120 protein-coding genes, 1 tRNA gene and 1 CRISPR repeat array (1 of these 122 running past the window's edge) are annotated in these 109,508 nt (G+C 64.6%); of the genes, 64 read left to right on the top strand and 57 right to left on the bottom strand.

Going from position 1 to position 109,508, the window contains the following annotated elements; all coding sequences use genetic code 11:
• From THPRO_RS11200 to THPRO_RS16795, 3 genes are all read left to right on the top strand, one after another.
• Positions 1 to 122 carry the 3' portion of an isoaspartyl peptidase/L-asparaginase family protein gene (locus THPRO_RS11200; RefSeq protein WP_038091712.1) on the top strand. The gene continues 844 nt to the left of window position 1, outside the view, so only the last 122 of its 966 coding nucleotides appear in the window; its start codon lies beyond the left edge, outside the window; it ends in the stop codon at positions 120 to 122.
• A 129-nt stretch (positions 123 to 251) separates the two neighbouring features.
• On the top strand, positions 252 to 377 hold the full coding sequence (locus tag THPRO_RS17410; RefSeq protein ID WP_269085375.1) for an N-acetyltransferase: 126 nt from the start codon (positions 252 to 254) through the stop codon (positions 375 to 377).
• A gap of 68 nt (positions 378 to 445) precedes the next feature.
• Entirely contained in the window at positions 446 to 973 is a 528-nt protein-coding gene (locus THPRO_RS16795) for an AAA family ATPase (protein ID WP_052064532.1), read from the top strand.
• Here THPRO_RS16795 and THPRO_RS11190 read toward each other — a convergent pair.
• From THPRO_RS11190 to THPRO_RS16360, 3 genes are all read right to left on the bottom strand, one after another.
• On the bottom strand, positions 948 to 1,568 hold the full coding sequence (locus tag THPRO_RS11190) for a LysE family translocator (protein WP_038091708.1): 621 nt from the start codon (positions 1,566 to 1,568) through the stop codon (positions 948 to 950). The genes THPRO_RS16795 and THPRO_RS11190 overlap by 26 nt on opposite strands.
• Before the next feature lie 382 nt (positions 1,569 to 1,950).
• Positions 1,951 to 2,280 (bottom strand): antibiotic biosynthesis monooxygenase family protein, encoded by a 330-nt coding sequence (locus THPRO_RS11185; RefSeq protein ID WP_038091705.1) that lies wholly within the window; start codon positions 2,278 to 2,280, stop codon positions 1,951 to 1,953.
• Positions 2,277 to 2,606 (bottom strand): NIPSNAP family protein, encoded by a 330-nt coding sequence (locus THPRO_RS16360; RefSeq protein ID WP_082954613.1) that lies wholly within the window; start codon positions 2,604 to 2,606, stop codon positions 2,277 to 2,279. Before THPRO_RS16360 ends, THPRO_RS11185 begins: the two co-directional genes overlap by 4 nt.
• A 118-nt stretch (positions 2,607 to 2,724) precedes the next feature.
• Between THPRO_RS16360 and THPRO_RS16355 the strand changes: the two genes are divergently transcribed.
• The 5 genes from THPRO_RS16355 (at position 2,725) to THPRO_RS11160 (ending at position 7,822) form a co-directional block, all read left to right on the top strand.
• Complete coding sequence (locus THPRO_RS16355; protein WP_082954705.1) at positions 2,725 to 3,429, top strand: ArsR/SmtB family transcription factor; 705 nt, start codon at positions 2,725 to 2,727, stop codon at positions 3,427 to 3,429.
• Between the two features lie 88 nt (positions 3,430 to 3,517).
• On the top strand, positions 3,518 to 4,243 hold the full coding sequence (locus THPRO_RS16350; protein WP_082954612.1) for an NAD-dependent epimerase/dehydratase family protein: 726 nt from the start codon (positions 3,518 to 3,520) through the stop codon (positions 4,241 to 4,243).
• Positions 4,244 to 4,462: 219 nt separating this feature from the next.
• Complete coding sequence (locus THPRO_RS11170) at positions 4,463 to 4,954, top strand: TspO/MBR family protein (RefSeq protein ID WP_038091690.1); 492 nt, start codon at positions 4,463 to 4,465, stop codon at positions 4,952 to 4,954.
• A gap of 149 nt (positions 4,955 to 5,103) precedes the next feature.
• Positions 5,104 to 5,880, top strand: a complete 777-nt coding sequence (locus tag THPRO_RS11165; protein ID WP_065089652.1) for a DUF1028 domain-containing protein — start codon at positions 5,104 to 5,106, stop codon at positions 5,878 to 5,880.
• Between the two features lie 55 nt (positions 5,881 to 5,935).
• Positions 5,936 to 7,822: a pyruvate kinase gene (locus tag THPRO_RS11160; protein ID WP_161489980.1), complete on the top strand. Its 1,887-nt coding sequence runs from the start codon at positions 5,936 to 5,938 to the stop codon at positions 7,820 to 7,822.
• Between the two features lie 28 nt (positions 7,823 to 7,850).
• Here THPRO_RS11160 and THPRO_RS11155 read toward each other — a convergent pair whose 3' ends face one another.
• Positions 7,851 to 8,894, bottom strand: a complete 1,044-nt coding sequence (locus THPRO_RS11155; RefSeq protein WP_038091684.1) for a hypothetical protein — start codon at positions 8,892 to 8,894, stop codon at positions 7,851 to 7,853.
• 114 nt (positions 8,895 to 9,008) lie between these two features.
• On the opposite strand from THPRO_RS11155, the gene THPRO_RS11150 reads away from it, so the two are divergent.
• A complete protein-coding gene (locus tag THPRO_RS11150) occupies positions 9,009 to 9,956 on the top strand; it encodes an SDR family NAD(P)-dependent oxidoreductase (protein ID WP_201786982.1) in 948 nt (315 codons plus the stop codon).
• A gap of 62 nt (positions 9,957 to 10,018) precedes the next feature.
• The gene (locus THPRO_RS11145) at positions 10,019 to 10,456 is read left to right on the top strand and encodes a GFA family protein (RefSeq protein WP_201786981.1); all 438 of its coding nucleotides are present in this window, start codon (positions 10,019 to 10,021) and stop codon (positions 10,454 to 10,456) included.
• A 17-nt stretch (positions 10,457 to 10,473) separates the two neighbouring features.
• Here the strand turns inward: THPRO_RS11145 and THPRO_RS11140 are convergent, their stop codons facing one another.
• Positions 10,474 to 11,280 carry a hypothetical protein gene (locus THPRO_RS11140; protein ID WP_065089651.1) on the bottom strand — a complete coding sequence of 269 codons (807 nt, stop codon included), beginning with the start codon at positions 11,278 to 11,280 and terminating at the stop codon, positions 10,474 to 10,476.
• A gap of 253 nt (positions 11,281 to 11,533) precedes the next feature.
• Here THPRO_RS11140 and THPRO_RS11135 point away from each other — a divergent pair, with 253 nt between their 5' ends.
• Both THPRO_RS11135 and THPRO_RS11130 read left to right on the top strand, forming a co-directional pair.
• Positions 11,534 to 11,782, top strand: a complete 249-nt coding sequence (locus THPRO_RS11135; RefSeq protein ID WP_145930844.1) for a hypothetical protein — start codon at positions 11,534 to 11,536, stop codon at positions 11,780 to 11,782.
• Between the two features lie 79 nt (positions 11,783 to 11,861).
• Entirely contained in the window at positions 11,862 to 12,170 is a 309-nt protein-coding gene (locus tag THPRO_RS11130) for a DUF1840 domain-containing protein (protein ID WP_065089650.1), read from the top strand.
• Between the two features lie 7 nt (positions 12,171 to 12,177).
• On the opposite strand, the gene THPRO_RS17050 is transcribed toward THPRO_RS11130, so the two are convergent.
• A complete protein-coding gene (locus tag THPRO_RS17050) occupies positions 12,178 to 12,330 on the bottom strand; it encodes a hypothetical protein (RefSeq protein WP_161489979.1) in 153 nt (50 codons plus the stop codon).
• A 168-nt stretch (positions 12,331 to 12,498) separates the two neighbouring features.
• On the opposite strand from THPRO_RS17050, the gene THPRO_RS11125 reads away from it, so the two are divergent.
• Positions 12,499 to 13,491 carry a hypothetical protein gene (locus THPRO_RS11125; protein WP_038091668.1) on the top strand — a complete coding sequence of 331 codons (993 nt, stop codon included), beginning with the start codon at positions 12,499 to 12,501 and terminating at the stop codon, positions 13,489 to 13,491.
• A gap of 4 nt (positions 13,492 to 13,495) precedes the next feature.
• Positions 13,496 to 14,044, top strand: a complete 549-nt coding sequence (locus tag THPRO_RS11120; RefSeq protein ID WP_201786980.1) for an RBBP9/YdeN family alpha/beta hydrolase — start codon at positions 13,496 to 13,498, stop codon at positions 14,042 to 14,044.
• Between the two features lie 8 nt (positions 14,045 to 14,052).
• On the opposite strand, the gene THPRO_RS11115 is transcribed toward THPRO_RS11120, so the two are convergent.
• From THPRO_RS11115 to THPRO_RS11105, 3 genes are read right to left on the bottom strand one after another with little or no spacing between them, the layout of a single operon-like run.
• On the bottom strand, positions 14,053 to 14,838 hold the full coding sequence (locus tag THPRO_RS11115; RefSeq protein WP_038091665.1) for an anti-sigma factor family protein: 786 nt from the start codon (positions 14,836 to 14,838) through the stop codon (positions 14,053 to 14,055).
• Positions 14,835 to 15,329 (bottom strand): RNA polymerase sigma factor, encoded by a 495-nt coding sequence (locus THPRO_RS11110; protein ID WP_038091847.1) that lies wholly within the window; start codon positions 15,327 to 15,329, stop codon positions 14,835 to 14,837. The genes THPRO_RS11115 and THPRO_RS11110 overlap by 4 nt, the downstream gene beginning before the upstream one ends.
• Positions 15,330 to 15,370: 41 nt before the next feature.
• Positions 15,371 to 15,796, bottom strand: coding sequence for a nuclear transport factor 2 family protein (locus tag THPRO_RS11105; RefSeq protein WP_038091662.1), 426 nt, complete (start codon positions 15,794 to 15,796; stop codon positions 15,371 to 15,373).
• A 213-nt stretch (positions 15,797 to 16,009) separates the two neighbouring features.
• On the opposite strand from THPRO_RS11105, the gene THPRO_RS17405 reads away from it, so the two are divergent.
• Entirely contained in the window at positions 16,010 to 16,141 is a 132-nt protein-coding gene (locus THPRO_RS17405) for a hypothetical protein (protein WP_269085374.1), read from the top strand.
• Between the two features lie 408 nt (positions 16,142 to 16,549).
• Here THPRO_RS17405 and upp read toward each other — a convergent pair whose 3' ends face one another.
• From upp to THPRO_RS11090, 3 genes are all read right to left on the bottom strand, one after another.
• The gene (gene upp, locus THPRO_RS11100; RefSeq protein ID WP_065089649.1) at positions 16,550 to 17,197 is read right to left on the bottom strand and encodes a uracil phosphoribosyltransferase; all 648 of its coding nucleotides are present in this window, start codon (positions 17,195 to 17,197) and stop codon (positions 16,550 to 16,552) included.
• Positions 17,198 to 17,227: 30 nt separating this feature from the next.
• Entirely contained in the window at positions 17,228 to 18,055 is an 828-nt protein-coding gene (locus THPRO_RS11095; RefSeq protein WP_082954704.1) for an ABC transporter ATP-binding protein, read from the bottom strand.
• A 132-nt stretch (positions 18,056 to 18,187) separates the two neighbouring features.
• Positions 18,188 to 18,955, bottom strand: coding sequence for an EAL domain-containing protein (locus THPRO_RS11090; RefSeq protein WP_038091659.1), 768 nt, complete (start codon positions 18,953 to 18,955; stop codon positions 18,188 to 18,190).
• Positions 18,956 to 19,294: 339 nt separating this feature from the next.
• Here THPRO_RS11090 and THPRO_RS11085 point away from each other — a divergent pair, with 339 nt between their 5' ends.
• Genes THPRO_RS11085 through THPRO_RS11075 form a run of 3 tightly spaced genes read left to right on the top strand, consistent with a single transcriptional unit; the run spans position 19,295 to position 22,232 of the window.
• The gene (locus THPRO_RS11085) at positions 19,295 to 21,403 is read left to right on the top strand and encodes a type IV pili methyl-accepting chemotaxis transducer N-terminal domain-containing protein (protein WP_038091657.1); all 2,109 of its coding nucleotides are present in this window, start codon (positions 19,295 to 19,297) and stop codon (positions 21,401 to 21,403) included.
• Positions 21,400 to 21,783, top strand: a complete 384-nt coding sequence (locus THPRO_RS11080) for a response regulator transcription factor (protein ID WP_038091655.1) — start codon at positions 21,400 to 21,402, stop codon at positions 21,781 to 21,783. The genes THPRO_RS11085 and THPRO_RS11080 overlap by 4 nt, the downstream gene beginning before the upstream one ends.
• Positions 21,780 to 22,232 carry a chemotaxis protein CheX gene (locus THPRO_RS11075; protein ID WP_038091654.1) on the top strand — a complete coding sequence of 151 codons (453 nt, stop codon included), beginning with the start codon at positions 21,780 to 21,782 and terminating at the stop codon, positions 22,230 to 22,232. Before THPRO_RS11080 ends, THPRO_RS11075 begins: the two co-directional genes overlap by 4 nt.
• A gap of 22 nt (positions 22,233 to 22,254) precedes the next feature.
• Here the strand turns inward: THPRO_RS11075 and THPRO_RS11070 are convergent, their stop codons facing one another.
• The 3 genes from THPRO_RS11070 to THPRO_RS11060 form a co-directional block, all read right to left on the bottom strand.
• Entirely contained in the window at positions 22,255 to 23,010 is a 756-nt protein-coding gene (locus THPRO_RS11070; protein ID WP_201786979.1) for an SDR family NAD(P)-dependent oxidoreductase, read from the bottom strand.
• Between the two features lie 65 nt (positions 23,011 to 23,075).
• Positions 23,076 to 23,870, bottom strand: coding sequence for an MOSC domain-containing protein (locus THPRO_RS11065; protein ID WP_038091650.1), 795 nt, complete (start codon positions 23,868 to 23,870; stop codon positions 23,076 to 23,078).
• Positions 23,867 to 24,376 (bottom strand): asparaginase domain-containing protein, encoded by a 510-nt coding sequence (locus THPRO_RS11060; protein ID WP_038091647.1) that lies wholly within the window; start codon positions 24,374 to 24,376, stop codon positions 23,867 to 23,869. The genes THPRO_RS11065 and THPRO_RS11060 overlap by 4 nt, the downstream gene beginning before the upstream one ends.
• A gap of 286 nt (positions 24,377 to 24,662) precedes the next feature.
• Between THPRO_RS11060 and THPRO_RS11055 the strand changes: the two genes are divergently transcribed.
• The 6 genes from THPRO_RS11055 (at position 24,663) to THPRO_RS11030 (ending at position 32,620) form a co-directional block, all read left to right on the top strand.
• On the top strand, positions 24,663 to 25,316 hold the full coding sequence (locus THPRO_RS11055; protein ID WP_038091644.1) for a MotA/TolQ/ExbB proton channel family protein: 654 nt from the start codon (positions 24,663 to 24,665) through the stop codon (positions 25,314 to 25,316).
• Positions 25,303 to 25,707, top strand: a complete 405-nt coding sequence (locus THPRO_RS11050; RefSeq protein ID WP_038091642.1) for an ExbD/TolR family protein — start codon at positions 25,303 to 25,305, stop codon at positions 25,705 to 25,707. The genes THPRO_RS11055 and THPRO_RS11050 overlap by 14 nt, the downstream gene beginning before the upstream one ends.
• Complete coding sequence (locus THPRO_RS17400) at positions 25,704 to 26,543, top strand: energy transducer TonB (protein WP_038091639.1); 840 nt, start codon at positions 25,704 to 25,706, stop codon at positions 26,541 to 26,543. The genes THPRO_RS11050 and THPRO_RS17400 overlap by 4 nt, the downstream gene beginning before the upstream one ends.
• Before the next feature lie 276 nt (positions 26,544 to 26,819).
• Positions 26,820 to 28,337: an efflux transporter outer membrane subunit gene (locus THPRO_RS11040; RefSeq protein ID WP_201786978.1), complete on the top strand. Its 1,518-nt coding sequence runs from the start codon at positions 26,820 to 26,822 to the stop codon at positions 28,335 to 28,337.
• A gap of 67 nt (positions 28,338 to 28,404) precedes the next feature.
• A complete protein-coding gene (locus tag THPRO_RS11035; protein ID WP_038091637.1) occupies positions 28,405 to 29,496 on the top strand; it encodes an efflux RND transporter periplasmic adaptor subunit in 1,092 nt (363 codons plus the stop codon).
• Between the two features lie 13 nt (positions 29,497 to 29,509).
• The gene (locus THPRO_RS11030) at positions 29,510 to 32,620 is read left to right on the top strand and encodes an efflux RND transporter permease subunit (protein WP_038091635.1); all 3,111 of its coding nucleotides are present in this window, start codon (positions 29,510 to 29,512) and stop codon (positions 32,618 to 32,620) included.
• A 158-nt stretch (positions 32,621 to 32,778) separates the two neighbouring features.
• Here the strand turns inward: THPRO_RS11030 and THPRO_RS11025 are convergent, their stop codons facing one another.
• Complete coding sequence (locus THPRO_RS11025; protein WP_065089648.1) at positions 32,779 to 34,395, bottom strand: NAD(P)/FAD-dependent oxidoreductase; 1,617 nt, start codon at positions 34,393 to 34,395, stop codon at positions 32,779 to 32,781.
• A 292-nt stretch (positions 34,396 to 34,687) separates the two neighbouring features.
• On the opposite strand from THPRO_RS11025, the gene THPRO_RS11020 reads away from it, so the two are divergent.
• A complete protein-coding gene (locus tag THPRO_RS11020) occupies positions 34,688 to 35,443 on the top strand; it encodes a DotA/TraY family protein (RefSeq protein WP_269085378.1) in 756 nt (251 codons plus the stop codon).
• 32 nt (positions 35,444 to 35,475) lie between these two features.
• Here the strand turns inward: THPRO_RS11020 and THPRO_RS11015 are convergent, their stop codons facing one another.
• From THPRO_RS11015 to THPRO_RS10945, 15 genes are all read right to left on the bottom strand, one after another.
• Positions 35,476 to 35,763, bottom strand: a complete 288-nt coding sequence (locus tag THPRO_RS11015) for a hypothetical protein (RefSeq protein WP_145930842.1) — start codon at positions 35,761 to 35,763, stop codon at positions 35,476 to 35,478.
• Positions 35,764 to 36,453: 690 nt separating this feature from the next.
• Positions 36,454 to 37,128, bottom strand: a complete 675-nt coding sequence (locus THPRO_RS11010; RefSeq protein ID WP_038091628.1) for a cytochrome b/b6 domain-containing protein — start codon at positions 37,126 to 37,128, stop codon at positions 36,454 to 36,456.
• 3 nt (positions 37,129 to 37,131) lie between these two features.
• Positions 37,132 to 37,983 carry a c-type cytochrome gene (locus THPRO_RS16345; RefSeq protein ID WP_145930841.1) on the bottom strand — a complete coding sequence of 284 codons (852 nt, stop codon included), beginning with the start codon at positions 37,981 to 37,983 and terminating at the stop codon, positions 37,132 to 37,134.
• Positions 37,984 to 38,445: 462 nt separating this feature from the next.
• Positions 38,446 to 39,033, bottom strand: coding sequence for a nucleotidyltransferase family protein (locus tag THPRO_RS11000; RefSeq protein WP_065089646.1), 588 nt, complete (start codon positions 39,031 to 39,033; stop codon positions 38,446 to 38,448).
• A gap of 7 nt (positions 39,034 to 39,040) precedes the next feature.
• Positions 39,041 to 39,421 (bottom strand): oxalurate catabolism protein HpxZ, encoded by a 381-nt coding sequence (gene hpxZ / locus THPRO_RS10995; RefSeq protein ID WP_065089645.1) that lies wholly within the window; start codon positions 39,419 to 39,421, stop codon positions 39,041 to 39,043.
• Positions 39,422 to 39,423: 2 nt separating this feature from the next.
• Positions 39,424 to 40,824 carry an AtzE family amidohydrolase gene (locus tag THPRO_RS10990; protein WP_065089644.1) on the bottom strand — a complete coding sequence of 467 codons (1,401 nt, stop codon included), beginning with the start codon at positions 40,822 to 40,824 and terminating at the stop codon, positions 39,424 to 39,426.
• The gene (locus THPRO_RS10985) at positions 40,821 to 41,009 is read right to left on the bottom strand and encodes a DUF4089 domain-containing protein (protein ID WP_038091626.1); all 189 of its coding nucleotides are present in this window, start codon (positions 41,007 to 41,009) and stop codon (positions 40,821 to 40,823) included. Before THPRO_RS10985 ends, THPRO_RS10990 begins: the two co-directional genes overlap by 4 nt.
• Positions 41,006 to 41,701, bottom strand: a complete 696-nt coding sequence (locus THPRO_RS10980) for a cysteine hydrolase family protein (protein WP_038091623.1) — start codon at positions 41,699 to 41,701, stop codon at positions 41,006 to 41,008. Before THPRO_RS10980 ends, THPRO_RS10985 begins: the two co-directional genes overlap by 4 nt.
• Positions 41,698 to 42,639 (bottom strand): XdhC family protein, encoded by a 942-nt coding sequence (locus tag THPRO_RS10975; protein ID WP_201786977.1) that lies wholly within the window; start codon positions 42,637 to 42,639, stop codon positions 41,698 to 41,700. The genes THPRO_RS10980 and THPRO_RS10975 overlap by 4 nt, the downstream gene beginning before the upstream one ends.
• Positions 42,636 to 43,736, bottom strand: coding sequence for a cyanuric acid amidohydrolase (atzD, locus tag THPRO_RS10970; protein WP_038091620.1), 1,101 nt, complete (start codon positions 43,734 to 43,736; stop codon positions 42,636 to 42,638). The genes THPRO_RS10975 and atzD overlap by 4 nt, the downstream gene beginning before the upstream one ends.
• 14 nt (positions 43,737 to 43,750) lie before the next feature.
• Positions 43,751 to 44,329 (bottom strand): ureidoglycolate lyase, encoded by a 579-nt coding sequence (locus THPRO_RS10965; RefSeq protein ID WP_038091617.1) that lies wholly within the window; start codon positions 44,327 to 44,329, stop codon positions 43,751 to 43,753.
• Between the two features lie 29 nt (positions 44,330 to 44,358).
• Positions 44,359 to 45,222 carry an FAD binding domain-containing protein gene (locus THPRO_RS10960; protein ID WP_038091615.1) on the bottom strand — a complete coding sequence of 288 codons (864 nt, stop codon included), beginning with the start codon at positions 45,220 to 45,222 and terminating at the stop codon, positions 44,359 to 44,361.
• Positions 45,212 to 45,697, bottom strand: a complete 486-nt coding sequence (locus THPRO_RS10955; protein ID WP_052064527.1) for a (2Fe-2S)-binding protein — start codon at positions 45,695 to 45,697, stop codon at positions 45,212 to 45,214. The genes THPRO_RS10960 and THPRO_RS10955 overlap by 11 nt, the downstream gene beginning before the upstream one ends.
• 28 nt (positions 45,698 to 45,725) lie before the next feature.
• Positions 45,726 to 46,742, bottom strand: coding sequence for a nucleoside phosphorylase-I family protein (locus THPRO_RS10950; RefSeq protein WP_052064526.1), 1,017 nt, complete (start codon positions 46,740 to 46,742; stop codon positions 45,726 to 45,728).
• Positions 46,739 to 48,982 carry a xanthine dehydrogenase family protein molybdopterin-binding subunit gene (locus THPRO_RS10945; RefSeq protein ID WP_038091614.1) on the bottom strand — a complete coding sequence of 748 codons (2,244 nt, stop codon included), beginning with the start codon at positions 48,980 to 48,982 and terminating at the stop codon, positions 46,739 to 46,741. The genes THPRO_RS10950 and THPRO_RS10945 overlap by 4 nt, the downstream gene beginning before the upstream one ends.
• Positions 48,983 to 49,369: 387 nt before the next feature.
• Between THPRO_RS10945 and THPRO_RS10940 the strand changes: the two genes are divergently transcribed.
• The 10 genes from THPRO_RS10940 (at position 49,370) to THPRO_RS10895 (ending at position 60,045) form a co-directional block, all read left to right on the top strand.
• Positions 49,370 to 50,947 carry an ABC transporter ATP-binding protein gene (locus tag THPRO_RS10940; RefSeq protein WP_236717302.1) on the top strand — a complete coding sequence of 526 codons (1,578 nt, stop codon included), beginning with the start codon at positions 49,370 to 49,372 and terminating at the stop codon, positions 50,945 to 50,947.
• Positions 50,934 to 51,995: an ABC transporter permease gene (locus THPRO_RS10935; protein ID WP_065089642.1), complete on the top strand. Its 1,062-nt coding sequence runs from the start codon at positions 50,934 to 50,936 to the stop codon at positions 51,993 to 51,995. Before THPRO_RS10940 ends, THPRO_RS10935 begins: the two co-directional genes overlap by 14 nt.
• Positions 51,992 to 52,918 (top strand): ABC transporter permease, encoded by a 927-nt coding sequence (locus tag THPRO_RS10930; RefSeq protein ID WP_038091821.1) that lies wholly within the window; start codon positions 51,992 to 51,994, stop codon positions 52,916 to 52,918. The genes THPRO_RS10935 and THPRO_RS10930 overlap by 4 nt, the downstream gene beginning before the upstream one ends.
• 71 nt (positions 52,919 to 52,989) lie before the next feature.
• The gene (locus tag THPRO_RS10925) at positions 52,990 to 54,099 is read left to right on the top strand and encodes a BMP family ABC transporter substrate-binding protein (protein ID WP_065089854.1); all 1,110 of its coding nucleotides are present in this window, start codon (positions 52,990 to 52,992) and stop codon (positions 54,097 to 54,099) included.
• Positions 54,100 to 54,136: 37 nt separating this feature from the next.
• Entirely contained in the window at positions 54,137 to 55,141 is a 1,005-nt protein-coding gene (locus tag THPRO_RS10920; protein ID WP_038091608.1) for an adenosine deaminase, read from the top strand.
• Positions 55,142 to 55,152: 11 nt separating this feature from the next.
• Positions 55,153 to 56,958 carry an allophanate hydrolase gene (gene atzF / locus THPRO_RS10915; RefSeq protein ID WP_236717301.1) on the top strand — a complete coding sequence of 602 codons (1,806 nt, stop codon included), beginning with the start codon at positions 55,153 to 55,155 and terminating at the stop codon, positions 56,956 to 56,958.
• A gap of 202 nt (positions 56,959 to 57,160) precedes the next feature.
• A complete protein-coding gene (gene thiO / locus THPRO_RS10910) occupies positions 57,161 to 58,243 on the top strand; it encodes a glycine oxidase ThiO (protein WP_038091605.1) in 1,083 nt (360 codons plus the stop codon).
• A 65-nt stretch (positions 58,244 to 58,308) separates the two neighbouring features.
• Positions 58,309 to 58,743: a Fur family transcriptional regulator gene (locus THPRO_RS10905; RefSeq protein ID WP_038091601.1), complete on the top strand. Its 435-nt coding sequence runs from the start codon at positions 58,309 to 58,311 to the stop codon at positions 58,741 to 58,743.
• Positions 58,744 to 58,801: 58 nt separating this feature from the next.
• Positions 58,802 to 58,877, top strand: a tRNA-Thr gene (locus THPRO_RS10900).
• Between the two features lie 163 nt (positions 58,878 to 59,040).
• Positions 59,041 to 60,045, top strand: a complete 1,005-nt coding sequence (locus THPRO_RS10895) for a site-specific integrase (protein WP_065089641.1) — start codon at positions 59,041 to 59,043, stop codon at positions 60,043 to 60,045.
• Here THPRO_RS10895 and THPRO_RS10890 read toward each other — a convergent pair.
• The 21 genes from THPRO_RS10890 to THPRO_RS10795 form a co-directional block, all read right to left on the bottom strand.
• A complete protein-coding gene (locus THPRO_RS10890) occupies positions 60,042 to 60,560 on the bottom strand; it encodes a DUF1643 domain-containing protein (RefSeq protein ID WP_038094158.1) in 519 nt (172 codons plus the stop codon). The genes THPRO_RS10895 and THPRO_RS10890 overlap by 4 nt on opposite strands.
• Entirely contained in the window at positions 60,557 to 61,324 is a 768-nt protein-coding gene (locus tag THPRO_RS10885; protein WP_065089640.1) for a hypothetical protein, read from the bottom strand. The genes THPRO_RS10890 and THPRO_RS10885 overlap by 4 nt, the downstream gene beginning before the upstream one ends.
• Complete coding sequence (locus tag THPRO_RS17125) at positions 61,321 to 62,598, bottom strand: DNA cytosine methyltransferase (RefSeq protein ID WP_236717300.1); 1,278 nt, start codon at positions 62,596 to 62,598, stop codon at positions 61,321 to 61,323. Before THPRO_RS17125 ends, THPRO_RS10885 begins: the two co-directional genes overlap by 4 nt.
• 9 nt (positions 62,599 to 62,607) lie before the next feature.
• Positions 62,608 to 63,135, bottom strand: coding sequence for a hypothetical protein (locus THPRO_RS17290; protein ID WP_236717299.1), 528 nt, complete (start codon positions 63,133 to 63,135; stop codon positions 62,608 to 62,610).
• Between the two features lie 167 nt (positions 63,136 to 63,302).
• Positions 63,303 to 64,193, bottom strand: coding sequence for an MT-A70 family methyltransferase (locus tag THPRO_RS16340; RefSeq protein WP_082954606.1), 891 nt, complete (start codon positions 64,191 to 64,193; stop codon positions 63,303 to 63,305).
• A 125-nt stretch (positions 64,194 to 64,318) separates the two neighbouring features.
• Positions 64,319 to 65,116 carry a hypothetical protein gene (locus THPRO_RS10870; RefSeq protein WP_197513086.1) on the bottom strand — a complete coding sequence of 266 codons (798 nt, stop codon included), beginning with the start codon at positions 65,114 to 65,116 and terminating at the stop codon, positions 64,319 to 64,321.
• 91 nt (positions 65,117 to 65,207) lie between these two features.
• A complete protein-coding gene (locus tag THPRO_RS16790; RefSeq protein WP_145930840.1) occupies positions 65,208 to 65,558 on the bottom strand; it encodes a hypothetical protein in 351 nt (116 codons plus the stop codon).
• A gap of 109 nt (positions 65,559 to 65,667) precedes the next feature.
• Positions 65,668 to 65,942: direct repeats of the CRISPR family, unit length 30 nt; unit sequence CCTCTCATCCCCGCGTACACGGGGGGAACC.
• Positions 65,943 to 66,063: 121 nt separating this feature from the next.
• A complete protein-coding gene (locus tag THPRO_RS10860) occupies positions 66,064 to 66,804 on the bottom strand; it encodes a hypothetical protein (protein ID WP_145930839.1) in 741 nt (246 codons plus the stop codon).
• A 5-nt stretch (positions 66,805 to 66,809) separates the two neighbouring features.
• Positions 66,810 to 67,820, bottom strand: a complete 1,011-nt coding sequence (locus THPRO_RS10855) for a hypothetical protein (protein WP_145930838.1) — start codon at positions 67,818 to 67,820, stop codon at positions 66,810 to 66,812.
• A gap of 82 nt (positions 67,821 to 67,902) precedes the next feature.
• Positions 67,903 to 68,166, bottom strand: a complete 264-nt coding sequence (locus tag THPRO_RS10850; protein ID WP_065089638.1) for a hypothetical protein — start codon at positions 68,164 to 68,166, stop codon at positions 67,903 to 67,905.
• Positions 68,167 to 68,176: 10 nt separating this feature from the next.
• Positions 68,177 to 68,926, bottom strand: coding sequence for a DUF929 family protein (locus tag THPRO_RS10845; protein ID WP_065089637.1), 750 nt, complete (start codon positions 68,924 to 68,926; stop codon positions 68,177 to 68,179).
• Positions 68,927 to 68,937: 11 nt separating this feature from the next.
• The gene (locus THPRO_RS10840) at positions 68,938 to 69,507 is read right to left on the bottom strand and encodes a hypothetical protein (RefSeq protein WP_065089636.1); all 570 of its coding nucleotides are present in this window, start codon (positions 69,505 to 69,507) and stop codon (positions 68,938 to 68,940) included.
• Positions 69,500 to 69,820, bottom strand: a complete 321-nt coding sequence (locus THPRO_RS10835; RefSeq protein ID WP_052064661.1) for a helix-turn-helix transcriptional regulator — start codon at positions 69,818 to 69,820, stop codon at positions 69,500 to 69,502. The genes THPRO_RS10840 and THPRO_RS10835 overlap by 8 nt, the downstream gene beginning before the upstream one ends.
• A gap of 206 nt (positions 69,821 to 70,026) precedes the next feature.
• The gene (locus tag THPRO_RS10830) at positions 70,027 to 70,851 is read right to left on the bottom strand and encodes a metallophosphoesterase (protein ID WP_065089635.1); all 825 of its coding nucleotides are present in this window, start codon (positions 70,849 to 70,851) and stop codon (positions 70,027 to 70,029) included.
• Positions 70,852 to 70,855: 4 nt separating this feature from the next.
• Positions 70,856 to 71,068 carry a hypothetical protein gene (locus THPRO_RS10825; RefSeq protein WP_038093114.1) on the bottom strand — a complete coding sequence of 71 codons (213 nt, stop codon included), beginning with the start codon at positions 71,066 to 71,068 and terminating at the stop codon, positions 70,856 to 70,858.
• Complete coding sequence (locus tag THPRO_RS10820) at positions 71,061 to 71,276, bottom strand: hypothetical protein (RefSeq protein WP_038093116.1); 216 nt, start codon at positions 71,274 to 71,276, stop codon at positions 71,061 to 71,063. Before THPRO_RS10820 ends, THPRO_RS10825 begins: the two co-directional genes overlap by 8 nt.
• On the bottom strand, positions 71,273 to 71,752 hold the full coding sequence (locus THPRO_RS10815) for a disulfide bond formation protein B (RefSeq protein WP_065089634.1): 480 nt from the start codon (positions 71,750 to 71,752) through the stop codon (positions 71,273 to 71,275). The genes THPRO_RS10820 and THPRO_RS10815 overlap by 4 nt, the downstream gene beginning before the upstream one ends.
• 4 nt (positions 71,753 to 71,756) lie before the next feature.
• Complete coding sequence (locus tag THPRO_RS10810) at positions 71,757 to 72,113, bottom strand: hypothetical protein (protein WP_038093122.1); 357 nt, start codon at positions 72,111 to 72,113, stop codon at positions 71,757 to 71,759.
• 27 nt (positions 72,114 to 72,140) lie between these two features.
• Positions 72,141 to 72,878, bottom strand: a complete 738-nt coding sequence (locus THPRO_RS16335) for a lytic transglycosylase domain-containing protein (RefSeq protein ID WP_161489977.1) — start codon at positions 72,876 to 72,878, stop codon at positions 72,141 to 72,143.
• A 37-nt stretch (positions 72,879 to 72,915) separates the two neighbouring features.
• Complete coding sequence (locus THPRO_RS17035; RefSeq protein ID WP_052064664.1) at positions 72,916 to 73,533, bottom strand: DUF6475 domain-containing protein; 618 nt, start codon at positions 73,531 to 73,533, stop codon at positions 72,916 to 72,918.
• Positions 73,534 to 73,582: 49 nt separating this feature from the next.
• Positions 73,583 to 75,139: a hypothetical protein gene (locus THPRO_RS10795; protein WP_065089633.1), complete on the bottom strand. Its 1,557-nt coding sequence runs from the start codon at positions 75,137 to 75,139 to the stop codon at positions 73,583 to 73,585.
• Between the two features lie 853 nt (positions 75,140 to 75,992).
• Between THPRO_RS10795 and THPRO_RS10790 the strand changes: the two genes are divergently transcribed.
• On the top strand, positions 75,993 to 76,142 hold the full coding sequence (locus tag THPRO_RS10790; protein ID WP_082954603.1) for a type II toxin-antitoxin system RelB/DinJ family antitoxin: 150 nt from the start codon (positions 75,993 to 75,995) through the stop codon (positions 76,140 to 76,142).
• 221 nt (positions 76,143 to 76,363) lie between these two features.
• On the opposite strand, the gene THPRO_RS10785 is transcribed toward THPRO_RS10790, so the two are convergent.
• From THPRO_RS10785 to THPRO_RS10775, 3 genes are all read right to left on the bottom strand, one after another.
• Positions 76,364 to 77,926, bottom strand: a complete 1,563-nt coding sequence (locus tag THPRO_RS10785) for a DEAD/DEAH box helicase (protein WP_236717298.1) — start codon at positions 77,924 to 77,926, stop codon at positions 76,364 to 76,366.
• A gap of 713 nt (positions 77,927 to 78,639) precedes the next feature.
• Complete coding sequence (locus tag THPRO_RS10780) at positions 78,640 to 79,488, bottom strand: hypothetical protein (RefSeq protein ID WP_038093139.1); 849 nt, start codon at positions 79,486 to 79,488, stop codon at positions 78,640 to 78,642.
• An 87-nt stretch (positions 79,489 to 79,575) separates the two neighbouring features.
• Positions 79,576 to 80,220: a ribonuclease III family protein gene (locus tag THPRO_RS10775; RefSeq protein ID WP_038093142.1), complete on the bottom strand. Its 645-nt coding sequence runs from the start codon at positions 80,218 to 80,220 to the stop codon at positions 79,576 to 79,578.
• A gap of 130 nt (positions 80,221 to 80,350) precedes the next feature.
• Here THPRO_RS10775 and THPRO_RS10770 point away from each other — a divergent pair, with 130 nt between their 5' ends.
• The 6 genes from THPRO_RS10770 (at position 80,351) to THPRO_RS10745 (ending at position 86,564) form a co-directional block, all read left to right on the top strand.
• Entirely contained in the window at positions 80,351 to 81,352 is a 1,002-nt protein-coding gene (locus THPRO_RS10770; protein WP_161489975.1) for a CpaF family protein, read from the top strand.
• Positions 81,353 to 81,447: 95 nt separating this feature from the next.
• On the top strand, positions 81,448 to 81,852 hold the full coding sequence (locus tag THPRO_RS10765) for a TrbC/VirB2 family protein (protein ID WP_161489974.1): 405 nt from the start codon (positions 81,448 to 81,450) through the stop codon (positions 81,850 to 81,852).
• A 3-nt stretch (positions 81,853 to 81,855) separates the two neighbouring features.
• Positions 81,856 to 82,155: a VirB3 family type IV secretion system protein gene (locus THPRO_RS10760; protein WP_038093150.1), complete on the top strand. Its 300-nt coding sequence runs from the start codon at positions 81,856 to 81,858 to the stop codon at positions 82,153 to 82,155.
• Positions 82,152 to 84,635 (top strand): VirB4 family type IV secretion system protein, encoded by a 2,484-nt coding sequence (locus THPRO_RS10755; RefSeq protein ID WP_038093153.1) that lies wholly within the window; start codon positions 82,152 to 82,154, stop codon positions 84,633 to 84,635. Before THPRO_RS10760 ends, THPRO_RS10755 begins: the two co-directional genes overlap by 4 nt.
• On the top strand, positions 84,595 to 85,431 hold the full coding sequence (locus THPRO_RS10750) for a hypothetical protein (RefSeq protein WP_038093156.1): 837 nt from the start codon (positions 84,595 to 84,597) through the stop codon (positions 85,429 to 85,431). The genes THPRO_RS10755 and THPRO_RS10750 overlap by 41 nt, the downstream gene beginning before the upstream one ends.
• The gene (locus tag THPRO_RS10745) at positions 85,428 to 86,564 is read left to right on the top strand and encodes a type IV secretion system protein (RefSeq protein WP_038093159.1); all 1,137 of its coding nucleotides are present in this window, start codon (positions 85,428 to 85,430) and stop codon (positions 86,562 to 86,564) included. The genes THPRO_RS10750 and THPRO_RS10745 overlap by 4 nt, the downstream gene beginning before the upstream one ends.
• 172 nt (positions 86,565 to 86,736) lie before the next feature.
• On the opposite strand, the gene THPRO_RS10740 is transcribed toward THPRO_RS10745, so the two are convergent.
• Both THPRO_RS10740 and THPRO_RS10735 read right to left on the bottom strand, forming a co-directional pair.
• On the bottom strand, positions 86,737 to 87,105 hold the full coding sequence (locus THPRO_RS10740) for a hypothetical protein (protein WP_038093164.1): 369 nt from the start codon (positions 87,103 to 87,105) through the stop codon (positions 86,737 to 86,739).
• Complete coding sequence (locus THPRO_RS10735; protein ID WP_038093166.1) at positions 87,105 to 87,305, bottom strand: hypothetical protein; 201 nt, start codon at positions 87,303 to 87,305, stop codon at positions 87,105 to 87,107. Before THPRO_RS10735 ends, THPRO_RS10740 begins: the two co-directional genes overlap by 1 nt.
• Before the next feature lie 183 nt (positions 87,306 to 87,488).
• On the opposite strand from THPRO_RS10735, the gene THPRO_RS10730 reads away from it, so the two are divergent.
• The 22 genes from THPRO_RS10730 to THPRO_RS10630 form a co-directional block, all read left to right on the top strand.
• Positions 87,489 to 88,127, top strand: coding sequence for a type IV secretion system protein (locus tag THPRO_RS10730; protein ID WP_161489973.1), 639 nt, complete (start codon positions 87,489 to 87,491; stop codon positions 88,125 to 88,127).
• Positions 88,127 to 88,996: a TrbG/VirB9 family P-type conjugative transfer protein gene (locus THPRO_RS10725; RefSeq protein ID WP_052064666.1), complete on the top strand. Its 870-nt coding sequence runs from the start codon at positions 88,127 to 88,129 to the stop codon at positions 88,994 to 88,996. Before THPRO_RS10730 ends, THPRO_RS10725 begins: the two co-directional genes overlap by 1 nt.
• 3 nt (positions 88,997 to 88,999) lie before the next feature.
• Entirely contained in the window at positions 89,000 to 90,247 is a 1,248-nt protein-coding gene (locus THPRO_RS10720; protein ID WP_065089629.1) for a TrbI/VirB10 family protein, read from the top strand.
• Complete coding sequence (locus THPRO_RS10715) at positions 90,247 to 91,356, top strand: TcpQ domain-containing protein (RefSeq protein ID WP_065089628.1); 1,110 nt, start codon at positions 90,247 to 90,249, stop codon at positions 91,354 to 91,356. Before THPRO_RS10720 ends, THPRO_RS10715 begins: the two co-directional genes overlap by 1 nt.
• A gap of 10 nt (positions 91,357 to 91,366) precedes the next feature.
• Positions 91,367 to 92,983, top strand: coding sequence for a type II secretion system protein GspD (locus THPRO_RS10710; protein WP_065089627.1), 1,617 nt, complete (start codon positions 91,367 to 91,369; stop codon positions 92,981 to 92,983).
• Positions 92,983 to 94,068 (top strand): hypothetical protein, encoded by a 1,086-nt coding sequence (locus THPRO_RS10705; protein ID WP_038093184.1) that lies wholly within the window; start codon positions 92,983 to 92,985, stop codon positions 94,066 to 94,068. The genes THPRO_RS10710 and THPRO_RS10705 overlap by 1 nt, the downstream gene beginning before the upstream one ends.
• On the top strand, positions 94,065 to 94,592 hold the full coding sequence (locus tag THPRO_RS10700) for a hypothetical protein (RefSeq protein WP_038093187.1): 528 nt from the start codon (positions 94,065 to 94,067) through the stop codon (positions 94,590 to 94,592). The genes THPRO_RS10705 and THPRO_RS10700 overlap by 4 nt, the downstream gene beginning before the upstream one ends.
• The gene (locus THPRO_RS10695; RefSeq protein WP_065089626.1) at positions 94,582 to 96,318 is read left to right on the top strand and encodes a GspE/PulE family protein; all 1,737 of its coding nucleotides are present in this window, start codon (positions 94,582 to 94,584) and stop codon (positions 96,316 to 96,318) included. Before THPRO_RS10700 ends, THPRO_RS10695 begins: the two co-directional genes overlap by 11 nt.
• Complete coding sequence (locus tag THPRO_RS10690; RefSeq protein WP_038093196.1) at positions 96,318 to 97,511, top strand: type II secretion system F family protein; 1,194 nt, start codon at positions 96,318 to 96,320, stop codon at positions 97,509 to 97,511. The genes THPRO_RS10695 and THPRO_RS10690 overlap by 1 nt, the downstream gene beginning before the upstream one ends.
• Positions 97,512 to 97,543: 32 nt before the next feature.
• The gene (locus THPRO_RS10685; protein ID WP_038093197.1) at positions 97,544 to 98,140 is read left to right on the top strand and encodes a prepilin-type N-terminal cleavage/methylation domain-containing protein; all 597 of its coding nucleotides are present in this window, start codon (positions 97,544 to 97,546) and stop codon (positions 98,138 to 98,140) included.
• Positions 98,140 to 99,000: a hypothetical protein gene (locus THPRO_RS17030; protein ID WP_065089625.1), complete on the top strand. Its 861-nt coding sequence runs from the start codon at positions 98,140 to 98,142 to the stop codon at positions 98,998 to 99,000. The genes THPRO_RS10685 and THPRO_RS17030 overlap by 1 nt, the downstream gene beginning before the upstream one ends.
• 31 nt (positions 99,001 to 99,031) lie before the next feature.
• The gene (locus THPRO_RS16320; protein ID WP_161489972.1) at positions 99,032 to 100,102 is read left to right on the top strand and encodes a type IV pilus twitching motility protein PilT; all 1,071 of its coding nucleotides are present in this window, start codon (positions 99,032 to 99,034) and stop codon (positions 100,100 to 100,102) included.
• Complete coding sequence (locus THPRO_RS10670; RefSeq protein ID WP_038093202.1) at positions 100,089 to 101,210, top strand: type II secretion system protein; 1,122 nt, start codon at positions 100,089 to 100,091, stop codon at positions 101,208 to 101,210. Before THPRO_RS16320 ends, THPRO_RS10670 begins: the two co-directional genes overlap by 14 nt.
• Positions 101,159 to 102,289: a type IV pilus twitching motility protein PilT gene (locus tag THPRO_RS10665; protein ID WP_145930836.1), complete on the top strand. Its 1,131-nt coding sequence runs from the start codon at positions 101,159 to 101,161 to the stop codon at positions 102,287 to 102,289. The genes THPRO_RS10670 and THPRO_RS10665 overlap by 52 nt, the downstream gene beginning before the upstream one ends.
• Positions 102,290 to 102,310: 21 nt before the next feature.
• A complete protein-coding gene (locus THPRO_RS10660; protein WP_145930835.1) occupies positions 102,311 to 103,048 on the top strand; it encodes a hypothetical protein in 738 nt (245 codons plus the stop codon).
• Between the two features lie 30 nt (positions 103,049 to 103,078).
• The gene (locus THPRO_RS10655; RefSeq protein WP_038093207.1) at positions 103,079 to 103,348 is read left to right on the top strand and encodes a hypothetical protein; all 270 of its coding nucleotides are present in this window, start codon (positions 103,079 to 103,081) and stop codon (positions 103,346 to 103,348) included.
• Between the two features lie 81 nt (positions 103,349 to 103,429).
• Complete coding sequence (locus THPRO_RS10650) at positions 103,430 to 103,687, top strand: type II toxin-antitoxin system prevent-host-death family antitoxin (protein WP_038093209.1); 258 nt, start codon at positions 103,430 to 103,432, stop codon at positions 103,685 to 103,687.
• Positions 103,677 to 103,925: a Txe/YoeB family addiction module toxin gene (locus THPRO_RS16315; RefSeq protein ID WP_082954597.1), complete on the top strand. Its 249-nt coding sequence runs from the start codon at positions 103,677 to 103,679 to the stop codon at positions 103,923 to 103,925. Before THPRO_RS10650 ends, THPRO_RS16315 begins: the two co-directional genes overlap by 11 nt.
• A 496-nt stretch (positions 103,926 to 104,421) precedes the next feature.
• Positions 104,422 to 105,762 (top strand): ImmA/IrrE family metallo-endopeptidase, encoded by a 1,341-nt coding sequence (locus tag THPRO_RS16780; protein ID WP_161489971.1) that lies wholly within the window; start codon positions 104,422 to 104,424, stop codon positions 105,760 to 105,762.
• A 133-nt stretch (positions 105,763 to 105,895) separates the two neighbouring features.
• Positions 105,896 to 107,311, top strand: a complete 1,416-nt coding sequence (locus THPRO_RS10640) for a hypothetical protein (protein WP_065089622.1) — start codon at positions 105,896 to 105,898, stop codon at positions 107,309 to 107,311.
• A gap of 17 nt (positions 107,312 to 107,328) precedes the next feature.
• Positions 107,329 to 107,838: a hypothetical protein gene (locus THPRO_RS10635; RefSeq protein WP_038093221.1), complete on the top strand. Its 510-nt coding sequence runs from the start codon at positions 107,329 to 107,331 to the stop codon at positions 107,836 to 107,838.
• Between the two features lie 72 nt (positions 107,839 to 107,910).
• On the top strand, positions 107,911 to 109,508 hold a 1,598-nt coding region (locus tag THPRO_RS10630), incomplete at its 3' end, for a hypothetical protein (RefSeq protein ID WP_201786976.1).

The raw sequence follows: 109,508 nt of genomic DNA, 5'->3' as shown, positions 1-109,508 counted from the left end.
GTGCCGGCAACATGGCGCTCCCATTCAATAGCGAGGGCATGTACAGAGGTTACGTGGGAGCCGACGGCCGACTGCATACCGCCATCTACCGCGAGGCCTTCCATGTGGCGCCACAGGCGTGAGTAGGCGGTAAATGTGCGCCTCGCAGCTTGTTGCATCATTGCCATCTGCGGCCTGCACATTCGTCCGCCTGGGAGACGATGTTCGTTGGCTGTATCTGGCTTCGGCATCTTCTGACGCGAGCCGCCACCATGCGGCGCCCTCTCTCCTTGAGCGTATTCAAGACGAACGAACGCGCGCGGCGTCTTTACGAACGCATGGGCTTCGTGATCCATGGCGAGGAAGAGTATTTCCACGAACTTGTATTCGCATCGTAAGGCAGGACGCCGAACTAACGCCCCGTTTCACGGCCGGAACACCATACACCGATCGGACTGTTTCCGGCATGCAAGCGCACATCAATCCCGATCATTATCTGCAGACGCCGCAAGGCATCGTGTGGACCGAGGCGCGCGGCAGACAGGCGCGGGCGCGCGCTTATACCGACCTTGAATACGCGCTGCGCGAAGCCGGCGAAGGCGGGGTGCTGTATCTGGTGTGCGGGATTCAAGGTGGCGGAAAGACGAGCTGGATTCGCGACAACCGCTCTCGCCTTGAAGACGACGCAATCTTTCTCGATGCGGCACTCCCTCGCCGCAGGCATCGGCAGCGTGCGCTGGATCTCGCGATGGCTCATCGTATCCCTGCGGTTGCGGTTTGGATCGATGTTTCGCTAGAGACGGCGTTGCAACGCAATCAAGCGCGCCCCGAAGGCGAGCGGGTGCCGGTGGAAGCCATCCGCCGCGTTTTTGCGCAGTTGGAGCCGCCGATGCAAGTGGAGGGGTTCGCCCGTGTGGATATCGTGAGCGCGGCTGTCCGCTTGCCGGATGTGGAGTCTGATCGCGGCGTCAGCGGTTGCCAGCCGCCAGCCTGATGCCGAAACCGATCAGCGCCACGCCGGCCAGCCGCGTGGCGAGGACGCGCGCGAAGGGCATGCCCTTGAGCCGCCGGGCGACGGCGTTGCCGAGCGTCACCAGCCCCGCCTGGTAGAGAAAGCTCAGCAGCGTGACGTGCAGCATCATCGCGGCCAGCGTGACGTGCGAGGCGCCGGGGCCGAGGAACAACGGGAAAAAGGCGACGAAGAACAGCATTACCTTGGGGTTGGTGAGGCTGACGGCGAGCGCCTGACGGAAATAGCGCCAGGCGGATTGTTTCGGTTCGTCCCACGCAGGCTCGGCGTGGACCGGCCGTCGCAGCAGCTGGAGGCCCATCCACATCAGATAGCCGGCGCCGAACCACTGCATGACGCGAAACAGTTCCGGGTTGGCGTGCATCAGGGCGGCCAGTCCGGCGACGGCGGCTAGCATGTAGACGAGATCGCCGCACAGCGTGCCGAGCACCGCGCCGAGGCCCGCGCCGATGCCGTTGCGGGCGGTGGCGTTGAGAATGGCAATGGTGCCGGCGCCGGGGATCAGCTGGAACACGAGGATCGCGGCGATGAAGCTGTCGTAGTGCTGGATGCCGAACATGGCGGTTCTCCGTGAGCACGCGTTGCGGTACGGCTATTGCCGTTGATTATCGGTGAGTTCGGCACATTTGCCCAGCGCGGAGGTGGCGTTCGTAAGGATGCCAAGCCGAATATTTCATGTTAGGTCGGCACTAATGGGACTCGTCGTGAGTGTCTTGTACGCGCGGCAGGCGCCATGCATGCGAGCGCAATCAGTGTTGGATGCATGCACTACAAAATATTTTTCTGCGCATGCGTGGTTAACAAGTGGTACCGGGTCGGTGCGTGGTGAAAATGGTCACGTTTTGTCCATTATGGTCATGGATGGAGCGCATGGGGCGTGATCTGAGCAGCCCCATGCTTGATTGATCAACACTCACTGCCTATGTGCGCAGGGTTAGTTGTCACTGAGCTCTCGGAGTGAGAGGGCGCTGCTTCATGCCGTAATCGCGTATGACTTTGGTGACGATGATTCTGTAGTTCTCGAAGATTTTCGCCTTACCAATTTCCTGTGCCTCACGATGGGCTTCAGCATTACGCCAAATTCGGAGCGAATCTTCATCTCGCCAGAGGGAAAGTGATAGTAGTCGTTCCGAATTGCTCAGGCTTTGAAAGCGTTCGATTGAGATGAATCCATCGATTTTGTGAAGTAATGGGCGCAAGTCGGCGGCGATGCTAAGGTAGTTTTCCTGCTGGCCAGGTATCAACTCGACTTCAAATATTGCTGCAATCATGTGTTCACCTCTGGTGTATGTGGGCTGGATACGAGAATCGTAAATGTTCGTTCTTCTCGTCGGATGAATTTTCGTTCTTGCGTGAACGCGTAGTTTTCTCGACCTAAGGGGTCTGATGCTAGTCGGCGGCGATATTGCTCGTACGCCGCCAAGCTTTCGATGTTGTATATTCCATAGGCCAGTGTTGAGGATCCCTCATAAGGAGCAAAATAGCCGATCAGTTTCGCACCGCAGCGTGGTATGGATTGCCCCCAGTTGCGAGCATATTTGGCAAAATCCTCATGCTGCGTCGGCTCTATATCGTAGCGAATGATGCAGGTGATCATGTTGGTTTCCCGTGGCGAAATCGATGGGTGATGATGTCACGTCAGGGGTTTATTATGCTTCGGGTTTGGCCGAAGTAATTGGTTTGATATATAGGGTATGGTCGCATGCGGGGTATATATGAATACATATCAGATGGCAGAAATCGGTGCCTTGCTCGGAGTGCCGGCGCATATGGCAATTCTGACTGTGCTGATGGATGGGCGCGCTTTGTCTGCGAGTGAGTTGGCCGGTGCGGCAGCGGTTAGCCCCCAGACGGCCAGCGAGCATCTTGCGCGACTCGTTGAAGTGAATATGCTTAAGATGGAGCGCCAAGGACGCCACCGATATTATCGACTCGCGTCACCTGAAGTGGCGAGGTTGCTGGAAATGTTTATGTGTATGGCGACGGAGAAGCAACAGATTGTATCTAAGATTCGATTGATTGGCCCGCGAGATAATGAGCTTCGCCTTGCGCGTTCCTGTTATGACCATCTTGCCGGCAAGCTTGGGGTTGCTATCTGTGATTGTTTGGTGCTCCGCGGGGTTGTTGAGTTGGATGATGGTGTTGGGTCGGTTACTCGTGAGGGCATGGTTTGGCTTGGAGAGATTGGAGTGTCACTCCCTGCTGCGTTAAAAAACCGCTCCTCAAGGCCGTTGTGCCGCCCGTGTCTGGATTGGAGTGAGCGGAGATCGCATCTGGCTGGTCGGCTAGGCATGGCGATTCATGAGTACTTTATTGGGCGTGCTCTGCTACGCAAGGTACCGGGTACGCGTGCTTTGAGGCTTACGCAAAAGGGGCGCATTACATTGCGAAATGTGTGGGGGATTAATTCGCTGTTATAATAAATTTTTTGTGGAATTGTGATCGGTGACCCAGATGATTATAGCCTTACGCTTCGTTCTGCGCTTGGTTTCGATTGAGGAATAAATTATGTCAGTCGATAGAATATGTGAGAATGAGCGACGCGTGCTCGTTGCGGGGGCTGGTGGTGCTGTGGGTTGGCCATTGTGTAATTTGTTAATCGCAGAAGGGTGGAAGGTTTTCGGCACCACGCGTTCGTGTGAGCGCGCCAGGCTCTTTCAGAGAGTAGGCGTCGAGCCTGTGATTGTCGATGTTTATGATGCTGAAAAACTTTGCAAGCTTCTAGTGGAAGTGCAGCCGGAAGTGGTTGTTCATCAGTTGACTGACTTGCCTCCGGGTCTTGACCCGAAGCAGATGCCAGAGGGGCTTGTGCGCAATATGCGTATCCGCGATGTGGGTACAAGGCACTTGATAGCGGCTAGTATTAGGGCTCGCGCAACGCGTATTGTCGTACAGAGCATCGCTTTCGCTTATAAGCGCGGCCAGCAGCCACATATGGAGGGTGATCCACTGGAATCGGATGCTTTGTGCGCGTTCGAGCAACAAGTGATAGAAAGTCCTTTAGAAGGATTAATTCTGCGTTATGGACATTTCTATGGCCCCGGTACTGGTTTTGATGAACCTCATCATGTGCCTGCCCCGGTACATGTGGACGCTGCTGCCGATGCGGCTAGGCGTGCGCTGGTGCATGGAGAGCCGGGTGTTTACAACGTGGCCGAAGAAGATGGGGCCGTTGATATTGGTAAAGCAAGGGCATTGTTGGGATGGGATCCAGCTTTCCGACTGAATATCTAGTCGCGCCACGGATAAAAAATTCAACTCGATCGTACCTAATGGGCCAAGTGGCCATGCTCGCGCCACTGTGCAAGTCACGGATTCGCTGTGCTCCAAGGATCGGTGATAGGCTCGATCGTTGGTGGCCTGGTTGCCGCATGCGCTCGGCGCGCTGTTAGGCTGGGGACAGGCGCGCAGGCAGCAGCAGGATCGAGCGGCCGTTCAAGCAGGAGACAAGGGATGAATCAGCGCCGTTTGGCCGTCGATCTGCTGGGTCTGCTCGGCTGGCTGCTGGTCGCGTTCGCGGCCGCGGCGGTCGGCGCGATGGCTTCGGTGGACGCCCCGGGATTTTATCGGCAGCTCGTACGCCCCGAGTGGGCGCCGCCGGCGAGCGCATTTGCACCGGTTTGGACCGCGCTGTTCGCCCTGATGGGCGTTTCGGCGTGGCGGGTGTGGCGCCGGCCGGGGCGCAAGCGGTGGGCGCTGGCGCTGTTCGTGTTCCAGCTTGCGGTGAATGCGCTGTGGTCGTGGCTGTTCTTCGTCTGGCATGCCGGTGCGCTCGCATTCGTGGAAATGTTGCTGCTGCTGGGGCTGATCGTGGCCACGATGTCGGCCTTTTGCCGCTATAGCCGCCTTGCCGCCCTGCTGCTGGCACCCTATCTGGCGTGGGTGGCCTTTGCCACGGTGCTGACGTGGTTCGTGTGGCGGCACAATCCCGCCCTGCTGGGCTGAGGCAGGCGGTCCGGTTTTTGCAGCCGAGCCGCAGACCGCGCCGCTGTGGCGCGGTTTTCGCAGGCCGACCGGAGAATAGCCATGCTCATGTTCATGTCCCGCCGATCATGCCATGACGCGCGCCGCCTTGGGCCGCGAGGGGGCGGCCGATGACCTATTCGATCATCGCGCGCGAGCCGCGAACCGGCGAGCTCGGGATCGCCGTGGCCAGCCGCTTTTTCGCCGTCGGCAGCCTGGTGCCGCATTTGCGCGGTGGCGTGGGCGCCTTCGCCACCCAGGCGCTGGCCAATCCCGTGTACGGCGTCGACGGCGTGGCCATGCTTGCGGACGGCGTGCCGCCCGAGGCGGTGGCGCAGCGCCTGACGGCCCGGGACGGAGGACGCGAACACCGGCAGTTTCATCTGATCGACGCGCAGGGTCGCGGGGCTGCGTTTACCGGGCAGGCGTGCATGGATTGGGCCGGGCACCGCATGGCCGACAACGTTTCCGTCGCCGGCAATATCCTTGCCGGGCCGCGGGTGGTGGACGAGATGCTGGACGCCTACCTGCGCTCCGACGGCCTGCCGTTTGCCGAGCGCCTGTTGCTGGCGCTCGACGCGGCCGAGGCGGCGGGCGGCGACCGGCGCGGCCAACAGTCCGCCGCGCTGGTGATCTGCCGCGATCAGGACTATCCCTGGCTGAGCGTGCGCACGGACGATCATGCCGATCCGCTGGGCGAACTGCGGCGTCTGTACGCCGTGGCGCAGGAGCAGTATCTGCATTTTGCCGACATGCTGCCCACGCGCGAAAACCCCGCCGGCGTGACGGATCGCGAGGCCTATCGGCGGCGCGTCGCAGAGCACGAGGCCGCGCGCGCGGCCGAGGGGCTTGGCTCGCGCTCGCATGCGACCAGCCGGCCGGACCGGGAGGATGCCGGTCTCGACTGACGGGCGGCGGCGCGACGGTCACACATTCTTCATGCCGGCGTGCTGTAGTGCCGCCATGGCAAATGCGGACAGGCTCGATTGGGACGACCCGGCGGCAGTGCTGGGCGCGGTTTCCCGGCTGCGTACGGAGGTGGTCGGCGAGGGTGACGACTATCTGCGCGCGCATGGGCAGATGCTGGACGGCACGCAGGCGCGCAGCGCCCTCAACCTGGCGCACTATCTCGCCTTGCGCCGCCATGACCTGCGTCCGCTGCAGGCGCGACTGGCGGACCTCGGGCTGTCGTCGCTGGGGCGCAGCGAAGGACATGTGCGCGCCACGCTCGATGCGGTGCTCGCGGTTTTGCAGTGCCTGGCCGGCACGCCGGTTCGCGCCGAGGCCGAACCTGCCGCCGTCGGCGCCGACGAGGCGCGCGCGTTGCTCGAATCGCGCACGCAGGCCCTGTTCGGCGCCCCGCCGGCGGCGCGCGGCACGCGGATCATGGTCACGCTGCCGAGCGTGGCGGCGGACGACCCCGCGATGATCGGAACACTGCTAGCGGAGGGCATGGACTGCGCCCGCATCAACTGCGCGCATGACGATGCCGGCGTCTGGGCACGCATGATCGCCAACGTCCGCCAGGCCGCCGCGGCGGCCGGGCGTGATTGCCCAGTACTGATGGATCTGGCCGGCCGCAAACCGCGTACCGGCCCGCTGGCCTTGGCGCCCAGCGTGGCGCACCTCAAACCTCGGCGCGATGGGCTGGGGCGTCCGGTCGGGCCTGCCGACGTGCTGCTGATCGCCCCTGAAACGAATGTGCCGGCGGGACTGGATGCCGCGTACCGCTTCGGCATCGACGCGGCCCTGGCCGCTCAGCTGCAGGTGGGCGACCGCCTGGGCTTCGACGATACCCGCGGCAAGCGTCGCGAGCTGCTGGTGGTCGACGTGCCGACACCCGGCGTGTGGTTGGCGCAGGTGTTCCAGAGCGCCTGGCTGACGCCCGAGACGCCGCTGCAGCTGTTGCGGCGCAGCCAGGGCGGTCATCTGCGCGCCGGCGACGGTGAATATCGCCTGCACGGCTTCGCGCCGCGTAGTCTGCGGATTCGACTGCGCGTCGGCGAGACGCTGCTGCTGGCCGGCGATGCCGCACCCGGCGAGCCGGCGCGTTTCGATGCCAACGGGCGCTGCCTGCGCCCGGCGCGCATCGGTTGCGTCGAGTGCGGTTCGCTGACCGGCATTGCCGTGGGCGACCCGATCTGGATCGACGACGGTCGCGTCGGCGCGGAGGTGATCGAGCGGCGCGCGGACGGCCGGCTGCTGCGCATCACGCATGCGCCGGTCGGCGGCGTGCTGCTCAAGGAGGGGCGAGGACTCAACTTCCCGCGCTCACGGCGCGACCGGCCTGCGCTCACCGACAAGGACCTGGCCGATCTGGATTTTGTCGCCCGCCATGCGGACATGGTCGGGCTGTCCTTTGTCGAGACGCCGGCCGATCTCGATCGTCTGTTCGCCGAGCTGCGGACGCGCGAGGCCGGGCACATCGGCGTGATCGCCAAGATCGAGAGCGCGCACGCGGTGCAGGCGCTGCCGCAGCTGCTGTTCGCGGCGCTCGGGCATGCCGCCTTCGGCCTGATGATCGCGCGCGGCGATCTGGCCGTGGAGATCGGCGGCGAGCGCCTTTCCGAAATCCAGGAGGAAATCCTGTGGTTGGCGGAGGCGGCGCATCTGCCCGTGGTGTGGGCCACGCAGGTGCTGGAAACGCTGGCGAAGCAGGGCGCGGTATCGCGTCCGGAGCTCAGCGACGCGGTGCTCGGCCAGCGCGCCGAGTGCGTGATGCTCAACAAGGGGCCGCATATCCTGGCGGCCCTGCAGACACTCGACGACGTGCTGCGCCGCACCGGGCAGCGCCAGTACAAGCACTCGCCTCGCCTGCGCGCGCTTTCGATCGCAGGGCGGAACGCCTGAGCGGTGCCCGTATCGCGTCGGTACCGCGCTACCCGCCCACGTGTGCGGTCGCGGAGGGGCGGTCGTGGCGCCAGGCCATGTAGGCGATGGCGTTTCTGACATAGGCCGAGGACTCGGCGTCGAATTGGTAGGGCAGCACCTCGTGCTTGCGGTCGCCGAGCAGGTGGATGCCGTCGTAGGTGCTGCCGATCTCTTCCAGCTTCTGCCAGGGCATGTGCAGCCGGCGCAGATACCAGCGCACGGTCACGCCGCGAGCGTCCAGGGTGAGGCGGCGCGGGAAAAAGCTGCCCAGAAGGGTGTACGCGAAGTACGCCGTGAAGGCCGACGATGCGATCAGGAACAGCAGGTTGGCGTGGGCGAACCAGGCGATGGTGAACATGAAGGCCGGTATCGCCACGGCGAGGAGGTAGCCCCACCAGGACAGAGGCTGGGCGGGCAGCCGGAGGGCCAGCGCGTCGCCGCCGCCTGCCAGCAACCGCAGCGGGGGCGGCGGCGAGGCCGGCGGCGCGGGCGGCTCGCCGGCCCTGCGCAGACGTTCCCCGAGCGTGAGGTCGAGTTCGTCGGGCCGGCGCACGCGCACGCCCTTGAGGACGTGGTCGCGTAGCGGCAGATCCAGCCCACTGGCGAGGCGTTCGGCCAGACGGCGGGCGTTGGGGTAGTCGTTGCGCGTCGCGCGTAGCTTGAGCGTGGGCGAACCCTTGAGCACCGTGTAATAATCGGTCCACACGGCGACGTCGCCGTCCGTGTCCTGCCGGCTGCGCGTGCGTCCGTAGAGGTCGACCGCCTTGAGCGATGTCAGCCGTGTGCGCCCGCGCACCCACAAGGGCAGGCCGAACAGGGTCCAGCAGTGCGCGACGCGGTCGCGCGCGCGATCGCAGCGCAAGGCGCTGCGGAAGGCGAGCGTCAGTATGGCCAGCGCGCTGGTGCCGAGCGCGAAGAGACCGCTGCCTTCACGCCAGCCTTCCGCGGCCCACAGCAGGCCGATCAGGGCGAGCAGGCGGATGGTTCGCCGCTGACGCGCGGCGACGGTGCAGGTTCCGGACGGAACGGACTGCGCGTGCGCTGATGACATGTCGGATTCCGCTGCGATGGATAAGCGGAAGTTTTCACGTTTGCGTCCACCGGCGTCAAGGCCAGAGCCCGGGCGCCGCGCCGTCGATCGCAGCATCGACCCTCAGGAGTTCGAATGAGTCCGACGATCCGCCCCATCGAAGCGCGCGATATTGCCGGTTTCCACGAGTGTTTCGATCAGGTGGCGCGCGAGCAGCGCTTCCTCGCCAGCAGCGAGGCTCCGCCGCTGGCCGCGCTATGCGCTGGCTTGAAGCGCGTGCGGCGCGTGCCCTGTCGGGCGCCGGGCGCGTCGCGCGCCGGCAATCCCGCAACGGAAGGAGAAAGGCATTTGGATCTTGAGCTGGCAGGTATGCGGGTGGCGGTGACGGGGGGCACCGCGGGGATCGGCGCGGCGATCGTGCGCGGCTTCGCGCAGGAGGGCGCCCACGTTGCCTTCTGCTCGCGTTCGGCCGCGCGGGTGGCGGCAATGACAGAGTCGCTGACCGGATACCCGGTCGAGGCGCGCGGTACGGTAGTGGACGTCACCGACGCGGATGCCCTGGGCGGCTGGATCGAGGGACTGGGCCGGATTGATATTCTGGTGCCGAACGTGAGCGCTATTTCTCCGGATTGGGCGATGTCGATCGATACCGACATGCGCGCCACGATACGGGCGACGGAGGCCGCGATTCCGCTGCTCGCCCGTAGCCGTGCGCCGGCAATCACCTATATCGGCAGCAAGGCGGCGACCTTCGGTACGCCGGGCCACGAGGCCTATGGCGCAGCCAAGGCCGCCATGGCCCATTACATGAAGTCGCTGAGCCGCAGGCTCGTGTCCCGGGGGATTCGCGTCAATACAGTGGCGCCGGGAGACGTGTTCGTGGAGGGCGGTTTCTGGGATCGGGTTCGGCAGGCGTCGCCGGCGGATTATCAGGAAACACTGGATGCGAACCCGATGGGGCGCCTGGCCACGCCAGAGGAAATCGCTCATGTCGCGGTCTTCGTATCCTGCCCGCGAGCGAGTTTCGTCAACGGCGCGCATTATCTTGTGGATGGCGGCGCGACCGATCACGTGCAGTTCTAGGCGCGGGGTCCAAGGGATATCCGCGCATCGATTTGCCGGCGCGTGCCGGCGGGGAGGGGCGTATGGGAAAGGACGGGGTCATGCTCAATGTCGGGCAATGTCTGTGCGGGCGCATTCGCTATGCCGCCGGCGAATTTTCCGCGCGGATGGCGCATTGCCACTGTTCGATGTGCCGCAAGTTCCATGGTGCGGCCTTCGCCACCTTCGGTAGCGCGCGGCAGGACGAATTCCGCTGGTTGGCGGGCGGCGAGGAGGTCAAGTCCTACCGTGCGGAAAATGGCACGCGCCGTCTGTTCTGTCCGCACTGCGGTTCCAGTCTGGCCTTCATTTCGCCGGCGCACGAGGGGACTCGCATCGAGGTTGCCCTCGGTACCCTGGATACGGATATCGCGCAGCGGCCGGATGCGCACATCTTCGTCGGCGCCAAGGCAAACTGGGTCACGCTGTGCGACGGGCTGCCGCGCTACAGCGGCGAACGCGGCAGCGAGCCGGTGGACTAAAGCGGATTTGCGGCTTTCTACTGCTGATGCTGCTGCATCATCTGCTCGAACATCTTGCGCTGCTCGGGCGTCATCTGCTTGAGCTGCTCCTGCATCATGCGGTCGAGCTCCTGACGCTGTTGCGGCGACATGGCGCCGCCCGGCGCGCCGTGCATTTCTCCCGCCGAGCGCATTTCCTCGGCGACGTCGATGCGCTTGTAGCCCTTGGGCAGCGCGAAACGCGACGCCGGCACATGCACGTCGGTGCGTATGGAGACGATTTCGTCGCTGCGGCCGTTTTCGTCCACCGTCCTGAGCGGCAGTCCCTGCTTGATCAATTGCACATCCGCCGCCTTGCGTGCCCGTTCGCAGATCGATTCCTGCATTTTGTATGCGAGCGCGGCTTCCGGTGTGTTGTGATGCACGAAGAATTCGGCGAAGCGCCGCAGTTCGCGGTCTTTCAGGGGTTTGGCGGCCAGCGCGTAGGTGGCGCAGTGCCGCCCGTTCACCTCCAGCCGGTAGGCTCGGGTCGCGTAGCCGGCGATCCGGTCGCCGGCGCCGGTGGCCTTGAGGCGCATGCCGGGCGGGGCCTTCGCATCGGCGGCGGACAGGGTGCCGGCGTCGTAGATTTCGTGTTTGCCGGTATCCACCATGTACAGGCGGGCGGACTTGAAGTCGACCACGGTATAGGCGCCGCGCGGGTCGGGAGCGTCGATTCGGGCATGGTCGCCCGAGAGCGTGATCCGGGTGACGCCGTCGGCGGCGCGGCTTTCGATCACGGTGCCGGCCGCCGACGTGCCTGCCATGGACACCAGGATCGCCGCCAGCAGGATACGGTTCGTCATGGTCCTCTCCCCCTCCGGGACGCTGTCGTTCGCCGAGGCGCCCGGCGCATCGTGACGTGGGTCTGCTCGGGAAAAGCCTAGCCCTCTGTCGGCGGGAAGGCATGATCTGGGTCAAGCGGAGGGCGGATTCACGGCCGTATGCCGCGGCCGCGGCGGCCGGCATCTCGCGGGCAGGGCGAACATGCTATGTTGCATACGGTCGAATCTCGTGTCCGGCGATGCGGACATCCCTGAAGCAGACAAGGTGGCCGGCATGTCAAACCTGAAGATACGCGTGTTTACGGCCGGGCGATCAGAACCCGATACGACCGTGACCATCCCGGGGTTGGTGCTCAAGTTTGCCTCGAAGCTGATCCCGCACGAAGCGAGGACGGCGCTGCTCGAAGGCGGTATCGATCTGGAAGAGTTGTCGAAACTGGCCACCAACCCAGAGATTTCGGGCACGCTGGTCGAGATCGAGGATCATCGCAAGCACGAAACAATCGTGATTTCGCTGGAGTGAGGCGCATGGCGTACGACGGCCGGCACGAGGGCATTCGCTGCGCGAAGTCGCGGCGCGCGGACATCGGCGGGGATGCGCGATGCTGGTGATCTTCAGTACTCCGGCGTATGCCGACATCATGATGTTCGGCGATGTGGCGGTTCGTCTGATCCGCATGATGGGGCACAGCGGCACGGTGCCCGGCGCGATCGTCGCCGAGGACGTGCCGGCGGCGCTGACGCGCCTGCAGGCTTCCCTGGCGGTCAGCGCCCCGCAGGCCGATGCCGGTCAGGTCGGCTACGATGACGAACCCGCGGTGGGGCTGCCCCTGCGTGCCAGGCCGCTGATCGAGCTCTTGACCGCCGCGGCATCGAAACGCCGCGACGTGATGTGGGACCGCCAGCGCTGAGCGGGTCTCAGTCGCCGTCGTCTTCGTGACGATGGATCGGCGGCCCGTAATAGCCGTAGCCGTAACCGTCGTCGGGATAGTAGAAGCAGCCGCCCAGCGAAAGGCCCAGGATCAGCAGGGCCAGGACTGCGAGGATGCGTCTGATCGTGATGGCGGTCATGCGGTTCTCCGGTTGGAAGGGTTTCGGTTTCCTCGGCCCGCCGCGCGTATGGCATGCGTACCCGCGATGGGGGGTCTGGCGGCGAAGCCCGGTTCATAAGCCATGTACACGTGGCGGCGGCGCTTCCGGTTCCTTCGGCCGGCACGCGCGGCCGCATCAGGGGGATGAATGTACAGCGAAGACGAATTGGCGTCGGCGGTGGCGGCAGGCGTCGTGCCGGAGGAAACCGCCGCGGCGTTTCGAGCCCACGTGACGGCGCTGCGGCACACGCAGGCGGCCGACGAGGAATACTTCCGTCTGGTCACGGGCTTCAACGACATCTTCGTTGTCATGGCCTGCGCGCTGCTGCTGGTATCGGTCACCTGGATCGGCACGGCCTCGGCTGCCTGGATGGGGGCGCTGGCGCTGACGGCGGCTTCGTGGGCGCTGGCGGAATTCTTCGTGCGCCGTCGCCGCATGGCCCTGCCGGCCATTGTGCTGCTGCTGAGTTTCGTCGGCGGAGTGTACTACCTCGGCTATGCCTTGTTCGGCCATACGCTGACGGCGCTGGCCGTCGCCAGTGCGCTGGTCGCCGCGGCCGCCACGCTCCACTGGCTGCGTTTCCGGGTACCGATCACGGTGGCGGCAGGGGCGGGCGCGGCCCTTGGACTGGTCATCGCGTTGCTGTTCAAGCTGTTGCCGTGGACCACGTTGTATGCGAACGCGATCGAGTTCGTCGGCGGACTGGCGATGTTCGCGCTGGCGATGTACTGGGATGCCCGTGACACGCAGCGCCGCACGCGCAAATCCGATGTGGCCTTCTGGCTGCACCTGCTGGCTGCGCCGCTGCTGGTGCACCCGGTGTTCTCGCAGCTGAGCCGTTTCGACGGCCGCGTGGACCTCGCGCACGCGCTGGCCGCGATCGCGGTGTACGCCCTGATCGCGCTGATTTCGCTGGCGATCGACCGCCGGGCCCTGATGGCTTCGGCGCTGGTGTACGTGCTGGTCGCGTTCAGCGTGGTGCTCAAGGAATTCGGCATGGTGAGTCTCGGCTTCGCGTTCACCGCGCTGCTGATCGGTTCGCTGCTGCTGCTGCTGTCCGCCTTCTGGCATCCCTGCCGACGCTGGTTGCTCGGCGCCTTTCCCGATGCCGCGCTGCGCCGGCTGCCGCCGCTGAGGTGAATGTATGACTGATATGTCGACACGCGTGCTGCTGCTGCCCGGCATCGGCGATTCCGGACCCGCGCACTGGCAGAGTCTGTGGGAGGCCGCGCAGCCGGATTTCGTGCGCGTGCGCCAGCAGGACTGGGAGGCGCCGGTCTGCGAGGCGTGGTGCGCGAATCTGGAGGCCGCGGCGACGGCCGCCGGCGAAGATGCGGTGCTGGTCGCGCACAGCCTCGGCTGTCTGCTGGTGGCGCACTGGGCCGCGGTCACGGCGCGGCGGGTGAAGGGCGCGCTGATCGTGGCCCCGCCAGATCCGGCCGGCCCGATATTTCCCGCTGCTGCCGTCGGCTTCGCGCCGGTGCCGCTGCGAGCCCTCCCGTTCCCGAGCGTCGTGGTCGCGAGTACCGACGATCCCTACGCCTCGATCGCGTTTGCCGGAGACTGCGCGCGGGCCTGGGGAAGCCGGCTGGTTTCCGTCGGCGACCGTGGCCACATCAATACCGCCAGCGCACTGGGCGCATGGCCCGAGGGGCTCGCGCTGCTGCGCGAACTCGGTGTCGAGGCCGTCTGAGCGCGGCCTCAGGGTTCGAGCTGGCGGTAGACGCCGCCGGCAATCTCCAGCAGCCGAGGGCGCGCGAGGTTTGCGGTCAGCGCGTAGCCCAGGTCGCGGTCGATCCAGTAGAACACCGACAGTCCACGCTCCTCGGCGTAGCGGAACGCGGTGTCCGTCGTTTTGCCCGGCTGCACGGTGACGTACAGCGTGAGCCGCTCGCCGGCGCGGTTTTCGTACATCAATTGCGCTGCCGGCCCGTCCGCGGCGGGCAGCAGGCGCCCGCCCATCAGCCGGTAGCCGTAGCGCGTCAGCTCGGGCGCGCGCAGCGGGTGTCCCAGACGTTTGGAGAGCCAGCCGAGCAGGTGCTTTTCCTGGGTGGCGTCGACCTCGACGGGGTGCAGCACTTCAGGACTGTAGACGGCATAGGCGACGGCCGCCTCGCGCGCCAGGGCCGGGCCGGCGGCTATCCGCTGCGGCGTCGCGCGGCTCGCGTCCTGGTAGGCGGTGGCGCCGAGCCAGCCGGCGCCGGTGCCGAGCAGCAGCCACAGCGCCGCGGCGGCGCGGGCCGGCAGCGCAGGCCCCGGACGCGGGGCCAGGGCGGAGCGCTGCAGGCGCGGCGGAATCGGTTCGTCCAGCACGCCGTCGTAGACCGCGTGCAGCGCCTCGCGCTGCCGGCGCAGGGCCTCGACCCGCGCCCGGGCGGCCGGCTCCTGCGCCAGCCTGGCTTCGACCTGCGCGCGCGCCGCCGGCGCCAGCCGGTCGTCCACGAAAGCCTGCAGGCGCGCCTCTTCGCTGTCGGTTTCGCGCTTCATTTCACTCTCCTGATCCGTTGCCCGGACTCGCCTTCCAGGGCCCGTCTCAGCCGTTCGCGGCCGCGCGCCAGTCGCGACATGACGGTGCCCTGCGCAATGCCGAGCACGCGCGCGGTCTCGGCGTAGCTGAAATCTTCGAGACCGATCAGCAGGACCACCTCGCGGAATTCCGGCGGCAGGGTCTTGATGGCCGCAGCCAGGTCGCGCACGACCAGCGCGTGCTCCTGACTGCCCGGCTGCGGGATGTCGTCGCGCGTCGCATCCCAGGCCAGGGTCGGGCGTTCCGCCCGGCGCTGGTTGACGTAGACGTTGTGCATGAGGGTGAACAGCCAGGCGCGCAGGTCGCTGCCGCGACGCCACAGGGCGAACTTGCGCAACGCGCGCTCCAGGGTGTCCTGCACCAGATCGTCGGCGCGCGCGGCGTCGCCGGTCAGCGCGCGCGCATAGCGGCGCAGCCGGGGGATGTGGGGTTCGATGACCGCGTAGTCCATGCGCACCTCGGCGGGGCGGCGCGGCGCGCCGCCCCTGGGCTTCAGTAGGCGGCGGCGCGCCGGGGATCGATCTGCCACACCTCGTTGACGAGTTTGCCGCCCCTGTAGGTGAGGATATAGCGCACCGGTATGGTCTGCTTGCCGTGGAACTCCACATCCGCCGTGACCGTGGCGCCCTTGGGATTCTCGCTCAGCCGCAGATCCTTCACGCGATGCGATACGGGCCCGTTGGCCTGCGTGAATTTCTGCCACACCGCCGCAATGGCGTCGCGGCCGGCGTAGACGCCGTCCAGCGGCCCGCCGACCCACTGAAATACCGCGTCCGCCGCATAGTCGCGCGTGAGCGCGGGCATGTCGGCTTCGGCGATGGCGCGAAAATGCGATTGGGCCTGGCTTGCGGTGTCCGCCATGGCCGGCAGTGCCGTCGCGCCGAAAACGGCGGCGATCAAAAGAGGTTTGAGTTGCATGACGTGTCTCCCTGACGAGACCGCCCGGATGGCGGCCTCTACCCGGCTAACACGTGCGCGCGGCGATTATTCCCGCTGTGCCCTTGGCGGACTGCGGACTCCGCCGCGGCGCTGTCTCGCGCATCGCCGAAGGTGGCATAATTCGGCGACGCACGGGAGGCGCCCGCGCGGGCCGGAGCGGTCGGACGGCAGGCGGGTGCGTCGGGAGAATGGATGAAGGAAGAGACGCGCGCGCGCATCAAACAGTGGGGCAAGCGCTTCGGCTGGGCGGCGCTGGCGTTCTACGTCGTCAAGGGCCTGGTCTGGCTGGCCATCGGCCTCGGCACCTGGTCGCTGTTCAAGTAGCGCTCGGCCGCCAGGGGCCCTCCACGCCGACCGCTTCGTCGCTTGCCAGCCGGGGCGGCAGCGTGACGGCCGGCACCGCGGGGCAGGGCGCGGCACCGGAAATGCGTGCCTTGCGGCAAGCTCGCGCACACCCCCGGTTCGAGGGGCGCGATCGCCTCCCGCCCGCACTGGCGCCGCCACAGCACGCCACCACCCCATCGTGTGAACAGGTCCTGGCACGTACCAGCTTTCCGCCACGCTTCGGTGGGCCACTGCGGCCTGTCCGGGCCCCGGCTCGAAGCGCGCCATGCGGCCGTCATCGAGTCCCAGCAGCACGCGCACCGTGGCGCCTTCCGGCGTAGCTTCGGTCCGCGCCCGTGCGAGCGGCCGGGCGGCGAAGGCGTTGCCGCCGGCCATGTTCGCGGCTGTCTATTTGGTGCCGAACAGGCGGTCGCCCGCGTCGCCGAGGCCGGGGCGGATGTAGGCGTGATCATCGAGCTGGCGGTCGAGGGCGGCGGCATACACCGGCACCTCGGGGTGGGTTTCGCGCAGCACGGCCAGCCCCTCGGGCGCGGCGACCAGCGCCATGAAACGGATGTCGAGATCGGCGACCCCATGGCGGTTGAGCACGTCGATGGCGTAGGCCGCCGAGTGGCCCGTCGCGAGCATCGGGTCGACCAGGATGAACAGGCGACCCTCGGGTTCCGGCAGCTTGACCAGATATTCCACCGGGCGCTTGGTCTCGGGGTCGCGGTAGAGCCCGATGTGCCCCTCGCGCGCCGACGGCATGAGTTCGTGCAGGCCGCTGGTCATGCCCAGGCCCGCGCGCAGGATCGCCACCACGGCCACCTTCTTGCCCTGGATCATCGGCGCCTGCATGGATTCGAGTGGGGTGTCGATGAGCTGGTGTTCCAGCGGCAGCCCGCGGGTGATTTCGTAGCCCATCAGCAGGGAAATCTCCTTGAGCAGGCGGCGGAACTGGATGGTCGGCGTTTCGGTGCGCCGCGCCAGCGAGAGCTTGTGCTGGATCAGCGGGTGGTCGAGGAGGTGAAAGTTTGTGTTGTCCGGGGTGTGCACGGGGGCTGTCCTTGAATGCAGGGTCGTGGATTATGCATGGTAGGCGGCGTGAAGGCCTTCGTGTACCTGCGTGACCAGCTGGTGAAAACGGGGGTGGTCGCGGGTGGCGAAGTCGCGGTCGGCCGGCAGGTCGATGTCGAGCACGCGCGCGATGCGGCCGGGGCCGGCGCGCATCACGGCGACGCGCGTGGACAGGAACACCGCCTCGGCGATCGAATGGGTGACGAAGACCACGGTTTTGCCGGTGCGCCGCCACAGCGCGTGCAGGTCCTGATTCATGCGCTCGCGGGTGATTTCGTCGAGCGCGCCGAAGGGTTCGTCCATCAATAGCAGTTCGGGCTCCAGCGACAGCGCTCGCGCGATGGAAACGCGCTGCTGCTGGCCGCCGGAAAGCTGCCAGGGGTAGCGCCCGGCGGCTTCGGCCAGGCCGACCTGGGCCAGCGCCTCGGCGGCGATGCGCCGGGCCTCGGCGCGCGGGTGGCCGAGCAGCCGCAACGGCAGCATGACGTTGCCCAGCGCGGTGCGCCAGTCGAGCAGGGTGGGGGCCTGGAAGACGTAGCCGTAACGCCGGTCGCGGCGGGCCTCGGCCGTGCTCAGGCCGTCGATGCTGATGCGGCCTGCGGTGGCGGCCTCGAGGTCGGCTAGGATGCGCAGCAGGGTAGTCTTGCCGCAGCCCGAGGGGCCGATCAGCGAAATGAATTCGCCGCGCGCGATGTCAAGATCGACACCGGCCAGTGCCGCCGAGGTGTCGCCCGCGTGTCCGTAGCGCTTTTCCAGGCCCGCGATGCGTACCAGCGGGGCGTCGGACGCCGGGCCGCCGCCTGTGCCTGCGTCCGTTGCAACGCCTGTCGAGCCCATGTGCGTCTGCCCCGTTTGCGGGATCGTGCCGGCGCGTCGCGTCGGTGATCCCGTCGTTGTCGGAAGGCCGCTCGCGTCGGCCATGGATGCATGGTAATCGGTGTCGCCGCGTCTGCCCAGCCGCAAAGCGATTCAGCCGGCATAGCGCGCCGGAGGCACCTCGGGCAGCGCGCCGAGCGCCGGGCGCGCGAAGTAGTAGCCCTGGAACAGCCGGATGCCGGCGTCGCGCAGCCAGGCGAATTCCTCCGCCGTTTCTACACCCTCCGCGAGGATGCCGATGCCGAGATCGCGGCACACCTGCACGATGCCGCGGGCGATCGCCTGCTTGGCCGGGCGGGCGTCGATGCCGGCGATGAGCTGGCGGTCGAGCTTGATGTAGTCCGGCTGATATTCGGCGAGCAGGTTGAGGCCCGCGTAGCCTGCGCCGAAGTCGTCGATGGCGGTGCGAAAGCCCAGCTTGCGGTAACACTGGATGATGTCGACCAGATGCTGCGTGTCCTCGATGCGCTCGGCCTCGGTCACCTCGAACACGATGCGCTCGGCCGGGAAGCCGTAGGTGTCCGCCGCCTGCAGGGTGGTGCGGATGCACAGTTCCGGGCGGTAGACCGCGTTGGGGTAGAAGTTGATGTTGAGGTCGCAGTCGAGTCCGAGCGTCACCGCCGTCTTCACCGCCTTGACCCGGCAGGCCTGATCGAAGCGGTAGCGGTTGGCGTCGGTGACGCGGCCGAGGATCTCGCCCGCGGATTCGCCCGCGGTGCCCCGCACCAGCGCCTCGTGGGCCGTGACGCGCCCGGCATCGAGGTCGACGATGGGCTGGAACGCGAAGGTGAAATCGAAATCCAGACCTTCCGCCTGCACGCACTGCGCGCAGCTCAACGCAACGTATTCGCCCTCATACATCCGGGTGCACCTCCGTGGGTCAGGCATGAGTCTAGCGTTTTGCAGGCGACTGAAAAACCTGCCCTGCGCAGGCTGCCGCGCCGGCGCCCCATTATGGTGCCGCCGCCGCACGCGCGTTTCATGATGGTGCGCACCATCCGCGGGCATGCGCGCCGCACGCCTGCGCCATGCAAGGCACGAAACATGCTTGTTCGCATGTGCCCGGCACGCGAGGCCGGGCTGCGGAGCGAGGCGCGCCGGGCGCCTGCGACGCCGGCCTGCGCGAGCGACATGCTGCATCGAGACAGGCGCAGGCGCTCCGGTCCAACCCGATAATCAAGATAACGAAGCGAGGTTGAGATGTTTTCAGTGAAGCGCGTACTCGGCGGCAAATACGCCGATATCGTCTTGGCCATCGCACTGTTCCTGGTCTTCGACCTGGGCGTGCTGATGATCAATTTCTACACGTCGTACCAGATTTCCTCGGAGGCGGTGGCGATCAATCTCGCCGGCCGCCAGCGCATGCTCTCGCAGCGTATGACCAAGGATCTGCTGGAAATGCAGACCGCGGCGCCCGGCGGCACGATTTACGACAAGGCACGCCGCGAACTGGTCGCGACGACCGCGATGTTCGATACGACGCTGGAGGCCTTTTACCGCGGCGGCGCGGTGACGGACACCAACGGCCGGCCCGCGGTGCTGACCCGCGAAGCGGATCCCGAAGCGAGACACCTGCTGGAAACCGCACGCGGCATCTGGCTGCCGCTCAAGCGCGCGATCGGCGATGCCAGTCGCGACAATCCCGCAGCCGGCGCGCTCAATACCGCGGCCGGGCTGCTGATCGCGCACAATCTCGAACTGCTCAAGCTGATGAATGGCCTGACCACGCGGCTGGCGGCGCTGGCGCAGGACAAGGCCTCGCATCTGCGCGCGATCCAGACCGGCGGCATCGTGCTGGCCTTGCTGAATTTCGCTTTCATCCTGTTCCATTTCATTCGCAAGCTGCGGCGCAGCGACGCCGAGGCGGAAACCGCCCGTCGCGAGACCACGGAAATCCTCGATACCGTGAACGAGGGTTTTTTCCTGCTCGACCGCGACATGCGCATCGGTTCGCAATACTCCAGGGCGCTTTCGGAGATCATTCGCAAGCCGCTGTCCGGCGAGGAGGATTTCATCCATCTGTTCGAGGATATCGCCGATGCCGAAACCCTGGGCGTGGCGCGCGAATATCTCGGTCTGCTGTTCGAGGATCGCATCCGCGAACGTCTGACCACGGATCTCAACCCGCTGGAACGGGTCGAGGTGCATTTCCCGCGCGAGGACGGCGCCTTCGAGACGCGCTATCTGAGCCTGGCCTTCACGCGCGTCTATGTCGACGGCGCCATATCGCACGTGCTCGGCAGCCTCAGCGACATCACCGAGCAGGTGCGGCTGGAAAAGGAGGTCGAGCTGGCCAACAAGCGTTCGCAGGAGGAGGTCGAGCTGCTGGTCGGTCTGCTCAAGGGCGACGCCGCGCAGACGGCCGAATTCATGCAAAAGACCGAGCAGGGGCTGCTGTCCGTGAACGCGCTGCTCAAGGGCAGCCAGGATACCGCCGGCCATGCGCAGACGGTGGAAAACATCTTTCCGGTCATCCACGCGATCAAGGGCGACGCCTTCGCGATCGGCATCGACGCCTTCGGCAACATGGCGCACGAGGTCGAAAAGGCGCTGATGCCGCTGCGCGGCGCGCGCAATATCGCCGGCACGCAATTCCTGCCCGTGACCGTCCTGCTCAACGAGATGCTCGCGCGCATCCGTCTGGTGCGCGGCCTGTTGGATCGCGTGACCGACATCCAGCGTTCGATCGGCCAGCCGGCGACGGCGACCGCCGAGCGCTGGACCCGCGAACTGACCGGCTTCGCGGCGCGCGTGGCGGACGATCTCGGCCGTCAGGTCGCGCTGGAGGTCGCATTGCCCGCGCTGGACGACCTGCCCGCACCCGCGCTGCAGAAACTGCGCGACATGTGCATCCAGCTGGTGCGCAACGCGGTCGCCCACGGCATCGAACCGCCCGAGGAACGCATCGCGTCCGGCAAACCCGCGACGGGCAAGGTCCGTCTCAAGCTCGATCGCTATCCCACCGGCGAGCTTCACCTGAGCTGCCGCGACGACGGGCGCGGCATCTCGCCCGCGCGCATTCGCGCGTCGCTGCTGCGCAGCGGACGCTACAGCGCCGAACAGCTCGACGAGCTCAGCGACAAGCAGATCGTGATGAAGATCTTCGAGTCCGGTTTTTCCACCAATGACGCGCCCGATGCGCACTCCGGCCATGGCGCCGGCATGGACGTGATCAAGCAGCTCGCGATGGCGCTGGGCGGCCGGCTTGGCCTCGGGACGCGGCCGGGCCGGTTCGCCGAGTTCAGGGTGCAGATGGAGCTCGAAACCGCGCCAGCGGCGGTCGAACCGGCGGTGAGGGCGGCGTCATGAAGGTCATGGTGGTGGACGATTCGACGATCATCCGCAGCAAGATCGCGGGCATCGCACGCCGCGGCGGGTTGGGCGAAGAGATCGTGGTGGCGGGACTGGCGGCCAACGGGCTCGAGGCCGTGCGCCTGTGCAAGCAGACGCAGCCGGATATCGTGACCATGGATCTGACGATGCCGGAAATGGACGGCATCGAGTGCATCGAGTCGCTGGTACAGATCAAGCCGGATGTGCGCATCCTGGTGGTGTCGGCGCTGGCCGACAAGAGCACGGCCATTCGCGCGCTCAAGAAAGGCGCGCACGGCTTCATCTGCAAGCCGTTCACGGACGAGGAACTGGGCGAGGCGCTCAAGGAACTGATTGCCATGGAGGTGCGCGCATGAATGCAGCGGAAATGCAGGTGTTCGTGGACGCCACGACGCATTACTTCACTCAATCCACCGGGCTGGAGGCCGAGGTGCACGCGCCGTATCTGTCCGATACCGAGGTGCCGGACATATTCGACTACACCGGCGTGATCAGCGTCGTCGGCGAATTTCGCGGCTGCATCTATTTCTCCGCCCCGCGCGCGATGATGCGTCATCTGCTGATCGAAATGGGCGAGCAGAATCACTCGGACGACTACCTGCTCGACATGATCGGTGAGATCGCCAACACGCTCTCGGGCAACGCGAGGCGCTATTTCGGCCCCGAATTCATCATCTCCGTGCCGGTGTCGCTCAAGGGCGAGCTGACCGATATCCGCCCGCCTTCGGATTTGCGACCGTACGTGATCCCCGTGCGCTGGAAGAGCTATCGTTCGGTGCTGGTCATCTGCGTAGAACGCGGCTGAGCGCACGCGGGAAACGCCGGAATCAGGTGAGGTTCAGGCCGCCGTCGGCGAGCAGGACTTCGCCGGTGAGGTAGTCGGATGCGATCAACAGAGCGACGCTATTCGCGATGTCTTCGGGCTGCGCCGCCCGCCGCATCGGAGCGTGTTCCCGCCAGAGTCGCTGCGCGTCGGTCCAGTCGGCGGTCATGGGCGTGTCGACCAGGCCGGGGGCGACGGCGTTGACCCGTATGTCGGGCGCCAGCGCGCGTGCCAGCAGGCGGGTGGTATGGTTGAGCGCGGCCTTCGACGCGGCATAGGGTATCGAGGCCCCCTTGGGACGCACGCCGGCATGCGAGCTGATGTTGACGACGCAGCCGGAACGGCCGTGCCGGGCCGCCTCGCGCAGCGCCGATTCCGCGGCGGCGACCAGGCGGAAGGGTGCGACCACGTTGATGTCGTGCAGCATCTGCCAGTCGGCCGGCGTCGCCGCCAGCAGGTCGTCGTGCGGAATGACGCGGCTGACGCCGGCATTGTTGACGAGCACGTCGAGGCGTCCCCAGCGGTCCGTCGCCTCCTTTACGAGACGGAAGCGTTCCTCGTCATGGGCGAGGTCGGCCTGGATGTAGCAGGCCGTGTCGAGCGAGTCCGCCAGCGCCCGCCCGGCCTCGGCGGACGAGCGCGAGTGCACGATGACGGCATAACCGTCCCGGGCTAGGCGCAGGGCGACCGCGCGGCCGATGCCCGAGGTGGCGCCGGTCACCAGGGCGACCGGCGGGTGGCGCTTCAGCGGCTGGGGCATGCGTATGGCTCCGGGTGGTTGACGGCGGGGCATGGCATGCCTCGCCGACACGTGGGCGCGGCGGGTCAGGCGGGCTGGACGGGTTCCGCAAGCAGGCCGTCGCCCACGGCGAGCGTGCCGCCATGCAGCACTTCCACATACACGCCCATGTAGTTGTGCTCGAAGTGTCGCATCAGTTCGCGCGGCACGTCCACGTCGCGCTGCGCGGTGGCGGGATTGACCGTGGTGGCGGCGCAGCGGGTGATCGGCGAGACCACGTGCAGGCGCGCGTCGCCGATGCGGATGTGGCCCCCGACCCAGTCGAGTTCGCGCCAGGCCGGCAGGCCGGAGAAATAGACGTTGGCGCGAAAGCGCAGCGGGTCGAGTGCGGCGCCGACGCGTTCGGCCAGCGCGTCGATGCTGGCGAGATTGATCAGCGAAACGTACTGCCCGGTCTGCGCGTTGGGTCGCCGGCGGGCGTCGCCGAAGGCGTGGCCGGGCGCCTCGACCAGCCGCGGGGGCAGGCCGGGCGCGCCGTCGAGGAAATCTGCGAAAAAGGTCTCGACGGCGGTCCGCCCGGCGGGCTCGTCGAGATCGGCGCAGAGCAGCGGCTCGCCGCGCCGCGTGATCTCGAAGCGGCCGCTGGCGGTGTCGAGGCGGGTGTCCAGCTCGGCCAGGCGTTCGTCGCGCATCAGCATGAAGAAGTTCGTCTTGGGCAGATGAACGGGCTGCGCCGGGTCGAAGGGCGCGTCGCTGCGGGCGAGGGCGAAACGGCGGTCGTGCGGCAGGCAGCGCCCGGTTTCGAGGGCCACGCTCCGGAGCGCCTCGGGACTGAGGCCCTTGACGGGGTAGCGGTAGAGGCGTTCGATGACGGGGCTCATGGGGTCTCCGGGTGACGGTCGTCGGCGAGGGTTTCGAAGCGGCCTGCCGCGCGATTCTTGCGCACGCTCCCGGCCTCGAAGATGCGCCCGCTCATGGCGATGTAGATGCCGGCGGGCAGGCTTTGCGCGGCGCCGACGGCGAGACCGAGGTTGAACGCCGCGTCGCTGTTGCGAAAGCGCGCGGGCTGCATTGCGCCGGTGAGCACGATGATCCTGTCGGCGATGCCGGCCAGGGCCGCGGCGGTTTCGGTCATGGTGTCGGTGCCGTGGGTGATGACGATGTGGCGGTGCGGGCAGGCCGCGACGCGGGCGCGGATCAGCGCGCGGTCGTCGTCGGTCAGTTCCAGGCTGTCCTTTTTCAACAGGCTCTCGACGTCGTAGCGGAAATCGACGCGGCCTTCCTCGAGGATGCCGGGCGCGACCGGGTCGCCGATGCGGTAGTCGGAAAGCGCATCGTGATAGACCTTGTCGAGGGTGCCGCCGGTGGCGAATATCTGCAGGTGCATGCGCTTCGTCCGTCTGGGCCGCGGCCGCGGCGGGAAAGCGTCGACCTTACCCAATGCCGTCGGGCTTGTGAATGCGGGCGGGTCACAGATTCCAACAAAAATATCCGCCGAGCAGACCGGACGGCTATTCCCTACGCATCGGCGACGGCGTAGGCTTTGTGCCCGCTCCCCTGCGCGCCGGGCCGCGCTTTGCATGCGGGGGCGGCCTTATCCCACAATAGTCCGCACGAATGCCGGGAGTCGCCGCGCTGCCCGCCGTTCGCCCACACGAATCGGGTGTTCACCTATGCAAGACGTTTACGCTTCCTGGCACACGCTGCAGTTCGGCGGGCCGCTGATCTATCCGCTGCTGTTCCTGGCCGTGCTCATGGTCGCCATCCTGCTCGACAAGACCTACGTCTACTGGCGCTTCACGCGGCCCTCTTCGACGCTGATGCGCCTGATCGACAATCTCGGCGAGAGCTGGGCCGATCTCGAACGCCAGGTCTCGGTGAGCAATCCGCATCACCACTTCGTGCGTTTCGTGCGCGTGATCCTGCAGAACCGGGAGCGGCCGACCTGGTGGGCGGAGTCGCGCGCGAGCGACGAGGCGCAGTCCATCGAGCAGTCCCTGGCCCGCGGGCTGTGGATGCTCGAAACCATCGTCACGGCGGCGCCGCTGCTCGGTCTGCTGGGCACGATCTACGGCATGATCCACGCCTTCAACCTGTTCGGCAGCCATGGCCTGGTCGATCCGAAGGGCGTGACCTCGGGCGTGGCTGAAGCGCTGATCGCCACCGCGGTCGGCCTCGTGATCGCCGTCATCGCGCTGTTCGGCTACAACTATTTCTCGCGCCTGCAAAGCCGCACGATGGACGAGATGGAACGCATCGGCACCCGCCTGCTCGACCGCGCGCGCCTCGATGCGGAGACCCGCGGAGCCGCCGATGAAGCTGCGTAGATCGCGCGCCGCCCGCCGGGGGCGCATCGAGATCATCCCGATGATCGACGTGATGTTCTTCCTGCTGGCGACCTTCATGCTCGCCTCGCTGTCGATGCAGAACCTGCATTCGCTGCCGGTCAACCTGCCCAAGGGCAGCGCCGAGAAGAGCCAGCCGGTGGCGCCGGTGACGCTTACGGTGACGCATGACGACAAGATCTATCTCAATCAGACCCAGGTCACGCTCGCGGATCTGACGGCACGTCTGCACGCGATGCTGCAGCAGCACCACCAGACCTCGGTGATCGTCGCCGCCGATGAAAACGCCCGCGAGGGCGTGGTGGTGCGCGCCATGCTGGAGGCGCGGCATGCCGGCGTCGAGCATTTTCTCATCGCCGTGCAGAAAAAATGAGCGCGCAGCAGACCGCCTGGGGGTATACGCCGCCGGACGATCCGATGCGCCGGCTGTTCTGGATCGTGCCGCTGGCGCTGCTGCTGGTGCTGCTGGCCATACTGGGTGTCGGCCGCTGGCTGCGCGTGAGCGCGCCGGCGAAGCCGCCGCCCCCGCCGGTGGACGCGCGCATTTACGAGCTGCCGGCCTCGAAGGGCTCGATCTTTTCGCGACCGTCGCCGCATCGGCCAACCGCGCCGCCGGCGCATGCCACCCCGCAGCCCGCGCCCAAGCCGCCGGCGCACGCGCCGAAGGCGCCGTCGCGGTCCGCCGCGCCGCGTGCCGCGCAGCCGCCCAGCGAATCGGCCGGCCAGCCGGAACCGCGCGTGTCCCTGCCCGCCAAGCCGGCGCAGGGCAAGTCGTCCCATGCGCCACCGCCGTCGTCCGCGAACAAGCCGCTCGACATGGCCAAGCTGAACGCGTCGATCAATGCCGCCGTCGCCTCGACCATCAGTCGCTCGGAACTGCCGCAGATCCACGACCCGCACACCCTGGTCGCGCGCTTCTATCTCGCCTCGGTGCTGCGCAAGCTGCAGTACGTGGGCGACATGAACTATCCCGGCAATCTGGTCGGCGATACGCGCGTGCTGGTGGTGATCGGCCGCCGCGGCCAGCTGATCGGCTACAAGCTCCTCGACTCCTCGGGCAATCCGGCGCTGGACAAGGTGGCCGGCAACATCGTGCACATGTCCGCGCCGTTTGCGCCGTTTCCGGAGAAAATGGGCAAGCAGACCTCGCGCGTCAAACTGGTGATCACCATGCGTTTCGAGGGCTACCGCAACCTGAATGCGGAGTGATGCCGCGGCCCTGTGATACGAGTGCAACTTATCGCCGGCACAATAGTCAAACTTGAGCCAAGCGACGCCAGAACGACATTCCCCGATGACGACAAATGCCGACGTGCCCATCCGGCACGCGGATCGTGGCGCGTTGCGACACCCGGGATGGGCTATGCCGTCATTAGCAGAATCGATCGCCGTGAAGCCCGTCGGAGTGCAGGAATGCTTTGACTACAGGCCCGTCAAACAGTACAGTCCGACCGGTCGGTATGTAACCGGAATGAGAGCTCAGCCGTGCCAGACATCATTCGAACGACGCTAAAACCCTTGGGCCTGCTGGTGCTGGGGGCGTCGCTGTCCGCCTGCGGCTTCGAGCCGCCGATCCATCTCCCCGCCGGCCCGGGCAAGGACGGGTACACCGCCGGCCCCGCGCCGCACGAAACGGCCGCGAGCATGGGCAAGGGCGGCGGCGCGCAGATGCTCGAATACGGTAAAAACCTGCATCAGGCCTGGTGGCATCTGTTCCACTCGCCGCGTCTCGACGCGCTGGTGAAACAGGCGATGGCGCACAATCCGACGCTGGACATGGCGCGCGCGCAGCTGCATCAGGCCGAAGCGGTGGCCGCGATCGACGCCAGCGTATTCTATCCGCAGGTGAGCGCCAATCTCGGTGCGCAGCGCGCCAAGTCCGTGGTGCAGAGCGGCGGCGGCAAGTCGACCTCGTACACGTATTCGCTGTTCACCGGCGGCGTGGGGGTGAGTTACTACCCCGATATCTTCGGCGTCAATCGCCTGGTTTACCAGGGCAGCGAGGCGCAGGTCGAATACCAGCGCTACCAGCTCGAGGCCGCCGGCCTGTCGCTCAGCGGCAATGTGGTGGCCGCGGCGATCGGCGAGGCCGCCGTGCGCGCGCAGATCGACGCCACACGGCAGATCATTCGCCAGGAGCGTCAGCTGCTCAAGCTCACGCAGACGCAGTACAAGGCCGGCTCGGTCAGCCAGCTCAACGTGATCAACCAGCAGGCGCAGCTTGCCAGCAGCGAGGCCATGCTGCCGCCGTTGATGCAGCAGCTCGCCGTATATCGCCACGAGATGGCGATCCTGGTGGGCGCCTATCCGAGCCAGTGGCACGGCAAGCCGTTCACGCTCGCCGAACTGCATTTGCCCAAGCGCATACCGCTCAGCCTGCCGTCCGAGCTGGTCAAGCAGCGTCCCGACGTGCAGGCGGCCGAGCGTCAGATCCGCTACGCCGCCGCGCTGGTCGGCGAGTCGCGCGCCGAATTTTTCCCCACGCTGCAGCTGACCGGCAACTTCGGTTATGCCAGCAATGCCACGCGCCTGCTGTTCAGCCCGGCGAGCACGGTCTGGAGCCTGGCGGCCTCGCTGGTGCAGCCGATCTTCGAGGGCGGCAAGCTGAATGCCCAGGAGCGCGAGGCCAAGGCGGTGTTCGAGGGCGAGTTCGCCAACTACCGGGTGACGGTGCTGGGCGCCTTCCAGCAGGTGGCCAATGCGCTGCGCGCCGTGCAGAACGACGCCGACGCGCTGTCCGCGCAGCGCACCGCGCTGGACGACGCGCGCCAGGCGCTCGACCTGGCCGAATACCAGTACCGCACCGGCGCCACCGATTACCTGTCGCTGCTCGCCTCCGAGGTGCAGTACAACGACGCCAAGATCGCCTACCTCAAGGCGCAGGCGCAGCGCTACCAGGACACCGCTTCCTTGCTGCTCGCCCTTGGCGGCGGCTGGTGGCACCAGCCGGTCAAGGGTGTGCCGGCATCGATGGCCGGCACCGCGGGCGGGGCATCCTCGTGAAGCCGTTTTCCGTCCATTTCCGTTTTCCCGTGAACATCAATACCTCTGAGAGCGAGGGGGATCAGTTATGAAAAAGCGCCTGGCCATCGTCATCGTCGTCCTTGCCGTCCTGTTCGGCGGCATCTTCGGCTGGAAGGCCTTCGTCGGTCACAAGATGGCCGAAATGATGGCGCACATGCATCGCCCGCCGGCCACGGTCAGCACGGCCACGGCCAAAAGCGAGACCTGGCACGCCAAGACCTTTGCCGTGGGCACGCTGAGCGCGGTGCAGGGCACCAATCTGATGGCGCAGATCGCCGGCGACGTGACCCATATCGATTTCCACTCGGGCGAATACGTCAAGGCCGGGCAGCGCCTGCTGCAGATCGACGACAGCACGCAGCGCGCGCAGCTCGACCACGATCTCGCGCAGATGCATCTGGCCCAGGTGAACCTTGAGCGCACGCGCAAGCTGATCGCCCACCATGCCGCCAGCCAGGCTCAGCTCGACACCGACAAGGCCACGCTCGCCAGCGCCCGCGCCGCCGTCGCCAGCGACCGCGCCACTCTGACCAAGCTCAACATCCGGGCGCCGTTCGGCGGCCATCTCGGCGTGCGCAAGGTCAGCCTCGGCGAATACGTGTCGGTGAACACGCCGCTGGTCGACCTGCAGTCCTGGAACCCGCTGTACGTGAATTTCACCGTGCCGCAGAGCGAGATCGCGAGCGTCGAGGCCGGCACGCCGGTCGAGGTCACGGTCAACGCCTACCCGGGCAAGGTCTTCAAGGGCAAGGTGCACGCCCTCGGCTCCGCCGTGGATGCCGCCACGCGTCAGCTCGACGTACAGGCGGTGATCCAGAACCCCGACCAGAAGCTGCGTCCGGGCATGTTCGCCCGTGTCAACGTGGTCGGCAAGGTGCCGATGCCGGTGGTGGTGGTGCCGAATACCGCGCTCGCCTACAACACCTACGGCGACTACGTGTACGTGGTCGAATCCAAGCAGGAGCAGGGCAAGACCGTGAAGGTCGCGGTGCAGCGCAAGGTCGAGCCCGGCCTGGAGCGCGGGGAGCTCGTGCAGATCAAGTCGGGCATCAAGCCGGGCGATGTCGTGGTCACCGCCGGGCAGGTCAAGCTGCACAACGGTGCCGCGGTGGCAATCAATAATTCGGTAAAACCCTGAGGCCGACGTCGACATGAAATTCACCGACATCTTCGTCCGCAGGCCGGTCCTTGCGACGGCGCTCAGCCTGGTCATCCTGCTGCTCGGCCTGCAGGCCTTCACGCAGATGACCATCCGCGAATATCCGAAGCTCACCAACTCGATGGTGACCATCACCACGACCTACCCGGGCGCCAGCCCGAGCACCGTGCAAGGCTTCATCACCACGCGGCTGGAACGCGTGATCGCCAGCGCCCCGGGCATCGACTACATGACCTCGATCAGCTCCGAGGGCGCGTCGACCATCACGGCGTACATGAAGCTCAACTACAGCCCCGATGCGGCGGTGGCCAACATCCAGTCGAAGGTGCAGCAGGTGGTCAACCAGCTGCCCACGGGCGCGCAGTTGCCGATCGTCAACGTCACCGTGGGCGATCCCACTGCGCTGATGTACATCGCCTTCTACGGCGACAAGTATAGCCAGCAGCAGATCACCGACTACCTGCTGCGCGTGGTCCAGCCCAAGCTCGCCTCGGTGGCCGGCGTGAGTCAGGCGCAGATCCTGCCGGCTGGCCACGGCAACGGCAACACCTATGCCATGCGCGTGTGGCTCAACCCCGACGAAATGGCCGCGCTCGGCGTGACCGCCGCCGACGTGACCAAGGCACTGGCGGCCAACGACTACATCTCGGCGGTGGGCCGCACCCACGGCAAGAACGTCGCCACCATGATCAGCGCGACCACGAGCCTGCACAATGCGGCCGAGTTCCGTAACCTGGTCATCAAGCAAACCGGCAACACGCTGGTGCGCCTCAAGGACGTCGCCAAGGTCCAGCTCGGCGCGGAGAACTACGATTCCGAGGCCTTCTTCGACGGCAAGACCGCGGCCTTCATCGGCATCCAGCCTTCGCCGTCGGCCAACTCGCTCGACGTCGCCCGCGGTGTCAAGCAGGCGCTCAAGCAGATCAACGCCCAGCTGCCGCCGGGCATGCACACCGCAATTCCCTACGACGCCAGTACCTATATCTCCAAGTCCATCCACGAGGTGCTGATGACCGTGGCTATCACGCTGGGCGTGGTGGTGTTGGTCATCTTCCTGTCGCTGGGCTCGGTGCGCGCGGTGATGATCCCGGTGGTGGCCATCCCGCTGGCGATCATCGGCGGTGGGTTCGTGATGTGGCTGATGGGCTTCTCGGTTAATTTGCTCACCCTGCTCGCCATCGTGCTTGCCATCGGACTGGTGGTCGACGACGCCATCATCGTGGTCGAGAACGTGCACCGGCATATCGAGGAGGGCAGGACGCCCTTCGAGGCGGCGCTGATGACCGGCCGCGAGCTGGGCGGCCCCATCGTGGTCATGTCCACCACCCTGATCGCGGTGTTCGCGCCGATCGGGTTCATGGGCGGCTTCACCGGCAGCCTGTTCTCCGAGTTCGCCTTTACCCTGGTGGCGACCGTGCTCGTGTCCATGATCGTGGCGCTGACGCTCTCGCCCATGCTTAGCGGCAAGGTGCTCAGGCACAGCAAGGAACACGGCCTGGTGCACTTCATCGACGCACGCTTCAATGCCTTCCGCGCGGTCTACGACCGCCTGCTGCACGGCAGCCTGAAGTACGTGCCGGTGACGTTGGTGTTCGCCGCCGCGATCCTCGGCAGCATCTATTTCCTGTTCACGACCACGCCAAAGGAGCTGGCGCCCAAGGAGGACCAGGGCGTGATCTTCGCCATGGGCACGGCCCAGCCGACCGCGACGGCGAGCTACCTGCGCCGCTACGGCATGATGATCCTGCACGACTTCGCTTCGTTGCCGGTATTTTCCAAGAGCTTCATGGTGACCGGCTTCGTGCCGGGCGGCGGCGGCACCAACGGCCTGTTCGCGGGCATGCTGCTCAAGCCCTGGAGCCAGCGCAGCGAGACCGCGATGCAGGTCGAGCCCAAGGTGCAGCAGATGCTCGGCGGCATTCCGGGGTTGCAGGTCGCGGCCTTCCAGAAGCCGGCACTGCCGGGTTCGGCGGGGGGGCTGCCGGTGCAGTTCGTGATCCAGTCCAGCTCCGGCTATCACAAGATCAATACCGTGGCGAACGAACTGATCGGGCGCGCCTACAAGAGCGGCCTGTTCATGTACGTGACCAAGGACCTCAAGATCGACAACCCCGAGATCGTGCTCAAGATCCATCGCAACATCGCCGCCAGCCTGGGCCTGACCATGCAGGCGATCACCGAAGACCTGCAGCCGCTGCTCGGCGGCAATCTGATCAACCGCTTCGACATGCAGGGGCGCAGCTACGAGGTGATCCCACAGGTGCCGGACAAGTTCCGCGCCAATCCCGATCTGCTCAAGCAGTACTACCTGCAGACCGCATCGGGCAAGCTCGTGCCGGCGTCCACGGTGGTATCCATCCAGCGCAGCGTGCAGCCCGAATACCTGCCGCAGTTCCAGCAGCAGAATTCGGCCACCATCCAGGCCATCCCGATGCCGGGCGTGACCCAGGGCGAAGCGCTGGGATTCCTGCGCGCCACCGCCAAGCAGATCTTCCCGGCCGGGTTCAGCGTCAACTACGCCAGCGAATCGCGTCAGTTCATGCAGGAGAAGGGCGGTCTGATGGTGACCTTCGTGCTCGCGGTGCTGCTGATCTACCTGCTGCTGGCCGCGCAGTTCGAAAGCTTCCGCGACCCCTGGATCGTGCTCATTACGGTGCCGATGTCGATCAGCGGCGCGCTCATCTTCATGAGCCTGGGACTGGCCACGATCAATATCTACACCGAGGTCGGCCTCATCACCCTGATCGGCCTGATCGCCAAGCAGGGCATCCTGATCGTGCAGTTCGCCAACGAGATCCAGCGCAACGAGGGACTCGACAAGCGGGCTGCGGTGGAAAAGGCCTCCAGCATCCGCCTGCGTCCGATCCTGATGACCACCGGCGCCATGGTGTTCGGCGTGGTGCCGCTGCTGCTGGCCACCGGCCCCGGCGCTGTCAGTCGTTTCGACATGGGCCTGGTGATCGCCGCCGGCCTGTCGATCGGCTCGCTGTTCTCGCTGTTCGTGGTGCCGGCCATGTACATGCTGATGGCCAAGGATCTCACCGGCGAATATCGCGCCCGCCAAGAGGCCGGAAGCGAAGCGGAACCTTCGGCCCAGACCTGAAACGACTGAAATGGCCGCCTCCGGGCGGCCATTTTTTTGGGTGTGTGGGGCAGTGGGTGTCAACCGTGGCACGACCCGGAATAGCGCCGCATCCCCGTTGTACCCGCCCAAGGGCTCGATGGTTTCATGTGGCCACGCTGTCGCGTATCACACAGCGATTACCGTGCTGTCCGTGTGGACTGTGCAATATTGAGCGCGATGGCTTCGGCCACTTCGATGCCGTCGATCGCGGCGGAGAGAATGCCGCCGGCATAACCTGCGCCTTCGCCGGCTGGGTAGAGTCCTGCTGTGTTGATGCTTTGATAGTCAGCGCCGCGGCGGATGCGGATGGGCGATGAGGTGCGCGTCTCCACACCGGTTAGCACCGCGTCGTGCTGCGCGAAGCCATGGATCTGCCGGGCGAACGCAGGGATCGCCTCGCGTATCGCCTCGATGGCGTAGTCAGGTAGGGCGCTGGATAGGTCGCACGGCCGCACCCCCGGCGTGTAAGAGGGGATGACGGTACCCAGCCCGGTCGATGCGACGCCGGCCAGAAAATCGCCGACCAATTGGGCCGGTGCATGGTAGTTGCGCCCGCCGAGCTCATACGCACGGCTCTCCCACTGACGCTGAAATGCGATGCCGGCCAGCGCGTCTCCAGGGTAATCCGCCGGGCTGATGCCCACCACGATGCCGCTGTTGGCATTGCGCTCGTTGCGGGAATACTGACTCATGCCGTTGGTGACGACGCGTTCCGGTTCTGAGGTCGCCGCGACCACCGTGCCGCCCGGACACATGCAGAAGCTATACACCGAACGTCCGTTGCTGGCGTGGTAAGCCAATTTGTAATCGGCTGCGCCCAGCGCCGGATGGCCGGCATTTGGGCCGAGCCGACACGCATCGATCAACGATTGTGGATGTTCGATGCGGAAGCCGACGGAAAACGGCTTCGCCTCCAGGTGTACGCCACGTGTGTGCAGCATCTGGAAGGTGTCGCGCGCGCTGTGGCCTACCGCGAGAACGACATGATCACTGCGCAGGTGGTCACCATTCGCCAGGTGTACGCCGCGCAATTGTCCATTCTCGATGAGCAGATCGTCGACCTTGTGCCCAAAGCGGATCTCGCCGCCCAGCGACTCGATGGTGGCGCGCATCTTCTCGATCATGCTGACCAGCCGGAAGGTGCCGATATGCGGTTTGCTTACATAAAGGATTTCCGGCGGCGCGCCGGCCTTGACGAATTCCGTCAGCACCTTGCGTCCGTAATGCTTCGGGTCCTTGATCTGGCTGTGCAGTTTGCCGTCGGAGAACGTACCGGCGCCGCCTTCGCCGAACTGCACGTTGGATTCCGGATCAAGTACACCTTGCCGCCAAAGTCCGAAGGTGTCTCGCGTGCGCTCGCGCACGGGCTTGCCGCGTTCCAGGATGATCGGACAAAAACCCATCTGCGCCAGGATCAACCCGGCGAACAACCCGCACGGCCCCATACCGATCACGACCGGGCGAGTCGGCAGATCGGCGGTGGCGTGGGTGACGAAGCGATAGGTCGTATCCGGCGCCAGCCCGACATGCGGATCGTCCGCAACACGCGCGAGCACGGCTGCCTCGTCGTGCAGCACAACATCCACGGTGTAGACGAAAAGAATGCGCGCATGCTTACGGGCATCGATACCACGACGGAAGATCGTGAAGTCCACCACCGCATCCGCGGCGATCCCGAGCCGAGTGGCGATGGCCTGCTGGAGCGCTGCTTCGGCGTGGTCTAGGGAGAGTCTGATTTCAGTCAGTCGCAGCATGGCATCGGGGCGCCGCGGAGAAGGTGCGCGAAGTTTACCGGCATGTCCCGGCCGGGGATACTGGAAGGCGCGTCACTAGCCTCATGCGTTCTCATGGTGAGGGATGGAGGATGTCGGAGGGCTGGCTGGGCCTGGCATCTGATGTGTGATGTCGGGCGCCAATCCACTGATGGGCAAAGGCTGAATTAGAGGCAAGGTGATAAGGGGATAAATAAGGGACAAGTGCTGCGCATCACAGACGCGCAGCGACTTCGCCTTTGATCTTGATGCCCGGTTGCGCCTTGCCTCGCCCGTGCGCGCCGACGCGGGCTCGGGCGGTGCCGCTTCTGGTGTGTTGCATGCGCTGATGGCGCCGATCTACATCATCGCCGGCATGTTGATGGCGCAGGGCGGATTCCTGGCCTATTACTTGCCGGCCGTACCCTTCATTTTCTGGAGTTTCGGTGTCCTGGGGTGGTTGCTGCTGATCGTCGAAAGCACGATCGCGGCGCCACTGTGGGCGGTATCGCACGCGGTACCGGAAGGGGAGGGATTCGCCGGGCGCTATGCGTTGCAGGGTTGGCAGATGTTCGTCAACGTGATTTTCCGCCCGATCTTGTTGACGGTCGGGCTGCTCATTTCATTGATGCTGATGCACGTGATCTGCCATTTCGCCTTGGTCGGCTACAAGTATGCGAATCTATCGATAGTCGATAGCACCAGCATGGTGAGTATCACCGGCTTCCTGTTCACGAATCTGATCATGATCGCCCTGGCGATCGCGCTCGCGCACAAGTCGCACGAACTGATCTATGAGACGGCGGACAACGTCATGAAGTGGATCGGTTTCGATACGACGGCACTCGGCTCGGTCAAGAGCGAGGGGATGGTCGAGGGCGCGGTCAAGGGCGGCGGTGGCGACATCAAGACCGGTGCGGATGCCATGGTGGCGGCAAGGAAGCGGAATCCCGACGACCGGATGCCGAGGCCGTCATCCGATGCGGATAATGGCGGTGCGGATGTAAATGGGCCAAAGGATTCTGGTGAGTCAACCGATGGAGGGAAGTGAGGCGAACGGTTGCCGCCTCACTCCACGAATGTTTATCGCTGGCTCAATTCGGCCTTTTTGGCGGCAATACGGGCGTTGTAGCGGTCTTTCCCGCCCATCAGCTCCGTAATATCTCTACCACCACTCAGTTCTTCGATCACCTCGTCTTTGATGTGACCCTTGGCATTTGCAGTGTTTAGCCTCTCTTTAGTGGCTTTCAGCTGCTGCTCAAGATTGGCGGCGTACTGGCGCCACTCGTCTACGGCATCCAGTGCATCATCCAATTCGGCGGCGCGGGCGCCAGCGAGCACCGCGAAAAAGGTTGAATTATCTCCTGACATGGCGGCAATCCTCAAAAAATGGATGTATCGTATTTTATGTGGGATGGTGGTAAAGCGCCAATACACCATCCATTATGCGCAAGACGATCGGATGTTCAAGCGGTGGGCAGGGCTCCATGATCAGAATTCGCAATACCGACATGCCCGCGCTTCATTAATTGCCGTTCCTGGATGCCATAAAGAAACGCATGGGGTCTTGCCCTTCGCCTCCCTCGTGCGCTTGCTAAGCAAGCAGAATGAGTTTGGCTTTCCAATACAAAGCGGCAATTCTAGGGAGAGTTCCCTGAAGACGACGAATGACGGTTATTGGGCGAGATCTGCCTTGCGGAATCTCAGTCGATACTACGCCCGTTTCGAGAAGAATGATCTGTGGTGGCTGATGTCGGCGTCCCGTGCTGCAAGCCGGAGGTATTTATCCCGCTTTGCTTTGTTATAACGCACTGTCTACCGCCGATAGACCTGTCAGGCAGCAGCCGCGTTCTGATCCTCCATGCTTATCGGTTCCCCTGGCGTCCTGCCCGCTGGTCTGTGATGACGAATATGCGCCGATGGCTGGCGTCGGCTCAGGCGCAGGGGAACACGGTGGGGCGGGACGAGGCGAGCACGTGTCGCGTCCTTGCGCGCCGTGCCGATGACGATGGACGGTAAGCTCTGCAGGCGCGGCTTAGCGTGCTTATGCCTCCGGTGTCATCAGATCTTCACCAGCAATACGACGCCGACGAAAATCGAGGCGGCGACCAATGCCGCGCGCCACAGCGGCACGAAGTACGGTGTTTCGCCGGCTGCGCGGTGCGACTTGTAGCCGTGAATCATGGCCGACACAAGATTCTCGCCGCGGAACAGACGGTAGAAGACGATCGCGGCGAGGTGCAGGCCGATGAGGAGCAACAGGAGATTGAAATTGAAGGCGTGCAAATGCGCGAAGCGCCGGCCGGTCCCGTAGGAGACCCACTGGGACAGGGGGCCTGAGGCGCCGCCGTCGTCATTGACCGCGAATAGGCCGAGGATGGTTTGCAGCAGCAAAAGGCTCAGCATGACGATGATGCTGAGCGCGCCCAGCGGGTTGTGCCCGAGCGACGCATCGCCCTCGCGCTTGAAGAGCTTGCGCACGTAGCGCCAAATGCCTGCTGGTCCGCGGACGAAGCTGCTGAAGCGGGCTGTCTGGCCGCCGCAAAATCCCCAAACGATCCGAAAGGACACGAGGCCGAGGACGCCGTAGCCGGCGAACAGGTGCCATCGCATGTGGTCGGTGTCCGCGGTCCACCAGCAGACCCCGAACAGGATCAGGACGCTCCAGTGCCAGAGCCTCGTCGGTAGATCCCAGACCCGAACGCGTTTTCGAACGGCCGTCTCCTGGTTGCCCATGCATCACCACCAGCTGCTGTGCGTGCGGAAAGCGCGATGGCAGCTGCCGCAGGATTGGCCGAGTTTCCTCGCATCGAATGCGAGCGCGTTGAAGTCGTGCCGGGCGGCGTCGCGTGTGAGGTTGTCGGCGCTGATTTTCATACGCTGGGCGGCTCGGGCGAATGCGGCGGGTTTTGCCCAGATTTCCCGGCTCGCCCGGGTGGCGACGCCATGCCCTTTCCCGCTGCCTGCCGGGAACCACGTGGGCAGGGCATTGGAGAGTGCGGCAATCTGCTTTGCGTACACCTGTATCCAGTGCCAGTCCGGAGGCGACCGGTGCATCTCGTCCCGCAGGAACTTGTCGTTCCGGCCCAGTGCCTTGAAGTGATCCTTGCGTGCGTGGACGATTTGCGCGACGTCGGCGGCCTGCGCGCCGCCCGCCAGACTCATCAACAGTGCGGCGCTGATGCACGCGAGCGGAATGCGGCGATGGCGGGTTCGAAAGCTGTTAAGACGCATGGAGATCAACCCTTGAGGTGGTGGAGTAGGCGGGTGGGCGGTTCGATCGCCCGGTGAATTTTCGGCGCATCGTCTTGCGACATGCAGGCGCTGGCGCTGACATTCGTGCGGCCGTGATTGCATCCTTGCGGACTTGCTGTGCGTGCGGGAGACGGGCATCGACTCGGTGTGTATATCGCTGCAGGGTGGCGTCGCGCGCGGCAGCGGATCGACGGCGAGGTCGTGAATGCCCGGTTTTTTCAGATATCGACCGCCGGCGCATATGTGGATGTCATCATTCAAAATAATGGTCACGATAAGGCAGAGCGTTAATTGAAGACATCTCCAAATGCGGTTTCCTGACGCGGATCGTCGCAATCGTCCTGCGGCGTAATGGGCGGCCTGTAAAAAATATGGAGCGGTACTATGGCATAGCGGGCGGGCGTGAATTGTTACCGCTCAGTAAGGAACGATATTCAGTGCCCGCATGCCATTGGCTGTTGCCCGAATTCTGCGGGAGATTGATAGATAACCCGTATAAAACAACGCGCGCCATTATATTAGCGATGATTGATGTAATAAATCTTAAACAATTCATGTTTGGATTTTTTTGTCCATGATCGTCCGGCGCCGCGCATTGTTACGCGATTTTGATAACGACGGATCTGTCGGCTCTGGATATGGCGGCGTCACCGCGATATGCGCGGATTTTCGGTGCAGTCTTGGCAGGCTTTGGCGAAATGCATCGCGTCGCGGCGCCTTCAAGATCGCATGGCGATGTGTGCCGCCCGTGCCTGGCTTGCATCCGCATTTCGCATGATTTCCATGCTCCGGCATGTTTCAGTGGCCGCCTCGTTGCCGATAATCGCGCCAGGCCTGCGTTTCATTCAGGTCCTCCAGCACCTCTCGGCTGCCTTTGATCCCGGCCCGCCGGTCGGGCGGCAGGGCACGCAACTGCAGGTCGAGGCGCGCCTCGGGCGCAGCCGGGTCCAGGTGCATCAGGGTTTCGGCGAAATCCCTGGCCAGCAGAACCGGATGACCGCCGCGGCCGTTGTGCCGGGGAATGGCGACCGCGATGCCGGGTCGCAGCGCGCGGACCAGTGCCCGTACCAGCCAGGGCGGCGGGACGGGCACGTCGATGGGCAGGATGAGCACGTCGTCGCGCAGCGGGGCGAGTCCGGTCTGCAGCGAGACGAAGGGTCCGAGGGCATGGCGCCGATTCAGGCGCAGGGGAACGCGGCGATGCAGGCAGGCGAGCACGCGCCGCGGTCTTGCGCCCAGCACCAGGCGTACCTCGCCGCAACCGGCCGCGCGCAGCGCGTCGATCTGGCGGTCCAGCCAGACGCTGCCGGGCAGGCGGCGGCAGGCCTTGTGACGGCGGCCGGAGCGGCTCGACCGGCCGCCGGCGAGCAGGATCGCCGTCGGCATGCGTGCCTTAGCCTGCGCGAGGCAGCAGGCTGACGTGGGCGGCGACCACGCGCCAGCCCTCGGGAGTGCGCATCCAGGTCTGGCTCTGGCGCCCCCGTACCTCGCCGCGGCGGAACTCGGTGTTCGCGGTGGCGAAGTCCTCGCCGTAGGTGGTGATCACGGTGTTGACCAGTTCGCGGGCCAGGTTCTGCGCCGGGCGCGAGGCGCGGAAGGCGGCGATGGCCGCGTAGCCGTACAGGTTCTCGCCGACGCCGTAGCGCAGCGTGTGCGGGCTGTCCCAGAACAGTTCGTCGAGCACGGCGACGTCGTTGCCGACCAGGGCGGCTTCGTACCGCGCGAAGGCGGCCTCGACCTCGGCCACGACCACGGGCAGATTGATCTCAGGCATGTTCACTCCTTGCGCGAGGCGGGCGGGGGCGCCTCGTAGCCGTGGTTTTCCAGCCAGGCGGCGACGCGCAGCGCGTCGGCCTCGCGCCAGGGCGCGGCGACGACCTGCACGCCGATGGGCAGGCTGCCCGGCGTGTGCACCGGCACCACCACCACCGGCAGGCCGATGAACGAAAGCGGCTGGGTGTACAGGCCGAGGTGCGGGCGCACCATCATTTCCTGGCCGTCGAGCGTCATGTGGCGGGCACCGATGGCGGGCGCATGCATCGGCGTGGCCGGGGCCAGCAGCACGTCGAAGCGTTCGAACACCTTGGCGACCTCGCGCCGGTACCAGGCGCGGAAGCGCTGCGCCTGCAGGTTCCAGGTGGCGGGCAGCAGGGCGCCGGCGAGCATGCGGTCGCGCACGTCGGGATCGTAGTCGGCGGCGCGCGTGCGCAGGCGTTCCAGGTGCAGGTTGCTGCTTTCGGCATTGGTGATCAGATAGGCCGCTGCGCGGGCGCGCGGCGTTTCCGGAAGCTCGACCAGGTGACGCGCGCCGAGCGTGCGCGCCACGCGGTCCACTGCTTCGATCGCCTGGTCCGTGCCCTGCTGGCGGAAGTAGTCGCCAGCCACCGCGATGCGCAGCCCGTCGATGCCGGCGTCGAGCTGGCTGGCGCTGGATTCGACGGGCTCCGGCTGGCACACAGGATCGCGCGAGTCGGCGCCCTGCATGGCGTCGTAGGCCAGAGCCAGATCGGCCGCGCTGCGCGCCAGCGGGCCGATGTGGTCGAGGCTGGGGCAGAAGGCGAAGGTGCCGGCACGCGACAGGCGGCCGAAGGTGGGCTTGAGCCCGAACACGCCGCACAGCGAGGACGGCACCCGGATCGAACCGTTGGTGTCCGATCCCAGCGCGAGCGGCACCAGCGCGCCGCCGACGGCCGCGCCGCTGCCGCCGCTGGAGCCGCCGGTCATGCGCGTCGGATCGTGTGGATTGCGGGCGGGGCCGACGTGGGCATTTTCACCGGTGAAGTCGTAGGCGTATTCGCCCATGTTGAGCGCACCCACCAGCACCGCGCCCGCGCGGTTGAGCCGAGTCACGGCGGTGGCGTCGGCTGCGGCAGGCGGGTCGTCGAGATTGATCTTCGAGCCGGCGAGGGTGACCTCGCCGGCGATGTCGAACAGGTTTTTCACCGCAAACGGCACGCCCGCGAGCGGCCCGAGGACATCGCCGCGGGTGCGGGCGGCATCGATGGCGTCCGCCTCCGCCAATGCGCGTTCGGAGGTGACCAGGGTGAAGGCGTTGAGCGCTTCGTTGCCGCGCGCGATCCGGCGCAGCGTACGCTCCAGCACCTCGCGCGCACTGATGCGCCCCGCGCGCACGGCATCGGCGATCGCCGTCGCGGTGGTCGGCAGATCGCCGCTCATGGCACGAATACCGGCGCGGGTTCGTCGCTCGGCGGCAGCGGCTGCGCCGAGAGCACGTCGGCCATGCGCGCGCTGAGCGCGAAGTAGGTCAGCACCATTTCGCGGTAGGCGGGGTCGATGGGCAGATCGATCAGCGCGGCGGCCTGGTCGATGTAGGCGTCGAGATCTTGCGGCTTGGCGGTCATGTCAGGCTCCGGTCTTTAGGGAAAGGGGGGGCGAACGCGCGGAGCACGTCGGCGAGCGCGGCGGTCCAGCCGACGATGGCCCCCTGCGCACGCACCATTTCGAGGGTGGCGCGCTTGAATTCGGGGAAATAGCTTTCGGTGGCCTCCTCGACCAGCAAGCATTCGTAGCCGCGGTCGTTGGCCTCGCGCAGGGTGCTCTGCACGCAGACCTCGGTGGTGACGCCGCCGACCACGAGATGGGTGATGCCGAGGCGCTCCAGGTGCGTGCCGAAATCGGTGGCGTAGAACGCGCCCTTGCCGGGCTTGTCGATCACGGTCTCGCCCGGCAGCGGACGGCACTCGGGCACGATCTCGGTGCCCGTCTCGCCGGCGACGAGCAGGTGCCCCATCGGCCCCGCGTCGCCGATGCGCAGCGGCGGTTCGCCGCGCAGCCGCTTGGCGGGCGGACAATCGGCAAGGTCCGGGCGGTGCGCCTCGCGGGTGTGCAGCACGGGCAGGCCGAGCGCGCGGAAGGTCTCCAGCAGGCGGCGGCAGGCCTTGATCGCGGGCCGCAGGCGCGAGACGTCGTTGCCCAGGCTGGCGCCGAAGCCGCCCGGCTCGACGAAATCGCGCTGCAGATCGATCAGCAGCAGCGCAGTGCCGTCCGCTGGACAGCGGTAGGCAAAGGAACGGGCGTCGATTTCGAAGCTCATGGCCGCGCAATGCCCTCCGCGGCGGCGGCGCGCAGGGCGAGCAGCTCGGCCATGACGCTGACCGCGATCTCGGCCGGTCGCTTGCCGAGGCCGGGCAGGCCGATGGGCATGTGCAGGTCGCGCGGCGCGAGGCCCTCGCGTTCGAGCGCGTGGCGGAAGCGGGCCGCCTTGGAGCGGCTGGCGATGACGCCGATGTAGGCGAGCGGCCGTGCGGCGAAATGGGCGAGCAGTTCGAAGTCCAGGGTGTGGCTGTGCGTCATGATCAGTACCACCGCGTCGGCCGGCGCCTCGGGCAGGGCGGCGGGATCGATCGTGAGGCTGACTCGCGCCGCCGGCGGGAAGGCCAGCGGGTCGGCCCATTCGGGGCGGGCGTCGAACACGCGCACCGCGTAGTCGAGGTCGGTGGCGATGCGCGCCACCGCGCGTCCCACGTGGCCGGCGCCGAACAGCCACAGGGGCGTGCGCCGACGTGCCGGCAGCACGAACCGGCTGCCGTCGGCGAGGTAGCCGGGCGCGTCCGCGCCGGCGAGTGCGGCACGGGCCTCGCTGCCGAGCGCGCGCCCCTCGGCGGTGATGCCGCCCGCCAGATGCAGACGGCCGTCGGCGACCGCATAGACGCGCGAGGCGCCCGGCGCGTACAGGGCGGCGAGCAGCGGCGGCACGGGCACGATGTGCGCCTGCGCGCGCCCGCCGCAGCACTGGTCGGTGCCGTGTCCCAGGGTGAAGTCGATGCCGCGCGCGACCTGAGGATCGGCCCGCAGCGCGGCCTGCAGCGCGTGTTCCATGCGTCCGCCGCCGACCGTGCCGGAGAAGCGTCCGTCCGCGAGCAGGCACATGCCGTCGCCGACCGCCGCGGGCGCGGAACCGCGCACCTCGGTGATCAGCGCCTCGGCCAGCGGCCGTTCGGGGGCGGCGGCGGGATGCAGCGAGGCGCTCATGCGTCGACTCTTGCGATCATCGCCACCGGCCCGCCGCCGAGCGGTCCGTGATGCTCGGCGCGGGTGGAGACGTACACGGCGGTCTCGCCGGTGACGCCGGCAAGCAGGGCGGACACCACGCAGCGCGAATAGCGCATGTCGGAGATGTCGGCGTCGGTCCACATGGTGTGGCGGCGGCCGCGAATCCGGTGGCGCGGGTCGGCGTCGGATTTGGCGAAGATGCCGACCAGGCGCGCGGTCTGTTCCGGGGCGAGCTGACCGGGTGCCGTCAGGCCGAGGCGGGCGAGCACGTCGCGGATCGCGTCGAGGTCGATGATGTCGCGCATCACGCCATGCTCGATGACGAGATCGCCGTCCCACCACGCCGAGTTGGCGAACAGGGTGATTTCGGAGCGGGGCAGCCCAGGCTTGGCCGAGACACTGGCGCGGGTGGAGAACAGCGACCAGTCGCGGCACACGGCGTCATCCCCGGCCGCGGCGTCATCGATCTCGCCCAGGGCGATGCCCACCCCGAGCGCGGAAGCGGCGCGCGAGCCGACCATGTCGCAGCGCAGCGGCCGGCCCTCGGCCTCGGCGGCGACCCGCTGGGTCTCGTCGTAGCCAGGAATGGCGCCCTTGATCTGTACCAGATGCACGTCGGAAGGGTCGTCGACGGCGAGTTCGCGCATCAGCTCACGGACCACGCGCGCGGTCTCTTCCATCATCGGCCGATAGCCGATCTCGCTGGGTTCGAGGGCGCGGGTATGGCCGGTGGCGATGGCGAGGCGCTTGGACGTCCGCGGTGCCGCCAGGGCCGCGCCGCGCCGCGAGAGGATCAGCAGGTGCGGACTTGCGACGCCCTCGGTGCCGCCCGAGAAGGACAGCACGATGCGCTCCTCGATGGCCTCCGGCGCACATTCGAGGCGCGGCGCGAGCAGGTCGCCCAGCGCCCGCGTGGCCAGTTCGCGGGTGAAGTCGTTGACCCCGCCGTTGCCCTCGGTCTTGCCGATCACGGCGAGGATTTCATCCGCGCGCAGTTCGCCGGCGTCGAGCAGGGCGGCGAGGCCCGAGACGTCGCCGGGGCCGGCGGTGGCCACACGGTGGGCGATGATCCGCATGCGTGCGTCCCGGTCTAGAACGGCACCCGCAGGACGCGGCCCGTGTGACGTTCGATGTTGATCTTGTAGACGTCGCCGGCGTCCATGTCGTCGGCGGTCTTGGCCTCGGCGAGGGCCTTGACCACTTCCTCGGAATTCATCGTCAGCACCGTCACCGGGTTCTCGAAGGCCATCGGGAAATCGTGCCAGGTACCGGCGTGGATCATGATGCCGTGGCCGGGCGGAATGCGGAACGCGACCACGTCCTCCAGCACCGGCAGACTGGCGCCGGTGTCCTGGTTCGGCTTGCCGAGAACCATCGCGAAGGGCTGGTCGCCCAGGCCCACGAACAGCTGGGTCATGCGCAGGTGGCGTTCCAGCCAGGTGATTTCCGCGCTGCGATGGGAGATGCGCGCGGTGCGCACCACGGCGCGCTCGTGATAGACGAAATCGAGGTTCTGGCCCTCTTCCACGCTGCCCTTGTAGAAGGGGATGGGCAGGCCGGGCTTGAGCACGCTGTCGCCGATCATCAGGCCGTATTCGGCGGTGTTCTCGGGCGTGGCGTCCACCAGCGGGACGTCGACGTAGCGTTGTGCGGCGGTTTGCGACGACATGACGGGAATCCTCCTTGCGTTTTTCGTTGTCAGACGGACGGCGCGCCGGGCGGCGTGCGCAGCGCGGTCAGCAGCAGGCGTGCGGCCACCTCCAGCCGGTAGGCGGCGGTGGAGCGGATGTCGTCCAGGGGCCTGATGTCCTGGGCGAGGTGCCGGCGCAGGGTCGCGGCGTCGACCGCCTCCGGGCGCTGGCCGACCAGCCAGTCCTCGACGGCGGGCAGCGCGGCGGGCGCGGGGCCCACGCTGGCGAGGCCGAAGCGGGCGCTGTGCACGGCGCCGGCGGCATCCAGGCGCAGGCGCGCGGCCAGGCTGAGCTTGGCGATGGCCTGCGCCTGCCGGGTGCCGACCTTGCGGTAGAACTCGATGGCTGACCCCGGCTTGGGCGCCGGCAGATGGAGCGCGACGATCAGTTCGTCCGCGCGCATCCGGGTCTGCTTGTAGCCAGTATGGAACTCGCGGTAGGGCAGGCGGCGTCGGCCTTCGGGGCCGGCCAGCTCGATGTCGGCGTCGTAGACCAGCAGGGCGGGCGGGTTGTCCGCGGCCGGGGAGGCGTTGGCGACGTTGCCGCCCAGGGTCGCGCGGTTCTGGATCGGCAGCGCACCGGTCACCGCCGCGGTGGCGGCGAGCAGCGGGTAGCGCTCGCGCACCCGCGGATCGCGGGCGATGCGCCGCAGGGGCACGCAGGCGCCGATGCGCAGGCCGCCGTCGCTGGCGTAGAGCCCGGACAGTTCGCCGACGGCGGTCAGGTCGAGCCAGTTGCGTTCGTCCGCGACGGGATGGAGGCGCTGCTCGACCATCAGGTCCGTGCCGCCGGCGATGATCCGCCAGGCCCCGTCGGCATCGCCGCCGAGCAGGCGCATCGCCTCGGCGAGGGTACGCGGTCTAGCCCACACGGCTGTGCGTCTCCCGAGTCTGCGCGGCGGTCTCCTCCGCGGCGGCGGCCACGGCCGCATAGATGCGCGTGTAGCCGGTGCAGCGGCACAGGTTGCCGGCGAGGCCCTCGCGGATATCGGCGAGGTCGGGGTGAGGGTGATCGGCGAGCAGCGCCGTCGCCGCCATCAGCATGCCGGGCGTGCAGATGCCGCACTGGGTGCCGCCGTGCGCGGCGAAGGCGCGGCGCAGCGGCGACTCGGCGGGAACGCCCTCGACGGTCTGGACGCGGCAGCCGTCGAGCTGGCCCATGGGCACCAGACAGCTGTTCGCCAGCACGCCGTCGATCAGCACGGCGCAGGCGCCGCATTCGCCCTCGCCGCAGCCTTCCTTGGCCCCGGTCAGGCCGAGAGTTTCGCGCAGGTAGTCGAGCAGCCGGGTGTCCGGGCGGCAGGCGGCGCTGTGCTGGGCATCGTTGACGGTCAGGCGCAGGTGCATGGGCGGCTCCGTTGACGTGTGCGCGTGGTCATTTGCCCATGGCCTCCGACGCGCTCAGCGGGTAGTGGGTGGCGGGCACGCGATCGGCGCGCATGGCCTGGGCGATCTGCTTCGGGTGCGCCAGGACATAATCGACGAAGGCATTGCCGACGCGGTAGGCGTTCTCGAAGGCGATGCGGCCTCCGGGGTAATTGTGTTCGAGCAGCCAGGCGGCGGCGGTTTCGCCGGGCGGCGGCTGGTCGAAGTCGCTGATCGTGCGCAGGCTGAGGTAGTGCGAGAGCAGGCCGCGCCGCGCCATGGCGTCGGCGTCGCCGGTCTCCTCCATCGCGGTGGTCACGTAGCGCGCGGCACCGTGGGTGTAGTAGTCGACGATCTGCTGCGCGAGCCGCGACAGCTCGACGCCCGACCAGAAGTCGTCGCCGGTGACGGTCGCGCCGATGCCGACCTGGGGCTGGCGGTTGGCCTGCCCGGCGTAGAGCTTGCGGTTGTTCATCGCCGGCAGGTCGTCGGCCAGCGGAATCTCGCGGGTGACCTCGAAGGCCAGATTGACCAGCCAGGGATTGAGCTTGAAGGCCTCGGTGCCGAGCGGCGGCTGGTCGTCGCCGAGCGGCAGGAAGCGCGGTTCGGGCTGGCCGTGCGACATCGCCGTGAGGTGATGGCCGAGATCCCAGGAAATCACCCAGTCGGACCAGTAGGCGCCGCCCAGGGTGTCCTGCCCCCAGGGCGGGCCGCCGGCGATGCCGGCGCGCAGCACCAGGGCCTGCGTCATGTCGAGCTGGCTGCTGGCGAGCAGGGCGGAGACGGTGGTGGCGGAATTGACCTGCGCCTCGCCGGTTTCGGTCACGCACACCTGGCGGGCATCGCACCACACCGGGGCGTAGGTGCCGGCGATCTTGAGTTCGGTCGGGTGTTTCATGTGCTTGAGCCAGGGCGCGAGTTCCGGCGGGAAGGCGGCAAGTACCATCACCTTGACCGGGATCGCGGCGAAGGCGCCGGGAGCGACCAGCAGCAGGCCGAGAAGCAGTCGGGTAAGCAGGCGTTTCATGCGACATCCTTGTGGTCGGTCGTGAGCTTTGCGAGTAGGTGTTCGGGCAGGATCGGCACGGCATCGATGTCTACGCCGAGGGCGTGGCGGACGGCATTGGCCACCGCCGGCGCGGGGCCGTCCATCGGCAGCTCGCCGATGCCCTTGGCGCCGCCGGGGCCGGGGGCGTCGGCGGTTTCCTGGAAGAAGACGCGGATCGGCGGCAGGTCGGCGCTGGTCGGCAGGATGTAGTGGGTGATGCGGTCGTTGGTCATCACCCCGGCGTCGTTCCACACCACATCCTCGAACAGCGCGAGGCCGATGCCTTGGGCGACGCCGCCCTCGATCTGACCGGCGGCGATCACCGGATGCACCGCGCGGCCGATCTCCTGCACGGCGACGAAATCCCGCACATTCACGGCGAGGGTATCGAGATCGATCTCGATGTCGGCGATGTAGGCGGCCCAGGCGTAGCTGGCATAGGCTGCGCCGCGGAAGTGTTGGTCGTCCCATTCGACCCCGGCAGGTGCACGGTACTGTGCGATCTCGACGGTATTCCCGCCGGCGGCGTGCAGGCGGGCGCAGGCCGCGGCGAAGGCGGCCTCGTCGTATTGCCCGGGCAGGCCGGCCTCGGCGCTCAGCCGCTCGATCATCGTGCGGGCGGCATCCTGGATCAGGCGTCCGACGACCATGCAGGTGCGCGAGGCCACCGTGGGGCCGGAATTCGGCACCACCTGGGTGTCGGTCGGCGCGACGCGGACGCGGGCGATCGGCAGATGCAGCGCGTCGGCCGCGATCTGGGTGAAGGTGGTGGCCATGCCCTGGCCGATCTCGGTGCTGGAGCTCAGCAGCTCGACGACGCCGTCCGCGGTGACGCGCAGGCCGGCCCTGGAGCGCAGGTTGACCTCGCCGTTGCCGGTGAAGCCTGAGCCGTGGCAGAAGGTGGCGAGGCCGATGCCGCGGCGCGTGCGGTGGCCGGCGCGGTTCCAGGCCTCGTGCGCGGCGCGCCGCTGGACGTAGTCGCTTTCCGCGAGCGCCTGTGCGAGCACGGCGTCGGCGACCGCGTCGTCGCCCGCGAGCTGGCCGGTGGCCGAGCGGTCGCCCGGCGCGAGCAGGTTGCGCCGGCGCAGTTCGGCGGGGTCGAGCCCCAGCCGTTCGGCCAGACGATCGAGCGCCGCTTCCAGGGCGAAGATGCTCTGCGGCGCGCCGAAGCCGCGGAAGGCGCCGAAGGGCGGGTGGTTGGTGGCCACCGCGCGGCCGCGCACGCGAACGTGCTCGCAGCGGTAGGGGCCGGGGGCGTGGATCACGCCGCGCGACAGCACCACCGGGCTGAGCGTGGTGTAGGCGCCGCCGTCGAGCGCGAAGTCGAAATCGATCAGACACAGCCGGCCGTCGGCGTCGGCGCCGACGCGCACGCGGCTGCGCGAGGGGTGGCGCTTGGGCGTGGCGCGCATGTCCTCGCCGCGGTCGTAGATCATCTTCACCGGGCGCCCGCCCGCCTTGAGCGCGAGCAGGGCGACGTGGCAGGCGATCATCGAGGGGTATTCTTCCTTGCCGCCGAAACCGCCGCCGGTGGCCGTCTGCACGACGCGGATGCGCTCGGCCGGCAGGCCGGTGGCGTGCACCAGGGCGTCGAGCACGTAATAAGGGCACTGCATCGAGCCCTCGATGCGCAGTTCGCCGTCGGGCATCAGGCGCCCGATCATGCCCTGCGGCTCGATGTAGACATGCTCCTGCGCGCCGGTGCGGAAGGTGCCCTCGACCACCGCGGCGGCCTGGCGCTCGCCCTCGGCGAGGTCGCCCTTGGCCAGGGTGTAATCGGTGAAGACGTTGTCCGGCACGATGCGCCGCGACGAGGCCAGTGCCTCGTCCGCGTCGAACAGCGGTTCCGGTCCCGGCGTTTCGATCACTTCGATATGCGCCAGCGCCTCGGCCAGGCGTGCGCGGTCGGGGTGGGCGATCAGCGCCACCGGCTCGGCGGCATGGCGGTATTCGCCGGCGGCGAGCACCGGCTGGTCTTCAGCGATGGCCTTGACGCAGTTGGCGCCAGGAACGTCGGCGGCGGTCACGATCACGAATTCGGACCAGTCGCGGTCGGGATCGAGGCAGATGCCGCCCAGCCTGCCGCCCGGATGGCAGGTGCGCAGGGTCGCGGCGTGGAGCATGTCCGGATAGACGATGTCGTCCACGTAGCGCGTGCGGCCGGCGAGCTTGTCGTCCGCATCCACGCGTATCGGGCTGGTGCCGAGGGTGTCGCTCACGTTGCCGCCTCTCCCTGCAATGCGCGTCCGGCTGCGCCAATGGTCATGCAACGATGTATGCAAGCAGAATGCGTGCCACTGGGATGTGTCTATCCGCTCCATGCAGGGCTTGGGCCAGCCATGGGTGGTTTGGAGATGGCGCAAGCGGGGCGGGCTGCTCGCACCAAAAAAGTGCGTGCGCGCCGAAATGGCACTGTAGGCGAGCGAGTCGTGGCCGTGCGCGGCGGTTGGTCCGGCGCATCCGAGGCGGTCCGAATCTTGCGTTCACTGCAGGCGCCGCGAGCACCCTCCATGGCAGAACGGTTGCGGACTGCACGCTGGCATCAATCGTGAATACATGCATCGTTGTATGCATAAGAATGACGGATCGAGTCGACCGACCAGCTCATGACTGCCCACGATTCTTCCATGGCCGTGCCGGCGCCGAGGCGCGATGCCCGGCTTGCTTTGCTCGGTCTGACCAAACGGTTTCCGGGTGTGGTCGCCAACGACCGGGTCGACGTGAGCGTCCGCGCCGGCGAGATTCATGCCCTGCTGGGCGAGAACGGCGCCGGCAAGAGCACGCTGATGAAGATGATCTACGGCCTGCTCGCACCCGACGAGGGTTCGATCCTCTGGGAAGGCCGCGAGACCGTGATCGAGGGGCCGCTGCATGCGCGTCGCCTCGGCATGGGCATGGTGCAGCAGCACTTTTCCCTGCTCGAAAGTCTCACCGTGGCCGAGAATCTGGCGCTCACGCTCAATCGGCGCGGACGCTGGGAGCCCGAGCGCGTGGCCGCACGCGTGGCCGAGGCGGAAGGCCGCTACGGTCTGGCGGTCGAGCCGCACCGGCCGGTGCACAGCCTGTCGGTCGGGCAGCGCCAGCGGGTCGAGATCCTGCGCTGCCTGCTGCAGGAGGAGCCGCTCAAGCTGTTGATTCTCGACGAGCCGACCGCGGTGCTCACGCCGCAGGAAGTGGCCGGGCTGTTCGAGGTGCTGCGCCGGCTTGCCGCGCAGGGGCTGAGCATCCTGTTCGTCAGCCACAAGCTCGACGAGGTCAAGGCGCTGTGCGAGCGCGTCACCGTGCTGCGCGGCGGCAGGGTGGTCGCGCGCCGCGACATGGCGGACGTGACGGTGGACGAGCTGGCCACGCTGATGGTCGGCGACCGCCCGCCGGCCCTGCGCGAGCGTCGCGCGGTGGCCGGCGCCGGCGAGGTCCGCCTGGCGCTGCAGGGGCTCGATCTCGCGCCCGACCATCCGCACGGCACCGCGCTGAGTCGGGCTTCCCTGGAGCTCAGGCGCGGCGAGATCCTGGGGCTGGCCGGGGTTTCGGGCAACGGCCAGCAGGAACTGCTCGCCGCGCTGGTGGGCGAGCGCCCGGTGCCGGCCGACTGCGTGCTGATCGACGGCGAACCGGTGGGGCGGATGGGCGTGGCCGAACGCCGCCGGCGCGGACTGCGTTACGTGCCGGAGGATCGTCAGGGCACCGGCGCCGTGCCCAGCCTCTCTTTGATCGACAACGCCCTGCTCACGCGCTGGCCGAAGGCGACGCGCTTCGGCTGGGTGTCGCTGGCGGCGGCGCGGAACTGGGCGCAGGCGATCTGCGAACGCTATCAGGTGCGCCAGGCCGGCGTCGGCATGCCGGCGTCCTCGCTGTCGGGCGGCAACCTGCAGAAATTCATCGTCGGCCGCGAGCTGGACGAGACCCCGGAGATCTTCGTCGTCGCGCAGCCCACCTGGGGCGTCGACGTCGCTGCGGCGCGGCGCATTCAGGACGCCCTGCTCGCGCTGCGCGAGCAGGGTACGGCCCTGCTGGTAATCTCCGACGACCTCGACGAACTGCTCGCCCTGGCCGACCGCGTGGCGGTGATCAGCGGCGGACGGGTGTCGTCGGCGCGGCCGGTGGCCGAAGTCGGCCGCGCGCAGCTCGGTCAGCTGATGGGCGGTCGCGGCCTGGAAGCGGAGGTGCCCGATGCTGCGGCTTAGACTGCAGGCGCGCGCGCGGCCTTCCACCCGCATGCAGTTCGCCGCGCCGCTGCTCGCGGTGGGCGGCACCGCACTGGTTGCCTTCGCGGTGCTCGCAGCCTCCGGACATCCCCCGCTCGGCGGTTTCTACGCACTGTTCCTGGCGCCCTTCGGCAGCGCGTCCGGCTGGTCCGACGTGCTGGTCAAGGCGGCGCCGCTCGCGCTCATCGGCGCGGGGCTGGTGGTCGCCTACCGCGCCCGGGTGTGGAACATCGGCGCGCAGGGCCAGTACGTGATCGGCGCGGTGCTCGGCAGCTCGCTGATCGTGTATCACCCGGACGCCACCAGCGCCTGGCTGCTGCCGGCGATGGTGCTGCTCGGCGCCGTCGGCGGTGCCGCCTACGGCGCGATCCCGGCGCTGCTCAACACGCGCTTCAACGCCAACGAGATCCTCACCAGCCTGATGCTGGACTACGTGGCGCTGTACCTGCTGCGCTATCTCACCTTCGGTCCCTGGCGCGATCCGCACAGCTACGGCTTTCCCGGTTCGATCTCGTTTCCGGATGCGGCCAGCCTGCCGATCGTCTGGCCGCAGACGCAGTTCGACCTCGGCGCGCTGTGCGCCTTCTTCGCGGCGCCGCTGGTGTGGCTGCTGCTGCGCGGGTCGCTGTTCGGTTTCCAGGTGCGCGTCTCGGCCAGCGCGCCGGCCGCGCGCTACGCGGGCTTCAGCCGCGGGCGCACGGTGTGGCAGGCCTTCCTGCTCAGCGGCGCCTGCGCGGGGCTGGCGGGCATCCTGCAGGTGGCCGGGCCGATCGACCAGCTGCGCCCGAACATCTACTCGGACATCGGCTTCGCCGCGATCATCGTGGCCTACCTCGGCCAGCTCAATCCGCTCGGCGTGCTGCCGGCGGCCCTGCTGGTCGGCCTGTTCTACGTCGGCGCGGACAACGCCCAGATCACCATGGGCCTGCCGGTGGCGCTGACCCAGCTGCTGCAGGGCGTGCTGCTGTTCACCCTGCTCGCGGCCAACGTGCTGGTGCGCTACCGGCTGCGGCGGGTGCCGGCATGAGCCTCGACTTGTGGACCTCGATCGGGGGCAGCGTGGTGGTGGCCGCCACCCCGCTGCTGCTGGCCTCGGCCGGCGAACTGGTCACCGAGCGTGCGGGCCTGCTCAACCTCGGCGTCGAGGGCATGATGACGGTCGGCGCCGCGGCCGGCTTCATCGCCGCCTACCACACCGGCAGCCCGGTCGTCGGGCTGTTCGCCGGTGCCGCGGCGGGTCTGTTCTGCGCGCTGATCTACGCCTGGCTGACCGTGCAGCTCGCCGCCGATCAGGTGGCCACGGGGCTCGCGCTGACCATCTTCGGTCACGGCCTGAGCGCCTTCGTCGGCCAGCCTTACGCCGGCAAATCGATCCATCCGCTCGGCGATGCGCCGGTGCCGCTGCTGCAGCACATACCCCTGCTCGGCCCGGTGCTGTTCCATCACAGCCTGCCGGTGTACTTCGCGATCCTGCTGGTGCTGGGGCTGGCCTGGTACCTGCGCGCGACGCGCGGCGGTCTGATGCTCAAGAGCGTGGGCGAGGACCCGCAGGTGGCGCGCGGTCTCGGCCTGCCGGTGATCGCGATCCGCTACGCCGCGGCGCTGTTCGGCGGTGCGATGGCGGGCCTCGGCGGCGCCTTCCTGTCCACGGTGTACACGCCGATGTGGGCGCAGGGCATGGTCGCGGGGCAAGGCTGGATCGCGGTCGGCCTGGTGGTGTTCGCCACCTGGCGTCCGCTGCGCCTGCTGCTCGGCGCCTGGCTGTTCGCCGGCGTCGGCATCGGCCAGCTGTTCTCGCAGGCGGCGGGTCTGCAGGTGAACACGTATTTTCTGTCGGCATTGCCCTATCTGGCCGTGCTGACGGCGCTGGTTCTGATCTCGCGCGATCCGATGCGCATCCGGCTGCACACGCCGGCCGCGCTCGGGCGCCCGTTCAGGGCCGAGTCCTGAAGGCGGCGGGGTGGGCTTGATGCGCCCGCGGTCGGGTTCGTTCGATCTTCACACGCAAGGAGATGGCAAAGATGAGTTCACGTCGTGATTTCCTCAAGGGCATGGGCGCCCTGGCCGCGGCCGGCGCCCTGGGTGGTCTGCCGGGGCGCAGCATGGCCAGCGAGTACTACCGCATTCCGCTGAAGAAGCCGCTCAAGGTCGGTTTCGTCTACGTCGATCCGATCGGCGACATCGGCTGGACCTATCAGCACGAACTCGGCCGCAAGTACATGGACAAGATGCTCGCCGGCAAGGTCGTGTCCAACTACGTGGCCGACGTTGCCGAGGCCAAGTCGGAGCCGGTGATCCGCCGTCTGGCGCAGACCGGGCATCAGCTGATCTTCACCACCTCCTTCGGCTACATGGACCCCACGCTCAAGGTCGCCAAGGAATTCCCGCACGTGATCTTCGAGCAGGCCACCGGCTTCAAGACCGCGCCGAACATGGGCAACTACAACGGACGTTTCTACGAGGCGCAGTACCTCACCGGGCTGGTCGCGGGCGCGATGACCAAGACCGACAAGATCGGCTTCATCCTGCCGTTCCCGATCCCCGAGGTGTACCGCGTGGTCGACGCCTTCACCATTGGCTTGCACGAAACCAACCCCAAGGCCACGGTCAAGACCGTGTGGGTGAACACCTGGTACGACCCGTCCAAGGAGCGCGAGGCTGCGCTGACCCTGGCTGCTTCCGGCTGCGACGTGATCGCCACGCATACCGATTCCCCGGCGCCGATGCAGGTGGCCGAGAGCAAGGGTATCTACGCCTTCTGCCAGGATTCCGACCAGAAGCAGTACGGCCCGCACGCGCAGCTGACGGGTGTGGTCGACGACTGGGCGCCCTATTACTACGAAACCGCGCGCAAGGTACTCGAGGGCAAGTGGAAGTCCGGCTCGGTGTGGGGCGGCCTCAAGTCCGGCATGGTGCAGCTCGCGCCGCTCAACCCGGCAATCCCCAAGCCCGTCGCCGATCTCGTGTACAAGCGCAAGAAGGCCATCGAGGATGGCAGTTTTGCGATCTTCAAGGGGCCGTTGTACGACCAGAAGGGCACGCTGAAGGTGCCTGCCGGCAAGACGTTGACGGATAATGACCTGCTTGGCCTGCAATGGTTCGTCAAGGGGGTCGAGGGGCAGTCGAGCTGAACCCGTCCCGTCACCGCATCAAACATAGAGGAGCGATATGGACACCGGAATCCTGATCGAGCGCCTGCCCAAGGTGGAGCTGCACGTGCACATCGAGGGCACGCTCGAACCCGAACAGCTGTTCGCATTCGCGCGCCGCAATGGCGTCAGCGTGCGCTATCCCGACGTGGAGGCGCTGCGCGCGGCCTACCGGTTCCACGACCTGCAGTCCTTCCTCGACCTCTACTACGAGGGTTGCGCGGTGCTGCTCGCCGAGCAGGACTTCTACGAGCTGACGCTCGCCTACCTCAGGCGGGCGGCGGCGCAGGGCGTGGTCCATACCGAGCTCTTCTTCGATCCGCAAAGCCACACCCATCGGGGTGTGGCCTTTGCCACCGTATTCGACGGCATCAGCCGGGCGCTGGCCGAGGGCGAACGCAGCCTCGGCATCACCTCCCGGCTGATCCTCTGCTTCCTGCGTCACCTCGACGAGGCCGACGCCTTCGACACCTTGCGCCAGGCCGAGCCTTACCTAGACCGCATCGTCGCGGTGGGCCTCGACTCCAGCGAGGTCGGGCATCCGCCGTCCAAGTTCGAGCGCGTGTTCGCCGCCGCCCGCGAGCACGGCCTGCTGACCGTCGCGCATGCCGGCGAGGAAGGCCCGCCCGAGTACATCCGGGAGGCGCTGGACCTGCTCAAGGTCTCGCGCATCGATCACGGCGTGCGCTGTCTGGAGGACGACGCGCTGGTCGAACGCCTGGTCGCCGAGCGCATGCCGCTGACCGTATGCCCGTTGTCCAATGTGCGCCTTGGCGGCTTCGCCGAGATGCGCGATCACCCGCTCAAGCGGCTGCTCGACCGCGGCCTGTGCGCCACGGTCAATTCCGACGACCCGGCCTATTTCGGCGGCTACATGACCGAGAACTTCACCGCCACGCAGGCCGCGCTCGGGTTGACCGCGGACGACATCCTGACGCTGGGGCGCAACGCGATCGAGGCGGCCTTCCTCGACGCCGACGCACGTGAGCGATTGCTTGCGCGGGTGGCGCAGAGCGCCGCCTGAGGACTTCGTCGATGCGCAGGGATGCGGAAGTGGGCATGGCGGGGACGTTGAATCTCGCGCACCTGCGCCGGCGCTACGCGGATGAGGGCGCGACGCCCGAAGAGGTGCTGCGCGAGGTGCTGGGGCGCATCGAGGCGTGCACCGCGCAGCACGTCTGGGTGGACCTGCTGCCCCACGACGATCTGCTGCTGCGCGCCCGCGCGTTGGGTGCGATGAGCGCCGCGCAGCGCGCCGAACTGCCGCTCTTCGGCATCCCGTTCGCGGTCAAGGACAACATCGACGTCGCGAGCTATCCGACCACCGCCGGCTGCCCGGAATTCGCCTACACCGCCTCGCGCACGGCCACCGTGGTGGCGCGCCTGGAGGCGGCCGGCGCGATGCTGATCGGCAAGACCAACATGGACCAGTTCGCCACCGGCCTCGTCGGCACGCGCTCGCCCTACGGCGCTTGCGACAACGCCGTCGACCCGGCCTACGTCTCGGGCGGGTCGAGTTCCGGCTCGGCGGTCGCGGTGGCCTGCGATCTCGTCAGCTTCTCGCTCGGCACCGACACCGCCGGTTCCGGGCGCGTGCCGGCCGCGTGCAATGGCATCGTCGGTCTCAAGCCGACGCGCGGCCTGCTCAGCACCGCCGGCGTGGTGCCGGCCTGCCGTTCGCTGGACTGCGTGGCGATATTCGCCCAGTGTGTGGCCGATGCCGGCACGGTGCTGGAAATCGCCCTGGGGCCGGACCCGCGCGACCCGCTCAGCCGATATGAAACGCTACGGCCCGGTCGCCGTGCGCTCGCCGCCGGCGGTTTCCGCTTCGGCGTCCCGTCCGACGAGCGCCTGCGATTCTTCGAAGACGCCGAAAGCCAACACTTGTTCGAATCGGCCGTCGCGCAGCTGCAGGCCATGGGCGGGCAACGCATCGAAATCGATTTCACGCCCTTCCTAAACGCCGGCAGCCTGCTCTACGAAGGACCCTGGGTGGCCGAAAGGCTGGCCGCGGTCGGTCGCTTCCTGCACCAACGCCCGCAGGCCTTGCTGCCGGTTACCCGGAGAATCCTGGAGGAAGGCCTGGCGTATGACGCGGCCGATACCTTTGTCGCGCAGTATCGGCTTGCCGCTCTGCGGCGCGAGGCGGAAGCGGAAATGGCGCGCATCGATGTTTTGATCACGCCGACCATCGGCACACAGGTCATGCGTGCCGCCGTGGAGGCAGACCCGATGACAGCCAACCGGGAATTGGGTTACTACACCCAGTTCGTCAATCTGCTCGATCAGTGCGCCATCGCGATTCCCGCCGGTCATCGCGCCGACGGCATGCCCTTCGGCCTGTCCCTGGTCGCGCCGGCATTGGCGGATCGTGACGTGATGATGCTCGCCGCGCGCTTCCTGGGCGAGCGTCTACCCAAGGTCTCGGCAATCGATGAGCAGGACGACATCCGCCTGGCGGTGGTCGGCGCGCACCTGAGTGGTCAACCGCTCAACCACCAGCTCACCGCGCGCGGCGCCCGACTGCAGCGGCGCTGCCAGACCGCGCGCGCCTATCGTCTCTACGCCTTGCGTGGTACGCATCCGCGCAAGCCCGGCCTGGTGCGCAGCCTGCCTTCCGGTGCCGGCGACGCCATCGAGGTCGAGGTCTGGTCGCTGCCCACCGGCGAGTTCGGCGGCTTCCTGCGCGAAATTCCATCGCCGCTGTGCATCGGTTCCGTGGAGTTGGAAGACGGCGAGTGGGTACAGGGCTTCCTGTGCGAGCCGCACGCCCTGGTCAACAGCGAAGACATCACCGCCTACGGCGGCTGGCGCGCGTATCTGCACGCAGTCGGAACCTGATCCCGCTCAATCGACTGAGTGCCCGGACCCACCCCGCGCTGCGGCTGGTTTAGAATGCGCCTGTCTTGCCGGGCTGGCCCGGCATCTCCTGCTCCGTCCTGCGGCCCGTGCGCAGGCCGCCGTCGCGGATTTCCCAACGGTTCGAGGCACCGAACAGCCGGCCGGGATGCGGCACATGCCGCATGGCCTGATGGATAGCACAATGGACGATTGCATCATCGTGGGCGGCGGCCTGATCGGCATGCTGACCGCCCGTGAACTCAGCACGGCGGGTCTTGCGGTGCGCCTGATCGAGCGCGGCGAGCCTGGCCGCGAGGCCTCATGGGCGGGCGGCGGGATTCTGTCTCCGCTGTATCCCTGGCGCTACCCTGAGGCGGTGACGCGCCTCGCGCGCTACGGCCAGGCCCGCTACGCCGCTCTGGCGCGGCGGTTGTGCGAAGACAGCGGCGTCGACCCCGAATGGGAGCCCAGCGGCCTGCTGATGACGGACAGCGACGAACAGGCCGAGGCGCTCGCCTGGGCGGACGCACAGGGCGTCGAGATGGAATGGCTCGATGCCGAGGGCGTGTGTCGCTGCGAACCGGCGCTGGCGCCCGCGACGGGTGGGCTGTGGATGCCCGGCATCGCGCAGATGCGCAACCCGCGCCTGGTCCGCGCCCTGCGCGAGAGCCTTGTTCCTGCCGGCATCGCGGTCGAGTCGAACAACCCCGTGCGCGCGCTGCGCGTGACGGCAGGCCGCATCGCCGGCGTGGACACGGAGCAGGGCCTGCGGCAGGCCGGGCAGGTGGTGATTGCCGGCGGCGCGTGGAGCGCCGGGCTGCTCGACGAGCTGGGCGGGGCGCCGCCGATCCGCCCGGTGCGCGGGCAGATGATCGTGTTTCGCGCCGAGCCGGGGCTGCTGCGACGCATCGTCCTGCGCGGCGACCGCTACCTGATTCCGCGCCGCGACGGCCGAATCGTCGTCGGCAGCACGCTCGAGGAGGTCGGCTTCGACAAGGGTACGACGGACGCGGCGCTCGCCTCGCTGCGCGACGCCGCGCGCGGGCTGGTGCCCGCGCTGGCGGACGTGCCGGTGGAGCATCAGTGGTCCGGGCTGCGCCCCGGCTCGCCGGACGGCGTGCCCGTGGTCGCCGAGCATCCACGCGCGGGCGGGCTGTTCGTGAATGCCGGGCATTACCGCAACGGCGTGGTGATCGGCCTCGGCTCGGTGCGGGTGCTCGCCGATCTGATGCTCGGGCGCGCGCCATCGATCGATCCGAAGCCCTATGGGTACCCGTCCGCATGAGCGTGCGCGAAATGCGATTCGTTATAGTTCTAGACCCCGTCTAAATATTGCGATAGCATTTCACCATGTCCGATTTCGCCCGACAGCCCAGGCTCGAACGCTCCAGCGTGATTGCGCTGCTGCGCGAGCATGACATCACGCCGACGCAGCAGCGCGTGGAGATCGGCTGTCTGCTGTTCGGCGGCCATCAGCATGTTTCCGCTGATCAGGTGCTTGCTCGCCTGAGCGGCGCACGGCGCGGCGTTTCCAAGGCTACGGTGTACAACACGCTGGGATTGTTCGCCGAGAAGGGGTTGCTGCGCGAGGTCGTGGTCGACCCGAGCAAGATGTTCTTCGACACCAACCTGGACCCGCATCATCACCTGTATCACCTCGAGACCGGCGAGCTGGAGGATATCGAGGCGGCGGACGTGACCATCAACCGCATGCCGGCCCTGCCGGAGACGGTCGACGTGGCCGGGGTCGACGTGATCATCCGGGTCAAACCCAGCGCCCGTTGAGGGCCGCATCAAGACGGCGTTGAGCTTTGCCGGCGCTTTGACTATCCTTACGCCCCTTGCCGTTGTAGCTCAGTTGGTAGAGCAACTGATTCGTAATCAGTAGGTCGGAGGTTCGACTCCTCTCAACGGCACCACCTATCATTTTCCGCTTTTCTACACTTTAGCCCATTTTTATACACAAATAGTTGAGTTCAAAGGGAAAAACACACCTTCCCGGGTGGCGCAAAAATACACTATTGCCCACTTTAACCCGCTTTTATACACTTCGGATTACGCCAAAATTACGCCAAGCAGGCCATGGCCACGATCCGAAAGCGCGGGAACGGATGGAGAGCGGAGGTCTATCGCAACGGCAGACGCCGGTCGAAGACCTTTCACACCAAAGCCCAGGCCCAGTCATGGGCTCTGCAGGTCGAGGTCGAACTCGACGACCTACAGATGGGCCGGATTCCAGCCGACAAGACCATCAGGGACCTATGGCAGCGCTACCTGCACGAGGTCTCGCCAGGCAAGCGGGGCGAGCGATGGGAACGGCTGCGTCTGGAAGCTCTCTGCCGGGATGACTCGCTCGCTGACGTACCGCTGCGCGAGCTATCTCCACAGGCGATCTCGGCCTGGCGCGACCGACGGCTTCGGCAGGTCCTGCCGGCTACCGTGCTGCGCGAATGGAATCTGTTGAGCAACGCCTTCAACATCGGCCTGCAAGAATGGGGCTGGGTGGCGGAAAACCCAATGACCCGTGTGCGCAAGCCGGCAACGCCGGCCGCGCGAGACAGACGGCTCACACAGGATGAAATCGACCGTCTGGTGGTGGCATCAGGCTACACGGATGAACAACCGCCAGAGACGCTCACGGCCCGCGTAGGCGCCACGATGCTGTTCGCCATCGAAACCGCCATGCGAGCAGGCGAGATCGCGGGTCTGATCTGGGGTCACGTCCATGTCGAAAGGCGTTATGTGCATCTGCCCCTGACCAAGAACGGGAAGCCGCGGGACGTGCCTCTGTCGACGCGCGCGCTCGAACTCATTGAACGAATGCGACCGCTGACGGGCGAGCATGAGAACAACCCCGTATTTGGCTTGTCGCCCCGCCAAATCGATGTGCTGTTTCGCAAGATCAAAAAGAAAGTGGGTATCGAGGATTTGCACTTCCACGATACTCGGCGCGAGGCGCTGTCCAGGCTGGCCGCGAAGTTCGATGTCATGGATCTGGCCAAAATATCAGGCCACCAGGACCTGCGCATCCTGCAGAACGTGTACTACGCGCCCAAGGTGGACGATCTGGTCAGCAAGATGGATTAACTCGCTAAGGCTTTCTCCCAGGGGATGGGGGTTACGGAATAGGGGATATACAGGGGATGTGCCGGCGTACCATCCTTGTTGAGTCTCAACACGCTCGGCGTGATGCCATTGCGTTTGAGCAGGTGCTTGACCTGGTCGCTGCGGTTCATAAGCAGCCCGTGCTTACCCCAGGCGCAGACAACAAGGCCAGCGCCGGCCGCTGACTTCAGAATGGCCTCGTCATTGTCATTGCCCACCGGATTCAGGTGCTGATAAAGCGCCGCCGGGTCAGTGGAGCGCAGTGCGAAAATGTTGGCCACTCGCAGTCCGCCGAAACCCATGGCGCGGGCGCGCCGCTCGCAACGCTCTACGGTCGGATCGTTCTTGATCTCGTCGGCAGTTGACGAGTTGAGCATGATGAAGGTTATGTGCACCTCAGTACCCCATTGCCGCGTTAGGGTGTAGCAATAGAGCCTGCACTTGGAAAACGTGGCATTGGAGGTCGACGCGCCCTCGGTTTCAGTGAGGGGAATCATGCTGTGTCCTCCGTCTCAGCCTCGGGGCCACAGAACAAGGCGATAGCCTGATCGAGATTTCCGACCATACGTCGGAGATCGTTGCGAAGAGAGGATAATCCGCCGTATGTCTTGTTGAGTCCGAGGTGTTGTACCGCCCGTATGGCCCTTCCGATTTCCTCGCTGTCAGTAAACTCCGTGAGCTTTACGCCAGCGATTCTCTCGATCGTGGCAATGTGATCCATGACACGCTCATATTTTTGAGTTCGGAGTTTGATTTCTCGCTCGATCGTTGTCCGGTCATTTGCGCGCTGCTTTTCAACTTCAGCCCTGACTGCTGCGCGCACCTCATTCTCATCAATGCCACTTGCGCGTCTCAGCATGGCGGCTACGAATTCGCGGGTTACGGGCTTAGATTCGAGCTTTGGTGCAGCCGCGACCTGACGCAGAGCGTCCCCCTTTTGGACCTCATACTGACCCCAGGTAGGAGGTAGTTCACCCTCTCGTATGACCCCTTCCGGGGCTACGATCCACCACCGATCGCAATAACGCTGGACCGGTTCGGATTTTTCCGGATTCTTGAGTTCTCGTATCCAATCACTGCGGCTGACCTTCACCTCGAAGCCGTGGATTTCCAGCCCGCGGCTGGGCCACAAATTGATAGATACCGCATCAGCCCATCGGCGTTGATTGGCGCCGGTGCCATCTGCAACCTCAAAGAAGATGCCCCACTCGGGCGCACAGAAGCGTGCGCGAAGCGCTGCTTTTACCTCGTGCGTCTTCATGCTTCATCTCTCTGCGCGACGGTCAGAGCGACAGCCATATTCCGGACCCAAATAGGTGTCGCTGACAGTTGGAACGTCTCGCCGGTCTGCGCGAGCAAAAGGGTGCGGCCGAATTCTTCGCCGATGGCTCTGGCCGCTGCCGGCGGTACCGCGTTGCCGATGCGTTCGCGCCAGGCCTGATCCGAAAGTCCGTCGAGCTCAAGTTGCTCTTCGGGGTCTATCAGGGACTGGATTGCGGCCAGTTCGAGGGTCGTGAAGGGACGATGCCAGGTTCCGTCCAGCGCGCGGATGATCGTCGCCAGCTTTTCGTCCGCCGCCGGCAGTGCATCAATGCGGGGATATGCGACGCCCCATCGGCCATTGTCATGGCTGGCCGCCGCTGACACGGCGCCGCTGTGTTCATTCCACGGCACCACACCGTAATGCCCACCGGTGAGGTAGTGATCGCCTTTCTCACGGCGCATGCCCGGGCGCGGGTCCGCCACTGAAAAAGCGCCTTGACCCGTGGTGCTGCCGGACAGGACCGTACCTGCAGGGCGGTTCCAGTCGGTTACGAGATACTTCCCGAAGCTCGGGCCAGCGCGGCGAGGATCGGCAACCGCATACGCACCGGAATCGTCGCCTCCGATAACGGTACCGGTATGGCTGTCGAATCGAGTGACCGCGTACTTGCTGAATAAAGGCCGGTTCGGCGGCCGGGGATCGGCGACGCTGCCGTAGCCGCTGCCGGCGGCGAGTTTGCTGGTGATCGTTGAGCTATGTTCGGCCCAATGGCGGACACCATAGGCATGGCCGTCGTTCCAGAGAGAGGACTGACTGAATCGAGGGTCGGCAATCGAGAATGCGCCGTTGGTCGGGCCACTTTCGCTTTGCACCACACCGGTAGGCTGATCCCATCGACGCACGCCCATATAACCCGATCGATATTCGGGCACGATCAGATAGTCGCGCAGCAAACCGTCCTCAACCTCAAGACGGTTCAGGCTGCGCCAGTCTTTTCCGGCCTCGACGAAGGCAAGGCGGACCCAGGTTTTCCATGCCAACCGGGGAACCCGATGCATAGAACCGGCGGACATATCGCCCGGGAGCGGCATGCGTCCAAGGACCGTTCCGACCGCCTGTAGATCGCGTTTCGGAGGTTCGTAGATAAACGGCGGCACCTTCTCAAGGTGCCGAGCGACCAGAAGGAAGCGCTTGCGGCGTTGAGCAAGCCCGCCTAGCTCACCGCAGTCGTGCGTCGTCTCTGCTACGGCGTAGCCATAGGCAGAAAGCAAGTCGCCGATTTAATCGAGCAGGAATCTACCACGGGTCCCGATTCTCGGGACGTTTTCAAATGCGACCAATTCCGGCGGGTCATCAGACCAGGCCTCCAACATCAGCCAGATACCGCGTAACGTCAACCTGTTCAGGGCCTGGTATTTGTCGGTGCGGCTCTTGCTCTCTGCAAGAAGCCCGGAGAATCCCTTGCACGGCGCGCTGAGGAAAACCGCGTTCGGTCGTTCGTTACCGGCGGCACGGCGAATGTCGGTCGGCGTACATTCGCGCCAATCAGCCGGCGGTTCGCAATCATGGAAGGCGATGTACTGGTCCCGATCGAACATGTCGAGGACGGTGCCTTTCACGCCAGCGGCATGCTCGAAGTCCGCGATGGCGGCGGGGTCCACGTCGACGCCACCTATGCAGCGCCAACGTCCCTCAAGGTTCCCGACCCGAGGGGTGGCTTGGTTGAAACCTTTGGCGCCACCGCCAAGGCCGCAGAACAAGTGAAAGTGGCGCATTTCGCGCCGTTCGACAGTCTTATGTTGTTCCATGATGTCCGAGTCTCCTAATTGTTTTTTGAAGATGTTCGCGGGCTAGGCCGCTATCTTTGTGTCCTTGAAGCAGCCCATAGATGGGCTGCGACCCGCCGGCCTTGAGTCATGTGCAGCGGCAGAGCGGACCCGAAGGGTGATCTGGTCAAATCTCCTGGCACCTCTGTTCAGTCATGGATGGCTGTGCGAAGGCGACAAGGCGGCGACTCGACCAGATAGGTTCTGTCGACCAAATCGCCAGACATCTGATTGCCGAACACGGTCCAGCCCGGTGCGGCGCGGCGTCCGAACAGTTCGAGGTAGGGACCGTCGTTGGCCTGTTCGATCATGGTTCGAAACGCTTCCGGCTTGGCGCTGTGCTTGCCGCGCGGAAAGGTCACCGCACTATGCAGGTTGCGGGCTTTCCACTGCGGCTTGCCTTTTCGGCCGAGTAGCAGCAGTTCGTGATTCAATCGCCAATAATTGCCCAGCCCCATCTGCGGCTTAACCCACACCGCCTGACTTTTGAAGTCGAATCCCCAGGCATCCATGATGTCGAGCGCATCTTTCAGGAACCCGTTCGTTGTCCAGAGATGAAGAAAACAGTCGGTATCCGCGAGATCGGGTATCGGCATGGCGGCGATATCCGCGCTGCTCATGGTGTCATAGTGGTTGTCGGTCGCCGCGCGGGTGCCCTGGTTGTCGTAGCGCCAGGGCGGATCGGCGTAGATGACGCGGTATTTGCRCTGTTCGCGGATGAGCACGTCGAGACTGGATACGTGGCGGCATCCGTTTTGAGCGACACGTTCGCCGTCCGTCGGGCGAGGCTTTTGCGAAGCCTTGCCGCGTACCGGATTCATGTCGAAGCCCGTCGCTTCCAACGCTTCTCGGCGCTGGGCGCTGAGCGTGCCATGGTTGTATCGGCGCCGCTGTTCGTTAAGCCAGCGTCCGAGCGGGTCTATTTTCCCGGATGAATCGCGTACGGGAAGGTGGAGTTTGCCGTTGGCGAGCCGGGTTGCGGCCGCGGAGGCCTCGCCCAGGCGCAGGTGCCAGTGCATGTCGTTATCGATATCCTGCATGACCTGAGACCGTGAATGGGTTTCAGGTCATTGTCCGGAGTTCTCGAATAACGCAAGCGCCCAAATAGATCAATATACGGCTGTTATTCGATCAATTTGCGCTTGTCGGATGGCTGCGCGCCGAGTCAGAAGACGATCTGTCCCCCGAGACCGATGCCATAGCTGGCGCTGCCGTTGCTCAGGCCCTTGTCGAAGTAGAGCTGGAAACCGCTGCCCTGTGGGTTGATGTTGTGGTTCCAGGCGACGATCAGGTCCGCCGGTCCGGCGTAACCCTTCTGCTCCGACTGCGAACCGGAGAACATCGCGGTGATGATGTTCGCCTGCGAACGCGGCAATACATAGCTCGCTCCGAAGTCGTAGGTGGCGATGTTCTGCAGGTTCGAGTTCGCCGGCTTGCCGACCAGGCGATAGCCGATGTGGGCGAACGGGAAGGTGTAATACCCCGCGCGGGCGTCGAAACCCAGGCCGGCCTCGTAGTCGTTCTGCCCGGTGCCGAGTCCGGCGGAATGCGAGGCGGTGGCGATCTTGACCTTGGCATAGGGATGGATGCCGATGCGGCCGTCGCGTGCGTGGGTGGCCGAATAGCGCACGGTGAACCATGTATCGCCCATGCCGGAGGCCGAGCGGGTCTGCGTCTGCGTGCCGCCGCGGCTGGACAGGTTGCTGCCGGCGAGGGTGGCTCCCTGCGGGAGCCCGCTGACAGACTCGTAGGCCAAAGTCATTTTGACCCGTAGACGACCCTTGCGGTACTGGGCGTAGATCGGAACGTAGAAGATATCGATGTTGTTGGCAGTGCCGTAGGTGCCGCTGAAATAGGCCGGTACGCTACCCACGGTGATGCGTGCTTGCCCGGCTTGTGCCAGCGGTGATGCGCACAGCATTGCCACGGCGCACGCGATCGTCGCTCGATAGGTCGCTTGCATGATTGTCTCTTATTGAAATTGGATATTGTTGTTATGCGCGCCCCACGATGCGCCGAACCGAGCCGGTCGTGTCGAGGGGCGCGTGCGTAGCTCAGTGATCGACTTGGGGCTTCTGCACGTCGGGGCGCTGGATCTCGGGCTTCGAGATATCCGGCGTCTGCACTTCCGGGCGGTCGATTTCCGGTTTCTCAACCTCCGGCTTTTCAATCTCCGGTTGGTCGATGTCCGGGCGATGACTTTCGACTTCAGCTTTCGCAGTCGGATTTCCGGGCATGGCTGGCGTGGCGGGATTTCCTGGGCCGTTCGGCGAAGCCGGTGTGGCCGCGTTGCCGGGCAACGAATCTACAGGCGTCGTGGCTGCCGCGATGCCTGCGGTACCCAGGCCTAGCGCGAAAACACCAGATACAGCGAGCGTTCTGATTTTGGAAATGTTCTTTGCCATAAATGCAATGCCTCTCAGTGATAATAGGAAATTGGAGGGCGTCTGAACCCTCCGTTTAAGATAAACGAAAACAGCGGGAACAAGGTTCCCGCCTATCCGTGAATCCGCCCCTCTCATCCCCGCGTACACGGGGGGAACGCAGGCCAAGTCGCCCTCCGCTGGTCAATCCGCCTCTCATCCCCGCGTACACGGGGGGAACGGTGGAGAAGTCAAGGGCAGGCCAGTACGACCCCCTCTCATCCCCGCGTACACGGGGGGAACCGAATTGCAAAATCCTTTTCACGTCGCCGTAGCCTCTCATCCCCGCGTACACGGGGGGAACCTGCCACGACAGATGCGGGCAGACCTGCTGGTCCTCTCATCCCCGCGTACACGGGGGGAACCCTTCTTCCAATCCGTTGAAAAAAGAGCAATTTTTAGGGCCGCTGAAAAGTACCGATTTTGGGGTGCCCAAAACCGGCCTTTTTAACCCATCAAAAGCAATCCCGTCTTTCGAAAAAACCCATCAAACGGAAAGCCAGACATGCGTGATCCGTCCTTGCTGGTCGACCGCGCAACGCGCTCCGGTAGACACCAGGCGCCCGAGCCGACGGGACGATATTTCGTCCGGCTCACCCAGCCTGAGATCGACTTGCTCAGCCAGTCCTCTGGCAACGGGATCGGACGCTGCTTTCCCCGACGCGATAGAAAACAAATCGCGTTGCGTCGCGGGCCAGTACCGGGTCGCCTTGCCGCTGCCCGTACTCAGTATCCGTCCTTCGCGCACCAGCACGTGAAGCATTTGGGAAACCGGATGGGCGCCTATCAAAAACTCATGGCCGTGACGCTCCCTGAGCTTTTCCAGAATCTCGTTGCGGTTCATCGGCGTCACATCGCTCGCCGACCACAACCCGAGAATCATGGGCATCAGCGTCTTGCTTTCGGCGCGCGGCACCTCCTGGCGCAGGTTGGCGATGTCTTGCCGTCGCTGCGCCATTCGGGTCATGTCCTCCGGGGTGGGTCGCATGGCCTTGTCCAGCGATTTGAGCCACTCCGTCCGGTGCTCAGCCGGAGCGGAATACACGCCACGAATCTGCACGACCCGGTGCTGTTTGAGCTCCTGTAGCGCCAGCGATACCTGGTGAGGTTCCCTGTCCAGCAGGGCGCCGAGGTCTCGTGCGCGCCAGCCAAGCTCGCCTTCCGGCGGGGGGAGGAGCAACGCGGCGAGCAGATCGCGTTTGTTGATTGAACTTGTCATCGTGAGCATCCTCATTATTCGAACACCGGGACCCCGGCCTCGAAAACACGGCGCTTGAGGTCGTCCCAGTGTTCCGGTAGCAGCACGTCCGCACCGTTGAGCCAGGACATGCAGGCGTTGAACGGCGAGAGGCCGGCGGGCAGGGCGAGCCCCACGGGTTCGGTCTTCCCGCGATAGGTCTTGCCGGCCAGATGGCGGGCCAGGGCATCCAGGGCATAAGCCAGCCAGCGCTCGTTGGTCTTGCCGCCGCCGCCCATGTGCTTTTCCTGCGCGATACGGAACCGCAAGGCCTCAGAAGGCAGCCATTGCCCCGCATCGGAAGATTTATCGCCGCGGTAAAATTGCGCCCAGAAATCGGCCATCTGGTGCTGTACGCGGGTGCCGCCGTAAACCAGCCAGGTGAGAAACAGCGCGGTCTGCATGGCGGCATTGGTGCAGGGGTAGCGCACGGCGTCGACGACCTCGACGATCGGCTTCCAGCGGGCCATGATGTCGTAAACCTCGGCTTTGTGATACGAACCGTTCAAACGGCGCAGTACAAAGCCGTCGGCCATGCGCAGCGAAGAAACATACAGATATCGGATGCAGGCGGATTCGGCGGGCACGTCGTGTTCTCGACGGGCACCATAAATTTGGTCGCGCCCTGTTTCCATCTGGCGAGGATTATCGAAATGCGTATAGAGGTTCTTGGCGACATCGATCGATGGCACGCGATAGACATCCACGGAAACACGCTCGGGCGCCTCGAGCAGCCCGCGCTCCCACAGATAGGCGCGGCTGTGACCGTCCAGCTTGATCATGCGGCCGTCGGGCAGCTGCGCGGCCGATACGCGCGCATGGACGGGCGACGGCTGACCCAGGTGAGCGCGGAGCGCGGACAGGGCATGACGCTCGGTTTCGCGCTGGCGAGGATTGGTTTCGACCTTGAGCCAGGCGTCGACCGACATGCTGAGCGTTTCACGCGAAACAGGCAGGGTCGACGGGGCCTCTGCGCCCTGGTCGGACGTGGGTTGAGCGGTACTCACAACGGTTCTCGTTAGCATGATTAACCTCGTGACTGAGTGATGAATCCTGATCGTTGATCGGATGCCCAAAGACGCAAGCGGCTCAACGGAATATCCCTGCGGCTGACAACTCCGCGTCGGTCAGTTCACCGCGGTGCTTGTATCTGCCATCCATTGCTGGTGGCACGGAGATGAGGGCTGGCATCTTCTCGGTCCCCATTCCGAGCGAATTGTCGACAACGAGACCAATCACGCGGCCGCTCAGACTACTGACTCCGAACGCCGCCAGGGGATAGACGACAGGCTTGCCGTCGACCCGATGGACATAAAACCAATCCTGCGCGGAGCAAATGGACGTGTACGACATGTCGTTGACCTCAAGGCAATACGTTGGCTGCGCGCCGCACGCCGGTGGACTGGCAGACGGCGGACGGACGCTGGCCGTCGACAGAACAGATGGCTGCCGTGATCAGATTGGCCTGCGGCAGGACGGCGCGGGCGAGGGCGGATTTCGGGTTGGCGAGCTTCCCGGCGATTTTGTGCCACGTCAGATGTGCGAACAGGGCTGGGTTGACGGGTGCGCCGAGCAACAGCCATCGGCCGCCGATATAAAGGAACGGAATCCCCCCAACATGGGAGGTATAGGGAGTGGTGTCGTAATGGGCGAACACCTCGCGATCGCGGCCAATCAGCGGCTGTAGCGGCAGACCTTCTCGCGTACGGACTTCCGTAGGGGAAAAGGTGATATAGGGGCTCTTGAATTCAGCTTGCGCGAAGGTCAGCGTTGGCGTATCCGGATAAACATCGCCGGGGCTGGACAGCATGGCGCGCAGCCCCTGAAAGGAGCCGAAGCGCATCAAGGCGATGGTCAGCGGCCAACGCAGCGCGGCGCAATAGGGGCAAAAGTCGGCGCCCACGTAGCGCACGTTCGGGCTACCCGGCGCCGGCCGGGCGTCGATGGCCTGCATCGCCGTGTAGGCGGGCGCCGATCGCAAGACGAGACCTCGCTGCGAGGCGGTCTGCAGCAGATGCATCACGGCTGAGGAAAGAGGCTCGTCGTAAGCCGGCGAAGCCCATGCGACAACGGGAAGGAGCAGCAGAAAAACGAGCAGTGATCGCTTGATCATGTAAATCAGCCTCAGTATTTGATGTTCGTTTGCGGCGATCCGGTGCCGCCTTTGCGCCGCGACGGCAGCTTTTCCCACAGGTCGGGATCGTGATCGCGCGCGTCGATGGCGTAGGGGTGATAGCGCAGCCCGCCGTCGGCAGCTGACCGGTAGAATCCCCAGCCCTTGGTCCGAGCCCCATGAGAGAAGATGGTCCAGGCTTCGCCGCCCGACGGCAGGATGATGCGGTGCCTTGTTCCGCCGTCGATGCGGTTGATGCGCAGCGGCCAGAACCGACGCCGGATTTCAAACAGGCTGCCGGCCTGCTGGCGGATTTCCAGATAGACGCCGGAAAGGATCAGCGAACGGGACACGCGCCAGGGGTGGTCATGCAGCCCGCGATCCGGATCGGACGCCAGAAAACGGTGCAGGTACCAGGTCTGGCCGAGAAAGCGGCCCAGATAATAGCGTTCGAGGTAAGGCTCGCCCTGGTCTCCCCGGATGGCACGGAAGGGCAGACGGCTCGCGACGGCAAGATACAGCCAGCGGGCAAAACCGCGTTCGGGCGCGTCATCGCGCCAGTGTTGCGCCGAATCAGCCATGTCGCTTGTCCCGATGGGCTTCCGCCCAGGCGATGATTTCCACGGCTTTCCAGCGCAGCAAGCCGCGTGGCTTGCCAGTCTGCGCGGTCGCGGCCTTGGTCTGCGCCGGCGGAATGCGTATCGGCGCGGGAAAGCCGGGCAGGGCGGCATAGCGTTCGGCCACCTGCCTGCGGCCCACCTTCAGATAGGCCGCCACCTCGTCGGGTCCCCACAGGTCGATGCGCAACGGCACGCGCGGCTCGATCAGCCCGGCGACGGCCGCCGCGAGCGCCTGGATATCGACGTTGGTTGATTCGGTTCCCATGTCCAGCATGATCCGATCCTTTCAACAAGCTGTTGCGCCCGAATAACCGCGAAATAAGGCCTTTTTCGCGAAAGAGCGCAGAATGAAATGGAAGTCGGAATCGAGTTTCCACGATCTCAAGGAAACGCAAGTGGATAGCGCAAAGCGCAACAGGAACAACCGCAGGGCGGGGGGATTAGCGAGGGGGCGGAGATAGCAACAGGTTGGTACTGAACTTAAATATCGATCGTTTTCAGCCCATCAAAACCACCCGGCACGGCCTCGCCCGGGTATCCGGCCTGGTTGCTGAGCAGACGGGTTTCGTCGTGCCGGATATCGACATTCGCGTGCGTATGGCCCCATATCCAGACATCGGCATCGGGCAGCAGATGCGATAGTTCCGAGGCGAAGCCGCCCGTCGACAACCCGAGCGGGTATCCTGGGTGCATGGAGGCATCGACGCACGGGGCATGATGCGTGACAACCACGGTTTTGCCATCGAAAGGCTGCGCGAGACTCGTTTCGAGAAAGTAACGCGCCTCGACGTGTTTCTCGAGGGCCTGAGCGGCCTCGAAGGGAACTCTGCCCTGCGGCGTATCGATTGAAATACGGCGCGAATCGTTCAGATAGCGGTTGGCGACGGCTATTGCATCTGCTTGCGTCTCGCCTGCGGCAGCGTCGACACCGGCCGCAAAATCACTCCAGAGCGTGGTTCCAAGAAAACGCACGCCGTCCATAACGAGCGCTTCGTCATGAAGCGGATAAATGGATGTGCCCGAGAAAAACCTATAAAGATTCTCAAGCGCTTCGTGGTATTCGCAGCCGTAAAACTCGTGGTTCCCGGGCACATACACAAAGGGACGATCAGCCGCCCGCGCGACATTGCCGAGCCAGCGCATCAGATCCGGACGTGCAGCACTAAGGATATCGCCTGCCAGGACGACCAAATCGGCGTCATCGGCAACGCGCAATGGACTGTCGGCCCCATCCGGAACCGGCTTTGGCCGGTCAGCTCGCAGCGCAATCTCAAGGTGCAGATCGGAGAGAATCTGGACGCGCATGGAATCAGATCAGGAAGAAAGCGGTAATACCCGCGCAAAAGGCCAGGGTCGCGCTCAACGTCGCTATCAGGAGGTCCAGTTCGCGCTGCCGTTCTTCGGACCAAATGCCTGCGTCATGCTGTTCCTGTGGTTTTGGAGCAGGCATCGGGCCTGCGATCATCTGACGCTCCAGTGCAGGCAGGGTTCGGTTGCGCGCATCGGTTTTCTGTTCAATCATCAATATTGCCTCTTTCCATGACCGCGCGCGCCAACAGACCGGCATCGCGCGGTGTCCATAAATCAAAAGCATAACGCTCGGCCAGCACATCGCAGGCCGCCCGAAACAAGCCGTCCCAGGGATTGAAGCGTTCCTCGACCAGCGAAACCAGTGTCGCCATTTCGCGGTCGCTCAGTCCATCGAAGAACAGGGATCGCGGATCGATCATGGCGCGCCCGTATCGTTCAGACCGGCGATCTCGATGGCAGTCGAGATTGTCAGCTGCACCAGGAATACGGCGACACCCCAGGCGGCCAACGGAAATCCCAGCCAAAGATGCGCGCCGGCGATGGCGCAATTCGGCGCAGCGCCAGCGATCTGCAGGGGGCATACGGGGGCGCCGGAGCCAACCTCGCTATATTGAAACCACGCGGCCAGCAGTCCGCCCAGGGCGCCCACAAAAGCCACGCGGCTGCACCAGGCGCACGGTTTTGCGAAAAACCCGCGGTACCCCAGCCCGACGCAGATCGCCAGCAGGCAGCCGCGCTGCACCCAGCACAGGGAACAGGGCTGCCATCCCATGAACCATTCCATTGAAAAGGCCGCGCCCAAGGCCACGAAACCGATGCCAAATCCCAACAAGGCCAGCAGCCGGGATGTGTCGAATGCGCGCCGAGGCGATACCAGTCCCACATAAAATCTCATGTGGCTACCCTTCCCGCGACAGCAAAACCCTGGATTCGGTCAGCGCGCGGCTGAGCAGACGGCGCCGCAGGATCAGAAAGCCCAACGGGGGCAATCCGCGCGCCAGCATGAGCGGCATGAACAGCAGCCGCCAGAACGGATTGAGACGCCGTTCGACGACCGTGATCGTCAGACTGCCGTTTTCGAGGCGGAACGTGTACTCGAACTCTGAGATATGGCGCCCCGCCAGCAAGCTGTGTCGCCCAAAACGGCGTGCGAAAATTTCGCCGAATGCTTCGAGCGTGCGTTCGTTGATGGGGCCATCGGACGCATCGGCCATGATGACCGCCTTGCCGATTTCATCGTCGTCAATATCGTTCATCGAAGAATTCTCCTTCTCACTCAAAATTCAGTCGCCGGCATCGGCCAGCAGGATCTGACCGCTGGCATCGAACCCGTGGTTTATCGCAAATCGCATGACGCGCGTCGCGTACTGCACGCCGGCACCGAGGGCATAGCCTGCGTGATACGCTTCGACGGCTTGCCACCAGTCGCCATAGCGCCGGTAATCGCGCGACAGCACATAGGAGGCCGCGAGCACGTTGGCGCACACGTTGTCACGCAGCGCGCTGCGCGTGATGCCGAACCGCCGGTACAGGCGCGGAAGCCACACGCTGTTGACCTGCATGATCCCGAAATCGCGCGTTCCGTTGGCATCCACCCGCACGGTACCGGGCTTGCCGCCTTCGACACGCGCGATGCCGGCGAGTACCTGCGCGGGGACATGCTCCATGCGCTGCTCGGCGCGCGCGCACGTCAAGAACGATCGGGCCGTCATTCGGCCGAGCCTGGGCGGCGCAAGCGGCGCGCCCTGCGCGAAGCCGGAACCTCCACCCATCGTCAAGCCGAACCATGCCAGCGTCAGGCATCCGGCTCGGGCAATCTGAACACCAAGGCCGCGACCAGCTTGCGATGCCGCGCGAAGGCCGAAAGTTCGCTGGTATCCAGCCAATCGAGACAGGCGTCTTCCCCGGCACGGGAAACCGATGTTCGCCAGCGCCCCGAACCGACTCTGGCCGTTTCGACGCGGGTCGGACTGCCTTCCGGCCAAATAACAAGCGTTGCGCATTGGTTCGGTTGCCGCCATGTGCGCAACCTGGCTTGAAAAGTTTCGGATTTGCATCTCAATGCCCAGCCTCCAGCGTTCGAACATCCCGGTCAGCGGAGAGCCTGGCAGGATCTGCTGGAGCGCTCGCTTCCAGCATCGGCACGGGCGCATCGCACAGATCCGGAAAACAACTGGCGATCGCATCTCGCTCCTGAATGCCGGGCAAATGATCCGGCGGCTCGACGGCGCCGCCGTGGGCGACATAGGCGGCGTAGCGCTTGACGAACTCGCGCGCGGAAAAATCCAGTTCGCGCTCGCTCTGGTTAGCGCACAACCTGATCCAGCCTCCCATGTCGCGGATCACGCACAACGCGATGGGGTCGCCGCCGCAGATGGACCGATACGGACCGATGCTGCGGATGGTGCGTTCCACCGCGCTCCAGGCCCGCAGGGCGAGATCTTCGGTGCCGCCGCCCATGATCATGCGGATGATGTCCGCCGGCTTGGGCGGGAAACGGCCGCCGTCCGGATTGCCGAAATGGCGCTCTATACCCCGCGTGACCTCGTCGATGGACCAACGCGACAACGCGGCAAAAGCGAGCTTCACCTCGACCGCCGTTGGCGTGCGCCCATAGGCGTCCTGAGTTCCGAACCAGATGGCGGCAAAGCGCTCGAAGTCCTGTTTTCCATTCATTCAAAAAACCTCCTGTCGCCATTACCGCACGGAACCCGGATAACGCAACTCAGGGCGCGGCCGCGCCGAGCGAGATCCCTTCGCGGGCCAGCATTTCGTCCATCTGTTCGGCGAACAGCGCGGCCAACGCGGCTTCCGATCGTTGGCTCATTTGTCCTGCGCGTATGCCTTTGTTCGCCAGCGTGCCGGCCACTTCGTCGTCGCTGCGCCGGCGTCCAGCCGGATCGACCGGACGGTTGGTGGCCCAGCGGGTTCGCAGCGTTTCCGCATCCTTCACGAGCAAATCCATTGGGTGACAGCGCTGCGCATAGAATCCGCCTTGCCCGACGTACCATCGGGCGACCTGCGGGGCTTCATCCGCGCCGATTCGCGATACCAGATGCGCGCACTGGCCGTTCGTCTTGGCGTTGCGCACGGGTTCTGCGCCGTAACGTTGGGCGTAGGCGGCGGCGTAGGCTTCCCAGGTCAGGCTGGCCGGACTCTTGGGTTTTTCACGAGAGGTGGATGGGGCGGTTGACGGCGATTCCAGCACAAAGTCTTCCGGCGCTTGAACGGATTCCTGCACGGGTGTCGTCGTCGGTTTTTGTTGCGCGTCCGTGAGGTTCGTTTCCGGCCTCGCCGCGTGTTCGGTTCGGCTGACATCGCGAGACTGCACGGTTTCGGGTTCGGCTCGCGCCGGCGTAGCGGCAGGCTGGGACGCGCTGGCGGGGTTGCTGCCAGCGGGCGACTCGGCCGCGGCCTCCGGCATCAGACGGCGTAACAGGTTGCTGGCATGCGTGGCAGCGGGTTTCGGGGCATCCTGGTCAATACCAGAGGCGCGGCGACGAACATCCTGCGCCAGTACCGCTCGATCAGGCTCGTCGACCGTGACGCTGTTGTAGCGCCGCAGCGGGTCCCGGTACGGCTTTTCGTCCGCGCCCTTGGCGCCACTAGCCGTCGGTGGCGCAGACGCATCGACGGCGACCGTTGTCTCGGCAACCGCTTCAGCCGGTAGAGAGTTGTCGCGTTCACGCGGGGCGGGGCTGTCCGCGCCCGGTTGTTCGGCGGCCGGTTGCCGAACTGACGATGCGTACGAAGCATCGGGTTGCGCCGATGCCGTCGGCGCGGCCGGCTGTTCAGCGTCTTGCTGTGCCGACCGATCCGTCTTTTCCGGTGTCTTGCCGCCCGATGGCGGCGGAACGATGGGGGCGGGTGTCGCCGCCTTCTCCAGCGCTTGCACGGCCACCTCGTCGAGTCGCTCGCGATCGAGGTCCAGCAGTTCGAGGGCAAGGCTGCCCCGTACCACCGAGCTTACGGGCAGATCCCGCCAAAGCCGCATGCGGCCCGTCGCCACGTTGGGATTCGCCGCTCGCCGGAGCATGCCGACCAGGTGATTGCGGTGCGTCTGCGGGCAATAGCGCACCAGTCCTGCGGATATGAGTTCCGAGAGCGCCTCCCGGTAGCGGTTTTCGTCGAGGCCGAGATCGCCGATGGCGTACCAGGGTGGCACGCGCGGCGCGTTCAGCCGGTCCGTATGCGGCCCGGTGGCAAGATAGGCGCCCAGCAAGCGGGCGTCTTGCGACAAATCAACGGTCCAGAGTTTGCGCATAAAGGTCGACACGGCCATGAAAGCACCTCCAGGTCAGGGTTTCGCTCAGTGGGTCGTACCGTTGTAAACCGGCAGATGACCGCCCGGATGCCGGAATAACCTCAAATCCGGGGCTTTTTCGCGATTTCCGTGACCAGCATGCCGATTTGCGGGAAAACGCAAGCCGATCAGGCTTCATGAACATCAAGACACCGAATAATCGACATATCGAAATATCCCGATACCTAAATATCTCGAAACTTGGCGAGATACGCGCGCGCGTGCGCGGGCGCGCGATAAGTTATTAACCCTAAGAAGTTAAAAAAAAACCAAAGTCAAATTCAAAGTCAAAGTCAAAGTCAAAACCAAAACCCTCCGCCTCGCTTCGCTCGGCGCCAAGGGGGATTCGCTTCGCTCACCCCCTTGGAACCCCTGTATCCAACCCATGACCTGATTCTTAAAACCAAAGAAACAGTTGAAACGGTTTCAATTATTAAAGAGCGCGCGCGAAATTTTCAAAAAAATCAACAGTATGGGTATCAAGGCAAACCGTTTCGAAACGGTTTGCTGAAACGTCGTTCGTGCGTGTCGAACACAGCGAAGATCATCAGAACGAATCGGCGAGTAGACGCGCATGAGCCGACACGTGGCAACGTACAAATCGACATTCCGTAAGGAGCACGAAGCCGCCTATGCAGAACACCAACAGCGCGCAGGCTTCGTCTGAGGCCTGTCCTGATGAATGCGTGGGTTATAGATGTCATCCGGCGCCGTTCAGAGTTCGGGCCAGGCTTGCGTGAGGGTGGGCGTGTCGTTGGACGGTTTACAGTTTTTGCAACGTAGTCGTATTGCGACTACATTAATTGGCTCGTGATCGAGCCTGAGAGTTGCCATGAGCTTCGCTGATGAACGCCGGATGCCCTTCGACGTGAAAGCTCCCAACGCAACCACGCGCAAGGCAATTGCGGAGCTTGAGGCCGGGAAGGGCAAGCGCTTCGCCAGCGTCGATGACCTGATGACGAAATTGCATGCGGACGATTGATCGCGCCACCGCGTTCAAGCGTGACTACAAGCGGGAGACCAAGGGCCGATTCGCGCCACGCTCGATGCTGATCTCATGACCGAAGCGACTCAGGGGCGGCAGGGTGCCGCGCCTGAGCACCATAGGAATCTCCGGCATTCATGCCGGGGAGGATGTCAATCAGATGCCCTTCGACTTGCACGGCTTGGCTCGCACAATGAGCTTTTCGGCTGAACTGTGCGTCAAGCGATTTTCGCGGCAACCGCTTCCAGGGTATCGAAGCCGACATGCCGCCCGAAGAGAAACACGCCGTCGTCTCCCGATTGCCGGTTCGAATCGGCGGCAAGATTGCCATGGCCGCGCTGCCTCAGATCCGCTTCCGCAATCTCGAAGCCGTCGGTCGTGCGCGTTATGACATCGAGGCGCCGCAAGGTCTTTTCCTTCATCGGACGGGATAGATACAAATCGAACCAGCCTTCGCCGCCGTTGCGCGCCACGCGGCCGCGTAACTGGTGCAACTGGGTCAGCCCTAGCGTTTCCGGGTTCATCACCACAAGGCGTCTAACACCCGGTAGATCGATGCCTACCTCGACGAGCGTGGTGGCTACCAGGATGCGGGCTTTGCCAGACTTCATCGTCTCCATGGCCGCTCGGTTTTCGTCCTGATCCAGACCGCCATGCGAGAGCATGACTTGTCCCGGGAAATGACGCTCCCACAGATGAAACATGTCCTCGGCCGATTTGCGATCACGCCCGGTGCCGGGTTCCTTGGCGCCGGCCTTGCGCGGGTAGACGACGATGACCTGACTGCCGGATGCGCAGGTTTCGCGGATCTGTTGAAATAGTTTGGTCTGCTCGCTGGCTTGCCAGAGACGGGTATGAATGGTCTTCTTGACCGGTCCGTCCCGCAATTTCGAAACCGTTAGCGCGCCAAAGCGAATCAGCGCCTGGGAGCGCGGAATGCAGGTTGCCGATGCTTCCAGCAGATGCGTGCCGTCGCCGACGAGCTTCTCCCGCTGTTCACGGGAAAACTTGTGCTGTTCGTCGACCACGACCAGATCGAATGTGCCTGTTTCGCGATGCAACAGAGCGGTCGTGCCGACCAGTAATGGCGCATGCGTCAAATCGCTCGTACTTTCAGTTGTGCCGGTCACGCAGACAGCGGCGACATCAGGCCACCAGCCGATGATGCGCTCGTGTACCTGCTCGGCCAGTCGCTCGTTCGGCAGCAGGATAGCCACGCGCCCACCGCCACGCACGGAGGAGATGGCCGCCAGCGCGAAAACGGCCGTTTTGCCGGTACCCACGTCGCCGGATAGCAGACGGCGCATGGGCCTGAGTCTGGAAAGATCCTTGTGGATTTCCCCAACGGCAGTGCGCTGGTCCTTCGTGAGCGCGAAGCCGAGCGCCCTAGCTTGCGGTTCCCAGGGGGCGGGATGATGCCACCGGGCCACGCCAAGATGTTGCGTGGCGCGCAGATCGCGCAGGGCATGCCAGGCGGCGAGTCTCTCCAGCACTTGCTGCGCCGCGCGCCCCTCGTCCGGCGTTCGCGGACGATGGGCCAGCCAAAGCACCCGCTCAAGAGGAACCCGCATGGGAAGGCCGGACACCATGTGCCATTCGTTGATCTCCGACTCGCCCAGTTGATCGCGAAGCCAGTTAGCGGCATCGGGCACCTGCGCCTTGAGTCGGTTCAGCACATACCGGCGAACGACATCCGGCTCCAAACCCTGCTTGCCAGAGTAGACGGGACGAAGCTTGCCGACCCACTCAGGAGAAACTGGCTGAGCGCCCTTGAGGCGCAATGCGCGCCCAGCGAAGTCGAGTTTGCCGAATAGATGCACCCGGCAGCCTGACGGCAAAGTGAGCCGCAGCGTCTCGAGATCAGCCGCCGTACCGTAAAGGGTGAATTCAAGCGCGCGTCCGTCGTCATCCAGCATCTGACCGATCAGGCGAGGGTAGGGGCGAGTGTTGAGCACCGGCGCTCGGCTCAATACACCATGCACGAGAACCATCTGCCCAACATCGCCGCGCTTGAAATCTAATTGTGTTATGGCTCGCCGCAGATCATCCCATCGGTGAGGCAGAAAGAGTGGTATCTGTCGCGCCTGCGTCAGCCCAAACGCGGCCAAGGGACCCACCGAACGGTTGTCCCTGAAGGCGTGACCGGGCTGAATGGCCGCGGTGGACATGATTGGCATCCAGTGTCAAAAGTTTCTCAAACTCTATCAGACAGTTGAATGAACGCAAGATTTCCCTCATCCCCGCATACACGGGGGGAACTAGCGCGGGTTGTAATACCGCATTGCCGTGTATTCCTCTCATCCCCGCATACACGGGGGGAACGCAAGCTCGATCGGGTCATGCGTCAGGCCCATCCTCTCATCCCCGCATACACGGGGGGAACCCTTCTCCCAATCCATTGAAAAAAGAGCAGTTTTTGAGGTCGCTTCAAAGTACCGATTTTTTGATGCCTCAAAACGGGCCAAAATAGCCCGCTTTGAGGTTGCCAGCAACATCAAAACACCCGAACACCCAGCATCAGGACATCCTGGCGCGTCGTGCTGTTCGGCTCAAGCAGCGACAAGGTTCCCGCCGAAGTCTGCACAGTGCTCAACGAAGAAGCGCCGTAGCCAAACTTCGTTTGCGAATAGCTCACAAACACATTCCAGTTGTTACTCGGAATCCAAGACAATTTGACGCCTTCCTGAGTCCAGCTATGGCTCCCAAGATCAACCTGGGTGCCGGAGCCGATATAAATATTGTCGTACGCGCCGAAGGTGTTGCCCGACTGTACATTTCCCGATAGCACGAATCCGCGGCCGAGATTGTAATCGACATCCAGACCGACGCCATCGTAACCATTGTAATAATCTTCCTGATAGCCGCCGACCCCGCCCAGCGTTCGATACCACGCATGGCGACCCCAAAACACATCCGGCATGACGGCAAGTCCGGGCAACGGAGAGAATCCGTAATCGAACTTGAGATCAAAGTCGATGATCTTGTTTCCCGTCTGCGACTGAACCGGGGTGATGGTGCCCGTTTGGATATTCTGCACCGCGCCGTTGTAATGGGTGTTTCCGGAAAACAGGCTGTAATCCGTCTGAAAACCGAAATGACTCCATTGGCCACCAACACCAATCTCATGACCGTCGATCGTGCCGGATTCAGAATCCAGCGAGGCACCGTTGTAGGTTTCCTGATAATGCTGCGAAAGCTGTCCGATGCCGATATTGATGCCGGAATGCGCATCTTGAATCGTGTTGGGCACAGCCCCAAAGAAATCCGAAAAGCCGTAAGCATAGGCGGGTCCGGCCAGGGCAACAGCCAGCAAGGCGACGCTGGGGAAAAGCGCTTTCTTCATTATTTGATCTCCTTATTAACCAACATGTTATAGCGGTTTCAACACCGCAGAAGGATTATAACCACAATTTAAAAACAGGCAAACCGATCACCCGGCAAGCTTTTCCAGGCACTGCGCCGCGGCGCTGAACTCGGCTTCTTGCCGACTACTCCCCATGCCCACACCGCCGACGCCGCCGGCCGTGCAATGCACGATGAACTGGCCGCCGCGCGTCGACACCGTGCGATAGTGCGGTCCCGTCTTATGGCGTCGCGCCAGACATTCCTGCAGTTTCGTTTTCGCGTCCTTGGCGTCTTCGGGGTTCTCCGGCAGATGCTGCATGGCATCGGCAAGCAGGGCGATGACGAAGGATTTCGCCGCTTCCCACCCGGCATATTCGAAGACCGCGCCGATGATGGCTTCCACCGCGCCGGCCAGCACCCGGGGCGAGGGCGTCTCCGGGTGCGCGTGAGCGCCGGAAAGCGCGATCCGTCCGGCGAGATCCATGTTCTGCGCGACCCGGCACAACGCATCCCGTTCCACGAGACGGGTGCGGAGCCTGCTCATGCCGCCTTCGGTCAGCTGCGAGGGCTTGCGGTACAGCCATTCGGACACGACCAGTTCCAGTACCGCATCCCCCAGAAATTCGAGTCGTTCGTTGTGAGGCTCGCCGGCGGAACGATGCGTCAACGCCGTGCGCAACAGCGGGTCGTCGGCCAGTCCGTCGGGGAGATGGGATATCCAGTTCTGCATGCAGGCAGCATGAGGGGCGCGCCAACCCGCCACGGACCCAAATAACCGCGCTCACAACCGTTATTCAGCGAAAACATGGGGTGACAACGGTGCGATGCTGGAAATCAGACGTTCAGAAATAGGTATTTCGATGACGCACCCGAACCCCGATCAGCTTGCCGGTGGACTGGAAGACGCCTTGACGGCACAGCCGGGCGAAACCCTGGAATCGCGCGAGGCAAAACGGCTTTTGTCCGCCTTGTTGATGCCCTTGAGTCACCTGTTCGCGGGCGAAGTGACCGAAGTCATGATCAACCGGCATGACGATATCTGGGTCGAGGACAGGGCCGGCATGCGGCGCGTCGACTGCACCCTGCCCAAGGATGCTGTGGAAACGGCCATTGTCGCGCTCGGCAGGCTGGCCGGCATCGATGCCGGCGATCAGTGCCCGATTGTGGATGCCCGCGTCGGACGGCATCTGCGGGTCGGCGCGGTGCTGGAACCGGCGGCGGTCGAAGGACCGACGCTGTGTATTCGACGCCACGTACCGATGCAGGCTTCGCTGGCGATGTACGGCGAGATCGTGCGCCAGGAAACCCTGCGCCTGCTGGAAGAATCGCGAAACGTCCTCGTCGCGGGCGCGACGGGATCGGGCAAAACGACCTTCATCAATGCCTTGTTGGCGGAATTGGCGCCGACGGACCGATTGATCGTCATCGAGGACACCCCTGAACTGACGGTGCCGAATCCCAACCGGGTACGCTTCGAGTCGCGTGGCGGGGCCGACATGAGTGCGTTGTTGCGCGAGGCGCTGCGCCAGCGTCCCGACCGGATCGTGCTCGGCGAGATCCGGGGACGCGAGGCCTACGATCTGCTGCAGGCGTTCAACACAGGACACGGCGGGTCCTTTTCCACCATCCACGCGGGATCGCCCGCCGGCGCGCTGCTCCGCCTGGCTTCGTTGGTGGGGCAAGCCGAAGAGGCGCGCTCCTGGCCGCAGTCGGCCATTCGCTCCGCGATCGCGGCTTCCGTCGGTGGCGTGGTGTGCCTGCGCAAGAAGCAGGTTGTCGCGGTGGCCGCCGTGGAAGGTCTGGACGATACCGGATTCGTGCTGGAAAACCGCTTCGAGGCGGGCATTGCCAAAGCAAATTGAGAAAAAGGGCCTGTGACGCGGTTATTTCGTCATCTTTGCGGTGTGCCGCCGGCGGAACATCGTTCTGGCAAATGCCTATCCAAGGAGAACGAGCGATGTATCGAAAAACGGTTGACGCCTGTCAAAGGGGGATGTGGGCGCTGGCATCCCGTCCCTCCGTCGTATGGCTCACGGGCTTTACCTTGATGTCGCTGTCCGAACCCTCGCAGGCCTTCAGCATGGGTTGCGGCGGATTCAGCGGCAATTTCAGCAGTTTCACCGGGCTGCTCGGCGGTATCGCGGGATTTCTGTCCGGCACCTTCGGACGCGCGGCCGTGATCATTGCGATCGCCATTTTCGGCGCGCTGCTCATGTTCGGCGAACTCAAGGGCGTGTTCGGCAGCGTCATCAAGATACTGTTTGGCGGTTCGCTGATCCTGATGGCGACCCAGTGGGCCGGGCTGTTCAACGCGACAGGTTCGGGGTCGGCGGCCTGTAATTACATCCAGAGTGGCGGCTGATTCGTGAGCGAAGGCGAGCGCAAAACAATGATTCGGCGCGCCCTGATCGGCGGTCGCGTCCTGTGGGGCGTGGACTACCCGCTTGCGGTCGGGAACCTCACGCTCGCCGTCATGCTGGTGGTCGTCGGGCATATCTATTGGTGGGTTCTGGCCGCCATCGGCATTCACAGGTTGCTTGGCATGGCTCATCGCGCGGACCCTGACATGTTCAAGGTCTATCTGCGCTATGCCAAGCAGGGCCATCGCTATGAACCCTGGGCACACCCGGACAGCCGAAACCGCCGGCCGGGAGGATGGCTGTGATTGCCGCAAAGGATCGCGTCAAGACGCTCAAGGCCACCCGCGCGTTGTCGGAACTGCTGCCCTGGGTGGCGCCGCTGACGCCAGGCATCGTGTTGTGCAAGGATGGCGGCCTGCTGGCCGGATGGAGTTTCCACGGACTCGACTCCGAAGGCCGCGGCGCGGCAGAGCAGGCCGGCGATTCCCGGCATCTGGAACGCGCGATCAACGGATTCGCCGGCAATCGCATCAAGACCTGGTGGACGGTACGCCGCGATCGGTCATCCGGATGGGCGGGTGGAGACTTTTCCGACCCGGTGACTCGCCGCGTGGATGCCGCGGCGCGCGCCGCCTGGAACAAAAAGAGCCATTATGTCGCTCACCGCGCCTTCTGGATCATGGTGTCGCCGCCGACCCCTGCGGAAACGTTGGTCGCACGCATCGCACAGGAAGGCGCCAGCGGACTGCTCTCGGGCATCGGCCCATGGCTGCTCAATGTCCTGGCGGGTCAGGCCGCGTTCGAAAACGATGCCCGCCGCTTGATGGACCGGGTTTCGGAGGCCGAATCGCTCTTCGAGCGCGTCGGCTCGTTATTCCCCGCGGCGGGCTTCAATCGCCTGACCGAAGAACGTCTGCTTGGCTGGCTGAACGCGCTGGCCTCGCCCAGCGAACCGTACCATCCGCTACGCACCCGCTCGGCGCTGCAGGCACTGGATGAAACCCTGGGCGAATGTACGCTAGACCAGAATGCCTCCGCGATGTACTTCGCGGGACCGACGCGCACGGTGCATGCCGCGGCGCTGACCATCAAGACGGTGCCTGACGCCTGGCCGGAGTCCATCGGCCCGGGCGTGTTTGACCGGATTCTGGATATCGACTGTGAATGCGTGTTCTCGCTCGCTACGCGCTATCTCGATACCGAAGCCGCACGCGGCGCGGTCAAGGAGCGCCGGCGCCACCTGCTCAACTGGCGCAAGGGTCTTGGCGGCTACGTGAAGGAAGGCCTGATGAAGGTGGAAACCGATCAGGTGGATTCCGACAAGGACGTGCAGGCCAAGGAGGCCGACGCCGCTCTGCTCGATTTATCGAATTCGCCCTCCGCGGGACATGCATTCCCCGTGCTGGTGCTGCGAGCGGAATCCGCGGAAAAGCTCGAACGCGCGGTCTCGGATGCCTCGCGGTTGTTCCATGTCGCGGAATTCGCCGTGCTGCGCGAACGCATGCACCAGATCTCGGCCTGGGCCGGCACCTTGCCGGGACAGTGGGCCGAACCCGTGCGTTGGAGTTATCTATCGGGCGCCGCCATAGCCGACATGGCGCCCATTCGTGGTCCAGCGCGGGGCAGTTCGATTGCCCGGCATCTGAGCAAGATGAGTGGCAGCCGGCAGCCGGCGCTTTGCACCTTCGCCACGCGATCCATGGAACCCTACTGGCTGGAGCCGCATCTCGGCGATGTCGGCCACGGCATTATCCTGGGGCCTACCGGCATGGGTAAAAGCGTGCTCGGCGGCTGGATGTGCCTGCGCTGGACGCAGTACCCACGCAGTCGGGTGTTCGTGTTCGACAAGGATCGGTCGCTGCGCAAAATGATCCTGCTGGCGGGCGGCCACTATCTCGGCGACAGCGGCAAGATGCGCATCAATCCCTTCGCGGGACTCGAGGGCGACGATGACTGGCGCTGGGCTACGGATTTCGTGGTGCAGCTGTTGTCTCCCGACGGCGGAGAACTCGAGCCGGTTGACGTGAACGAGATTGCCACGGCCTGCCGGCGCATCCAGTCGCTCGAACCCGGCGACCGACGCCTGCGCTCGCTCAAGGCACTGCTGCCGGCCAGGCTCGGCGATCGCCTGGCGCAATGGATCGGTGATGGCCGTTACGCCGGCTATTTCGACCACGAGACTGACGGCATGACCCTGGGCGCCTTCGTGGGGATCGCGATGGACGAGGTCTTGCGCTTCCCGCGCGCGGCGCGTGCGTTCATGGATCTTGCCTTCCACCGTATCGGCAAGCAGCTCGACGGCGCTCCGGTCTACATCCATATCGAAGAAGGCTGGTTCGCGCTCGACGATCCGGCCTTCGCACGCAAGCTCGACGACTGGCTGCGCACCCTGCGCAAGCTCAACGGCGTGCTGATTCTGTCCACGCAGTCGCTCAAGGAAATCGCCGAATCCAGGACGTTCACCGGATTTGCTTCGGCGCCAAATCGCTTCCTGCTGCCCAATCCGGATATCGCCTCGTTCGAGTCCGTCTATTCCGATGGGCTGAGATTGACCCACGAGCAGATGAAGATCATCGGCGAAGCCCGCCCCAAAGGCGAAACCGTACTCGTGCGTGACGGACGTACGCGCGTGCTGCGCGTGGATATCCCGGCAGAAGGCATTGCGCTGCTGCGCGCCGATGCGGAGGCCGACGAAGTGTTCGAACGCTGGATGAACAGCGGACATCCGGAATGGAGGATGAGATATGTCGACGAAATGGTGGAAAGGCAGACGCGGCGCGATTGATCTCGTGGTCGGACTTGCGGTTCTGGTCGGAACCCCGGGTATTGCGCATGCGGCCGCCTCCGGCAGCACGGTATTCGATCCCTGGAATTTCGCCCGGAACACCGTGTCCGCGCAGAACAGTATTCGCATCATCGAAAATCAGTTGCAGAACTACGCGCTGCAGAAGTACGGCATCGACATCAATCTGCAAAATCTGTCGCAGAGTGAAATCAACACGCTGATGTATCAGGTGGGCAGACAGAACTCGCCGCAGCTGAACAACGCTATCGCCTATTACCGCGATCTGCAGGCGTTCGACCAACAGCTGGGCGTTACGAATCAGAGCGTGATGTCGCAGTATCAGGCCTACAACGCATCCGGCCTCACGCCGCAGCAGTACATTCAGCAGGAACAGCAGATGGCCAACAGCAATGCGGGGTATGCGGCCGCGGGTTACGAATCGGCCAAGCGGAACCTGGCGCGTACGAATGCCATGGCGAACAGCGTGCAAGCCGCCGGTCGGAGCATCGGTCATATCAAGGGGATGGCCGGAAACATGGATTTGCTCAATACACAGGTCCATACGTTGACCGCGCAGAACGCGGCGCTGCTTAAACTCACTTCGGAAGCCGCGATGAACTCATCCCATGCCGCGCTGCAGAAGGCGAAAAAGGAAAAAGCCGCAGGCCAGGCCGCAAACAATCTGAATCAGGCTTTCAGCGGAGTCCAGAATCCGGGACAGGCCGGTCGCAGCACCAGTGATTACCTGCGCAACATGTTCAACAACATGCCAAAACCCACAGGGGGTACACCATGAGCACACGGCATCGCAGCGGATTCGCCGGCCTGCTTTTGCTCGCCTGCCTCGCGCTGGCGCCGCTGACCGCGCAGGCGAGTCTGTTTAATCCGTTTAATCTGTTTCATGCCAATACCAAAACCACCGCGCCGACGATGAATGTGGTCGTGCCGAAGTACAATTGCCAGGTCGGTAGCGGCCTGGCGAACACGTATTCCGGTAATGTGTTTTTCGGCATGGAGGGTTTTTCTCAGGACATGCAGGCCGCCGGAAACGCCATGGCCGGCCATGCCATTTACTACGGGAACATCATGCTGCGCGCGTTTCTGATTATCGCGCTGATGTGGTACGGCTTCGGGATGCTGACCGACGTGGGCGGGGCCTATCTGGAACCGTCAAGTATGATACGCACCTTCGTCACGCTGGGTGCGGTGATATTGATCTTTCGAAACTATTATCCAATCGCCCACGCATTGATCCGCATCTTCCAGGAAATCGGGGGCGGGTTGGTGGGTGTGTCGAATCAGGGCAACTACGGCGACCCTTCCTGCGTACTGTTTTCGACCGGCGACGGGCTGATACACAGCATGTTCATTGCGCCCGTGACGAACGTCTCCCTCTGGCATGTTGTCATGGACGAGGGCGTTTCGACGTTGATAGAAATGTGGCTTTATCAAGCTGCCATATTTGTGGTTGCTGTTTTGATGATTGTGGCCGGTCTGTTTTATTTTTTCTGGTCCATCGTCTCGATGTTTTTGCTCGCCATCGCCATCGGTCTGGGTCCGCTCGTGATTCCCATGCTGGTGTTCGACTGGACACAGAAGCTGGCCTTCGACTCTTGGCTCGGATTTTTATGGGACGCCCTCATGTACCAGATCGTCGGACCCGCGGTGCTGGGCATTGCAGGCTACGTGGTGAGCGATGCCATTGCGCCAATAGCCAACACGACACCTTTGTTTTACTACAGTCAGCACCATTTTCATGTCAATTGGTCACCCTTGCTGGGCCTGGGGTTGACAGGCGCGGCTGTGGTCTGGTTCTCGTGGAAACTCCCATCTCTGGTGCGTCAGCTTTCGGCCGGCGCCGCGCATGCGGGAGATTTCGGCGCGGGCAAGGAAATAGGTCAGCTGTCAGGGATGTTGAAATCCAAATAGACGAACTTCGCATCACTCGTCCTGAACGCAGAGGCTTTCGCGCTAACGAATGATCTGCTCAATGCCACGGGCGGCATAACGGCTAGACTGCTCATGGCGGCGGATACTGCGTGGTCACCGCACCTTCGCGGGGAGCGTGGCCGTGCGGCCGCCGCCTCCACCTCCGCCTCCGTCAAACGCAGACGAACCACGCGATGAACCTCGCGCCCTCGATATCATCGCGGCGGATGCCTGGCCGGCAGTCCCTGATGACGCCGTAAAGGGCCTGGGGCTTTCCGGGCGGCGGGTTCTCGAAATACAGCGTGCCTTTGGCGCCTTTGGGTATAAAAGCATTCCCGGACAGTGTGAACACGCGCCAGTCGCTGGTCCAGATATCAACCCGCGACAAACGAGCACCCGGAAGATGTTCTGGATGAAACTCTCCGGCGTGATGTCTGGCCTGGTTTCGCTGGTCGATGGATAGTTCAGGAGCGGACTGCAGAATCTCGTCGATCCGGCGCTGCTGTTCATCTGTAAGATCGGAAGCGCGGTCTCTGGCCATCAATCAGCCTCGTCGGTCGAACGCCAGACCACGACGCCAGTTTCGGCATCCACGACGCGGACTTCCTGAAAGGCCGGGTCTTCGACGCCTTCGAGCGCCACATCGATCGCTTCGGTTGCGCTCACGTACACCTGGGTGAAGGCATCCGGCGGCAGCCAGTCGCTTTCAAGCGGGAAATCGGCTTCGATCCTGAATGGCATATTGGTCCTCCGAATACGAGGGCAGTCCGTCAGCCATCAATCTTTGCAAGTCCTCGACTTGGTATCAATCATCGCTCGCGCGCGGGCATTGGGCAAAGGTCAGCTCGCAAAAGCGTGAAAAGCCCCCCCTAACGCAGTTATTTAGGAAAAAAACCGCGTGTTCATGGGCCGATCATGGTGCCCATGGACAACAAGCACAAGCAACAACTCGACCCATTCGGCTGGCAGGCCTTCTACGAGCGTTACGCGGCGCCGCTGCTGGCTCGCGATCGGTTTTTTATCGGCATGTTCGTCGCTCTTGCGGTCGCTCTGGCGGAAGCTGCCGCGCTCGTGGCATTGGTGCCGCTACATAAAATCGAGCCGTACGTGGTGCGGGTCAACGATCTCGGGCAGGTACTTTCATCCGGGCCGGTCAACGCAACCGGCAAGCCACCGAAAGCGGCCATTGTCTACTGGCTCGGAAGATTCGTCACCGATCTCTATGAGGTCATGCCCGGCATCAGCCGGGCGAACATCGAGCAGGCCTTCTTCATGACGCACGGCGCCGCCGTGTCGCAGATAGAAACCTTCCTGAATCAGCACAATCCGGTCAAGACGCTGGCGGAAAATCCGTCGGCGCGCGTCTCCGTATCGGTCAAGAAAGTCATCCCGCTGCCTCACGACACCGCCTACGTCTCGGCCGTGGTGACCGACGAGCTGACCGGACGTTCGCGTGGGATCTCGCTCACGCTCAGCTACACCTTCAATCCGCCCAAGACGGTGGCCGACGCGCTGCATAACCCGCTGGGCATTCTGATCACCAATTTCGCAGAGGGCAACTGATGAAACGCACCGCGCTGTTTCTGCTTCTCGGGCTTACCACCGCGTCCGGCGCGTTGCCGATCGCGCAGGCGGACGGCGTGCCTTATCCGTCCGCCTTGTCCGCACGCCTGGTTCGCTTCGTATATAACCCCAATCAGACCTACACGCTCTACCTGAGACCCGGGATGGGCACCGATATCCAGCTGCCGCGGGGCGAGCATCTGGTGTCTTTGCAGTTGGGAGACACCGTGCAATGGATTACCTCCTACGTGCAGGGTACCGGGAACATTCTCATCAAACCGGTCAGGCCGGGCATCGAGACTTCCGCGACACTGATCACCTCCGCGCACACCTATCAGATGATGCTGGTGTCGCGAAACAAGGGCGCCTGGTATCAGGGCGTCAAATTCACGCCCGAAAATCCGTTGGTCCTGCTGAATCCGGCCAACGAACAAAGCGCGGCCCTGAACCCTTCGCTGTCTGCCGACGCGCACACGGCAGATGGAACGTCCTCGCCAGCATCGCCGTCCGGCGATTCCGCCGACGCTTTGGCCGACGTGAACGTCAGCCAGATGAATTTCGCCTGGCGCGTGAAGGGGCGCGCCCGATTCGCGCCGACAGAAGTGTTCTCGACGCCGGATTTCATCTGGTTGCGCCTGCCGCAGGATGCCCCGGCGCCTGTGGTGTTCGGATGGCAGGGCGGTCAGTGGGGCATCGTCAACTACAACCGACGCGGCCCCTGGATCGTCGTGCAGGGAGCGCCCGCTGCCGTCGAGCTGCGCGCGAACGGGCGGAGCGTCGTTGCCTGGCGCCAAGGCGCCAAGGCGTCGGGCGGCGGTTCGCAGACGCCGGCGGCTGAAACGTCGTCCAGTTTCGTCTGGGGGCAATAAACCATGGCCCTCTGGCGCAAGAGCGAACAGAAAGAAGCCCCGCCGCCACCGCCCCGCGACACGCAGGAACCCGGGCGAGGTCTGCCGACGCGGACGCTGCCCATGCTCATGGGGGGCTTTGCCGTCGCCGCGGCGCTGTATGTGGCGTTCTTCACCAAGAACCATCCCGTACAGCCTGCAGCGCCGCAGACGGTCGCGCAGGCGCCCGGCGTCAATCCGCAGGCCAGCCCGCACAAGTCCGAGCTGAAAAGCATCCTCGACAGCCTGAATCAGATCGAGGCCGAACACGGGGGCGGCAAGCCTGCCGGATCGTCTTCGGCTTCGGGCGGCAACGCCGTCACCGACGCCACGCCGACGCCAGAGCATGTGCATGATGCCGCCAAGCGGGGCAACATCGCGGCCAGTCCACTGACCGCGCTCACCGGGGATTACCAGACCGGCCGAAACGGCTCCGGTAATACCGGTGTCGTGCCGGAGTACAACGCGGGGGCGGGCGGCGGCGCCCCGAACGGACAGCTACAGGGGCCTGCGCGGATGCCGTCTGCCAGCGAGATAGCCGCACTGGCGGGGCATCGGACGCACAGCGCCAACGGCAATCAGGCCTATCTCAAGCAATCCCAGACGGAGGCCCAGGTCAACGGCGGTTACGGGGCGATCAGCAAGGTCCTGCCACCGCTCCAGGGCGCCGTGCTTTACCCGGGTGTGGTCCTGCCGGCCACCACGGTCACCGCCGTCAACACGCAGTTGCCGGGCACGGTCATCGCGCAGGTGACCAATCCCGTCTGGGGGCGCAACGGGCACCTCGCCGTGCCCGCCGGTTCCCGCCTCGTCGGCAGTTACGACACCTCGATCACGAATGGACAAACCCGCGTGCTGGTCGCTTTCCAGCGGGTGATCTTCCCGGATGGCCGAGAAATCGTGCTCGGCAATTCGCAGGCCGTGGGCGAACAGGGCGCATCCGGCGTCAAGGGTCATGTCGACAATCATTTCTGGACGATGCTGGGGTCATCCCTGCTTGTGGCGATGCTCGATCAGGGCGTTGCCGCTGCAGGTCCCCAGCAATCCGTCACCTCGCCCACGGGCAGCACCTTCCAGTCGCCGGCGCAGGCAGGCGCGCAGGTCTTCGCCAACAGCGCCGGCAAGGTGCTGTCGCCCTACATGAATATGCAGCCGACCGCGGTCATCCCGCCGGGGACCGCCATCGACGTGCTCGTCAACAAAACCATCCTCATGCCTTCGGAGAATCGATGATGAAAAGAACCGCTGTAATCCATCGCGGGCTGGGCAGCCTGGCGGCCGCGGGGCTCATTCCTCTGCTCGGCGGCTGCGCCGCGACCCAGCCGAAAGTGCCGGCCGGCGCCATACCCGGTTATGTATTCGGGTATCACGTCGTCAGCGATCATGGCCCGAAAGCGCAGATCGTCAGCGGCGAACACGACACCTGGTTCGCATTGCCCGCCGACGCAAGGCTGCTGGAAGCCAAGGGCGACGGAAAGAACGTGCCATTTCACAAGCAGGGCGCCTACTGGACCGCGGATAAGGTAGCCACCCAGTGGACCCTGTATACCTCGAAAGGACCGGTCTTCGCGGTCGCGCCCAAGAGCGTCGGCGTCATCCTTGCGGCGGAACATCAGGCGCGCTTCGCCAAACCCCGGTATGCCTGGCATACGGATCAGCTGACGCTGACCTTCCGCCATGGCGCGGCGCTCACGCCAGCCGATCAGCAACGACTGGCGGCGCTCGACGCGCGCCTTGATGCCGCGCATCAGGTCGCATGGATTCGGGTGAGCGGGCAGACGACCGCGAGCGGCAGCATGACGGCCAACGCGAAGATCGGGGCCGCCCGCGCGGCCGTCGTGGCCGGCTGGCTGACCGCGCATGGCGCGGCACCGGTCTCGAATCTCGGCTGGACGCCGGGCGCCAACGCCAAGGCCGCCCTGGTCGCGGCGCGTTATCAGGTTCGCGTGCCGAAGCCGGTCAAAATCGTCCATCCACCGATCGAGAGGGTTCATCCGCCGGTCAAGGCTGCGCCCGGCCATGGCCGCCCGCAGGCGCCGACCGCACCGCTCAAATCCACGCCGATGACCGCGGTCAACCTGACGCCCAAACCTCCGACTTCGTTCGTGTTCCGCACCCACGCGGGGGATCTGCTTTCCCATGATCTCGCTGCGTTCCTCAAGCGGCAGGGCTGGTCGATGGTGTGGCGCGACCCGAACGACTACGCGCTGCAATATCCCGCGCGCTACACCGGCAAGACCCTCGACAACACGCTGCGCCAGATAGTGGACCGCTACCGGGTGCGCATCGTGCTGTATCGGGCCAATCACGTCGCCGTCGTCGAAGCCGGCGCCGCCGAATAAGGAGAGTCGCATGAAGACGATGTTACCCAAGGTGCTGACGCTGGCTATAGGCGCTGCGCTACTCGGCGGTTGCGCCACCACGCCCGCGCTCAGTCGTATCAGCGCAGCCCAGGCCCGGCTCAAGCAACAGGCAGCAGAATCGGCCAAGGCGCCGCCGGCCCTGTCCACGGAAAACGCACCCTATGTCGCGCCGAAGCCGGTCCGTTACCTGGCGCCGGCCGATGCGGTCAGCGTGCGGGCTTCCGGCCTGCCTCTGAAACAGGCGCTGCGCAGCATTCTGCCGGCGGGCTGGTCGCTCTCCTTCGAAAGCGACACGCAACCGGGACAGGGTGTCGACATCGACCTGGAACAAGTCGGGCGCAACAGCGCCATCCGTCAGGTCGCCATGGCCGGCGGCGATGTGGCCGTCATACGTCCGGGTCGCCGGCAAGTCGTCATCGCCAAACGCGCGACTTATCTGTTCCGGGTGCCGACCGGACTGCTGTCCGCGCAGAGCGCCGATCTCGACGTGTCTTCGTCGTCTTCCATTTCCGGCTCCGGCGGCGGGTCCTCGATGGGCGGAATGGGCGGTTCATCCATCGGCGGCTCGTCCATGGGCAGCTCGTCCATGGGTGGAATGGGCAGTACCGGAGGCATGATGGGCACATCCGGCGGCAGTTCGGGCGGTATGAACGGCGCCTCGTTTTCGGTGACCGGCGGCTCGCAGACTTCCGGTTTTCTCAAGACCCTTCAGTCCCTCGCCGGACCCAACGGCTCGGTCAGCCTCGACGCGGCCACCGGCCTGGTATCAGTGACCTCCGGCGCCGGCGGTCTTGAGCGCGTCACGCATTACATCGACGCCTACAGTCGGGCCGCCAATACCAAGGTCGAGATCCATGCCGCGATTCTCGAGGTGCAGCTCAACCACGGCCTGACCACCGGCATCCAGTGGAACAAGGTGCTGTCGAATACGCTCAGCGCATCCTTGTCCGCCACGCAGCCGACCATCGGCCAGCTGATCTCCGGCGCTTCGGCCAGCGCGTTCTCGCTGACCAAGACGGGCACGAACCTGAATGGCGTGATCAAGGCCCTCCAGCAGGTGACGACGGTCAAGGTGATTACCAAGCCCTGGCTGGTGGCCTCCAACGGTACGCCCGCGACCATCAACTCGGGTACTCAGGTGCCCTACGTGGGCGACATCCAGAGCAACGTGACGGGATTGTCCGGCACATCCACGACGGGCGCTTCGCTCAGCTACGCCAACAACGGCATCGCGCTGTCCTTCATCCCGCAGGTGCTGGGGCATGGCTGGGTACAGATGGCCGTGGTGCCCCAGTTGTCCACCATCGAGAAGTTCGAGACCTTCACGGTCGACGGGCAGCAGATGAATGGTCCCGAGCTGCAGCAGCGCCAGGCCTTCGTCCGCATGCTGATGCGCAGTGGTCAGACCGTCATTCTCGGGGGCTCGATTTCGCAATCGGCCAATCAGCAGACCAGCGGCATCCCGGGCCTGTCGCGCATTCCCGTACTCGGCGCGCTGTTCGGCGCCTACGGCCAGGGTAACGAGCGCACCCAGCTGGTGATCCTGGTGCGCACTAAGGTCGTGCCGGCGCCCGACATCAACCCGCTGGTCGGAGAATCCCTCTGATGAAGCTGAAACTCGCGCGGCCTGCTTTCGGGCGGAAATCAGAAGCCACTCCGAACTGTTTGGCGGTTCAGACAGGCGATATCTGGCGCTACTGGGGCCTCGACGCATCGGGGCAGCCGGAAGAAATATCGCAGCCGCCGGCGCACTGCGTGCTGTGGCGGGTCTGTGAATATGACGTGCTTGCGCCGTCCGGCGGACGTTCGACGAAGGGCTTGGGGCGTCTGGGACGGGAATTGCTCAAGGAGCGCGTCGCGCAATTCACCAGCGGCGAGTGGGCGGTGTTCACCCGCCAGGGCAACGAGACGATCAACGGCCATCCGTCCCGTCCGCTTGCGCTTGCGCTGCGTGACCGCCTCAAGGACCTGCCTGCGCCTTCCGTACTGCAAGCCGAACTGCCGGGGGGCTATACGGCGCTCGCCATCTACCGGCGCGATCAGACGGTCACCGGCTGGACGCTTGCAAGCGGCGAAGACATCGAAATCACTCAGGCACGCCTGGTGCAGCAATCGGGCGTATCGGACGCGGGCGCCGAGTCGTTCGCCGACCTCTGGGCGCTGCTTGAAAACGCGCCGCCTTCGCGGGACTTTCCGGTGGAACCCGAGTGGCGGGGCATCCCGGTTCGTCAGTACCGCCGCGCGGCGCTGCTCGCATCCACGGCCTTGTTGGCTCTGAGCGTCGTCAATCTGGGTATTGAAATGTCAGCGGAAGCCCTGCACGGACATCGCGCGCGCCTTGCCGCTACCAGGCTGGACGCCGCCAAGATCCGCGTCATTGCCTGGGACCGCACGCATGCCGAGGCCCTGGCCCGGCAGGGCGGTATTCGGCCCGACAGCCTGATTGCGGCGGCCAAAGCGGTCTATCAGCCGGGCAGCAGCGTCAGCCTGACGCAAAAGGGCCGCGAAATCGTCGTCATGCTGCCGCTGCACGCGCTCTCCCCCATTGCGCCGGGCCAGTGGACACCTGCGTCCGCGATTCGAGCGGGACTCGCGAAGCGTCCGCCCCGCGGCTGGCGGCTGTACCGGCTCGCCAGGGCCGGGGAAGGGCGGTTCGCGCTGATCTACCGTCACGGGAGTCTGATGCCATGAAAAAGCCGAGTCTGGTGCGGAACCGACAATGGGGCTGGTCGGCGTCGGCGCTGATGCTGGTGTTGGCGTTCCTGGTTTGGCATTTCTCGAGCGCGGCCGGACGCACAGCCGACCATTACGCGGCGGATGCGGCAAGAGATCTGCGCTCAGCCGCCCGACTCGTGCTGATGACCCAGCGCAAGCTGCCGGCTTCGCCCGCTGTCGATGATGTCGAGACCAACGCCGCGCTTGCGCTCTCCGCACTGCGCCGTGCGGCGCCAGCCGACTTTGCCACCATCAGTCAGGCGACGGTCTCGGGTTACACGAAGAACGACGGCAACGGGCTGGAAGACCTCGCTTCGGCGGCCAAGCCCGCTTCCATTCCAGGGCTCAAGCGGCTGGCCTTTCGGGTGACCGGCAACTGGACCACCTTGTCCGGGCTGCGCAGGCTGCTCGCCGTTTTCGACCGCTACCCCGCGCGCATCACGGGGCTGGATATCGCCCAGGGATACTTCGACGTAACGGTGACTATCTATGGCCGATGACTCGTTGCTGACTGACGCTTTCGAGGATGCGCCGGAAGGCTGGTGGCGTCCGAAGGAGCAGATGCCGATTCTGCAGGCGCTGCGCGCGGTCGGCATGAGCGATGCGCATCTGCGCTTCGCCCGCGCCACGGCGGCCGCCGGCTGCATACCCGAGCCGCAGGCCGTCAGGGAAATGCGCCTGCTGCCTGCGGAACGCATCGCGGCCGCGCTGGCGCTGTCTTCGGGGTATCCCTGGTTGCCCTGGACCCGCGTGCCGGAAATCGAGATCACCGGCGATCTCAAGGACGCCGTCATCGAACGGGCGGGCCAGCATGCGGTCCCGGTGCATCGCGACATGAGCGGCGCGGTGTATTACGCGATCGCGGACCCGGCGCATGCGCGCGAGGTACGCATCGCCGACAGCCGCGCGCGTTTCGTGCTGGCGACGCCCAAGACCATCTCCGGCCTGTATTACCGGCATTACAGCAATCCACGGGAGGACTTCCTGGCCGCTCTCGAAAAGAAGGATTGGCGCGCCGCGATGGGACACCTGCTGACGGAGTCGGTCTACCAGGGCGCCGGCGTCGAGAATATCTACCTAGAACCGGGTCCCATGGCCGGGCAGGTGTTCATTCAGGTCGAGGGCATTCGCCGTCACCTGCATGCGCTGCCGCTTGAACGCAGCCCGTCGGGCACGCTGGATGGCCCGTTCGGCCGCCTGATTACCCTCATCGCGGGCGATATCCGCGCAGCGGAAGGCGATCTTTCGGTACCCGGTTCGTTGAGCGGACTGATTCCCGAAAACCTGGAGGGCCGTTTCGAGTTCCGGGTGGAACTCAAGCAGACCTTCTTCGGCCGCGCCGCCGTGCTGCGACCCTTCGACCTGCAGGCGGATGTCGCGGACATCGATCTGCTGGGCTTCGATGGCGAGACGCGCAGGAAGCTGCGTCAGGCCATTGAGTCGCCTTATGGATTGCTGCTGGTCGTAGGGCCAACCAGCTCCGGCAAGAACACGACGGCCATCTCGCTGCTGTACTCGACCGATCCGTTGGCGAGATCGATTCAAACCGTCGAGCATCCGGTCGAGGTGCGCGTGGCTTCGTGGGAACAGCACGAAATCCCAGTCGCCAAGAGCAACCCGGAGGAAATCGAGGGGGCTGCCCGAAAAATCACGGACTCCCTGCTGCGCTCGGCGCCGCAGATCATCTACTGGGGCGAGATTCGCAATGCGGATGCCCTGTCCCGAGCGCTGGTCGCGGCCAATACCGGGCACATGACCCTGTCCACCTATCACGCGACGGACGCCGCATCGGCGATTTTACGCATGCGCACGGAACGGACCCGCGCCGGCGACCGTATCGACATGACGGCCGGCGGCGACCTGATTCTCGGCATCTTGTCCCAGCGACTGCTCAGAAAGGTCTGCGCGCACTGCGCTCAGCCCGAGACCCGCGATGAAGTGCTGCGCGTCATCGAACGCGCGGGACTGCCGAAGACACAGATCAAGCGGGCCTCAAAAGAGGGCTGTCCGCGCTGCGGCGATACCGGATACGCCGGACGCATTCTCGCCTACGAGTTTTTCGAGCCGACGGCCGACATGGATCTTGGCACTGCCAGCGCGGCCGAGATCCGCAAGACGACCCGCCCCGGACTCTTTCGCAGCGGGCTCGAGCGCATGGCGCAAGGCGTCACCGATTACGCCGAGGTCATGCGCGTACTCAAACCCAAGACGGGAGCCGACGAATAATGCGTTACGTGTTTCGCGCCGATGTCGATTACGGCCGCCGCGGCATGGCGGAAGAAACCATGATCGGCGAATCACCCGACGAACTGGCCGAGCGCCTGACCGCCCGCGGGCAACGCCTGGTCGATGCCCGCGTGTCGTGGTACGAGACGATCAGCCTCTGGCAGCACCGACGGTTTCCCTCGCGGGAACTGGCCCAGATCTATCGTTCCCTGTCCCGGCGGATGTCGCAGGGCGCCAAGCCGCAGGATGCGCTGGCGCAGGCGGGCTCCTTTGTCAGCGACCCGGTGCTCAAGGTGGCGCTGTCAGCGGCCGGCGCCGCCGTGACTGCCGGCGCGCGCATGGACGAGGCCCTGCATCAGGCGGGATTCGATGAGGAAGATATCGCGCTGGTTCGGGCCATGAGCGAGGCGGGCAATCTGCCGGAAGCTTTTCAGGGGCTGTCGGACAAGCATCAACAGCTGGCGACCCTCGGCGGCAAGATCAAAGGCATCCTGACCCAGCCGATCATTTACGGCGCCATCGGCGCACTGATGATCTGGTCGAGCTTCCTGTTTCTGATTCCGCGGTTTGCCACGTTCTTCCAGAAGGCCGGCTTCAAGCCACCGCATGGAATTTCGCAAATATACGCGCTGGACGCGGTTATTCAGCAATATCCGGTCGCATTTTCGGTGTTGTACTGGACGCTGCTCGTGATCGTCGTGGTCGTGTTGTTCAGCGGACGGATGCGCGAGGTCTGGCGCCGTGCGCCGGTGCTGCGAGAGTTGCTGGCACGCGCCGACGCGGCGCAGGCGTTGACTTCTTTTGCGTTGCTGTACGAAGCGGCCATCCGGCGATCCGAAGCGGCGCGGCGGGTGGCCACGAGCTGTCGCGGCGAACAGCTGCGCGAGGCGTTCAACCGCCTTGCAGCCGGTCTCGAAGGCGGCGGCAATCCGTCGGATGCGGCCAGGCTCGCGGAATTTCCGGAGTTCCTGTCCGCCACGATCATCGGCGCCCTGGGCGCCAACGATCCGGATGCGACGGTGGAAGACCTTCGGGTCTACGCCCGCATCATGGCCGAGGACATGGAGATGTTTTCGAAGCGTTTCGAGACCTGGGCGAACCTGATGTTCATGTTGATGACCGCGTTGATGGTGCTCGGCATCTTCGGGGTCACGGTATTCCCCGAGCTGGCTACGCTGCTGTCGCACGCATGACAACCGTTGAAAAACCATCAAGGAGATGGACGATGAAACTGAAACAGCCAACGAATCGCCGCCGCCAGGGCGGTTTTACCCTGATTGAGATTTTGATCGCGCTGGGCGTCCTTGCGGTCATTACGGCCGGTGTGGTCGCATTCTTCAACCTGAGCAAGTCGAAGGGACAGGTGTTGTACAACACCATGGCGTCCATCGCGTCGGCTGCAGACCGCTTCGACCTCGACACCTCGTGCTACCCGTTCCAGACGGACCTGTTGTTCGATAAAGCCGCGGTCGCCGGCAATACGGCCAATTCCTGTGGCGCCGACGTGTCGAGCACCTGGAATGGTCCCTACATGCAGACCAAGTCGGTGGATGCCAGCGGTAACGTGGAATTCACCCAGATCGGCCCGCAGGTGACGATCTCGATCGTGCCGGGCTCCTTCCTGCCAAACGGCAGTAGCGTGCAGTACGCGGTGCAGGCGAACAACGTGCCGCAGAAAATCGCGGCCCAGGCGTTCAAGTCCTGTTCGGGCGGAGCGGCGACCACCACCAGCGGCTCGAACACGGTGGCCGGCAACTGCTACCTCGGTACCGCTTCCGGCGGCGTGAACACCTTCGGCTACGTGTTTGCGGGTAACAGCTGATGCCGTACCGCGCCGGACCGTCCCCATCAGCGCCGCCCCGGCGTCAGGGCGGTCTGGCGCTGTTGCTGTTCGTCGTGCTGCTGGCGGGCGTCGCCTCCCTCTTCATCGGCGCCTATACCGCGGAGCTGGGCGGGGTCGGCGAGGCGGCCACCCAGCGGCGCGATCAGGATTATGTCAACCGCGCGGCGACGTTGCTCGCCGCGTGGTATGCCGCCCATCCGCAACTCATGGACGGCAGCACCCAACCCTCGATACCGAATTGCTCGCTGCCGGTCGGCGACTGCCTGATGCAGGCGGCCGGCATCCCGGAACGACATGGCGTGGTGGTCTCCGTCGGCCCACGCCAGACGACGCCGAACGGATACGACTACCGATCGATCACGCTATGGATACCCAAGCCCGACGCCACGGGCTCGCAACGCACCCAGTACGCCGCGCAGTACGCGCTGGTCAGCGCCGCAGTCGACGGGCGCCCCATCGAGCGCGCGCTATGGGTCGAAGCGAACCGTGCGCTGGCGCGGTTGTCCGCGCAGCTCGTTTCGGCGTACGCCGCCTGGCTGGCGAACACCGGCGATATCGCCAACGACTGGTTCCAACCCACGGGCTGCGGACCCTACGGGGACAATGCCAATTTCGTCTGCGCGGATACCTGGACCAATCTGGCCCAATCCGGCCTGCCCATCGCCCTGGGTGCGCCGGCGGGACGACTCAATCCCTGGGGGCTGCCCTATCAGATTTGCAACGCGGCGGCCTGCGGCGCGAGCGATCAGGGGGCGCCTTACAGCCTGTTGCTGCGCACCGCGACGCCCTGGGGTGGACTGCTGTCACAAACCGCCATCGAGCCGATCGCGGCGGGTTGAGGATGTTCGAGACCGACAAAGGAGTTTTTGCGTGAGTGGATTCGTCACCTGGATGGAAAACTGGCTGCAGGCGGAACCGCCGACCTGGTCGGATCTTTATCTGCGGGTCAACAGCCGCCCCGTCGTCAAACTCTCCGGCATGGGACTCAAGGTCATGGAGGCCTCGCCGCTCGTGCGCGAGGATGACATCGAGTACCTGGTCGGCGGCAAGGTCGACTGGAGCGCCGATGTCGACCAGGACCATGGCGTAACGGTCTCTGGCCTGCGCTTTCGCGTCAACGTGCTCAAGTCGATGGGCGGAGGCGGAGCTGTGCTGCGCCGGCTCGAAACCGAGCCGCCGGAACTCGACGGTCTCGGCCTGCCGACGAACCTGCTCCGGCGCATCTGTCAGTTCTCTCACGGTCTTATCATCGTGGCCGGAGAAACGGGGTCCGGCAAGACGACCACGCTGTCCGCCATGATGCATGAGCGCGCGCGCTTGCGTTCGACCACCACAGTGACCATCGAAGACCCGGTCGAAATCCTGTTTCCGAAGGAAATGCCTACGCGCGAAGGCGGCCTGTCTCAGTTCATCCAGCGCGAGGTGGGGCACGACACCGACTCATTCACATCGGGCCTGCGCGCGGCATTGCGCGAGGCGCCTAACGTCATCGCCGTCGGCGAGGTGCGCGACGCCGAATCGGCACGCCTCGCCCTGCAAGCGGCGGAGACCGGGCACCTGGTCTTCATGACCCTGCACACGCGCGGCGCCCAGGAAACGGTGTCCCGTCTGTTGGCCTTCTTCCCCGAAGCGCAGCATACGCTGATCCGCCAGCAGCTGGCCTCCGGCCTGCGCCTGGTGCTGCGCCAGGTGCTGATGCCGCGCAAGGGCGGCGACGGACGTGTGCTGGCCTACGAACTGATGACGCTTGACGGCGGCATCGCCAACTGCATCCGCAAGGGCACGGATCATCAAATCCTCAGCGAGATCAGTGCCGGCCGGGAGTACGGCATGGTCGCGCTCAATGACATGCTGACCAAACTGGTCAGGGACGAGGTGATTGAGCGCGACGAGGCCCTGCGCCATTCCTACGACCCGGAGGCGCTCGATGCGATGCTCTGAACGCCAGCATGGCTTTACCTTGATCGAGGTCCTGATCGCGATAGGGCTGGTTGCGCTGATCACGGCCATGAGTTATCCGATCTTCGACTCCATGCTGGATTTCGGGCAACGGGAAGCCACGCATACCCGGTTGCTGGAAGCGGCCAACGCCATCAAGAACGCCTATCGCGAGAATGCCTTGATGGTGGACTCATCGCTATCCGGGCAGTATTTCTGCGCGGCGCCTGGGGCTTGCATCACGCCCGCCCCCTCGAATAACGCGCCGCCGTCTGCGGTGCCTGCCAGCCAGGCTGACGGCGCGCAGACCGCGAGCGAACTGCAGCTGATTGCCCAGTCGCAGGGACTGAATGTCGAGCGTCTGGAAGTGGATGGCTACAACAAGTATTTCCGCTATTTCGTCAGCAACGCGTTGAGCAAGCCTAATGGGCCTGGCGGTGCGACCGTTTACTACCATGTGATCGCGATCGTGTCGTCGGATGGCAAGAATCAACTGTCTCCCGGCACCACCTTCGACCCGGCGACCGGGCAGCTCACGCTGGCCACCGGCGATCAGGGCGTCGTCGTCAGCGGGCTACCCATCGAGCAGGCCTATTACCGGCAGGCGATGGATCAGCTGCGCACTCTGGCGGACGATTATGGGCAGTTTTTCACCTCCCGATATCTGACATCGAACGCGCGGAATCCATCCACCGATTACTTTTCGCAGTCGGATGCGCTCGATCAGACCAACGCGCAGAGTTTCGACAGCAACAGTCCCATCTGCAACAGCGGCAACGGTAACTGCGGCTGGAATTTCAGTGGCGACCCGTTCCCGGGCCAGCTGGGCACGCCGGTGACCAATACCGGGGTCGTGTTTTGGGATTGCCAGCCGGCCACGGTGCTGGGCGGCTTCATGTCTTCGCTCGGGCTGTCTCAAAGCGCCGTGACCGACCCCTGGGGATATCCGGTCGGCGTCTGCAACGGCCCGAATGCCACGGGGCAGGGCGTCAACGTCCGCAATCCGTCGAACAATAACGCCGCACTGCAACCCCCGCCCTATACCGCCGCCATCGTCGCTTGGGCGCCTGGCGGCATTCCGCTGACGGCCACCGTGGTCGGACAGGATTAGAGGATCGTCTCATGCGAGACATCGGAGACCTGCTGCAACGCTACCTTGACGAGGGGTTCCATTTCACCGACGCGAATCTTTCGCCCGGCGAGCCCATCCTATATCGCGGCGCGGGCGGATTCGAAGCTTCAAAGTCGGCGCCGCTCACTCTGGATGAAATCGAGCATTTCATCGCGTCTCCGGATTTGGGTGGGGAAAACTGGCGGCAACGCATGCGGGAGAATCGAAACACGCTGGAAATGGCCTGCACATTCGGCCAGGCCCGATTGCGCTGCAGCGTTTACGAGACCGGCGGTTCAGCCCACACGCTGCGTATCGCCATCCGCAGACAGCCGCTCGATGTCCCGCCGCTCGAGACGATCGGAGCCCCGCCGAACATCACCAAGATGCTGGGGCGAGGCAAAGGCCTCGTCCTGATTACGGGACCGACCGGCGCGGGCAAAACGACGACCATGGCTGCTTTGCTCGACTGGATCAACCGGCGGATACCGCTGCATATACAGACCATCGAGCAGCCGATCGAGTATGTTCACAAGCGGGATAAATGCGTCATCTCGCAAAGCGAGGTCCCCGAGAACTCGCCCAGCTTCGCTGCGGGCGTGGAAGCCGCGCTACGTCATCGTCCGGACATTATCGCCATCGGCGAGATTCTCAACCGCGAAACCGTCAGCGCCGCACTGCATGCCGCGACTTCCGGACATCTGGTCATCGGCACCATGCACACCAATTCCTGCGAGGATACGATTGGCGCCATTTTGCAGTTCTACGACGGCGAGGAAGGCGAGCAGCGCAGAGCCACGCTCGCTACCGCGCTTGTCGGTATCGTCAGTCAGGTGCTGATCCCGAGTCACGACAAGAAGAAGCTGCACCTGGCATCCGAAATCCTGTTCTGCAACGACACCATCAGCCGGCTCATCCAGCAAAACAAGGTACGGCAGATCGCCAACGCCATGCGGGATGATCGTGAATATGGCATGTCGTTACTGAACGACTCGATCAACATGCTATGGGCCAGTCAAAAAATATCGCTGCGCGCCGCTATGCGTGCTTCCTATGACCCTTCTGGCGTGGGTGTCTGAACTTCAACAATGAAGAGGTACTTGAAAGTGAATACAAAACAGGCCATGAAATCCGTCGTTCTGCCGCTTTCGCTCCTGCTTCCGTCCGTCGCCCTGGCTCAGGGTGTCGCGAGCAACCCGATTGATCCATTCACCGGACAAACGCAGTCCTATGAAAAGATCATCGAGCAGGCCAAGGCCGCGCAGGCTGAACAGAAACTGGTTCAAGCGCAGTACGAGATCGCCCACTATCGGGAACAGATCGCCGGCGTCCACGGCATCTCAAAGCCGTCAGGCGGCAAGCTCAAGGCGCTGGAGGCGTCCGTGGCGGCGTTGCAGCAGCAGGTAACGGCTCTGCGGGCGGCCCTTGGCAAGAACGGGAAATCGGTGGCTCAGCCGCAAACCGCTCAGGCTCAGGCGCCGCAGGCGGCGACCGCGCCGAAGCTCGTAGGCATCACCCGGACCGCAACCGGCCGAATCGCCTGGGTCAAAACCTCGCAGGGCGTTATCCAGGTGGCACCTGGCAGCCAGCTTGGAAGCTGGAAGGTCAAGGCCGTATCGGCCGACGGCGTGACGCTGGTGCGACAGGGGCATCAGCGGCTGTTGCCGGTATCCGCGGACTGGGCGGGGCAGTTGGGCATCAGCGGCAAGGTCAAGACCGAAAACACGTCGGGCTTTGGCGGTGTGCCGCCTGCGCCCGGCTCGACGCCGGCTTCTGCCACGGCCATGACCCAGCAGGGGGCGGCGACGATTACGCAGGCACTTCAGGGCGGAGCTTGATTCGCAAACAGCCAACGAAAAGGAACGAAAATGAGCGCACAGAAAAGCGCTATTTTGGGGACACCGCATATATATGCGGATACGTTTACTGATTACGGTGGGCTCGAATCTCTCGTTGCCTATGCCTTTATCAGCGAACACCAAAAAGAGTTCTACGCTTGGTTGCAAAGGCACCGGCTTGATCCCATGTTGATGGAACGCTGGATGCAAACGCAGGCGCATATGCTGGACGGCTATGCCACCTTGCGGGAGGCGGGATTGGTGTCTGCGGGCAGTCCAACGAAGCGCCATGAAGCCTGATTGGCGAATGTGTGGCGCTCTCTTGTCTGCTTGTGACCCGATTATCATTGTACTAATATAAGTACAATAAAAGGAGGTCTTATGGACGCAGTGACTTACAGCCACACTCGCCAGCATTTGTCGGAAATCATGAATAAGGTCACCAATGATCGCGCTCCTGTCTTGATCACGCGCCAAGCAGGTGAACCTGTCGTCATGATGTCGCTGCAAGACTTCAACGCGCTTGAAGAAACCGCCTATCTGATGCGCAGTCCCAAGAATGCGAAACGGCTGATGGAATCCATCGAGCAGCTTGCCACAAACGGAGGCCAGTTCAGAGAACTGGTCGATGCCGATTAAATTCTCAGATCACGCTTGGCAAGACTACCTGTTCTGGCAGGCGAAGGATCGGGCCACGCTTAAACGAATCAATACGCTCTTGAAGGATATACAGCGGTCCCCGTTTGATGGACTCGGTAAGCCCGAACCACTGAAACATAACCTATCTGGCTTTTGGTCGAGGCGCATTGACGAAGAACATCGCCTAGTCTACGCGGTTCAGAATGACACTGTTTTGGTGGCTGAATGCCGTTACTAACTAACTCGTGAAGCACCCCTTAGCGGGACAGAGCGTACCGCGCGCTGCATGCATCTTTGACGGATAAATATGTGAAGAAACGGAGAACCGTGCCTAATATTGGTGTACCGTTAGCATCTCCGGGCGGAAATGTAGGGCACGCATTTAACTTAAATGTGAGCTACAGAGGAAACCCACTGCACAAGCGGTATCCTTTGGACTATGGACTAACTCCTCCGGCCTGTGCCTCACCCGTTAAAACTTGGTGTGACAAGTTTCGTAAGATATTGAAAAATGAAGCATCGCAGTTGCTGCTTGATGGTCTCAAGAGAGGACTGTTCGATGCGAGGCATCCCGAGAATGGATTCCCTCGTCGTGTCTGGGCGGTAGATAGTGATGGAATCGTGTACGAGGCCAAGCTGGAAAACTCAAATGAGGGGGTGTATCACGGTTACCCGTTGAGTTCATATCAACGCTCAATGATATCCTTTCTTCAAAAAGAATGGAGAATTCGGCGATGAACGATCTCTTCCATCTGGAATGGAGGGAAGCGGAGGGCTTGAAAGCCCATCTGGATACGGAGTCTGCCGCGACTTTAGCGGACTTGCGCATTTCCTCCGGGCGCTCTGCGATTGATGGGATATGTCTGAGCAGAAATGAACGGCGAACGGAAGACGGCAGAATCGAAGTCCAGGATGACGTTTTTGTATCGGTCTATCCTCTGGCAACCTGGTTCGCTTGGAACTACTATCGACTTTCGTATGAATCCACTCCATCGGAAAATGTACACTGGGATTGCGCGCACAATATAGCTAATGTCGGTGACGGGTATGTATGGCCTCCCATTCGGATATATTCAGATGGTGCCCGGATCGTGCTACGCCCATGGACAGCAGAAGTGGAATCTCGCGATCCCATTCGCTACACGGCAAATGTGCCACTCATTCTGCCCCTGCAGGACTTTCAGAAACAAGTATGGGATTTTTTGCGGCAGGTAGATGCTCGGCTTGCTGGAAAAGAATTGCACGATACTGAATATCAGAGAATATATCGCGAACTTTTGGACGAGCAGAAAGATGGAGAAACTCTGCTTTGGAGGAGCATTGAGGCTCGCATGGGATTTAGCCCCGATGAAGCAACAGAAAAGTCGCGGGGCATTTTTTTGCAAATATGCAGTCTGGTCGATAAAGACAGTCAGCAGGAGATCGCGGGTGGTGGCCAGGACGCTTGGTACTTTCTGGATCATCTGCGGAATCACTTGCACGACTTTGGCGTGGTCCGATGTCCGCGGGATGCTTACAGACCTGAGCATATAACTATCGACAACAATCAGCCTGCGTGGGTTCTGGCGGTCAGGCAAGCGCAGGCTCTCCGCTCCGTCATAGGCAAGCCCAACGGCAGACTCTCCAATGAAGATCTAGCTCAGATTTACGGTATTTCGGTGAGATCGATTTCCGGTTTGGAAGCCTCGAAAAAGGAACCAATCACCCTGTTTCATCCCGAGACAGAGAAGGTGCTGATTGGCAAAAATCATGAGACAGGTCGTCGCTTTGCCGTGGCGCGGCTGATCGCAGATGACATGCTCCGAACACCGGAAACAGGATGGGGAGTTGTGACCGACAGCCGGACTTATAGGCAGAAATTTCAACGCGCTTTTGCTGCGGAGTTACTTTTTCCGCGGGCGGAATTAGCCCAAAGAATTACAGACCCGGACGACTTATACGATCTGGCTGAGGCTTTTGGTGTATCGGAAATGGTGGTGCGCCACACTTTGGAGAATCATCTCACCAACACGCTATCCGACCCATTAGATCGTTGGGATGAATGGGAGGGAACTCCCGCTAACCAATCTCCATAAGAGTTGACCTCTTAAAACAACCGACTTATCATTTTCTTTACGTGTGGCATCTCCGTGAGGCGAGTCGCTAACAAGCGGCAGCCGGTTCACGCAAACGCTCCCAAAGGGCGTTTACCTGAGCTAGGAGGCCACCATGAAGAAGAAGACTCAGAAGACGACCCTGTTCGCCGGAGCAATCGCCCTGGCCGGGTGTTTTGCGCTGACGCCTGTCTATGCCGCCAGCGTCGGTTTGCTGCACCCAAAAATCGCCACCATCACCGAAGTCGCCAATCCCCAGGGCGGACAGGCCACCCTATCCGGCATCACCAGCCGTAGCGTCAATACCCATGGCGTCGACACCGCCTCCGGCGGCGGTAACGCGATCGCCAACCTCGGCGCGCTGCTCACCCCGATTCAGGCGCCTGCAAGCCCGACCTACAGCAGCCCGACCGATGCTTCCAACCAGATCGGCACGATGCTGAACTATGACATGGCGCAGTTCGCGCAACAGGTCGCCGGACTCATGCAGTCGGGACAGCCGATGGCCGACGTGAAGCAGGCCGTGTTCACCTATACCGTGCCGGTCACGATCGTAGGCGGCGGGCAGCCGGTCAAGGGGTTCGTCAACGATACCTGTTTCATCAACCCGGACGCCAGCTACAACTGCCTGGGCGCCGCCTACAACTCGGGCGTCACCAAGATCATCTACGCCGTCTACGAACAGGGCGCGGTCTCGCAGGGCCTGCCCGCCAATTGGACCCTGCCGAACCCCGGCGATCTGGAATGGGCTGAACTCGAGGTGCAGTCCTCCGGCGCCGGCGCCACGCAGTCGTTTCTCACGGTTCAGGGTCAGATCTGGCACACGGTCTCGTATCTGCAGAACGGCGGGCCGCTCGGCCAGTATGGTCAGTACGACATGTACCAGGTCGGCACGGTCGCCAATCAGCAGGCGCTCATCAACTGCGGCGCGACCGCCGGTGGGGCCTGCACGCAGTATCAGCCGGGCGCCTGGGTGCCTGACCCGAACAACAGCCAGAACGTCGGCTCGCTCACCTACGACCAGCAGACGCCCGTCGATCTGCTCGCCAAGAACGTGATCGCGCCACTGGAACAGCAATACGGCGCATCCAGCGCGGTCCTGCTGTATGGCAAGACGGTCGCGCCAGTCTATAACCCGGGTCCGAACAACACCTCCGTCGCGCAGACGGCGGTCGACATCCAACAGCGGGTCATCAACCCGGGCGGGATGTTCTTCTTCATCTCGCGCGGAGCCGGCGGACAGTTCCGCGAACAGGGCGTGTACGGGTTTCTGCTCAACCAGCAGGTTGACCAGTACACCGTCGATGCTACCGGCAACGCGACGTTCTCCAACAGCTTTACGCGGCACGTCGTGTCGCCGACACAGCCGTTCAGCAAGAGCGTGGCATTGACCGGCGGTTATCAGCCTTCGGGTCCGGCCATCATCAATCCGTTCCCGACCGGCAACCAGATTTACAGCTACCTGAACGACACGGTCAACCATCTGCCAGCGAGCGCGTACGTTCAGGTCGCGCCGATTGTGATCCAGTAATCATAGGAGATAGGGAAATGAAGCAGATTCACGTCATTCGTCAGGTTCGACGCATCGTCATGCTGATGCTCGGCGGCGCGCTGTTGGCGCCGGGCCTGGCCCTCGCCGGCATGATTTATAACGCCAATGGCTATGCCCCGAACAGCAGTAGCCCGGTCGTGGGCGGATGGGCGCAGGTCGGTCAAAACACCCCGCGAACCTGTACGCAAGCCGGAAATATACACAACCACCATACGGTCTGCTCTGGCGGCAACCAAGCGTACTACCGTCCTTTTGGCGACGTGGTGCTGCTCAGCGGCCAGTGGGGGCCGGGCGGCACCTGGTACAACGGCTCGCTCACCTGCCCGAACAATACGGCGGCCATCCCGGTGACGGCTGGCGGCACCTGGCAGGGTTACATGGCCGATAACGGCGTTTGGTACAACGCGGTGTATGCGTGGAATTACGGCTGGAGCTGGCAGCCGGCCCAGTCGGTCACCGTTTGCGCCGACACCGATACCGCAAGCGGCTGGTACGGCGGTCAATAAGCACAAGCACACGCGCCGACGGTTATCCGTCGGCGCGGTATTGCGCATCGAAATCGAAACAGGAGATAGACCTTGAATGCCATCACGAAGACCCTTTACCGCACGGCTGCCGGCACGCTGACGGGCGCGGCGCTGTTGTCCATGCTGGCGCTGCCGGTGGCATCCTACGCGGCGCCGCCAGCGTTTCACGACGGGATCGACTACTTCGGCCAGTGCCAGGTGACCAACACGCAGCAGCGCATGGACGACTCTGCGCCGATCTACAACCAGTGGGGCGCGGTCGCCAGACACATCGACAATACCCTGCAGGGCCAGCACAGCCTCGCAGCAATGGATGCCGGCATCGCCTACGTCGACAACCTGACCGGGGCGATCCTGCTCAAGGTGCCCGAGAAGGACCTCAACGGCCGCATCGACTTCGAGTCCATGGGCGCCGCGCCGGTGGTCATGGCCTTCTACGACCCGCAGACCTCCGTGGGCCGGATCTGGATCGACCGGGCCATCCGGGTCAACGGGCAGGTGCTGGTCGAACAGATGCCGTTCGCGCCGGAGGACGGCATCATCCTGTCCTACGGCTACGACAAGAACAACCCGTTCTGGCAGTTCGTGCCGGGCAATGCCGGCAACCCGACGGTGAGCGACCCCTACGCCTTCGTGAATGCCGGCGTGAACGGCTTCTACGCGGCGGTGGGCATGGTGCTGCGCAAATTCAACGCGCAGCGCGGGCTGATCGCGACGATGGACGTGACGCCGCACGTGAGCACGCAGTCCAGTACCGGTTCTTTCGGGCTTACCAAGAAAACCACGGAGACGGTGACCTACGACGCGAAGCCGATCTGGACGCTGGTGCTGCCGTCGGGCGAGGCGCCGGGCGGGTTCACCACCGGCTACAAGCTGCCGCTGTGCAATCCGGTGAGCGGGACGCCGATGACGACCGGCACGGTGCCTCCCGCCCCGGCGCCGATCGCTGCAGGACCCATCGTGCAGGTCAGCGCTGCTCAGAAACAGGCGCAGGCGGCGGCTCAGGCGGCGGCCTTGGCCCAGGCTAAGCAGCAAGCGCAGCTGTGGTCGGATACGACGACCGAGGGCGGGGTGTCCTCGATGATCTACAAGGGGCACTACTGGGCGGCACTGACGATCCCGGCCGGGGTCGAGTACATCCACCAGGGCGCCGACCCGATCGGGCTGGATACCAGTTCCTGGCAGGTGTACCGGTACAGCCAGTCGCAGAGCGGATTGTCGCTGTTTTCCACGGCGCTCTTCGCCGTCGCCCTGGGCGCGGTGACGGGGGGATTGGCGGCAGCGGCGTTGACGAGCAGCGCAGTCTCAGGTACCGCGATAGCTGGTGCCACCACCACTGCTATGCAAGCCGCCGGGCTCACTGCCGATTTCGCCGGTGGCGCGCTCGCGGGGGCGGGTTTCTCGGCCGCTGCCTCGCTGCTATACGACACCGGGTTTCTAGGACTTGCGGGCAGCGGCCCGAACGCGGGCGCGGCCTATGGCGTCAAGTCGCAGTTTGGCGCCTTGGCGGGCAACGGCAACAACCTGTCCCAGGGCGCCCCGGTCTCGCAGTACAACCTCGCGGCCTACATCGCGGCACTGGACTCGGCCAACGTCACGGCGGGCACCTCGACCACGGCGCAGGCGAGCAACCCGAACGTCTCGGGCGG

Source organism: Acidihalobacter prosperus (genome assembly GCF_000754095.2).
In the GTDB taxonomy this organism is placed as follows: Bacteria; Pseudomonadota; Gammaproteobacteria; order DSM-5130; family Acidihalobacteraceae; genus Acidihalobacter; species Acidihalobacter prosperus.
This window is presented reverse-complemented; position numbering and strand designations above follow the sequence as displayed.

Bases quoted from the DNA above. Each gene is read 5' to 3' on its own strand.
- THPRO_RS10975 (WP_201786977.1), bottom strand. From the start codon at position 42,639: ATGAGCGCCTCGCTGCATCCCGCCGCCGCCCCCGAACGGCCGCTGGCC.
- THPRO_RS10710 (WP_065089627.1), top strand. From the start codon at position 91,367: ATGAAGACGATGTTACCCAAGGTGCTGACGCTGGCTATAGGCGCTGCG.
- THPRO_RS10870 (WP_197513086.1), bottom strand. From the start codon at position 65,116: ATGCAAGCGACCTATCGAGCGACGATCGCGTGCGCCGTGGCAATGCTG.
- THPRO_RS10830 (WP_065089635.1), bottom strand. From the start codon at position 70,851: ATGCGCGTCCAGATTCTCTCCGATCTGCACCTTGAGATTGCGCTGCGA.
- THPRO_RS10640 (WP_065089622.1), top strand. From the start codon at position 105,896: ATGAAGAAGAAGACTCAGAAGACGACCCTGTTCGCCGGAGCAATCGCC.
- THPRO_RS11075 (WP_038091654.1), top strand. From the start codon at position 21,780: ATGAATGCAGCGGAAATGCAGGTGTTCGTGGACGCCACGACGCATTAC.
- THPRO_RS10930 (WP_038091821.1), top strand. From the start codon at position 51,992: ATGAGCCTCGACTTGTGGACCTCGATCGGGGGCAGCGTGGTGGTGGCC.
- THPRO_RS10890 (WP_038094158.1), bottom strand. From the start codon at position 60,560: ATGATTCCCCTCACTGAAACCGAGGGCGCGTCGACCTCCAATGCCACG.
- THPRO_RS10700 (WP_038093187.1), top strand. From the start codon at position 94,065: ATGAAAAAGCCGAGTCTGGTGCGGAACCGACAATGGGGCTGGTCGGCG.
- THPRO_RS16780 (WP_161489971.1), top strand. From the start codon at position 104,422: ATGAACGATCTCTTCCATCTGGAATGGAGGGAAGCGGAGGGCTTGAAA.
- THPRO_RS11145 (WP_201786981.1), top strand. From the start codon at position 10,019: ATGGGAAAGGACGGGGTCATGCTCAATGTCGGGCAATGTCTGTGCGGG.
- THPRO_RS11135 (WP_145930844.1), top strand. From the start codon at position 11,534: ATGTCAAACCTGAAGATACGCGTGTTTACGGCCGGGCGATCAGAACCC.
- THPRO_RS10690 (WP_038093196.1), top strand. From the start codon at position 96,318: ATGCGTTACGTGTTTCGCGCCGATGTCGATTACGGCCGCCGCGGCATG.
- THPRO_RS11190 (WP_038091708.1), bottom strand. From the start codon at position 1,568: ATGTTCGGCATCCAGCACTACGACAGCTTCATCGCCGCGATCCTCGTG.
- THPRO_RS10740 (WP_038093164.1), bottom strand. From the start codon at position 87,105: ATGGCCAGAGACCGCGCTTCCGATCTTACAGATGAACAGCAGCGCCGG.
- THPRO_RS10935 (WP_065089642.1), top strand. From the start codon at position 50,934: ATGCTGCGGCTTAGACTGCAGGCGCGCGCGCGGCCTTCCACCCGCATG.
- THPRO_RS11125 (WP_038091668.1), top strand. From the start codon at position 12,499: ATGTACAGCGAAGACGAATTGGCGTCGGCGGTGGCGGCAGGCGTCGTG.
- THPRO_RS10840 (WP_065089636.1), bottom strand. From the start codon at position 69,507: ATGGCTGATTCGGCGCAACACTGGCGCGATGACGCGCCCGAACGCGGT.
- THPRO_RS11140 (WP_065089651.1), bottom strand. From the start codon at position 11,280: ATGACGAACCGTATCCTGCTGGCGGCGATCCTGGTGTCCATGGCAGGC.
- THPRO_RS10720 (WP_065089629.1), top strand. From the start codon at position 89,000: ATGGCCCTCTGGCGCAAGAGCGAACAGAAAGAAGCCCCGCCGCCACCG.
- THPRO_RS11095 (WP_082954704.1), bottom strand. From the start codon at position 18,055: ATGGGCTCGACAGGCGTTGCAACGGACGCAGGCACAGGCGGCGGCCCG.
- THPRO_RS10745 (WP_038093159.1), top strand. From the start codon at position 85,428: ATGAGCACACGGCATCGCAGCGGATTCGCCGGCCTGCTTTTGCTCGCC.
- THPRO_RS10705 (WP_038093184.1), top strand. From the start codon at position 92,983: ATGAAGCTGAAACTCGCGCGGCCTGCTTTCGGGCGGAAATCAGAAGCC.
- hpxZ (WP_065089645.1), bottom strand. From the start codon at position 39,421: ATGCCTGAGATCAATCTGCCCGTGGTCGTGGCCGAGGTCGAGGCCGCC.
- THPRO_RS10850 (WP_065089638.1), bottom strand. From the start codon at position 68,166: ATGTCGTACACGTCCATTTGCTCCGCGCAGGATTGGTTTTATGTCCAT.
- THPRO_RS16355 (WP_082954705.1), top strand. From the start codon at position 2,725: ATGAATACATATCAGATGGCAGAAATCGGTGCCTTGCTCGGAGTGCCG.
- THPRO_RS16795 (WP_052064532.1), top strand. From the start codon at position 446: ATGCAAGCGCACATCAATCCCGATCATTATCTGCAGACGCCGCAAGGC.
- THPRO_RS16315 (WP_082954597.1), top strand. From the start codon at position 103,677: ATGCCGATTAAATTCTCAGATCACGCTTGGCAAGACTACCTGTTCTGG.
- THPRO_RS10650 (WP_038093209.1), top strand. From the start codon at position 103,430: ATGGACGCAGTGACTTACAGCCACACTCGCCAGCATTTGTCGGAAATC.
- THPRO_RS11055 (WP_038091644.1), top strand. From the start codon at position 24,663: ATGCAAGACGTTTACGCTTCCTGGCACACGCTGCAGTTCGGCGGGCCG.
- THPRO_RS17405 (WP_269085374.1), top strand. From the start codon at position 16,010: ATGAAGGAAGAGACGCGCGCGCGCATCAAACAGTGGGGCAAGCGCTTC.
- THPRO_RS10780 (WP_038093139.1), bottom strand. From the start codon at position 79,488: ATGAAGAAAGCGCTTTTCCCCAGCGTCGCCTTGCTGGCTGTTGCCCTG.
- THPRO_RS10655 (WP_038093207.1), top strand. From the start codon at position 103,079: ATGAGCGCACAGAAAAGCGCTATTTTGGGGACACCGCATATATATGCG.
- THPRO_RS16790 (WP_145930840.1), bottom strand. From the start codon at position 65,558: ATGGCAAAGAACATTTCCAAAATCAGAACGCTCGCTGTATCTGGTGTT.
- THPRO_RS11060 (WP_038091647.1), bottom strand. From the start codon at position 24,376: ATGCACCTGCAGATATTCGCCACCGGCGGCACCCTCGACAAGGTCTAT.
- THPRO_RS10895 (WP_065089641.1), top strand. From the start codon at position 59,041: ATGGCCACGATCCGAAAGCGCGGGAACGGATGGAGAGCGGAGGTCTAT.
- THPRO_RS11130 (WP_065089650.1), top strand. From the start codon at position 11,862: ATGCTGGTGATCTTCAGTACTCCGGCGTATGCCGACATCATGATGTTC.
- THPRO_RS11070 (WP_201786979.1), bottom strand. From the start codon at position 23,010: ATGCCCCAGCCGCTGAAGCGCCACCCGCCGGTCGCCCTGGTGACCGGC.
- THPRO_RS10885 (WP_065089640.1), bottom strand. From the start codon at position 61,324: ATGAAGACGCACGAGGTAAAAGCAGCGCTTCGCGCACGCTTCTGTGCG.
- THPRO_RS10735 (WP_038093166.1), bottom strand. From the start codon at position 87,305: ATGCCATTCAGGATCGAAGCCGATTTCCCGCTTGAAAGCGACTGGCTG.
- THPRO_RS10980 (WP_038091623.1), bottom strand. From the start codon at position 41,701: ATGAGCTTCGAAATCGACGCCCGTTCCTTTGCCTACCGCTGTCCAGCG.
- THPRO_RS10750 (WP_038093156.1), top strand. From the start codon at position 84,595: ATGTCGACGAAATGGTGGAAAGGCAGACGCGGCGCGATTGATCTCGTG.
- THPRO_RS10985 (WP_038091626.1), bottom strand. From the start codon at position 41,009: ATGACCGCCAAGCCGCAAGATCTCGACGCCTACATCGACCAGGCCGCC.
- THPRO_RS10810 (WP_038093122.1), bottom strand. From the start codon at position 72,113: ATGAACGATATTGACGACGATGAAATCGGCAAGGCGGTCATCATGGCC.
- THPRO_RS17290 (WP_236717299.1), bottom strand. From the start codon at position 63,135: ATGGAACAACATAAGACTGTCGAACGGCGCGAAATGCGCCACTTTCAC.
- THPRO_RS10795 (WP_065089633.1), bottom strand. From the start codon at position 75,139: ATGGCCGTGTCGACCTTTATGCGCAAACTCTGGACCGTTGATTTGTCG.
- THPRO_RS10725 (WP_052064666.1), top strand. From the start codon at position 88,127: ATGAAACGCACCGCGCTGTTTCTGCTTCTCGGGCTTACCACCGCGTCC.
- THPRO_RS11000 (WP_065089646.1), bottom strand. From the start codon at position 39,033: ATGCCGACGGCGATCCTGCTCGCCGGCGGCCGGTCGAGCCGCTCCGGC.
- THPRO_RS10790 (WP_082954603.1), top strand. From the start codon at position 75,993: ATGAGCTTCGCTGATGAACGCCGGATGCCCTTCGACGTGAAAGCTCCC.
- THPRO_RS17400 (WP_038091639.1), top strand. From the start codon at position 25,704: ATGAGCGCGCAGCAGACCGCCTGGGGGTATACGCCGCCGGACGATCCG.
- THPRO_RS11160 (WP_161489980.1), top strand. From the start codon at position 5,936: ATGGCAAATGCGGACAGGCTCGATTGGGACGACCCGGCGGCAGTGCTG.
- THPRO_RS10920 (WP_038091608.1), top strand. From the start codon at position 54,137: ATGGACACCGGAATCCTGATCGAGCGCCTGCCCAAGGTGGAGCTGCAC.
- THPRO_RS10815 (WP_065089634.1), bottom strand. From the start codon at position 71,752: ATGAGATTTTATGTGGGACTGGTATCGCCTCGGCGCGCATTCGACACA.
- THPRO_RS10715 (WP_065089628.1), top strand. From the start codon at position 90,247: ATGAAAAGAACCGCTGTAATCCATCGCGGGCTGGGCAGCCTGGCGGCC.
- atzD (WP_038091620.1), bottom strand. From the start codon at position 43,736: ATGCGGATCATCGCCCACCGTGTGGCCACCGCCGGCCCCGGCGACGTC.
- THPRO_RS17030 (WP_065089625.1), top strand. From the start codon at position 98,140: ATGCCGTACCGCGCCGGACCGTCCCCATCAGCGCCGCCCCGGCGTCAG.
- THPRO_RS16350 (WP_082954612.1), top strand. From the start codon at position 3,518: ATGTCAGTCGATAGAATATGTGAGAATGAGCGACGCGTGCTCGTTGCG.
- THPRO_RS10825 (WP_038093114.1), bottom strand. From the start codon at position 71,068: ATGATTGAACAGAAAACCGATGCGCGCAACCGAACCCTGCCTGCACTG.
- THPRO_RS11150 (WP_201786982.1), top strand. From the start codon at position 9,009: ATGAGTCCGACGATCCGCCCCATCGAAGCGCGCGATATTGCCGGTTTC.
- THPRO_RS10845 (WP_065089637.1), bottom strand. From the start codon at position 68,926: ATGATCAAGCGATCACTGCTCGTTTTTCTGCTGCTCCTTCCCGTTGTC.
- THPRO_RS10820 (WP_038093116.1), bottom strand. From the start codon at position 71,276: ATGATCGATCCGCGATCCCTGTTCTTCGATGGACTGAGCGACCGCGAA.
- THPRO_RS11015 (WP_145930842.1), bottom strand. From the start codon at position 35,763: ATGTCAGGAGATAATTCAACCTTTTTCGCGGTGCTCGCTGGCGCCCGC.
- THPRO_RS10950 (WP_052064526.1), bottom strand. From the start codon at position 46,742: ATGAAACGCCTGCTTACCCGACTGCTTCTCGGCCTGCTGCTGGTCGCT.
- atzF (WP_236717301.1), top strand. From the start codon at position 55,153: ATGCGCAGGGATGCGGAAGTGGGCATGGCGGGGACGTTGAATCTCGCG.
- THPRO_RS10925 (WP_065089854.1), top strand. From the start codon at position 52,990: ATGAGTTCACGTCGTGATTTCCTCAAGGGCATGGGCGCCCTGGCCGCG.
- THPRO_RS11065 (WP_038091650.1), bottom strand. From the start codon at position 23,870: ATGAGCCCCGTCATCGAACGCCTCTACCGCTACCCCGTCAAGGGCCTC.
- THPRO_RS10835 (WP_052064661.1), bottom strand. From the start codon at position 69,820: ATGCTGGACATGGGAACCGAATCAACCAACGTCGATATCCAGGCGCTC.
- THPRO_RS10695 (WP_065089626.1), top strand. From the start codon at position 94,582: ATGGCCGATGACTCGTTGCTGACTGACGCTTTCGAGGATGCGCCGGAA.
- THPRO_RS10860 (WP_145930839.1), bottom strand. From the start codon at position 66,804: ATGCTCACGATGACAAGTTCAATCAACAAACGCGATCTGCTCGCCGCG.
- THPRO_RS10685 (WP_038093197.1), top strand. From the start codon at position 97,544: ATGAAACTGAAACAGCCAACGAATCGCCGCCGCCAGGGCGGTTTTACC.
- THPRO_RS10990 (WP_065089644.1), bottom strand. From the start codon at position 40,824: ATGAGCGGCGATCTGCCGACCACCGCGACGGCGATCGCCGATGCCGTG.
- THPRO_RS11155 (WP_038091684.1), bottom strand. From the start codon at position 8,894: ATGTCATCAGCGCACGCGCAGTCCGTTCCGTCCGGAACCTGCACCGTC.
- THPRO_RS10965 (WP_038091617.1), bottom strand. From the start codon at position 44,329: ATGTCGTCGCAAACCGCCGCACAACGCTACGTCGACGTCCCGCTGGTG.
- THPRO_RS17035 (WP_052064664.1), bottom strand. From the start codon at position 73,533: ATGAATGGAAAACAGGACTTCGAGCGCTTTGCCGCCATCTGGTTCGGA.
- THPRO_RS11025 (WP_065089648.1), bottom strand. From the start codon at position 34,395: ATGCTGCGACTGACTGAAATCAGACTCTCCCTAGACCACGCCGAAGCA.
- THPRO_RS11170 (WP_038091690.1), top strand. From the start codon at position 4,463: ATGAATCAGCGCCGTTTGGCCGTCGATCTGCTGGGTCTGCTCGGCTGG.
- THPRO_RS16360 (WP_082954613.1), bottom strand. From the start codon at position 2,606: ATGATCACCTGCATCATTCGCTACGATATAGAGCCGACGCAGCATGAG.
- THPRO_RS11035 (WP_038091637.1), top strand. From the start codon at position 28,405: ATGAAAAAGCGCCTGGCCATCGTCATCGTCGTCCTTGCCGTCCTGTTC.
- THPRO_RS11050 (WP_038091642.1), top strand. From the start codon at position 25,303: ATGAAGCTGCGTAGATCGCGCGCCGCCCGCCGGGGGCGCATCGAGATC.
- THPRO_RS11010 (WP_038091628.1), bottom strand. From the start codon at position 37,128: ATGGGCAACCAGGAGACGGCCGTTCGAAAACGCGTTCGGGTCTGGGAT.
- THPRO_RS11185 (WP_038091705.1), bottom strand. From the start codon at position 2,280: ATGATTGCAGCAATATTTGAAGTCGAGTTGATACCTGGCCAGCAGGAA.
- THPRO_RS10940 (WP_236717302.1), top strand. From the start codon at position 49,370: ATGACTGCCCACGATTCTTCCATGGCCGTGCCGGCGCCGAGGCGCGAT.
- THPRO_RS17410 (WP_269085375.1), top strand. From the start codon at position 252: ATGCGGCGCCCTCTCTCCTTGAGCGTATTCAAGACGAACGAACGCGCG.
- THPRO_RS11110 (WP_038091847.1), bottom strand. From the start codon at position 15,329: ATGGACTACGCGGTCATCGAACCCCACATCCCCCGGCTGCGCCGCTAT.
- THPRO_RS11115 (WP_038091665.1), bottom strand. From the start codon at position 14,838: ATGAAGCGCGAAACCGACAGCGAAGAGGCGCGCCTGCAGGCTTTCGTG.
- THPRO_RS10765 (WP_161489974.1), top strand. From the start codon at position 81,448: ATGTATCGAAAAACGGTTGACGCCTGTCAAAGGGGGATGTGGGCGCTG.
- THPRO_RS11105 (WP_038091662.1), bottom strand. From the start codon at position 15,796: ATGCAACTCAAACCTCTTTTGATCGCCGCCGTTTTCGGCGCGACGGCA.
- THPRO_RS10635 (WP_038093221.1), top strand. From the start codon at position 107,329: ATGAAGCAGATTCACGTCATTCGTCAGGTTCGACGCATCGTCATGCTG.
- THPRO_RS10775 (WP_038093142.1), bottom strand. From the start codon at position 80,220: ATGCAGAACTGGATATCCCATCTCCCCGACGGACTGGCCGACGACCCG.
- THPRO_RS11085 (WP_038091657.1), top strand. From the start codon at position 19,295: ATGTTTTCAGTGAAGCGCGTACTCGGCGGCAAATACGCCGATATCGTC.
- THPRO_RS10770 (WP_161489975.1), top strand. From the start codon at position 80,351: ATGACGCACCCGAACCCCGATCAGCTTGCCGGTGGACTGGAAGACGCC.
- THPRO_RS10730 (WP_161489973.1), top strand. From the start codon at position 87,489: ATGGACAACAAGCACAAGCAACAACTCGACCCATTCGGCTGGCAGGCC.
- THPRO_RS16335 (WP_161489977.1), bottom strand. From the start codon at position 72,878: ATGGCGGCAACCGAACCAATGCGCAACGCTTGTTATTTGGCCGGAAGG.
- THPRO_RS17050 (WP_161489979.1), bottom strand. From the start codon at position 12,330: ATGACCGCCATCACGATCAGACGCATCCTCGCAGTCCTGGCCCTGCTG.
- THPRO_RS11090 (WP_038091659.1), bottom strand. From the start codon at position 18,955: ATGTATGAGGGCGAATACGTTGCGTTGAGCTGCGCGCAGTGCGTGCAG.
- THPRO_RS10955 (WP_052064527.1), bottom strand. From the start codon at position 45,697: ATGCACCTGCGCCTGACCGTCAACGATGCCCAGCACAGCGCCGCCTGC.
- thiO (WP_038091605.1), top strand. From the start codon at position 57,161: ATGGACGATTGCATCATCGTGGGCGGCGGCCTGATCGGCATGCTGACC.
- THPRO_RS10905 (WP_038091601.1), top strand. From the start codon at position 58,309: ATGTCCGATTTCGCCCGACAGCCCAGGCTCGAACGCTCCAGCGTGATT.
- THPRO_RS11030 (WP_038091635.1), top strand. From the start codon at position 29,510: ATGAAATTCACCGACATCTTCGTCCGCAGGCCGGTCCTTGCGACGGCG.
- THPRO_RS11080 (WP_038091655.1), top strand. From the start codon at position 21,400: ATGAAGGTCATGGTGGTGGACGATTCGACGATCATCCGCAGCAAGATC.
- THPRO_RS10670 (WP_038093202.1), top strand. From the start codon at position 100,089: ATGCGATGCTCTGAACGCCAGCATGGCTTTACCTTGATCGAGGTCCTG.
- THPRO_RS11165 (WP_065089652.1), top strand. From the start codon at position 5,104: ATGACCTATTCGATCATCGCGCGCGAGCCGCGAACCGGCGAGCTCGGG.
- THPRO_RS11120 (WP_201786980.1), top strand. From the start codon at position 13,496: ATGACTGATATGTCGACACGCGTGCTGCTGCTGCCCGGCATCGGCGAT.